Source organism: Pseudarthrobacter sp. SSS035 (genome assembly GCF_023273875.1).
Classification (GTDB): Bacteria; Actinomycetota; Actinomycetes; order Actinomycetales; family Micrococcaceae; genus Arthrobacter.
The window spans coordinates 2,395,211-2,510,553 of the sequence record NZ_CP096882.1 but is presented as its reverse complement, the minus strand read 5'-3'; the positions used below and the strand labels follow the sequence as shown (position 1 = coordinate 2,510,553).

The following is a 115,343-nucleotide window of genomic DNA, read 5'->3' as shown; positions in this document are numbered from 1 at the left end:
AGATCACCAGAGGAAGGCGGGCATGAGCGTTCGGCAGGAATCCGCGACGTGGGCGGGCACGCTGCGGCGGCACATCATTCCAACCGGGCTGGGCCCGTGCACGGTGCGCGTCCAACAGGGCACCGGGTTCCCGGCGCCCGCCACAGTGGAGGTGTACCTTCACGGCGCCGCGGGATCGTGGACCACCTTCCAGCCGCTGCTTGCCGACCCATCGCCCCGCGATCGCGTCCTGATTGATCTGCCGGGCTGGGGCGAATCCACCGAGGGCGCCCGGCTGGAACACTTCGGCATCGAGGCCATGGCACGCGCCGTCACCGAGGTGCTGGCCTGTCTCGGCTACCCGCGATGGAACCTCGTGGGCCACTCCATGGGAGGCTTCCTTGCGTTGCATATCGCCGCGGCGTGGCCGGAGCGGACCGCGAGCGTTGCCGCCATTTCGGCCACAACATTCGGCGTGTCTGAGGCCGTCCGCGAGCCGCTGTCCAGCCTGTCGCGGTTCCCGGCGTTTGTCGGCATGAGGCTGCTGATGCGCTCACTGGCGGCCTTGGGTCCGGCAGGGCTGGCCCTGGTCCGTGCAGTCGGCGCCACCCCTGTGATGGGACCGTTGACGTCACCGCTGTTCGCCGATCCCGCAGGCATGTCCGCGGGGGTGGTCCGCGGGCTCGGCCGCGACGCCCGTCCGGCCAGCTTCTCCGCGGCCGCCCGGGCAGTGGCGCACTATGACTTTGACCAGTGGCGCGGCGTCCGGTGCCCCGTTCTGGCGACCCGCGGGGACACTGACGTGTTCACGTCTCTGTCCGACCTGGACAGGCTGGACGCCACAATTCCGGACGTCCGGACCGTGACGATCCCGCGCTGCGGCCACTTCGCCAACGTCGAGCAGCCGGAGCACGTGCAGCAACTGCTCAAGGAGCTGTGGTCACTGTGACGGCGTTAAATCACAAATTTGCGGCTTCTTGCTCCGCCAGCCTGATCATCCGAAGTTCGTCCTCCACCGCGCGGGACGGCCAATAGTCCTTCGACAGCTCAGTTGCCCGGGTCAGATCTGCCGCCGGGAAGAGCTTGCCGAGCATTCCGGCCGCCTGAAGCAGGGCGATCAGCACAATGGTCCTGGCATCGGGCGCCTTCGAATCAGGCTTGGCACCAGTCGCCCCGGCACCTGCCTTCGTGGCCTCGGACGCCCCCGCATCAGACCCGGCATCACTGGTCCCCGCATCAGAGCCGGCATCGGTCGCCGTGGTATCCGGCGGCTCAAGTTCGGACGGCGGGCCGCTGAGGGCGGCCTGGATCTTTTCCAGGAGCGCCGCCTCCGGAGCATGATCCTTCTCCGGGTACCGCACGGCCCGGAACCGGCCCAGGTGCTTTTCGCCGACATGTTCCACGATGCCCAGTGACGCCATGCCCTCGTAGACACGCTGCACCACGGCGCGGCCCTCCAGCATGCCCACCCACCCCTTGGGAGAGTGGGGCCGGGATTTGCCACGGATGACTTCGAGCTCGCGCTGGAAGTCCGTTTGCGGGGCGTCGCCGGTGGCCCTGACGCGCTTGCCCTGCAGCTCGATCCCACCGATCAGGTCCAGCTCGGCCAATATTGCCCCTGCCACAGTGGTCCTGAGTGCGAACACCGGCACTTCAGGTTTGCCGTTCATGTCGTTCGTTGCCAGAAGGAGGAAGGCCTGGGGAAGGTTCAGCTCCGCCGCCTTCGGTGTTTCAGCGTCCATACGAACATGGTGGCCCTGTTGGGCGCCCACCACAATGAGAATTTGAACGGACGACGGCGGGGCGTCCCGCCGTCGTCCGCTTGCGTGGGGTGCCGCTTACGAGGCCCTAGTGAATGTCCCCAGCCCGGTTCTGTCGTAGAAGTCCAGGGTGACACTTGGCGAGGAACCGCCGCCTGCTCCTGCAAACAGTGCACCGGCCAGGCCGTTGGCGTTTTCTCCGATGGATTCGAAGCTGAACGTGTCGCCGTCAAAGTGGGTCAGCGGGAAAGTCGTGGGACTGCCAGACGGTCCCAGTCTCATGGCCAGTTTTCCGCCGTCTTCGAGGACCACAAGCTGGCCATAGTAGGTGTTGTCATAGGTGCCTGTGTAGGCAGTGTTTGTCCGGGGAGGAGTGGGGGTAGCCGGGGTCTTGGTGTAGTCGACCTCAGGCTTCTCGGACTCATCGATTTGTTTGAAGACGCCGGCGGTGAATGCCAGCCAATCCACAGTGGGTGATCCGTGCTGGGCTGCATCCAGAAAGCCAGCGTTGATTGCTTCAGGAATCCCCTGGGGGCGCCCGTTGGTCAGGGCCACAATGGCCAGTTGTTCACCCGGAAGCATCGAGACCGCGGTGGCTGCGCCAAAGTTAAAGGCCCCGGAGTGTCCCAGCTGGACACGGGCCTGGTCGTCGTAGGAGACGTTCCAGCCCAGGCCGTAGAAACGGGAGCGGGCAGCCGGGGCCGACGCCGGGCCGGAGACTATATGGGGCACGTGGGTGGTTTGGAGGGCAGCCGGATCAATAACGGGTTTGCCCTCGTAACTGCCGTTTCCGAGCTGCAGCCGGAGCCATTGGGCCAGGTCCCGCACCGACGAGCTCGCGCCCCCGGCCGGAGCCTGGGGATCGGCGTTGCGGCGGTATTTCGCTGCCCACTCCTTGTTCCCGAACGGCACGTGAAGGATGGCCTTGTTGGTGGCTTTCTCGTAGTCCGAGTGACGGTAACTGCTGGCGGTCATGCCCAGCTTCCGGAACAGGACCCCGTCGGCCAGGTCTTCCCAGGTCGTTTTCATCGCGTCGGCTGCTGCCTGGCCGGCTTCCGTGTAGCCGAAATTGCTGTAGTTGTAGCTGGACCGGAACGTATCAAGGGGCTCCTGATGGAGGTGGCCGAGGATGTACGCCCGATCGAATCCGAGGTCCTCCAGCAGATCACCCGAGCTCGTTTTCAACCCACTGCGGTGGGAGAGCAGATCAGCAAAGCTCGCATTCCGCGTGACGTAGTCATCCTTGAGCGCGAAGTTCTTATTGTGTTCAATGACGGCGTCGGTCCAGTTGACGACCTGCTGCCCCACCAACCCTGCCACCACTGTTGACGCCAGCGGCTTGGACACAGAAGCCACCTGGAACACCGTGTCAGGACCGATCTCCTCCGGCTTACCGACTTCCCGGACCCCAAAACCCTTGGAGTACACCACCTCATCCTGGTACACCACGGCGACAGCCATTCCCGGGAGCCCGGTGCTGTCCATGGCTTCGGCGACCAATCCGTCCAGCACGGTCAAGGCGTTTGTCACCTTCGCCCGGTCCAGCAGTGGTCCGACCTGTCCCGGCGGGGCGGGGAGCAGTGGTGGCGACGCCGACGACGCCAGCCGCGCGGGTTCACCGGTGCAGGAGGACAGCAGGGGCAGGGCTGCAATACTGGCTGCCCCAATCCCGGCCGCCTTCAGCAGCGAACGTCGGTCCGGGGAAACAAAACCGGTGCTGTCCATGGACTCTCCCTTGAGCCGTCAGGCGGTGAGCGCGCCGGACCGAGCCGGCCTTCCCGTTTCCATCCATAGTGAACCCGCGCGCTGCAGCCAGGCAATGGCTGCCGGGGAAATAGGGGGGGCGTTGTCCAAGGCCGGGCAGGCGGCCGACTGTAGACGCCTGCTTAGTGCTGGACCAGCGCATGTATCCGCCGGGAGATTTCTTCGCCTGCCAGGATGCCGCGGGCATCGGTGACGCGCAGGTGATCCCTGCGGAAGTCGACGTCGGCGAGTTCTCCGTGGGAGGGACGGAAGGCGACGTCGGCTTCGGCCAGCATCGGCCCGTCCAGCAGCGAATCCCCGGCGGCGATCACCCGGGAGGCCCCAGTCCGCCGGGCGACTTCTGCGACGGCGCTGTTCTTCGTCACCGCGTGCGGCACACAGTAGAGCTTGCGGCCCTGGACGGACACCGTCCAGCCGAGCGAGGCACACCATGCGTCGAGCTCCCGCACGAATTCCGCGGGCATAATCTCCCGGTCCACCATGGCGTAGAGGAAGAGTTCTTCGGCCCGGCGCAGCCGGAGGATCCAGGGCCGGTATGCCTCGCGGGACAGAAATTCCTCGATGACGGGCAGCGGCGCGGAGCCTTCCGAGACCCGTTCCTCTACGGCGGCCTGCCACTCGATGTCCCGCTGGCCGTTCTTGAGCAGGACACCGCCGTTGGTGGTGACCGCGTATTCAGGCACGGCTCCGGGCAGCCGGACCCGCCGGTACTGGGCCTCGGTCCGGGTGGTCACCGGGACGAAAATGGTTGTCCGCGTCAGTTCGAGCAGCAGCCGCTCGGCGGTGCGGGTCATAAACGAGATCGGCACCCCCTCGTGGAGCTCCGCAACCACCATGTCCGGTGCCAGGTGGTCGGGGACGTCCAGGAAGAAGGCCTTCGCGGAATAGATGAGGGTCCGGTCAAGGTCCGAAGCCACCAGGACGGAATTCACAGGGCGGCCGCCGCAGGAACTCCATCGGCATCCGATACCCCGCTGAACGTCGGCTCGATGAGCCCCACGCAGCTGAAGGGCAGGTCCGGCACCTCCAGCACCGGGACACCGCGCTGCTGGGCCAGCAGCAGGATGTGGGCTATCTCGGGTGCGGCATCTGGACGCACCAGGACCTTCCACGGCACCCTGCGCAGCAGCACCCGTGTTGTCTCGCCGACTCCGGGTTTGATCAGGTTCAGGTCGAAGATCCCGTGTTCCCGGCCGAGGCCTTCCACGGCGAGCCTGCCGGCCCAGGTGGGCGTCCGGTCCTCGGCCAGCAGGGCCCCGGCTGCTGCCCGGGCGGACGCTTCGACCGCTGGAAAATGGGCGGAGACGGCGGCGAGGAAATCCCGTGAAACGTCGTCACCGCGCAGCTGGTCATAAAACTTGGCCCCGTGGAAGTCGTCGGGGCCGATGAACTCGGCGTTCAGGACCGTGCGGGACACGAGCCCGGACACGGTCGAGTTCAGGCAGGCGGAGGGGATGAGGTAGTCCTCGCGGGTGCCGTACATGTCGGCGCAGTGCCCGGGATCGGCGAGAACGGCGAGGTCCTTCGGGAAGGCAACACCGTCGGTTTCGGCGAAGCGGTCGACGGCGGCCGAGAGCTCGCGGGTGATCGCGCCTTTTCCGGTCCAGCCGTCCACGAAGAGGATCTGCTCCGGGTCATGGTGGGCGGCCAGGTATCGCAGCGCCGTCTGGTCCAGGCCGACACCGCGCACGATGCTCATGGTGTAGTGGGGCAGGTCGAAGCCGTGGATCTGCTGCGCCCAGCGGCGCATCAGGATGCCCACCGGTGTGCCGGCCCTGGCCAGGGAAACCAGCACCGGCCGGTTGCCGCGCGCGGCCAGTGCCATCTCGGTCACGGTGCCCACGGCCTGCGCTACGCGCGCGGCGGAGCGGTCCAAGGCGTCCCGGTACAGCTGCTGGTACTCCTGCGAGGGCGAATATTCGATCGGCAGGGATTCTGCATAGCTCCCCCGGACCGATTGCATCGCGGCTTCACGATCGGCCGCCGGCGCTTCCAGCGCGGCATCACCGATGTCCTTCAGCAGCCAGGTGACGTCGTCCGGCGCGTAGGACCCGAACGCCGGTCCGGCCAGCGGCGCCGGGAGGACGGGCGAGGCGGGCAGGAGGACGACGACGACCGCGCGGCAGACGGCGCTGAGCACCTCCGATACGCTGCCGGGACCCGCGAGGACATCCGCGGTGGTTCCGGGTTCGGGCATCAGGACGATCGTGCCGAATCTGCGGCCGGCGGGGGAAACATTGTGGGCGAAGCGCACACCGGGCCCGTCCACAGTGGTGTCATGGCTGGCGAACTGAACACTGCTGGTGATGGCGTAATCCGGGCGGTCAAGGGCGACAATCGGGGATCGGGTGGTGGTGGAGAACCGGACGACGCGGTCCGGATTCAGCCGGTCCAGCTCAGCGGCAACGGCCAGGGGCACGTGGATGAACTCCTCGCTGCCCAGGACCAGGACCGGTTCATCGATTGCCCCCTGCGGAAGCACTTGCTGGATCGATTCCCCGATGTCGGCCAGCATGGCCGCCGAAGGGGAACCGCCGTTGCCGAACCGGTCGCTGCGGACAGCTGCGCCGGCGTTGAGGAAGGTCACCGTTCCAGGTGCCTCTCCCGGGGTTGCCGGCGTCTGGGACAGCGACGCCACCACCTCGTCGGCGCGCTGGAGAATGTCCGTGCCCAGGGTGATCTGTCCCGTGGCCAGGGCCACCACCCGGATGCGGGTTCCGAGCCGTTCCGCCAGTTCGTCGAACCTGGCCCGGTCACCCGGTGTCCGCAGGTCCACAAGCGTGGCAACCGTGTAGCTGGGATGCGGCGCCAGGGCGTGGAGTTCAGTGATGGTGTTGACGATCGTGGCCCCGGTGCTGAGTTCGTCGTCGACCAGCACCACCGGCTCAGGGGCGTTCAGGCGCCGCGGATCCGTGGGGAGCAGCCGGTGTGAGGTGGCGTGCGAATGTGATTCCTCGAAGGACCCGTAGGCTGAGGCGCCCGCCGGGGCGTGCCGGGAGGAGTGGATGTAATACGAACCGATCGTGTCGGCCACAAGCCGGCCCAGGCCGGTGGCCGTCTCCGCGTAGCCGATGGTGATGATCTGCGGGTTGCGGGACTTCAACCCGGCGAGCTGCCGCCGGAGGCTCTGCAACGCGGCCCGCCGACCGTCGTCGTGCGTTTCCCCTCGCAGGACCGCGGCGAGCCCGGCAGCAATGGTCCGGGAGGCCGGCAGCGGTTCCGGGGAGTCGGCCAGCGCCTCACTGACGAGAACCCCCAGCAGCTCACCGGCGGCCATGACCAGCCCGGGTTCCGACGGGACGTGTTTGCCCAGCACGCGGGACACCAGCAGATGGGCCCGCTTGGGGTTGCGGCGCAGTGCCAGTCCCACGAGGTCCTCGACCGGCAGCAGGCCGGCGGAGTGGTCCGTGGTGATGCCGACGCCGAGCGCGTCCCGCACAAAGCCGCCGGTCCAGGGGTGCTGGCTCAATTCATGCTCGCTTCCAGAAGGTCAACGTAGGTGATGTTCTCGGCGGCAACACCGAAGGCTGCGGCACGCAGCAGCGTCTGGCCGGCCCATGCCTGATGGGGCTTCATCTCATTCATCTTGTTGCCGTAGGGAGAGGCCGAGGCGCCGCCGCCGTTCTTCCCGGCGATCTCCAGCGCGTCCACGTATTCCTCGTGGCTAACGACGCACATGGCATGGACCAGCGGCACATGGGTGGGGTGGATGACCGTCTTGCCCAGCAGCCCGTTGGCCAGGTCCAGTTCGATCTCGCGGATCAGTCCGTCGAGATTGGCCGTCAGAATCCGATCGCGCAGGGGCATCTCATTCGCGTCGGCGAACGGAGTGCGCCGCAGCAGGGGGCGCAGCACCCGCTCGCTGTTGCCGTAGTGCTCCCACACCGGGCCGGAGATCACGAAGCCGTCGTCCGGCCGGCCCAGCATGTTCACGATGTCCCCGATCACCGAGGCGACCACCTTAACGTCATAGATGGTCAGGTCCCGGGAGCGGCGCAGGCCGAAGGCACTGGACATGTCCGTGGCGCCCACGCGGACGGCCAGGACATCCTCCCGGTTGGCCTGCAGCACGTCGCAGATGCCGGACAAGGTACTGGCCCGGGTTTCGCCGTGGATCATGACCGGCGATTCCATGATGGGCATGATCCGCATCCTGCGGCCGCCCCCGCGGGAAGCGTTGATCTTATGCAGGGCGTCCAGGAACCGCTGCGCCTGGCCGGTCTGATTCTCAAACTTCGGAATGACAAAGCCCATCAGCAGGTCCAGGGCCCCGCCGCAGCGGCTGGCCAGGCCCAGCATCTGCTCCGGGGTGCGGACCCGGAGAAACAGCAAGGGCCCCCCGTCGGGGTGGAAGGCGCCTTCGGGGTCGCCACTCCTGTCATCGTCGCTGCCGATGCCGCTCCCGCGGCGCGGCCCGGCGGAAGCGGCATGCAGCCGGGTCAGCGTGTTCACGACGTTGGCCTCGGCGGAGTCCACCGCATCATCAGCGATGGAATCCTCGAGGCAGATCACCATGCTCAGGCAGCCGCGGGCCGCCTGTTTCCTGATGTCGTTAGCCAGGTTCGGGCGGTCCGCCGGAGTGTAGAGCGTGGCGCCCAAGGCCACGGCCAGCAGCGCGGGGGCGGATCCCAGGCTCAGCTCCTGCGGAGCGATGTGGAACAGGCGCGAGGCATGCTCGTCGCTAAGAAAACTGAAGTGGCGCATGCCGTCCCGTCAGCGTCCCTGCCGGCGGGCGGCAGCTTGGGTGGTCATGGAAAAGCCAAATTCCTGCCAGAGCACGGCGGCGTCGGCGGTGGCCGGCACCGGTTCGGCGCGCAGCTCGATGACTCCATCGATCGCGGCCAGGGACAGGATGTATCTGGGTTCCCCTTCGGCTGCGGGCAGCGTGACGGTGCCGCCGTCGAAGATCTCCACGGTCAGGGGGGCCGCATACGGTGCGACAAAGAGCGCCCGGCGCAGTTCGCGGATATGCCGCAGCGCCACCACGGCCGTTCCGTCCACGTAGCCCACCAGCGGGCGGTTTCCCGAACACCTGACGGAAGTGCCGGAGACCGCGCCATCAACGGTCATGGCCCCGGTCACGCGCTCGGAGCTTTCCCATGCCGCCGAGGTTGCCCCGGTCACCAGCAGGCTGCCGATCGCTGACTGGCGCGGGTCAAGGCGGATCATCGGCGTTTGGGCGTCGAGCCGCCTTGTGTCGCCGATTCCGGGAGCCGGAAAGAGCCTGGTGGGCCGGGCCTCGGCTGTCGGCCGGGCAGCTGCGGAAGGGTTTGCGGTTGATGTGGCTGCTGGTGGTGTGGGCGCGGGCGATCGGCTCAGCGACAGCGACGGCGCGGCTGCCGGGGTGGTCGGGCCTGCGGCCGGGGAAATCGGCGACGGCGGCGGCGCTGCCGCCCGGACGGATGTGGCCGGGGCGGATGTTTCAGCGCGGGCGGCCGGCTTGACGCGCCGACTGAGGTAGGCGATGTCCGTGCGGATGGTGGACCTGTTCAGTGCCATCGCTTAGACATCGAACCGGAAGTCGGCCGCCACGCCGCGCAGGCCGGTGGTGTAGCCCTGGCCCAGGGCCCGGAACTTCCAGTCCTCGCGGTGGCGGTACAGCTCGCCGAACATCATGGCGGTGATGTTGTCCTGTGGGGACTGGGGAATGTCGAAGCGCACCAGCTCCTGGTTCTGTGCCGTGGCAACCCGGATGTACTGGCTGCGGATGGCGGAGAAGGTGCCGGGCCCACGGAGATCGGGATCGACGTAGACAATGAACGTAATCTTGGCGACGCTGTCCGGTACCAATGAGAGGTCGACGTCGATCTGCTCCTGGTCGTCGGTGCCGGCGAAGGCCACCGAGCCCTCAGGGCTGGCGATCTGGTTGAAAAACACCAGGTGGGCGTTCGAGATGGCCCGGCCGCCGGCGTCGCACATGATCGCCAGGGGAACCAGCTCGGACTGGGGACCCCGGCTGGGGATGGACTGCCAGCCCAAGCCGACCAGAATTTTGCTCAGTCCGGGGTTCTCGGCCGTCAGTGCGGCGTTGGCCCCGGCCACAAGATTGCCCATCAGCGGCCTTCCAGACGAAGCGTGGACGGCGCGAACTTGTCCTCGAGGAAGCGGCCGTGGGTGGACAGCTCGGCAATGGCGCCGATCCGGACCTGGTTGGCCAGGTCCCGGGCGATCTCCTCGAGCGTGGTGAACTGTTCCGCCAGCAGCCGCGTCGGCCCGGACTCCTCAGTCCTGGCACTTTCCGGCAGCGCCAGGTAAGTGCGCAGGGGATCCGGGATGTAGCTGCAGACGATGGAATTCAGCAGCACCTGTTGTTCCATCGAGGCCCCCTGTTCGGCCATATGGCTGAGCAGCGGGCGCAGCACATCGTCGATCTGGCGCAACTGCGAGGAGACCGACGTCGGCAGTTCAGCGCCTGCGCGCCGGATAGCGCTGCGCAGGTTGTCCAGGGATGCGGCTGCCTGCGTCAACTCGGCATCGGCCGTTGGCTCGGGAGCCTGCTCAGCGATGCCCGGCACGGGGGCAGCGCCGAACAGGGAGCCCATGAACTTACCAATCACTGCCGTACCGCCTGCTGCTTTCCGCCGTCACTTAGTCTGTCTGGCCCTGCCGCGCGCGTTCCAGGTAGGGCCTGGCCTTCTGCACGCTGGCTTCGAGGGCGCCGACGGTGCTCTCCATGTTCTTGGCAGCTTCCGACCGGAAGGTATCGATGGCGTCCATCGTGGCGAACACGTTGTCGAAGGCCTTCTGGAGCGTCTCCACACTGACCCCGGAGCTGGAAGCCTGCTGGTGGATTCGGGAAGTCTGGTCCTTGAGCATCTCGCTGGTGCTCAGGATCATGTTGTTGGTGGTGGTGTTGACGGCGTCGATCTGGTCGAGGACCATCTTCTGGTTGGCCAGGGCCTGGGCCACGATCACCGCCGTGCGCAGGGCCGAGATGGTGGTGGTCCGCGCCCGTTCCACACCCTTGATCAGTTCAACGTTGTTCTTACGGATCAGGTCCATCGCCAGGTACCCCTGCACCGAGACAGCAAGCTGGGTCAGGATGTCCTGGTGGCGCTGGCGCACGGGGAACAGGACGTCCGCCTCCATCTTCTGCGCCTCGGCAATCTGCCCGGCGGCGCGGGTGGAGTCGATCTTCTCCACGCAGGCGGCATCCAGTGCCTTGGCGAATACGGCATACTCGCTCAACGCCTGCATCGTTTCCCAGAGCTGGATTTTTTCGTTGGCCAGGCTGGCATTGTCCTTGAGCAACTCGTCCTGGCCCGTCATCAGGGACTTGATGATCTGGTTCAGCTGGGTCTGCGCCGACTCGTATTTCTGGAAGTACTTGGCCAGCTTGTTGCCGCCGGGGATGAAGCCCAGGATCTTCTTGCCCACGCTCATATTTGCCGCGTTGGGGGTGAGGTCCTCCACCGTGCTGCGCAGCTCACCGAGGGTGTTGGCCACCGCAACCTGGGCGCTGCTCCCGGACTTCTTGGCGCCGGCAATGGACGTCGAGGAACGCTCCAGCAGCCTGCTGGACGAGTTGCTGGACGCTGTGATCTCGGCGCTGCCGATCTTGTTGATGCCATCGACCTGTGCGGAGAACTCCGGGCTGCGCGCGTCCAGTTGGGCCAGACCGGCCACGAACTCCCTGGCCTGCTGATTGATCTCGGCCCTTCGTTCGTCGGGGACCGGCACCATGCCGGGAGCGTCTTCGGGCTGGACTATGGCAGGGGCGTCCGGAGCGTGAAGCACCAATGAAGCCTCTGCGGCGTCGGGGGGAGTCAACGGAGAATTCATGATGCTGCCTTTTCGAGAGAGCGGTGGTGTCCCGGTTACAAGCAACCGGGACACCACCTCAGGTGGAAACGATGCGGAGCGGATGCAGTCAGTTCCGGACGTCAGTCCGGAACACGAATCAGCTAAGGTCGACGCCGAAGTCCTTGGCGATCCCGGCGAGTCCGGTGGCGTAGCCCTGTCCGACGGCCTTGAACTTCCAGTCCCCGTTGTTGCGGTAGACCTCAGCGAAAATCATCGACGTTTCGGGCGCTGCGTCCTCGCTCAGGTCGTAGCGGACGATTTCCTTGTCGTCGACCTGGTTGATCACGCGGCAGTAGGCGCTGCGCACCTGGCCGAAGTTCTGGCCGCGCGTTTCTCCCTGGTCGATGGAGACCACAATGACAACGCGCTCGACGTCGGCCGCAACCAGGGAGAGATCGATCAGGATCTGTTCGTCGTCGCCAGCGCCTTCGCCGGACCGGTTATCCCCCAGGTGGCTGACGGAGCCGTCCGCGGCAGCGGGCTGGTTGTAGAAAATGAAGTCCGCGGAGGACCGGACCTTGCCGTCCGCCGCCACCAGGAGGGCAGAAGCGTCGAGGTCGAAAGGCTCACCCGTCGTCGTACGCGGGTCCCAGCCCAGCCCCACCACAGCCTTCGACAGACCCGGTGCGCTCTTCGTCAGGGACAGATTGCTGCCTTTGGTAAGGGTTAGTCCTGCCATGTTTGTACCATTCCTTCGTGTTGAATCGATCTTGCGAACTAGTCCAGTGAGATGCCGAAATCGGTGGCGATGCCGTGGAGGCCCGTGGCATAGCCTTGGCCAACCGCCCGGAACTTCCATTCGGCACGGTTGCGGTAAATTTCGGCGAAAATCATTGACGTTTCAGGTGCCGCGTCCTCGCTCAAATCGTAGCGGACCACTGCCTGGTCCGTGTCCTGGTTCAGCACACGGCAGTACGCGCCACGGATCTGGCCGAAGTTCTGGCCGCGGGCATCCGCCTGGTCTATGGACACAACAATGACCACGCGGTCCACATCTGCTGCGATCAGGCTGAGGTCGATCAGGATCTGTTCGTCGTCGCCGTCGCCCACACCGCTGCGGTTGTCGCCCAGGTGGACTACCGAACCGTCTTTGGCCTGGAGTTGGTTGTAGAAGATGAAGTCGTCCTGGGACCGGACCTTGCCGTCCGCCCCGACTAGGAGAGCCGAAGCGTCCAGGTCGAAGGCTTCGCCGCTGGTGGTCCGCGGATCCCAACCCAGGCCAATCAGGGCCCGTTCCAGCCCCGGATCGGCCTTGGTGAGTGAGAGATTATTGCCTTTGGTAAGGGTCAAGCTCGACACAATAAGGGATCCTTTGAACGACTAGAGGACGGCAGCAGCCGGTGCAATCAGATCCGCGACCGAGCGGCCCTGGGCCCGCTCGCCGATGGCCTTGAAGGTCCACCCCGCGCCGTCACGGGAAACTTTGGACATGATCATGGCCGAATGGGTTCCCGAGTCGGTCAGCTGGTACTTGGCAATTTCCGGGCTTCCTGCCGTGGAGTCGTCCACTAGGCGGCAGAAGGCATTCTGCACCTGGTCGAAGGTCTGGCCGGTGTAGCTGCTGATGACGAACACGATGTGTGCCACGGCCGGGGAGACGAGCTCCAGGTTGACCAGGATGGTCTCGTCATCGCCGGCGCCGTCGCCCGTCAGGTTGTCCCCGGTATGACGCGTGGAGCCGTCTTTGCTCTGCAGCTGGTTGTACCAGACCTGATCCAGCGACTTGCCGGCCGCGTCAAAGAAAATGGCCGACGCGTCGAGGTCCACCTCCACGGTCTTGGCCTTTCCGAAAAAGCCCTTTTTGACCGGAGCCGCCGAGTCCCAGCCCAGCCCCATCTTGGTCTTAGTGAGCGATCCGCCGTCTTTTTTGGTCAGCGACAGCGACTGGCCCTTCTGCAAGCTCAATCCCATAATTTCTCAACCTCCAGCTAGTTTGAAAATACTCGCGTCCTCAAGTCCCAACGAGCCCGCCCATGCGCTAGTTCCGTGCGTACATGTGAAGTTAAATGGGGCTGAGGACACGGACCATGCCGATCAGGCGGGGTTCGAGAGTGATCCTAGCCGGAATCGGGGTGATGGCGAAGCTTCCTGACGCTGCGGAAGGAGAAAGAGTCGGCGAAGGCCTGGTGCGGCGCTACGGCCGGAATAACATTCGACCAGCCAAATGCTTTCAAGAAAACTTCGCGTGCGGCACTTTGAGTTCGAATTGGAGTCGTGGCGCGGGCGGGGCCGGACAAGGCGGCCGTGTATCGTCTCGTCTAATTGGGCGTATTTCAAACGCAAGAAGGCTTTTACTGGACATTCACGTGGAATTAATGTTCAGTGCGAATCGAATTCAATATTGGGGGAAAAATGACTGACGTCAAGTATCAGGCGCGTCTGCAGGTGCTGTCCCAGTGGGCGACGGCGGCAGCCGGGCAGGGCCACCTTGTTCCGCGGATTGCCGATCTGGAGGCCATCTCCGCGGCGAGGACCGTCGAGGCCCCGGGAGTAAGCAGGGAGGCCGTTGAGCCATGGTTGCCGACAATCCAGTGGCTGTTGAAACAAGCGGCTTTTGGTGTCGTGGACCCACATATCCAGCTCCCCGACGAATTGTCGCGTCCCGTGAGTGCGGCCACTGCTCTCCAAGTCCTACCAGCCGACGAAAATTCAGCCGACGCGCCGGCGCCGCCGGTGATGGAAGTAAGTCTCGTGGCGGTCGTTTCCCCGGACACGGAACACGGAAGCAGCCACGCCGCCGAAGCCGTCACAGTCATCGCGGAGATCAAACCCGCTCCCCCCATTGTCAAGGGACCGAAGTGGGAGTCCGAGGCCCATGAGCAGGTTAAAGGTGCTGTTCAGCGATTCACCAAACCACTCCACGATCTCCTCACCCGTGATGCCAATGAGGGCGACACCCGCCTTTTGATTACGGACATGCTCTGCGAGGGTTTGGGCTATGACAAATTCCGAGACCTGACCACCGAATACATGGTCAGGCAGGATTTCGCGGACTACGGCGTCAGAATTGACAAGCAGCTGATTGCCTTCATCGAGGTCAAGCGGGTGAGCCAGAAACTGAATGAGCGGCACCTTCGCCAGGTCCAAATGTATGCGGTCAACGAGGGTGTGGAATGGATGATCCTCACCAACGGCCAGGTCTGGCAGGCCTACCACCTGACCGGCGGGCTCCCCGTGATTTTGAATCTCGCCTTCGAGGTTGACCTCCTCGGCCCTGAATCGCTGGAGGCAAAAGCGGACAAAATGTTCTTCCTCCACCGGGAGGCGCTGAAGCGCCGTCGGATCGATGAGCTGTGGAAGCACCGCGCGGCAACGTCGCCGGATGCGCTGCTGGACGTCATCCTGTCCGACTCGGTGCTGGACATCATCCGCAAGGAAATCAAGCGGAATACCGGGATCACCACAACGGTCCAGACGCTGGCGACAGTGATCCGGACAGAGATCGTTGACCCTAAGCTTCGAAACAAGTAGAGCGAACGACGGCGGGACTTCCCGCCATCGTCCGCTGGCGTTGGGTGCCACTCCCCTACAGCGCCGCCCAGCCGCCGTCGGACGCGAGGATGGCGCCGTTGACCTTGGTGGCGACGTCGGCGGCGAATCTCTGGGTGGCGCCGTTCACTAATTAGGCATAGGGGTTTTCGCACATTCCTTGGACATAGGTATAGGGGATTGGTTGCGCATTCTTTCGCTTCTGGTCTACGCTTTGGCATATCTGGCATTTACATTTAGCCGTCGTTGTTTCTGGGTCGACGCTTGCTTAACCCAATCGGATACTTTAATCCCCAGTAGAAACAGCGATGAATATGAAAACTACGTCCGCTGACTTAGTAAAGCCCTCGTCCTCGCCACAAGCATCGCTACAAGTCTGCTCGGTAATTCCAGCCGTGCTTGGGCCGCCGGCAATTACGGCTATCAGAGCGTCAGTCATTCAGGCGTTGCCACTCCGCCGAGGTCGGACAAGTCGCAGGGCAAGCTGTCGTGGAACGACGGGTCCTGGTGGGCCAACATGTGGAAGTCCGGCAGCGCGTGGCACATCTACCGGCTGGGCCGCAGCCCGGAGACATGGATGGACCGGCACGAACTTCCCGATTGTTCCTAATGGCGGCGATGTAACAATCGCATGGGACAACGGGTCCAACAAGATTTTTAGGCTTAATAGGGGGCGGGCTGATGTTCTGGCGTAAATGCGTAGCGGTTGCATCATCCATTCTGGTTGGGTTCGCAATCATTACTCCGACAACGGCAAGCGCCGCAACGACGATCTCGCCGACCATAGACACATACGTACAGGCGGACAAGGCGACTACCAACTTTGGGGCTAGCGTCCGTTTGTCCACAGATGGCCGTGCGAACATCTGGCGGAACACACTCCTACGGTTCAATGTTCCAGTTCCCGCTGGCGAACATGTTGTTTCGGCTAAACTGCGGGCATATTCGGAGGCATCCACAACTTCCACTGAGTTCGTGGATGTTTTCACTACCTCTGGCGGCTGGACCGAGAGGGGAGTTGCCTGGAATAACGCACCAGTACGCGGGACGTGGCTGGGGAAGGCTGGCGGGTTCGCTACCGGCTCGTGGGTTGAATGGGATGTTACTAAGGGCGTTAGCGCAAAGGGTGGCGAGCAGAACTTCAAGCTGGAAAGCAACGCGCAGAAGTGGATCGGATTCAAGTCGAAGGAATCTTCTTCCGCCCTGCGTCCAAGACTGGTCGTGACGACCGCGCCTGACACGGTAACACCTACCGAGGCGGCCGTAGTCCATGGTTGGGGCACGCCTGTAACTGGCGACGAGTTCAATTACACAGGTGCGCCGGATGCCGCGAAGTGGATTGTTTACAACAGCACCGGGCACGCGGGGAATGGCATTCGGAGTCCCCAGCAGGTCACGGTAGACGGTTCCAAAATGGTCATGACTGGAACTCCGGACGGCACGACCGCTGGAATGGGCGCGAAGTTCGCAAACCAGAAGTACGGGCGGTGGGAAGTCCGTGCGGCCGGGGCCGGTGATAATGAGTACCATATGGTGTCCATCCTGTGGCCGGATAGTGAGAATTGGCCCTGTGACGGCGAAGTTGACTACGCGGAGACGACTGGTGACTGGAACCTCATCACGTTCTTCCACCACTATGGATGTTCGAACTCGCAGACGTCGGCGTCGAGGGCTCTGGACGTTACTCAGTTCCACAATTACGCGGTTGACTGGTCTCCGAATGGGATCGTCGGCTACGTCGATGGGGTGAAGTGGTTTGAGGACAACAACTCCGCGCACCAGCCTCCCGGTTCGATGCACCAGACGCTACAACTGGACTGGTTCCCAGACAGCACTGCCAATGGCGCTGGCGAGATGCGAGTGGATTGGGTTCGCGTGTATGCGGCGGCTGGAACGGCCTAGACCTACACCCTGACCCTGGGCGAGACCCGGTTCACACGGGGGCGGCTGCGGCTGATTTTCCGAGCATCCCGAGCTGGCCAGCCGGAGTTACGAGTCCCTGGCGCCGCAGCGCGAGCGCGCACGGGCGTACCTGGTTTCGGCAGGCGTCGACGATGATGTGGCGGGGAATCTGTACGCCGAGTTCGTGGGCACTACGTTCAAGGCCTGGATGCGGTGGGCCGCGGGGACGGATCCGGATCCCCGTCCCCTATCTGGTGGCGGCCGCCGGGGTGCTGCGCCTGCCGTAGCACGCGGATTAAACGCAAGCGGACGACGACGGGAGGTCCCGCCGTCGTCCGCTTCAGGTTGCTGCGTTTACTGTCCGTGCTGCTCGGCAGTGGCCAGCCTGGCCGTGCGCGTACCGGCCTTGCTTGCCAGGGGGCCCGTGTAGGTCCAGACGCAGGCCCGGCCGGAATCGCTCGGAATGAGCTGGCCCTCGTAGAGCTGAATGCTCGCTCCCGTGGGGCTCCGCCAGACGCCGGTCAGCTCGCAGTGTGTGCCGGTGGCCTGCTGGCGTGGCACCGACAGGTTGATGACGCGGCGGGCCCGTTTCTCGGCCACGGGAAGTCTCCGCTTCACGATGGCTCTCCCGCCGGTTCCCGGTAGGTGCTTTCCGGAACATCAGTAATGAACATGTGCCCGGGAGCGTGGCTGATGGCGAAGGAGGGCCTGGATGCCATCACTGCGCTCTGCGGTGTCACGCCGCAGGCCCAGAAAACCGGCACCTCCCCTGGCCGGATCTCCACCGCATCCCCGAAGTCGGGGCGGTTGATGTCGGCAATGCCCAGATCCTCCGGTGACCCGACGTGGACCGGGCTGCCGTGGACCTTCGGCACTTCGGACGTCACCCGGATGGCCGTTTCCACCAGCTCGGGCAGCATCGGACGCATGGAGACCACCATGGGGCCGTGGATCCGTCCGGCAGGGGTGCACTCGACGTTCGTGCGGTACATGGGCACGTTGCGGCCGGTTTCGGTATGCCGCAGCGGGATCCCCGCACTGGCGAGCGCCGCTTCGAAGGTGAAGCTGCAGCCGATGAGGACGCCCACCATGTCGTCGCGCCAGACAGACGCGACGTCGGTGACCTCCTCGGCCAGTTCGCCGTCCACCCACACGCGGTAGGCGGGGATGTCGGTGCGGATATCGGAGCCGGGCGCCAGGGCGCTTTCATACTGTCCGGCCGGAATGATGTCGATGACGGGGCAGGCTTTGGGGTTCAGCCGGCAGAATTCGATGAATTCATCGGCGTAGTCGGCCGTCACCGCTATCAGGTTCGCCTGGGTGTAGCCGTCGCTCCAGCCGGAGGTGGGGGTGACCAGGCCGTTGCGGAAATTCAGGCGTGCGTCGGCGGGGGCCAGGAGGGCATGTGGCTGGCTCACTTGGACTCCACAAGTTCAGCCGCTGCCTGCCCGGTCTGCAGGTATTCCTCATCCTCGGCAACGTTGGAGTCGCGGCCCAGGGCCAGGCCCACCAGGGTCAGAAGGCAGGCGACGCTGAGGTAGACGGCCACCGGGACCCAGCTGTCATACGCGCTCAGCAGGAGGGTGAACATAAACGGTGCGATGGCGCCGCCGATGATTCCGGCGAACGTGTAGGCCAGTGAGCTGCCGGTGGAGCGGAGCCGCGGCGAGAACTGCTCGACGACGAACGCTGCCTGGGGTCCGTACATAAACGAGTGGCAGAGCAGGCCCAGCACGATGCCCACGACCAGCATGACCGGGGACCGGCCTTCGAGGACGATGAAGAACAGGTAGGCCCAGACGGCGGCGCCAACCGCGGCGATTCCGTAGACCAGACGGCGGTTGATGCGGTCGGAGATGGCTCCGGCGAGCGGCATGGTGAAGATCTGGAGGGCTGACCCGATCAGGACGGCGACGAGCACCTGGCCGCGGTCGAAGCCAAGCTCCTGGATGCCGTAGGTGAGCGTGAAGACGGTGCACATGGCGTAGAGCACGTCCGGGCCGATGCGGCTGAGCATAGCGGCGATGAGGGGCCGGCGCTGGGTGGCAAGCACCTCGCGGATGGGGGCCTTGGGCTTGTCGCCCCGGGCTTCCATGGCCTTGAAGATGGGGGTGTCTTCGAGCTTGAGCCGGATCCAGAGGCCGAAGGCCACCAGCAGCGCGGAGATCAGGAAGGCGATGCGCCAGCCGAAGCTCAGGAAGTCTTCTTCGGACAGGGTCAGGGTGAGGACGGCGAGTGCACCGTTGGCCATGAGGTTGCCGGCGGGCGGGCCGATCTGTGCGGCAGAGGCCCAGAATCCGCGCTTGTTCGGGTCGCCGAATTCGCTGGAGAGCAGGACCGCGCCGCCCCATTCGCCGCCGACGCCAACGCCCTGGGCGAACCGGAGGAACACGAGGATGGCGGGGGCGATGACACCGATGTTGTCATAGGTGGGCAGCAGGCCGATGAGGAAGGTGGCCACGCCGATAAGCATCAGCGTGATGACCAGGATCTTCTTGCGGCCGATCTCGTCCCCGAGCCGTCCGAAGATGATGCCGCCAACGGGACGGGAAATGTAGCCGACGGCGTAGGTGGAGAAGGCCAGCAGGGTACCCGTGACCGGGTCCGAGGCCGGGAAGAAGATGAGCGGGAAGACGATCGCAGCCGCGGCGGAGTAGACGGCGAAGTCGTAGAACTCCAGCGCGGTTCCGGTCAGGCTGGCCGCGAATGCCTTGTACATGTCCTTGCGCGCCACCGGGGGCTTTGCGTCAACGGGGGCCAGTGCTTGGGGAGTGGCCATGTTAATCCTCCATGAAGAGAGTCGATGTCATCCGAGTACGGGATGAATGGTGCTGGTGCCCGCTTCTGTCCTCGCCTGCGGCGTTGCAGGGTGGGACATTTGGGCGGCTGGGCGGCTTGCCGTCAGGGTGGCTGCGGAAGTCGGAATTGCGGCGATCGTTGGATTGTTGAACAATCCTCTTGTTGAACAACCTACGCGACGCAGATCACACCGTCAAGGGGTTCGCGGGATTCAGACGCCGCCGGCAGCTCCGGAGTTGAGCGTGCGGGGCTTCGCGGGAGGCGGCGTGATTTCGATACCATTGCCAGCATGAGCACCCGTGATACTCCTGCGCAGATCGGCGACCTTCCGCCGATCGGACACCCGGCGACCAGCGCACTGATCGAGGCAGGCATTGGCTCTTTGGCCCAAGTTGCTGCATGCAGCCGCAGCCAATTGCTCGCCCTGCACGGTGTGGGCCCCAAAGCTGTCCGGATCCTGGAAGCCGCGCTCCAGGCCCAAGGGCTAGGGTTCGCGGACTGACCACTCGCCCTGCGTGCTGGCCAGTTGTATTGCGGCCATGCCGGCTGTCCCCGCGCATCGGGGCGTATGCTCGCCCTCAGGATTACCGGATGGCTCCGGACGCGCCGGGAACCCACGGCCCACAGCGGACGACGGCGGGAGGCTCCCGCCGTCGTCCGCTTCCGTTTGGTGCCTACTGGCTGAAGGGGACCTTCTCCCAGCTCAGGACATCATCGCTGTCGCTGCTGTTGCCGACGACCGTGAACCTGACGTAGTTGGTGGCGTTGGCCGATCCGTCCACGGTGATGCGCTGCAGGTCATCCGCGGCGGGCTGGCCGTAGACCTCCAGCCATGGTGAGCCTTCGGCCAGCGGCTGGTTCTCGGCAAAGACGTGGCTGTCGCCGTTGATGAGGTAGACCGGGCGGTCGAAGCGGTTGGTCTCTTCAATGATGGCCGCAACGATTTCCCGGAACCCGGAGACCGTTTCCGGATTGGCAGTGGCCGCGGCGAGCAGTGACGGGTCAAACATGTCGGCCTGCGTCATCAGCACCACGGCGCGGTCGTTGCGGCGCTCGGCGTCGGTGAACGTGTCACGTATCTGGCCCAGGACGGCATCCGTCCGGTGCTCAACTTCAGCAAGCTGCTCGGGCGTGGGTGTGGTTTCGCCCAGGCCGCTCCATGGAAGCAGCGAGTTGTTGCTGCCCTGGACGTTCACCACCGAGAAGGCCACGCGGTTCTGGGTGAAACGGACATTTTCCGGAAGCCCAAGCTTCTCCTGCGTCTTGACCGGCATGGTTGCGCCCAGGGTCTTGCCGGGCTCGTCGAAGAAGACCTCCCTCAGCCTGTCCAGCCGTTCCAGCGGGTTGTAGGCGCCGTTGTTGGTGCGGTGGCAGTCCACCCACTCGTTGTCGCCCGGGGTGAAGACCAGCGGGTGCTCGAAAGTGTCGAACTGGGAGCGGATGTTGGCGAAGTACTCGTCTGAGCACACCGAGGAGCCGTTCTTGATGTCGCCCACATGGGTGACGAACTTCAGTGCGCTGTCGGCGTTGATGTCCTGGACGCGGGACGGGAATTTGGCGATTTCGGCGTCGCCGTAGGGGATGTCGCCGATGACGCCAAAGGTGAAAGCCTGGCTGTCAGAGGTGTTATTGGCTGCGATGGCGGGCTGGGCCGCAAGGAGGCCGAGCGCCAGGACGGCCGCCGCCGCCGTCGTCGTTTTCACGGTCTTTGAAGGCATGGTGGTGTTCCTGTGTCTGCTGAGTGGGGCGGCTTTAGAGCGTGCGGGCTGTGAGGAACTGTTCCAGCGCCTCAAGGTCGTCGGTGTTGATGTGGTCCACGCCGGCGTCGAAGAGTTCGTTCCAGACAGCTTCGCGTGCGGCGCCGGGCTGGTCAGGGGTGGCCCAGAAGCGGACCCGGTAGCCCTTGGCGTGGGCGTCAGTCACGTATGCCTGGAGCTTGGTGCGTTCGGCCTCGGGCATGGGGCCCACGCCCTGCCAGGTGAAGAGCTTGGTCCAGTTGTCGCTGATCAGCGGCATCAGCTCGGCAGGCATGCCGGAGGTGAGGTTGGCGGAGCGTCCGTCATAGAAGCCGAACCGCTTTTCCTGCGCCTGCATGGTGGCCAAGGGGCGGTTTCCGCTGATGACGGCGGTGACGGGCCCGGTTTTGGTGGTGCCGTTGCTGTAGCGGCTCATGATGTCCCGGTGCTCGGCCAGTTCCCGCTCGATGGCGGCGTAGGTGGCCTCGCCTTCACTCTTGATGTCGATCAGGAGCTGCAGGCTGCCGTCCCAGTGGGGGTAAACGCTGTGGCCCTGGTTCCGCACCAGCTCGTCCAGGGGATCGAGGTAGAGGCTCTCGAGCGTTACTCCGGGCTTGGCATCCTCAAGGTCGTGGGCCACCAGAAGTTCGCCGTCCACCAGCCAGACGTCGGCTTCGACGCTGGTGAAGCCGTGCTCCAGAGCGTCGAACAGGGGACGGTCGTGCTCATAGTCGTTGTGGGCATGCGCCTGGGCGAGCGGCTGGCCGACGACGACGGGTGCGGGCTTTGGTGCCTCTGCTTGGGCCGGCGCGGCGGCGGTTCCGGTCAGGGAGGTGAGGGCCACGAGGGCGGCAATGGTGCTTTTCACGAACACGGAGTACTCCTACGCATACAGGGGATTCTCCGCCCGGCCGGTTGGGGGCCGGGCAAAAGAGGGCGTGAAAAGACTGCCGGTCGCGGAAAAACGGCGAAGGACCTCCCGGTTGCCGGACGGTGAACTGGGAGGGACCAATGCCCGTGCCGTGCCATCACGGCCAGCCTGCGTTACGGCGCCCCCAGGTAAACGCTGACGGTGGTCCCGCCGCTGGGGCTGGGCGAGATCTCCAGCCGTCCCCCGTGGGCGGTTGCGATCCTGGCACATGTGGCCAGGCCCAGCCCCGTGCCGGCAGGATCGCCTTCCCGGCGCAGGCGGACCAGCGGTTCAACCACCCGGCGCCGGTCCCCCGCGCCGATTCCCTTGCCGTTGTCCTCCACCCGCACCACGACGCCGGCTCCGGCTTCCTGCCCGGTGACGCTGATGACCGGGGGAACGTCCGGACGGCGGTAGGCCACCGCGTTCTGGATCAGGTTCTGCAGCGCTACCCGCATCTGGCTTTCGTCAGCGTCGAAATCAAAGTCCTCACACTGCACCACCGCTCCGGCTTCCCGCAGGCCCAGGCTGAGGTCAGCGGCGACTTCCTTCACCAGGGCAGCCAGCGACAGCCGTGACCTGGACAGCGAACCGCCGATGGACGCGAACGCAAGCAGCTCCTCCACCATGGACAGCATCCTCCGCGCACTGCTGCCCACGATTTCCAGGTACTCTGTGGCCTCCCCTGTCTGGCCCGATTCTGCGTCCGTGGCACCCAGCTCGACGTAGCCCAGGATGGAGGTCAGGGGATTGCGGAGGTCGTGGCTGACCCGGCCGGTGAATTCAGCAAGCCGTTCATTGCTGTCCTTGGCTTCATCCAGGGCGTCGGCCAGGGCACCGTGGAGTGCGGTGACCCGCCGGGCAGCCAGCAGGCGGGTGTGCAGGACGAAGGGGTCCAACGGCTTGGTCACGTAGTCGTCCGCCCCGGCCCGCATGCCTTCCAGCACGTCCTCTTGGGCGCCGTGCGAGGTCAGCAGTACAACGTACGTATAGGAGCTTGTCTCGGCGGCCCGGATCGCCCGGCACAGGTCAAACCCGTCGAGCCCGGGCATCATCAGGTCGCTGACCACCACCTGGGGACGCCGCTCCAGGTAAAGCTGCCACGCCGTGTCGCCGTCAGCGGCCACAATGCATTTATGACCGGATTTCTCGACGGCGGCTTTCGCCACGAGCAGGGACCCTTCGTCGTCGTCGACAACCAGCACCGTCATGGCGGCCCCGGAGTTGCCCAGCTGTCCGGAAATCTTCGCGGCGTCCACGTCGGGGCGGCCCAGCCCGCCCGGCGCACTCCACTTCGAATTAACAGTCATGAGGCCCCCAGGCCATTTATCGTCACGAGCCAGCCCACAGTCGGTCCGCTGGACCTAATCGTCCCACGGACCACGCTGGTGGGGATCGAAGCACCAGCCGCCGTCGGACGCGAGGATGGCGCTCCAATTCCAGGGCGACCGCACGGATCAGCAGGCATAAGCTGTTAGCATCACGTCTCTTCCATTACCGGGAGGTCATCATGGACACTGAAACCGCCGATGTTATCGGTCATGATGTCACCACCATCACCTGCGTGTGCGGCAACACCGTCAGCAAGGACGGGTTGATTCAGGCGAACTCAGAAGGCGTCCCGGTCTTCATCGGAGAGAGCAGCCCGGTCCCTGCGGAACTGGCCGAATGGCCGGCGGATGGGGAGCTCTACACGCTGTGTCCGTCATGCGGCCGCGTGTACCGTGACTCGGTCATCGAGGAGACGGGGACAGCGCCCGTTGCTTTCCGCGTCGACGTCGCCACTGACCCAATGGCCGAGGCCATCCGGGTCCACTGGAACCTCAGTACCTAGGCCAGAACCTGGCGGAGCGGCAGACCTTCCGAACCTTTCATTGGACGGGGAGGGGCCGCATGATAGGCGCATGACTGAAATCGCATCAGCCGACGAATCCGCTGTTGCCAAGGCCCAGCGCGAGCTCGAAGCGGCCGGCGTCCGCACCGTGATCGGCACGGTGGTGAACGCTTCGGGCATCACGCTTGCCAAGAGCGTTCCGTTGGCCCGGCTCAAGGCCTTCCACCAGTCCGGGATGGGCGCTGCCCCCGTCTGGCATGTCTTCACCATCGACGGCGGGATAGCGTTCACGGACAGCATCACCCCCGTTGGCGATATGCGCCTCAAGATCGATATCGCGGGACTCCGTGTCCTCCAGGGCGGCCGTGCATGGGCACCGGGCAGCCTTTTCGAACAGGACGGGGCCGCGTCTCCGGCCTGTGCCCGCGGCCTCCTGGCCGATGTCGACGGCAGCCTCGACGAGGCCGGATACCAGGCACTCGTGGGCCACGAACTTGAATTCTTCCTCGTCGCCCCGGACGGTTCAGCGCTGGAAACCACCCCCTGGGTTCCGTACGGGGCAACCGGCCTCCTGGACCGGTCGGAATTCCTCGATGATCTGCTGTCGGCGCTGAACCATGCCGGCATTCCGATGGAGCAGATCCACGCCGAGTACGGCCGGAACCAGTTCGAGTTTTCGCTTCCCCCTGCTTCGCCGGTTCAGGCAGCGGACACCGTGGTCGTTGCCAAGGTCATCGTTGGCATCGTCGCCCGGGCCCACGGCATGCAGGCCTCGTTCTCCCCGCTGCCCTTTCCCGGCACCGTCGGAAACGGCGCCCACCAGCACTTTTCGCTCCACAAGAACGGCCTGCCGCTGTTCTCCGGCGGCAGCGGACCGCACGGCATCTGCCCCGAGGGAGGCGCGGCCATTGGCGGAATCATCGCAGGACTCCCCGATATCCAGAGTTTCCTCACGGGATCAATTTTGTCCGGAAGCCGGTTGACACCCGGCACGTGGTCGGGTGCCTACTTATGCTGGGGCCTGGAAAACCGGGAGGCCTCAGTGCGTTTTCTGAACGCGGGCAACAGCAATCCGCATGGAGCCAACGTCGAGGTGAAAATCGTCGACCCCTCGGCCAACGTGTATCTGGCCTCCGCATCCATCCTCGGGCTCGCCCTGGACGGCATGCGTACCGGGCGCAGGCTTCCGGCAGAGATCCCGGGTGACCCCGGACGGCTTTCGGAAGACGAGCGGCAGCGGGCCAACGTCCGGCTGCTCTCAGGCTCCCCCACCGCCATCATCGACACGCTGGACAAGTCACGCCTGGCACGCGGGCTTCTCGGAGACGCCATCGTCGACGCCACGGTGGCCGTCCGGCGCTACGAACAGCGAGTCTCGGCGGACCTCTCGCCGGACGAGCTTGCTGAACGCTTTCGACTCTCCTGGTCGATCTAATGGCGGGCGGTTCTTTCCCGGACTTCGTCGACCAAGTCCGGCTTATTGATCACCACGTGCATGGCGCGTTTCACGCTGACGGTGATGAGGCACGCTTTCAGAACTCGCTGAACGAGGGAAACACCGAACCACTGGCCAAGCCCGAGGACACCTACAACACCCAAATCGGGCTCGCCATCCGGCGCTGGTGCAGCGGCATTCTTGATTTGCCGCGGCACGCCTCACCGGCGGACTACTGGAGCCGGCGCTCCGAACTTTCAGAACTTGAGGTGTGCCGCCGCATGACCCGCGCTGCTGGCGTGAGCGACTGGCTGATCGATACAGGATTGGATGCCGCTGGCTACCTCGGCAAGGCGGGCATGGCCGACGTCTCCGGTGGGCGGACCCACGAGATCGTTCGGCTGGAACGGGTCGCCGAAACGGTGATCCGGGAGATCGCCAACCCGGCAGATTACGTCGACGAGTTCGGTCAGCGGCTCCAGGACCTCACCCGCAGCGCCGTGGGCGTCAAAACAGTTCTGGCCTACCGCGCAGGATTCGACCGGAATCTCGGCCGGCCTGCACCGGCTGCGGTGGTTGAAGCAGCCCGCCGCTGGCAGGACAACGCGCGCGCCGGCACCAACCCGAAGCTCACCGATGTGACGCTCATTGCCCACGGGATCCATACGGCGGTGTCGATGAAGCTTCCGCTGCAATTCCATGTTGGATTCGGTGACCGCGATCTGGACCTCCACAAAACCAATCCCCTGTACCTCTTGGATTTTCTGCGGTCCCCCGAAGTCCGGGACACACCCATCATGCTGCTGCACTGCTACCCATTCGAGCGCGAGGCCGGCTATTTGGCCCACGCCTTTGAAAACGTCTACATCGATGTGGGCCTTGCCGTGAACTTCACCGGGTCACGGAGCCGGGATCTGGTGGCCCGCTCGTTCGAACTGGCTCCCTTCACGAAAATCCTGTATTCCTCCGACGCGTTGGGCCCGGCCGAACTTCACTACCTCGGCGCGAGACTGTGGCGGACCGCAATCACCAAGGTAGTGGGCGGATGGATCGACGACGACGACTGTTCCGAGGCGGACGCCCGCAAGATCGTGCAACTCGTCGCGCACGACAACGCCCGCCGTGTGTACGCGCTCCCCTGAGTCAGTGCCGAACAGCTAGTGACTCTCTGCCGTTAGCACTTCACCGCGGCGCTACTGTGGATCGCTGAATCCGCTGCCCGCCCGTCGCGCAGGATCGCCTGGCACTCACCCGCCCGCGCGGCGACGTCGCCATGAACGGCAAAAGTAATTGCCTCGACAACAGCGATTTGGCCGGTTGTGTCAGGGACGCCGGGAAATTGCACCTGCGTCGCCTCAACTGCGGCCACCGGCGACTCTTGCGTGGACCGCATGCGAAGAATCGCGATGGCGGAAATAAGGCACCAGGCAACGTTGGTGACCACTGAGGGCCACGCTTCGTGGACCGCACCATTGATGATGAAGGCACATGCACCGATGAGGTTGGCCACTTGGAAGCGCTTGCCGGCCTTCAACCAACCCATGGAGACAGACAGGTACGCCGACAGGATCAGAACTGCCCCTGACCAACCTGCAATTTCCCACAGCAGTTCCATGATGTCCTTTCAGAGGTGATGCCCAGCTGCTTTAAGAGCAATTATGAATAAGGCACCCCTTTAGAGCAATTGCATTCCACTGAAGACATGGTTTAGAACTACTTAACATGGACATCGATCCGCGCAGGCTGCGCGTGCTTCTTGCTGTTGCCCGCACAGGCGGGGTGCTGGCTGCGGCTGACGAACTGGGAATTAGCCCCTCGGCCGTCTCACAGCAGCTCACCAAATTGGAAGACGAAACCGGGCATGCTTTGGTGGTGCGCACACCCAAAGGCTCAGTTTTGACACCCGCCGGCCTGGCAGTAGCGGAAGCCGGCGAGGAGATTGAACGTGCTCTCAGCGTTGCCCGCGCCCGGATCGAAGGCGGGGCCACGGTGGCTGGTGTTGTGCGCGTGGGCGGATTCACCAGCTTTGTCCGGACGGTGGTGATCCCGCGCCTGCCCGAGTGGCGCACGCAGTACCCGCAATTGCAGATCCGGATCGTCGAGGACGACCTTCCGGACCTGATGCGGCTGCTCCGCCAGCGCCAGCTCGACGCCGTGGTGGTCGAGCTCGATTCGACCACGGCCGAGCAGCGTTCGCTCTCCGCCGGAATGACCGAGGAGCCCTTGCTGGACGAGCCGTGGAAGCTGGTGGTCCCCTCGGGTGCCCTGCTCACCACCGAGAACATCGACCTGGCCCGGCTGCCCCTTCCGTGGCTCGGCGTCGACCCAACAGCCGCGAACGCTGCGGTGCTCGGCCGGCTCCGCCAGTCAACGGGCGCGCAGATGGAGAGTGCGCACCAGTACCAGGAAACGCTGACCGCACTCGCACTCGTCGCCGCCGGCGAAGGAATTGCGATCGTGCCCACCCTGGCATTGAGCGGCATCGCCCACGACGGCGTGGACGTCCTGGACGTCCCCGGACTCGGAACCCGTCGCATCGTTCTGCGACGGTTCGACCGGCGGCGGTCACCCAGCACGCCGGTGGACACCGTCGCACGCCTGCTGCGGGAATCGGCTGCGGCGTTCGACACACGGTCGACATCCTGAGCCACCGCATGCCGGAAACTGACAGAGCGGACGACGGCGGGAGGTCCCGCCGTCGTCCGCTCAGCACTGGTGCGGCAAGAGTCAGCTCTTGACGACCTCCAGCTCAATGACGGCCCAGGACAGCGCCGGCAGCGTTAGCCGCAGTTCGGAGCCGCTGGCCTTGGCCCCTTCCAGCGGCTTGAGCCCCACCTGGTTCTGACTGGTTTGGGTATTGGCCGTGAAACGGTCCCCGCCTTCGGGAATTTCCAGGACCTCGGCACGGACCACCCGGCGGGCGTCGAACCCGCGCAGGGCGACCTCGACGTCGGCGGCTTCCTCCAGGCCGCGGTTCGCGAAGAACAGTGCCACGCGGCCCGTTTCCTCGTTCCACGTGGCGCTGACGTCCACCAGGTCGGTGCCGCCGAAGCGGGCATTCTCGTACTTGTCCGAGTCCACGGACAGGCGCAGGATCTGGCCCTTGGCCAGCTCCGCCATGCGGGCGAACGGGTGGAAGATGGTCTGCTTCCACGCCGGCCCGTTCTCCTCGCTGAGGATAGGGGCAATGACGTTGACCAGCTGCGCCTGGTTGGCGATCTTGACGCGGTCACCGTGGCGGAGCAGCGAGTTGAGCAGGGTTCCCACCACCACGGCGTCCGTGACGTTGTACTTGTCCTCGATGACCCGGGGGTGCTCGCGCCAGCCCGCCTTGGCGACGTTGTGCGGCTGGTCCTCGGTATCCAGGCCGCGCTGGTACCAGACGTTCCACTCGTCGAAGGACAGGTTGATGTGCTTTTTGTGTTTGCCCTTGGCACGCACGGCGTCGGCGGTGGCGATCACGGACTCGATGAAGTAGTCAGTGTCCACGGCGCTGGCGAGGAAGCTGCCGACGTCGCCCTCGTGCTCCTGGTAGTAGGCGTGGAGGGAGACGTAGTCCACCTCGTCGTAGGTGTGCGTCAGGACAGTCTGCTCCCAGTCGCCGAACGTCGGCATGTTGGAGCTGGAACTTCCGCAGGCCACGAGTTCGATGTCCGGGTCCACGAAGCGCATGGCCTTGGCGGCTTCCTGGGCCAGGCGGCCGTATTCCTCGGCGGTTTTGTGGCCGATCTGCCACGGCCCGTCCATCTCGTTGCCCAGGCACCAGAGCTTGATGTCGAACGGATCCTTGTGGCCGTTTTTGGCGCGCAGGTCTGACAAGTAGGTGCCGCCGGGGTGGTTGGCGTATTCCACGATCTCGCGGGCCGCGTCCACTCCCCTGGTGCCCAGGTTGATGGCTTCCATGATTTCCGTGCCGGCCTGGCGGGACCAGTCCACGAATTCGTGCAGGCCGAACGCGTTGGTTTCCACGGTGTGCCAGGCGCCGTCCAGCCGGCGGGGACGGTTCTCCCGCGGGCCGATGCCGTCTTCCCAGTTGTAGCCGGAGACGAAGTTGCCGCCGGGGTACCGGATGACGGTGGCACCGAGCTCCTTGACGAGCTTGAGAACGTCCTGGCGGAAGCCGTTCTCGTCGGCCTCCGGGTGGCCGGGCTCGTAGATGCCGGTGTAGACGCAGCGGCCCATGTGCTCCACGAAGGAGCCGAACAGGCGGCGGGGGACTTCGCCGATGGTGAAGTCGCGGTCGAGGGTGATCCGTGCGCGGGACATGTGCGGTATCTCCTTGGTTGTTGTTCAGGTCTTTTGGTGAGTGGTCAGAAAGGTGCCGGATCAGGTTCCGGCGAGTCCCGTCGTCGCGACGCCCTTGATGATCTGGCGCTGGAAGAACAGGAAGACGAGGATCAGGGGCAGCGCCGCGAGGAGCGCGGAGGCCATGTTCTGCGCGTACTGGATGCCGTACGCGCTCTTGATGGTCTGCAGCCCCACCGGAAGGGTGAGGAGCGCGCCGTCGTTCGTGGCGATGAACGGCCACAGGAAGTTGTTCCAGGCGCCGATGAACACGAAGATCGCGACGGCGGCCAGGATGGGCCGGGACAGCGGCAGGATGATCTGGGTGAAGATCCGCAGGCGGCTGGCACCGTCCATCACGGCGGCTTCCTCAAGTTCGCGCGGGATCTGGTCGAAGAATTTCTTGAGCACGAACACCATGGCCGGGTGGATGACCTGCGGCAGGATGATGGCCCACGAGGTATCGATCAGGTGCAGCGCCAGCATTTGGTAAAAGAGCGGGATGATGAGGACCGGCGGCGGGATGATGATCGAGGCAATGATCACCGTCATCAGCACCTTCTTGCCCTTGAAGTCGATCCGGGACAGGGCGTAGGCCACCAGCGCCGAGATCACCAGCGTGATCGCCGTGATGGCCGCCGACGTGTAGAACGAGTTCCAGGTCCAGAGCGGGATGTTGCCGTCCTGGAACACCTTGACGAACGCTTCAGCGGTAAAGCCCGACGGCGGCATCCAGCTGACCTTGGGGGCTGCGGCATCCGTCTCGGTCTTGAAAGCGGTGGCCGTGGCCCAGGCGAACGGAATCAGCCACAGCACGGCGATGAACGCCGCAACAACGAGGGCGGCGATCTTGCCTGCGGTCATCTTTTTGCGCGGGCGGCGGAGCCCTTCGCTGGTGCTGGTGCGTGCGGTGGGACGGGTGAGGGTAGGGGTTGCCATGGTTATGCACTCCTGCGGCGGGTGACGGCGAACTGCATGACCGAAACGAGCACGATCAGTCCGAAGAAAATGTAGGAGATGGCTGCGGAGTACCCCAGCCGGTAGCCGGTGAAGCCGGTTTCAAAGATGTACTGCACCACCGGGCGGGTTGATCCTCCGGGCCCGCCGGCGGTCATCTGGTACACCTGATCGAAGATCTTCATGGACGCGAGGATCTGCAGGAGCACGATCATCACCGTGGTGGGGGTCAGCTGCGGCAGGGTGATGGAGAAGAACTGCCGCCAGGCTCCGGCGCCGTCCAGGGACGCTGCCTCGTAGTGCTGTGCCGGGATGTTCTGCATCGCGGCCAGGTACAGCAGGAAATTGAACCCCACGGTCCACCACAGCGTGGCGATGACGATCGCCCACATGGCCACGTTGGGATCGTTGAGCCAGGCGACTTTGGGGAGGCCCAGCTTGGACAGGAAGTCATTGAACAGGCCAAGCTGCGGGTTGTACATCCAGGTGAAGAACAGCGAGACCACGGTGGAGGCGAGCAGGTACGGGGCAAAGTAGGAAAGCCGCCACAGCCACTGGGCAGGCAGCCCGACGTTCAGTAGGGCCGCCATCACCAGGGCCACGAGGACCAGCGGGACGGTGCTGATGACGGTGAAGTAGAACGTGTTTCCCAGCGAGCGCCACATGTCAGCGTCGGCCAGTGCCTCGGCGTAGTTCGCGAAGCCGATCAGGCTGTCGTTGGCGCCGGTGAGGGACTTGCCCGTCAGGCTCATGTAGATGCCGTAGAGAATCGGCCACACCAGGAAGACCAGGAAGAAGACCAGGAACGGGGTGGCGAATCCCCAGCCGCTCAGGTTGCTCCTGGTCCGGCTCTGTGAGGGGCGGCGCGTTTGTTGGGGTTGGGTCGCCGTGGCGATGTCCGGCTGGCCGGTGCTGCGCCGGGACGCTAGTGAAGAACTCATGAAGGACTCCTTTGTCGCTCGGTGCGGTTAGACCGGGTTGGGCCGGGAAAGAAGGGTGTTGGTGCGGCGTTCAAAGGCGTCCCACCCTGCGGCTGCCTTGTCGCGGCCCAGGAGCACGTTCTGGACGTTCTCCGCGAAGTAGGTCTGCCAGTCCGAGCCCGAGCCGGTGAACCAGGCTTCGGGATCGTAGGCGATGATGTCCGCTGCGTTGGCGTAGTGGATCTGCGGTGTGAGGTCGCGGTAGGCCTGCGACTGGACCACAGGCTGGTAGGCCGGAATGTGGCCGGCTTCCGCCCAGGAGATGGATCCTTTGAGCACATCGCTGACGAACTTGTAGACGTCCCGCCGCTTCGCGTCATCCACATTCAGCTGCCGCGGCAGGACGAACGAGTGCGAGTCTGCATAGGCTGCCGGCGTTCCGTACAGCGTGGGAATGGTGGCTGCGTCCACCGGAAGTCCGGCTTTCTTGAGTGTGGGCAGTTCCCACACTCCGCTGAACAGCATTCCCGAGCCGCCGCGGGCGAACTCCGCGATGCCTGTGCTGATGTCGCCGGCCTTGGCGGCGATGGTGTCGTCAAAGAGCGATGCCATGAATTCCAGGGACTCAATCGCGGCGTCGCGGTCCACTTTCATCGGCTGGCCGGGGATCAGTTCAATGTCCGCGCCGTGCTGCTTGTAGAGCGTGTAGAACAAGCGCCACATCTGGGAGCCGCTGCCGAGGTAGCCGAAGGACAGACCATGGGCCTGAGTGACCTTCTGCATTTCCCTGGCCATGGCGATGAACTCCTGCGGGGACGTTACTTCCTGCAGTTGTCCGTTGCTCCCGAGGACGCCGGCCTTGCCGGCGATGTCCGTGTTGTAGAACATGACGAACGGGTGCGAATCCAGGGCGATGGAGAAGACCTTGCCGTTCTGCTGGCTCTTCTCCCAGATGCGCGGCGCAAAGTTGTCCCCGGTGACGCCGTGCTCGGCCAGCAGGTCCAGGTCCCAGGGGTCAATGAGCCCGCCGGGGGCGTATCCGGGAACCCGGCTGGCATGCATGATCGCCACTTCCGGCGGCCGCCCGCCGGCCGATGCCATCGCTAGTTTGGTGTAGTACGGCGGGCCCCAGGCCAGGACCGTGGGCTGCACCTTGAAGCCGGGGTTGGCCTGGTTGGCGCTGTTGATCATGGCCTGCATCTTGATGCCGTCCCCGCCGGACAGCAGGTGCCAGAACCCGATGTCCCTCAGGCCAGAGGCCTGGGCGTTTCCACCGCAGCCGGTCAGGCCGCCTGCTACCAGGACGCTGCCTAAGGCTGCCGTTCCTGTCAATAACTGCCGTCGGGATACTTGCTTCCCGAAAAATTCAAACTGCTTCACCCGTCACTCCTTTGGATGGGTCCGCGGAAAGGTCACTTCTTGTAGCTCAAAACTCCGGTTCCGGTGCGTCCCCGTCCCCGGGCCGATGCCTTCAGGGGGTGACGCACGCCTCACATTACATCGATGTAATGGACAGGGCAAGAGAAAATTGTTAGCGCCAACAATCTGGTGGGCCGCTCTCGTTTCAGGTGCGGCTGCTGTCGCTTCAGGAGCGGCTGCTGTCCCGCTCCACGATGGTGTAGTCCACGGAAACCACGCGCTGCTCGTGGCCCCTGTCGGCCATCCGCTCCGTCAGCAGGCGCAGGGCTTCGCTGGCAATGGCACGCTTGTCGAAGGAGACCGTGGTCAGCGACGGAACCGCGTAGCGGCCGTCGGCGATGTCATCGAAACCCGCCACCGCAATGTCCTCCGGGATGCGCAGGCCCCGCTTCCACAGCACACTCAGGGCGCCGATGGCCATGGAATCCGTGAAGCAGAACAGTGCCTCGGGCAGCGGATGGGAGTCGAGGTAGGCCGTGAGCGCATCGGCGGCAGTCTGCGGCGTCCACTTCTCACAGGGAATCAGCAGTGCCTCGTCCCGTTCGATGCCAAGGATCTCCAACGCCTCTTCATAGCCCCGGGTTCGCTGGATCGCCGCGGCCGATCCCCGGTCTTCGGTGGTTCCCAGGACGGCGATCCGCCGGCGCCCGGACTGCGCCAAGGAGAGGGTCATGTCGCGGGCGGCAGCGAAGCTGTCCACGAAGACGCGGTCGGCGAGGCTTTGTGTGACCTCGCCGAGCAGGACCACGGGCGGAAGGGCAACGCCCACCTGGACGGCGCTCTCGTCCAGCACCACAGGGTTGAGGATCAGCCCGTCGATGAGGTTGGAGCGGGCGCGCACCATGAGTTCGTGCTCGCGCTGGGGATCGGAGCCGGTTTCCTCGATCTGCACGATCCAGCCCTGCTCGTGCGCCACTTCCACGATGTGGTGGGCAATTTCTGCCGAGTACGGCGTGCCAAGATCAGGCAGGGCCAGCGCAATCACGCCGGACCTCCCGTTGCGCAGTCCGCGGGCGGAGAGGTTGGGCACGTAATCCAGTTCGAGAATGGCCTGCTCCACCCTGGTCCTGGTGGCGCCGCTGACCGGAATGACGCCGTTCATGACGTTCGAGACAGTCTTGGGCGAAACGCCGGCATGACGCGCGACATCTTTGACCGTTGCGCGCACTGCTCCCCTTTCAAAGCCTTTTGGGACAAAGCCGGCGGCCAGTGAATGCCGCTGCGGATGACCTGCTGACGATGTTACCGCCCTCCTCGGCGAGAGGCGGCGGAAGCGTCTTGACAGGGAAATTGTTAGCGCTCACAGTTGTTGGAGCGAAACGTACCTTCACCCGAAAGCCGAGCACATGAAGAACTGGGCAGGAAATCTCAACTACTCATCAGCGGACGCCTTGCGCCCGGAGTCGGTGGCTGAGCTCGCCCAGGTGGTGGCGCGTTCCAGCCGGGTCAAGGCCCTGGGATCGCGGCACTCCTTCAACCGCATCGGGGACACCGACGGCGTGCACGTGCTGCTGGATGCCCTGCCGCAGCACATCGAACTGGACGCGGACCGGCAGAGCGTCCGCGTCAGCGGCGGAGTGAGCTACGGCGCCCTGTGCCGTACGCTGCAGCAGTCCGGCCTGGCCATCCACAATCTGGCGTCGCTCCCCCACATTTCCGTGGCCGGGGCAGTCCAGACGGGCACCCATGGGTCCGGTGTGAACAACCCCTCCCTGGCCGGGGCGGTGGAGGGCTTTGACCTGGTGCGGGCCTCCGGCGAGCAGGTATCGCTGTCCCGCGCGGACGGCGAGGAGTTCCTGGGCAGCGTGGTGGGCCTGGGCGCTCTGGGCATCGTCACCGGCCTCCAGCTTGCCGTCCGGCCGAGCTTCAGCATGCGCCAGCGTGTGTTGGAAAACCTGCCGTGGGACCGGGCGCTGGCGGATTTCACGCAGCTGGTGTCCAGCGCCTACAGCGTGAGTCTTTTCACCGATTACGTGGGCGATAGCATCAGCCAGGTCTGGCTCAAGGCGCTGGACTCTGAGCCTCCGCTCAGTGAACTGTTCGGCGCCACGGCAGCCACCGGCCCGCGGCACCCGCTGCCGGTGATGTCGGCCGAGAACTGCACAGTCCAGATGGATAAGCCCGGGCCATGGCTGGACCGGCTGCCGCACTTCCGCCACGAGTTCACGCCCAGCAACGGTGAGGAACTGCAGAGCGAATTCATCCTGCCGCTGGAGCAGGCACCTGCTGCGATCCAGGCAGTGCGGAGCCTGGCGGACAAACTTGCGCCCCTGCTGTTTGTCTCCGAAATCCGGACCGGCGCCGCGGACGAATTCTGGCTCAGCCCCTTCTACCGGCAGCAGAGCGTCGCGCTGCACTTCACCTGGAAGCCGCTGCAGCCGCACGTGGAAGCCGTTCTTCCGCAGCTCGAGGACCTGCTGCGGCCGTTCGGGGCCAGGCCGCACTGGGGCAAGCTTTTCACGCCAGGCGGTCACGACTGGGAGTCCCTCTACCCCCGCTTGGCGGACTTCCGTTCGATGGCATCGGCGCACGATCCGGACGGAAAATTCCGCAACGGGCTGCTGGACAGCATCCTCGGCGTCCCGGCGGTGAGCTCCCGCTAGGAGGCGGACGACGGCGGGACCTCCCGCCGTCGTCCGTTCGCATTGGGTGCCGCTCGCCTACAGCGCCGACCAGCCGCCGCCGGAGACTAGGATAGCGCCGTTGAAGTTGGTGCCGTCACTGAGCAGGAAGGTGATGGAGGCGGCGAGCTGCGCAGCGGTGGCGGGCGTGGGGACTGTGGCCTGCATCAGCGGACCGGGGCGTTCGGCCGCGAACTGGGAGCTGAGAGCCTCAAAAGAGTCCATGGACCGCTGCGGGCACAGGCCCGCGAAAGAAGCATCGTCGCGGAAGGAACCGCAGGCCGCGGACGAACCCACACGATTCCGAGAAAATTAGAGCACTTCCCTCGTCGTGGTCGTTCAGACGGTGAGGCGCGTCGTATCCCTAGAGTTAAAAGGCACTACTACTACTGAGACGTCAAGAAACCTCCGGATGCCTCGATCCACCCTTGAAATGGCTCACCAACGACCTTGGCAACACGTCCTATTCGTGCCCGAACGGGGCGAACTCGGATTTTACGGTCGTCGCTGGCTCCAAAGCTTGCGGACTCACTTATCGTGTCGTCGGTGTCCACGGCTCTGAATGGGGCGAGGCCTGGATGTCAAAGTCCACAAAGTCCACAATGTGTTATGTTGTTGGTATGAATAATGAAGTTGAGCGTAAGCCGTTCTTGAACGTGCGCGAGACCGCCAAGTTGCTCAACGTGCATGAGAATACCGTCAGGAACTGGGTGAGGGGAGGCACGTTGGTGTCAGCCCGTCTCCCCGGATCTTCGCAGCATCGTTTCGCCCTCGAAGAAGTCGAGCGCCTTCTCAAGAAGCGCGGCGAAAACGCCTCATCAGTAGCTCCCGCCCTTCGGACCGACGGACCTGAACTTATCAGTGCCACTGAGCTGGACAGCTGGGCAGCGCGTGACGATGCCAAGGGGGCCTTCCCGGAACTGATCCGTCGGCTTCTGGCAGTGACACCCGGCATCACGAACGTCGATATGCGCTCACACGAAGGCGGTGCGGCGCCCGGGTGGGATGGCACGGCCACATCCGCCGGAAGCACGTATCTCCCGTCCGGCGAGCTGCGGTTCGAGTTCGGAACCGAGGCCAACTCGAAGGGCAAGGCACAGAGCGACTTCGACAAGCGCGTGCTGTCACTCCCCAATGACGCTGGGTCGGTCTTCGTGTTCGCGACGCCCCGCAACTGGGCAGGAGCGAAGGGATGGGCATCTGACCGTTCGGCCGAAACGAAGTTCGCCGACGTTAAGGCCATCGATGCGCACCTCCTAGAAGGTTGGCTTCAGGCGTCTCCTTCCGTGCACTATTGGATCTCCGAACGCCTCGGATACCGGCCTCGCGACGCGCAGACAATCGAACGGCGGTGGAACTCGTTCCAGGGGCGCACCACGATTCCTCTGCCGCCGAGCTTCTTCGCCGCCGGGCGTTCAGGCGCGACGGATGAACTGCGTGCCGCCCTGACGGGCGCAGCGCAGACCGATTCGATTGTGACGCTGATTGCTCATTGGCAGGACGACGCCTTGGCGCTCATTTTCTCTGCATTGGAGACGCATGAGGAGCTTCTCTACCGCACCATCGTGGTTACTGACGGAGCAGCGTGGCAACGGTTGGTCGAGTCTACCGTTCCCCTCATTCTTGTTCCGCAGTTTGAGGGCGAGCCCGACCTCGCGGCGGCGGTAAAGGGTGGACACCGTGTCGTCCTGATCGCCGAGCCCGACGACGTCGTTCGCGGTGGGAAGGGAATCGAGCTTCGAAAGATCGACCGCGTTGCCGCCCGCGATGCCTTGAAGGCAACGGTTCCCGACTCGGACAAGGCGGAAGCGATGGTAGCTCTCGCGCGTCGCAGCATGGCTGCGCTCATCCGTTCTATCGCACTCGAGCCACGATTCCGCAAGCCGGACTGGGTCGCCATGCCTGAGCATGCTGGCATTCTCGCGCCCCTTGTTTTGGCCGGATCGTGGTCAGAGCATGAAGGTGATCTCCTCGCTTTGGAGAAGTTGACTGGGCGATCACGGGAGGATATCGAGCGACTCCTTAGGAGCCTCGCCAGCCGTAGCGATGCCCCTTTTGTCCGCTCGGGAGGTACATGGAGGCTGACATCTCCGGCAGAGGCGGCATTGCTGCTTCTGCCTACGCTGACGGCCAGCGACTTGGCGCGTTGGGGTGAGGTGGTGGTGGATGTGCTGCTCGAAGCTGACCCCTACCAAGGCATGGACACCGTTACCCGATTGACAGCGAGTGCTCAGGGCACGACACCGCTCTATTCGGAGACACTGAAGAAGGGGGTCGCGGACGGCCTGGCGCTTTCGGCTGCGAGCGATGTCGAACTTCCGTCGGGTCTCCATATGCAAAGCCGAGTCGATAAAATCGTCCACAGGTTGCTTGCCACTGCAAACGCCGACGCATCCGGCGAGACCTGGGCACGGCTCGCGGGCTCTCTGCCAGCCCTGGCAGAAGCATCTCCTGAGGTCTTTCTGGACGCAGTCGAGCTTGACCTTGAGCAACCGAGCCCTGTCCTCCGCACGATGTTTAAGGATCAGGCGCAGGACGTCATGTTCGGTCCGTCATCGCCTCACCCGAGTCTTTTGTGGGCAATCGAAACACTTTGCTGGTCGCCCAACTATTTTGGTCGCTCAGCGATGCTCCTCGGTCAGCTGTCCTCGATCGACCCAGGTGGACGGCTCAGCAACCGCCCGATCGAGAGCCTTCAGGCGGTGGTCACGGGCTGGCTTCCTCAAAGCGGGGCCACCATCGACGACAAACTCGCGGTAGTCGAACGGATCCTTCAGCGCGAACCTGGCGTTGGCTGGAAGCTCATTATGGGAGTGTGGCCCGACAACTACGCGACTGCCTTTCCCCCTCACTCCCCTACGCATCGCGACTGGAGTCCAGCGAGGCAATCAGTGACCTACGCGGACTGGGGTCGCTTCGTCCACACGCTTGTTGCCATGGCTGTGGCCGTCGCCGGCACAGTCACGGAACGGTGGCTGGAACTGCTTCCGAAGATCGATAAGCTTCCTACCGATGAGCGGCGGGTAGTTATCAAGAAGCTTCGTGAAGCCGTCGACGCCCACACTTGGACGGAGGAAGAGCAGTATGCGATGTGGGAGGCGTTGACCGGCGAGGCAGACAATCACGAAGAGTATGCCGACGCCGAGTGGGCCATGCCCGCCGACGATGTGGCCCTGCTTCGCTCTGTCGCCGATGACATAAAACCTGCCCAGGATGCCCGCCGATTCTCGAATCTCTTTGACTGGCGGCCACGCATTCCCAACTTCAAGTGGGGAGAAGAGGGGTACGACGTCGAACTTGCTCGTTTACGAAACGAAGCCCTCGAAGAGGTCCTCGCGCTCGGTGCGGACGCGTTGGCCGCGCTGACAGTTGAGGTGAAAACTCCGCACGACATTGGTCGCATGCTCTCGACAAGGAGCGACGCACCGGAAGACGCGATCCTCGGTTGGCTCAGCTCTCAGGAACAAAACCTGCGACAAGCCGCTTTGACCTTAGCCAGCGACAAGATCAACATCGAAGGCTTTTCTTGGCTCAATGCTGCGCTTGCCAGCCCTGCGTTAGGGGAAGCGTCATCACAGGAAACACTCATGGCAGCCGTGCCGTTCGCGAAGCGATATTGGACCGAGATCGCCACTCTCGGAAAGGATCTCGAAGCAGCATATTGGGAGCGCGCGCAACATCGTTACGCCACCGCCGATGAGCGAGCAGAAGCCATTAGTCTGCTCGTCGAGCACGATCGCCCATGGGGAGCCGTGGGGCTCCTTAGTGACATGCTTCGTGACAGCAAGGAACCGGGCGTCCGCCTCGTCAAGCTGGTCCTTAACGCGCTCCGTAATGCGCCTGGCCCCATCCACGACACCACCATGAGTGGCTACTACGTCGGCAATGTCCTGAAATACATGGAGCAGCACTTTCACGACGACAAGGACCTTCCAGGGTATGAGTTCATGTTCTTTGAACTGCTGCATGATCACCAGCCCTCTGCGGCGCTCTACCGGGCGCTGGGAACGGATCCAAGCGACTTCATAAGCATGATCAAAGCCCTCTACCGTGGCGATGACGAACCCAAACGGTCGCCCACTGCTCAGGAGAAAGCGTTCGCTCATCGGTCCTACAGCGTTCTTCGCAACTGGCATACCCTTCCAGGCGTCGCCGAAGACGGCACTATCGATGGCGCTCACCTGAACGATTGGGTGCGAGGCGCCCGTCTTGCCCTCTCCGACAGCAGGCGGGCTGCAATCGGCGACGAACAGATCGGACAAGTCCTCGCATCGAGCCCCGTCGGCACCGATGGCGTCTGGCCCGCGGAACCGGTCCGAGAGATAATCGAGAACATCGGCAACGCACGCCTCGACGCTGGGCTGCATATCGGTAAGACGAATAAACGTGGGATTACAACCCGAGGTGTCTTTGCTGGGGGTGATCAGGAGCGCGAAATCGAGAAGAAGTACCGTGAGATGGCGACGAAGATTTCCACTCGATGGCCGCGAAGTGCCCGCGTGCTTCGCGGCATCGCAGACAGCTATCAACACGACGCTCGTCGCCATGACTCCGAAGCCGAGAGAATGAGTGACGACGGCTAAACGTGGAGCGATCAACCTGCTGGTCTTCTCGCGCAACGTGACTCGGCTTCCAGCAATGGGTTCATGCGTCTGCTGCCCGGAGCCGAAACGACGTGCGCACCGAGGCGCATGCGTGAAATGGTTCGCGGATGATTCTCGTGGCGAGCGTTCCAGCGCATGGTATGGAGATCAGTCGGCGGGCGGGTCGTTCGTAGAACTTCTACGAACGTGGCAATCGTGCTCCAGCTCGACAGGACCAGTCGCAGCATCCGTGCAAGCACGAAAGGCTTTGGCGCTCTCAATCCCCGCAACCCGGTAGCCGTCGTGGTGGATCTCCCGAGACGCAGAACGCCCACCCAAAACCGTTCCTCCTTTGCATTCAGGTAAGAACCGCCAGTCACTCAACGTGGTCGTCCGGCACGCGTGTGCCGACAACCTTTCAACGCAGCTTGTGTCGGGAGGTCCGGTTGCAAGGGTTCGTGCGAATGTATCGGTATGACTTTTCTCCTCGAAGCAGGGCTGACAGCATCATTGTGGGATCTGTTTGCCGGTGCCGGGCCGGTGCAGACTGCCATGAAAGCCCTGCATCATCAACTCCCAAACGACGACGCGGATCCTCGAGTTCGGAAGTTTCGGGAACGGGTCGAGCGTCATGGAAGTCAAGCCTGGTTGCCCCGCCGAGCGCCGGGCTCTGACTTGGCATTGGTGGCACCGGATGATGAAGACGGGATCGCAGATGTCTTGGCGTTTGTCGAGGTGAAGGCTAATGCGGCCACCAATTGGCCACTAAGGTCCACCGCGTTCGCACTTCCACCCCTGTCCGGTCCGGTGGCTGCCGCCATCTCTGATGAATACTTCGGGGATCTTCCCAAGGCGGGAGTTCGGATGTGCCAAAGCGACCTCTACCGTTCACGCAAGTGGTGGTCGGAGAAAGATGGTATACGTCTTTGCGACCCTGACGATGTACTTTGGTTGCTCTTTGATACCCGGGGAAGGCCCCCAGAGGAAGCGTTCGAGGGAGCAACACACCCGGGCGCCTGGCACACGATTGATTTGAAGCTCTTTGCCGCTCACCTTCGGGAATTGCGGCCGGTTATGCCACTTTCCGCGGCGCATCACGACACGATTGCCGTCGTACTCTGGCACATTGATCAAGCTGCGGGCAAAAAGTGGGAGGTTACAACCACGATCTCTCCTGAGCCTCCTCGTCGACCGTCCGTTGATGAGATAGGCGACAAGTATTCAGACTAAGAATTCGGTTGTCCAACTGTGGCAAATCGAATTTACGGTCGTCAGGATCATCTGAAACGAACACACCGTGGGAGTTGTACGTTTATCAATCCCAGGTGGTTCTCGACCAACACTCCGGTCGCCCGTGGCAAGATAAAACAGCACACAATATAAAGGAGCGTGCGGTGTACATTGAACGGCTACAAGTTGAGACCGAAGGCTTCCTCTCTGGCTTGAACTTGAAATTTAATGAAGGTCTTAACGTGATCATTGGCGCACGAGGGACGGGGAAAACGTCAATTGTGGAGCTCATTCGGTTTTGTCTCGGCGCAGGCTCATTCACAGAAGACGCAGGACTGAGAGGCAACCAGCAAGCTGTTGCCATCTTGGAGGGCGGTGCCGTGACACTGACCATTAAGGACGGCGACGCCAACTACCTGATCACGCGATCTGCTTCCGGACATACTTCTACTACAGGAGTATTGAGTGATGTCGCTTGTACAGTCCTCGCCCAGAACGAGATCGAGGCAGTCGGAGCGCAGGCGTCCGGGCGCCTACACCTTATAGACCGGTTCCGTACTGATCGGGAATTTACTTTTCAGAAAATGGAACATGTCCGGGCTAAATTGACTAGTCTTACCGTGGAACTCGCTGCCCTGCAAACAGACATCCGTGCACTAGGGGAGGAAGTTGCGGGCATTTCGGCCGTTACGTCCGAATTGACTGACGCAAAGCTTCACCAGCAGCAGTTGCTCGAGGCTTCGCGAACTTCGAAAGAGCAGCAGGACCTACTCAAGTCCCTCCAGTCCTCCGGTCAATCGCTCGCTGCCCAAGAGTCAGTGTTGGCTCAAGACAGCGCGCAGTCTGCCAAATTCGCACTCGATCTGGACCGCTTACGGGCCAACGTTCCTTCGCTCCTGCAGCGATGGCCCGAGTATGCAGGGGCGGATGCACTAGCTGAGTACCGCCCGGCGCTCAGCGACATTGCTTCGCTACTTGAAGCCGTTGCACAAAAAATTTCATCTATCGCCGTAGGCATCGCCAAGGCATCTGCTCAGACGTCGATATCGAAAGGCACCGTCGATCAAGAAAGTCGCAAGATACGGCAAATTTTGGAGTCGGCACAAGCAGGCATCGGCCAGACAACCCGCTTGGTCGCAGAACTTGAGGAACGCAGCGGGCAACTCCAGGCGGTCCAGGGTTTGCTGGAAGAGCGTCTCGAACGGCTCCGATCTGTCACACGCGAGCGAGATTCACTTTACGAGGAACTGGATGAATTCAGGGAGCAAATACACAGCGAGAGAACCGCGATAGCGGACAAGCTGAATCAAAGTCTGTCACCGGTGGTCAGAGTCCGTGTGACTAAGTCAGAAAACATCGAGCAGTATAGGGCGGCGATTATCGCTGCACTGCGAGGCAGCGGCCTCCACTACAACTCGATTGCTCCCAAGCTTGCTCGGGAGGTCTCACCCCAGGAACTGGTTAGCTGGGTGGAAACCAAGAACACAGCCGCGCTCAGTACAGCCCTAGGCATTACTCCGGAACGCGCCGGCGCCATAATCCTTGGCCTGCAGAATCAAGGTGCCGCCGAGGTGATCACGGCTGTGATAGACGACGGCGTGGGGCTCGATCTGCTTGACGGGCTCGAGTATAAGTCGAGCGATCGACTCTCAATTGGGCAACGCTGCACCGCAGTCCTGCCGGTTCTACTTGGCCATCATGGAGACCCCTTGGTGCTGGACCAACCAGAGGATCATCTGGACAACGCGTTCATTGCGTCCACGCTGGTGACAGCCCTACGCCGTCGGGAAGTTGGCGATCAGTTCATTCTCACTTCTCATAACGCGAACATTCCAGTCTTGGGCGGGGCCGATTGGGTAATTGTGATGGATTCCGATGGTGAGAAGGGGTTCGTTTCTCACCAAGGCTCTTTGGCGGAGAGCGAAATTGTATCAGCTGTGTCGCGCATCATGGAGGGTGGCGTAGTGGCGTTCGCTGCGAGGGCGGCGTTCTACGACCGTGAAGGGACCGTTGAAGTTGGGGGTCGTTGATCCGTTTTTCCTCCTGTTATCAGGAAAGTCTCTTGAGCGCCTAAGGGGCGCCCGAATGCTTGCCGAAGCGGATACCCAGCCCTCTCTGTCCCGGTTGAGGCGCATTAGGGACAGCGAACCTGACTCTTGGGTAAGAGTTGCTCTCGAACGGGCGATTGCAAAATGGGAGCATGCCAACGGCGGCCTCGATGTCGGTGAGGCATGGATTTCGGTCCCCAGCGAGGAGTTGGAGGACGCCAAAGCTGAGGCAATTCAATCCGTAACCCAAGTAATCTTGCATGAGATTCGGCCGCTTGTGAGCGATATAAGAAGTGCGGTTAAATTATCACTGGGGGCGTCTTTTGAGGATTCCCTAGCGTTCAAAAGAATTGAACGCCTTAAAAGTTTCCTCACAACTATTCACCGCTTAAATGAAGCAGCGGCGGCTCCTCGTTACATTGAATTTGATTTAGTAAGTTTAGTCCTGGAAGAAATCCATGCTGGCGGCTTCACAAAGAAACAGGCCGTTGCCTCACGGGCCGACCCTGTCTCGACCAAAGGTGACCCAGGACTTTTGCGATTGGCACTTCAGAATGCCATCCGCAATGCTGTCGAAGCGAGCGAAGAGTCACAAAATCAAGTTGTGATCAATTGCGGCGTGAATGATACTCACGCCTGGGTGGCTGTTCTAGACGAGGGCGTTGGCCTACCGGAGGCAACCGAACGCGTCTGGGAACCAGGAGTCAGCAAGAAATCCAGAGACTTACACTTCGGATGGGGACTGACAATAGCCCAACGTGCAATCCACTCCCTGGGCGGCACGATCCGGCTTACGCCGCGAAAACGAGGTGGGACGTCGTGCGAGATTCGCTGGCCGTTACCAGCTGGAGAAGAGGGAACTTATGAAGATTCTGCTGATTGAAGACGAAGACAGAGGTGCTCGCCAAGCATTAGAACTTTTCGAACGAGCTGCCCCGAGCTCATCTGTGCAGATTGCCACGTCTCGAGACGATGCACTGGACGCGATGGACGGTGAAGGGTTTGACCTGATCGTTTGCGATCTCCGCATCCCTCCGTCCAACTCAAGCGCCGACGTGGACGAGCGCCACGGGCTTGCAGTCCATGCGGCGGCTCGGGACTCATGCCCAGGAACGCCTATCGTCTTCCTTACAGCTTTTGCCACTAAGCGCAACACTCGTACTCAACTGTCGAGCGGTGGTACGAAACAAATCTACGGTTTGAAGGATTACCCGATGGTGCAGCTGGTTGAGAAAGGCGATATGGACGAGTTTGAAGATCTCGTGAGTACACTCGCCCAAGCGTTGAAAACAGTCGAGAGCTCCTCCGAGCTCTTGGCCGGAGATGCATCCGATGAAATGTTCTTGCGCGCCGTAAAGACATATGCACACCAAATCAATATGTCCAATGCTGTCATCCATACTATTGCTGGCGGCTTATCGGGCGCACCGCTCGGGCGAGTGGAACTTTCGTCGCCGCAGGGCGGCAAGGCAAACATCTTTATGAAAGTTGTGGCCTTTCAAGATGCAGTAAATGAACGCACGAACTTCGAAGAATTTGTCCCTAACCGTCTTCAGACCGGATTTTTCGCACCGGCGCTTTCCCCCATTACCGCAGGACTACGAGGTCAAGCAGCGCTTCTCTCTAGCCTCGCCGATGGATGCGTTTCACTATTCCACCTGCTAACGCAGAACCCTGCCGTGGCTGCTGAAGCCGTGAAGGCATTGAAGGAGGCGACACGGCCATGGATCCATGCCAGCGAGCCAGCTTTGATGTCCTTGGCAGACCTCCGAAGACGTCGCATCACGGATGAGAAGCTGGCGGAAGCGCTGACCTTCAGTGGTCGTGCCCTAGTGTGCAACGAGTCCCGCACCGTTGAAATGAAGACAAGTGTTTGTCACGGGGATCTCCATGGCGAGAACATTCTCGTAACTGCCGAGGGGAGGCCTATTCTCATAGACTTCGGAGATCTAGGCTTGAATGTCGCTCCCCTGGACCCTGTTACGTTAGAGCTCAGCATCATATTTCATAAGGCCGGGCCCGCGCGGTCAACAGACTGGTTCGCCAACGCAAAGTGGGAATCCTGGGCGGATTTGGACATTTTCGTTGAGGGGTCGCCATTTGAACTATTCATTCGCGAGTGCAGAGCGTGGTCAATGGAACAGGACTGCGCGAACGCAGTATTTGCTTCTGCATACGCTCACGCCATGCGTCAGTTCAAATATCCCGACGTCGACAAAGGCATTACCCAGGCGATCGCACAGTCTGCCTATGCTGCGATGTCAACGAGCGCGCCTCTATAAACCTCCGCCACAGGCGCGGCGCACTGCGCCTCGTACAGCCGCGCAAACGCCCCGCCCGCGGCCAGCAGCGAAGCATGCGTCCCCTGCTCCACGATCTGCACAGCCTCCATCACCAAGATGAGGTCGGCGTCACGGATGGTGGACAGGCGGTGCGCGATCACGAAGCTCGTACGGTCGGACCTCAAGGCCCGCATCGCCTTCTGCACTAGCACCTCGGTCCGGGTGTCCACTGAAGAAGTCGCCTCTTCCAGGATCAGCACCGAAGGCCGGGCCAGGAACGCCGGCGCAATTGTCAGCAGCAGCTGCTCCCGCTGGCGGATACGTTGGACCCTTCATCCTCCAGCAACGTGTCCGAACCCTCCGGCAAGGAGTACACCGACCGGTCAACGTACGTCGCCCGCGCCGCCTCCAGGATCTCTTCCTCGGTAGCAGTAGGCCAGCCGCTACTCGTTGTTGTCCCGAATGATCCCGCCGAACAGCCACGTATCCTGCAACCAGCCGCGAGGGCAGCTCACGCTTGGAGACTGAGGTGACGTCCACGCCGTCGAGCGTTATCCGCCCTGTTAACGCCAACCGAAAATAGGGCCATTAGTGCCAATTGAAAACGGGGCCACGGGGTTGTGGTTCTATTGTGCCGTACTGGCGGCGGGTTGGTGTTTCTTGAGCCGGTAGCTGTTGCCTTTGAGGCTGATGACCTCGGCGTGGTGGACGATCCGGTCGATCATGGCCGAGGCGATGGTCAGGTCTCCGAAGACGTCGCCCCAGCGGGCGAACGGGAGGTTCGACGTCAGAATCATGGACGCGTGTTCGTAGCGGCTCGAGACGAGCTGGAAGAACAGGTTCGCCGCGTCCTGATCGAACGGGATATAGCCGACTTCGTCGACCACCAGGAGACTGTAGCGGCGGAGTTTGACCAGTTCCTGGGCGAGTTTCCCGCGGGAGTGGGCCTCCTGGAGCCGGGCGACCCAGCCAGTGGCGGAGTCGAAGAGGACCCGGTGCCCGGCCTTGGCTGCCTTGATGCCGATGCCGACCGCGAGGTGGGTTTTGCCGGTGCCGGGTGGCCCGAGGAGGACCACGTTTTTGGCTTCGGAGAGGAACACCCCGGTGCCCAGGTGCGCGATGAGGTTCCGGTCCGCGGAGGGCTGGTGATCGAAGTTGAACTCCTTGAGGTCCTTGTGGGCCGGGAACCGTGCGGCCTTGATCCGTGTCGCCGCTCCCGAAGCTTCACGTTCGGAGACTTCCCGGGAGAGGACCGCGGCCAGGTACTCCTCATGGGACCAGCCGGCGTCCCGGGCCTGGTCCCCGAGCCGGCGGAACCCATCGCTGATCCGCGGTGCGCGCAGGGCCCGGGCGTAGTACTCGATCTGTGACGGAGTCCCGGTCATGAGGCCACCTCCAGGACCAGATCCGGCTGCGGGCCGAGGTCGATGCCGAAGATCTCGTCGTAGGCGGCCAGATCCCGCACCTGGACCGCTTCTTCGGGTTCGGGGCGGTGGACTCTTTGGGTCCGGAAGTCCCGGCGCATCACCGCAGCGCGGGCCACATGGACCGGATCGGTCACTACAAGATGCCGGGCCCAAGCACGGACGTGCGTGGCAATGATGACACCCTCGTGCGTGACCCACACGGTGTCCAGATCAGCGACGATATCCACGATCCGCCCAATGAATGAAGGGTCCACGGAATAGTCGTTGGAGAACACCCGCACGTAGTAATCCCGCGGCAGGCGCACCGCGTTCCGGAACACCGACTCCGGGCTCACCGGCGGCAGTTCCCGCATCCTTTCCCGGTCCAGGACGATCAGCTCGTCCGGGCGGCCGTGGCGGGACCGCGAATACCGGTGATTGGCCTTGGGTAGCCAGTCCTCCAGCTGGCCGTTGAAGTCCGCTGGTGAGCGGAAGTCCCGGCCCGGCATGAAGCGTTGCCGGAAGAACCTGTTCATCCGCTCGACCATGCCCTTGGACTCCGGGTCCCGCGGCGGAAGCAGCTTGATCTCCAACCCCAGGGAGCCTGCGAACGCGGCCACGGGCTCCGTGGGCCGGCGCCTGCCGATGCCGGACTCGTTGTCCCACAAGAGCCGCGAGGGGACCGCCTGCGCGTCCTGCAGCAGCGTCCACATTCCGCCCAAAAGATCCGGCGTCGTCCGCGACGGCAGCATCCGTGCCTGGATGAATCCCGAGAACGCCGAGGTCATCACCAGCACCGGCGGCGTGTCGGACTGGCCCGCACCGACCGGCAGCGGCTCGTGCGGGAACCAAAGATCGCACTGGACCTGGAACCCCGGCTCGTGGACCAAACGGTCGGCCGGGTCCGGCGGGGCGTATTCCGGCCGGATCGCGGCGACCTTGGCCCGGAACAACGACGCGGAACCTGACCAGCCCACCCGCTCCGCCAGCGTCGCGGCCGGCATCGTCGGCGTCTTCACCAAAAGCTCCCGCACCCTGGGAGCAAACGCATCAAAACTCGATACCCCGGATGCCCGCTGATACTTCGGTGCCCGGTCCGACTCCAGCGCCCGGTCCACCGTTCCGCGGGAAACCCCCACGATCCTGCCGATCTCCCGCTTCGAGTGCTTGCCTGTCGAGAACAGGTGGCGTATCTCCGCCCAATCATCCAAATTGATCACCTTCCATAATGGTCGGTGGCCCTATTTTCAGTTGGCGTTCCTGGCCCTATTTTCGGCTGGCGTTAACACCGCCCGCATCAAGCTCGTAGAACCTCATCATCATATTGACCAGCATTGTCGTCCCCGGACCCGAGGGAGCAAGGCAGTCCGCGGTGGGCCGCCTGGTCCCGCGCCTCCACTGAGGCCTGGTCTGTGGGCATGATCCAGAGCTCTGCGATGGAGGCGTGCCGGGGCCGGGTGACCATGTAGGCGACGCCGTCGGCGATGTCCTCCGGGGCGAGGACCTCTCTCTGCTCGTAGAAGGGGTCGATCATTTCGCCGCGGACCTTGGCGGTGTTGTGTGAGCCCAGCTCGGTATCGACGCCGCCGGGCTCCAGGACGCCGACGCGGACGTGGCGCTGGGTGACTTCCTGGCGGAGGGACTCTGTGAAGCCGTTAACGCCGAACTTGGTGAGGTTGTAGACGCCTTACCCGTTCCAGGCGACGCGGCCAGCGATCGAACTGATGTTGACAAGGTCCGCGACCCGGCGGGGACTCAGCCAAGGGAAGACTGCGCTCCCGTCGCGCCCTCAGGGCGTCCAGACAGAACATGACTCCTGCGCATCTTCTTGAAGGTGCGGACAATACAGCTGTGCCCTCACCACCAAACTGGCCGGCAGGCTCACCGGCACCATCGAGTCATCGGGGTTGACCGAAACACACTCACCAGTCTGCTCCGAACCCACCCCGGTGCCACAGGAATGCAGCACGCAACGGAACCGCAAATTTCCGACCCCCAGCGCGGAGCGAAGCCCCTCAGGAACTAGCCAGCCAAAGACTTTTCGGTCGTCATGGGCGATCTTTGTGCTGCTCGGGCTAGGCAGCGGTGCTCGTCTTGGCGCCTTCCGAGCTCGGCAAAACTAGCTGCCGCCTCCCGAAGCAGGGCGATGGCCTGATCATCGTGACCCTCTGCGCGGCGCAGGACGGCTCGTGCTTCCCAGAGGGCGGCGTGCCACGGTCCGCCAGGCCACATGCCTGCGAGCTGCTCGGCGTTGGCGAGCCGGCGGCGGGCGGCGTCCAGCTTCCCTGCCAGTGCGTAATGCGTCGCTGCGGCGACTTGATAACCCATAGAGCACGGCGGACAGACGCTCCTTCCGGCCAGCGCGGCGTCGGCTCGCTCAATGATGCGGACCGCTTGCGCCGGAGAGCTGGCTGCCTCAGCGAGCACCCCGTATAGGCGAACAACGAACTCGGCCTCGAACACTTCGGGCCAACGGTCCTGCATGTTCGCCGCGATCGCCAACACTGCGCTGGCCTCGCCGATCTCTCGGCCCAAGTCCGCTTCCATAGCCAGCTCGCGCGCACGCCGTGCGTTTGACGTGGCTTAGACGAGGTCGCCACTGTTGAGGGCGATGAGTGCTCGCGCCAACGTGACCCGCGTGCGATTCTCCACGCGTCGGCTGTCCTGGGCGATGGCCTCCTCGTAGACCGCGACGGTCGCCGCCCCTGGGCCGACGCCCAAGTCGGCACGCAACCGCCGAAAGAGTCGCTCTAATTGGCGGATCGCGCCCTGGCGATCGCCCGCGTCGAGCGCACTAACCATGATCGCTCGGTGGGCTTCCTCGTCCGTTGGGTCGGCCTTGACCACGTCGTCCCACCGAGCCGCGGCCTTGAGCAAACGCAGTTACAGCGCGCGTAGCCGATCGCGGCGGTTCTCGGCAGGCTGAGCGGCCTACTTATGCATGGCCTCATGGATTTGAAGCGCAAACCAAAGCTGAGCCAACGTGGATGTTTCGGTCATGTCCAGGCCCGTCAATTCGCTGATTTTTCGGATTCTGTAGATGACGGTTTGCCGGTGGGCGAACAGTGCCGCCGCTGTCTTCTGCCATGACCTTTGGGTGTCCAGGTAGGTCCGCAGAGTCACGATGAGGTCGCCTTCCTGGCTCTGTTCGTACGCGAAGATCGGACCCAGCAGCCGCTCTACCAACGCGGTCCCTTCCTCGAAACTCGTGAGCCCCAGCCACGAGGCACCCTCGGCGTACCGGGCCAGCTTCATGGCATTGCCCTTGGCCGAGCCGAGCGCCCACAGCGACTCCTGCAATGCACGCTGGATCCCGGGCGCAGACGTCGGCGAGCTGATGCCGATCCGGACCTCGGGGCCCGCGCAGTGGATCAGGATATCGGCGGTCACCGACGCGGACACCGCCACGTGAAGTGTGTTGAAGCGCCGCAGGCAAGCGGCCGGAAAGCCGTGGCGCCACAGTTCGACGTGGACGTCCGCCAGCCGCTCGCCGTCGTCGGCCGATATCGAAACCACCACGAAATCCTGCGCCGGAACATCAAAAGCCGTGAGCCGGCTCTCCAGTTCCGCCGTTCCCAGGCGACCGTCGACCGCTTGCAGCAGGAATTCGCTCGCCAGGCGGTGTCGGCTTTCCAGGGACAGGACATTTCGTGAAAGTTCCAGCCCCAGCACCGTTGCCGCATGCAGAAGCACGACGGCGTCCGGGTGCGGATCGCTGTTGGGCAGCACCACCAGGAGCGCATTGGCGTGCGTGGGGATATCCATCATCAACACGTGCCTGTCCCGAAGCCGATGCCACTGGAACTTCTTCCCGGCGAGGGATATTCGCCCGGTCAGCGGGGCCAATTCCGCCTGCAGGAAATCCGGCAGCGGCCGGCCGTCCGGATGCCACGGATGAAGGCAGCGCCGGTCCACGACGAACAGATCTGCATCGAGCTCAGCCGTGAGGCCCAGAAGAAGGCCCTGCAAGTGGTCCTCGGATGTTCCAGCAGTGCGGAGCAGGTCGTAAATCCGGGCGGTCTGGCGCAGGCGCCGCGATTCCTCCAACAGGGAGGATTCAGCCACCGTTCGCGCGATGGCGATGAAAGGCAGCGGATAGGGCACGTTGATCAGCGGCAGCGGCAGCCTCTCACAAGCCGCCAGGAACTCTGGCAACAGCTCCGGCGCATGCATCTTCTCTCCGATGGCCAGCGCACTGGCGCCCGCGTCCACCAAGGCCTCGGCGAGCGCAACCTGCCCGGGAGCTTCGGCCGGGATGGACAGGCCGTTGGTCATCATCAGCTCGCCACCAGTGACCCATTCCCACAGCCTGGGCAAGTCAGACGTGTGGGCCCACGTGATCCGGTTGCCGCTGCCTGCGGATCCGGCCAGCAGCGTGAGTCCCAGCTGGGGTTCCGCCACGAGCTCGGCCACGGTAATCGCCATGGAATTGCGCTCCCTGCTCCTTGGTTTTCCGGACCGCCAAGAGACTCTTAGACATATGTACAAGAGCCTCTGCCATTTGTAGTCAATCTACCGCTATACGCCGTGATGCGCGTCACCAAGAATTGGATTACGTACTTCCCGCTCAACATTCCCGCTCAACGGCGAGCGACCCACACCTCCACCGAAACGCCGCCGGCGTCACCGCCCGGCAGCACCGCAATCGAAGGATCCCCGCATGACAACGCACAAGCCCATCGGCCCCGTCGACGCAACAAAAGTCCCCCGGTATGCAGGCCTCGGCACGTTCGCCAGGCTTCCCCAAATTGACCGCGTTCCGGACTACGACATTGCGATCGTCGGGGTACCGTTCGACGGCGGCACCTCCTTCCGGCCCGGCGCCCGTTTCGGTCCTGCCGCAGTCCGAGAGGCCTCCCGGCTCCTGCGCCCCGGATACCACCCCGAGCTCGACGTCGAGCCGGTCTACGAAGCCCAGGTTGTTGACGCCGGCGACATCGCCTGCACGCCTTACGACATCACACGGGCAGTCCGCGAAATCGAGGAGCAGGCACTGCCCCTGATCAGTGCGGACAAGAGGCTCATCTCGATCGGTGGCGACCACACCATCGCCCTCCCCATGCTGAGGGCTTTGAACACGGTCCACGGACCCGTGGCCCTGCTGCACTTCGACGCGCACCTGGACACGTGGGACACCTACTTCGACCAGCCGGTCACCCACGGAACCATCTTCCGGCGGGCATTCGAGGAAGGCCTCCTGGTGGAAGACAAGTCCATGCACGTCGGCATCCGCGGGCCGGTCTATGACCGCAACGACTTCCTCCGCGACCACGAATTCGGCTTCCAGATCATCCGCTGCTCGGACCTGGACGTCATCGGCGTCCCGGCAGCCATCGCGCAGGTCAAGGAGCGGCTCGGCGACACCCCGGTCTACGTCTCCATCGACATCGACGTCCTGGACCCGGCCTACGCGCCGGGCACCGGCACCCCTGAAATGGGCGGGCTCCACTCCCGCGAACTCCTGGCACTGCTCCGCGGACTGAACGGCATCAACATTGTGGGCGCCGACGTCGTCGAGGTCGCTCCGGCCTACGACCACGCAGACATCACCACAGTCGCAGCGGCCACCCTCGTCTTCGACCTGCTCGCCCTGATGGTGAACCGCAGCAAGGCCGAAACGAACACCGTCCGTGAACTGCAAGCAGCCTCCTGGAACGCATCATGAGCACCCGTACCACTCCCACCACCGAAGTGCCCCGGCTTGAGGACAAGACCATCCAGCCCATCCCGGCGAACGAACGCCACGGAAAGGCCCGCGACCTCTTCACCATCTGGTTCGGCTCCAACATCATGATCATGACCATCGTGACCGGCGGACTCGCCACCACGGTGTTCGGCCTCGGCTTTGTGCCCGCCCTCGTGGGCATCATCATTGGAAACGTTGTTGGCGGCATCTTCATGGCGCTGCATTCCGCCCAGGGCCCGCAACTGGGTGTGGCGCAAATGATCCAGACCCGCGGCCAGTTCGGTTCGTTCGGGGCACTGCTGATCGTGGTGATCGTGGTGATTATGTACGTCGGATTCTTCGCAGCCAACCTCGTCTTTGGCGGCGAAGCGATGGCCGCAGTCAGCCCCGGCATCAGCGTTGACGCCGGCATCATCATCATCGGCGTCATCAGTGTCATCGCCACGATTTTCGGCTACCGGCTCATTCACGCCTATGCACGCATCCTGAGCGTTGCGGCTGGCCTGGCATTGCTGCTGGCCTTCGTCTGGATCCTGCTGGTGGGCGGCCTTCCGGCCAACTTCCTGGAGCAGGGCAACTTCAACTGGGTTGGCTTCATGGGAACCATCTCCGTATCCGCCCTCTGGCAGCTTGCTTACGCCCCGTATGTCTCGGACTACTCCCGCTACATGCCCAAAGGCACGGGCTCGGCCCCGGCGTTCTGGGCGTCCTATTCGGGCTGCGTCCTGGGGACGCTGTTCCCGATGATCCTGGGCGCACTGGTGGGAACACTGGCGGTGAGTATGAGCGCCGAAGCCGGCAACGTCGAGATCGTCGGCAGTTTGGGCGCGTTGCTGGGGCCCTGGACGCTCATAATCATCGGAATCTTCTGCCTGGGTGTCGCGGCGTCGAACGCCATGAATCTTTACTGTGGCGTCCTGTGCAGCCTCACCATCGGGCAGACGTTCAAGCCGAACTGGTTGCCCCACGCCAAGACCCGGAGCATAGCGGCGGTTGTCCTCTTCGCACTCGCCCTGCTGATCGCACTGTTCGCACGCGACAACTTCATCCTCTTCTATACGAACTTCCTCTCCTTCCTGATGTACGTGCTGGTTCCCTGGACCGCCATCAACCTGGTGGACTACTACCTACTCCGGCACGGCGACTACAAGGTTGAAGACTTCTTCAAGCGCGACGGCGGAGTGTACGGACGGTTCAATTGGGTCGCCATCGGCTCGTACATAGCGGGCGCCCTGATCCAGGTTCCCTTCTCCGCCACGGCGATCTACACAGGCCCCCTGGCCGCAGCGATGGGCGGCGTGGACATCTCCTGGATCGTCGGCCTTGTGGTTGTTGCCCCGCTCTACTACTTTGCGGCACGCCTGTTCCGAAAGAAGCCGGACGCCGCCCCCTTTCAGGCCCCTCTTCTCGCAACCGACCTCATCTGAAAGCGAAACATCATGACATTCACAGACACAAACCAGTTCACCGTCCGACGCTCCACCTCTGGCAACAGCTCCCCTGAGCGCACGCCCGCCAGCGTGCTGCCGCCCACCGGACACTTTATTAACGGGACGTTTGTTCCGGGTTCCTCCACCGAGCTCATCGACGTGGTGGACCCCACCACTGAACAGGTCATCGCGTCCGTCCAGGCCGGCACTGCAGCTGACGTCGACGTCGCCGTCGAAGCCGCCGTCGCGGCCCAGAAGTCCTGGGGCGCCACCACGCCGAAGGAACGCGCGGATGTCCTGAACCTGATCGCCAACATCATTGAGGAGAACAGGGAGGCCTTTGAGGTCATCGAGTCCGCCAACACCGGCAAGCCGCGTGCAGTGGCCGAAGATGACGTCACCAGCACCATCGACACGTTCCGGTTCATGGCCGGAGCTTCCCGCACCCTGACGTCCATGGCCGGCGGGGACTACGCCACCGGCCACACCTCGGTGATCCTCCGCGAGCCCGTGGGCGTCGTCGGGGTCATCACGCCCTGGAACTACCCGCTGCTCATGGCCGCGTGGAAGATCGCCCCCATCCTGGCTGCTGGAAACAGCATCGTCCTCAAGCCGTCCGAGCAGACCCCGCTGTCCACGCTGAAGCTGGCAGAACTCGTGGCCGGACACATCCCGGACGGAATCCTCAACGTCGTCACGGGACAGGGTCGGACCGTGGGACAGCGGCTTTCCGAACACCCTGACATCGCCCTCGTCGCCTTGACCGGCAGCGTCGTCAGCGGCCAAGCCGTAGCGGAAACCGCAGCAAAGTCCGTCAAGCGGGTCCACCTGGAACTCGGCGGCAAGGCCCCCGTGGTGGTCTTCCCCGACGCCGACCTCCGCGCGGCCGCCGCCGGCGTCCGCAATGCCGGCTTCTGGAATGCCGGCCAGGACTGCGGCGCTGCATGCCGCGTGCTCGTCCACGACTCGGTAGCCGAGGAGTTCACCGAACACCTGGTCCGCGAAGTCGGCACGCTGGTGGTTGGCGCCCCGGAAGCAGGGGACGACGTGGAAATCGGTCCGATGATCTCGCGCCCGCACTTCGAGCGGGTCAAGGAATCACTGGCCGAGGCCAAGGCCGCTGGCCTGAACATCGCCATCGGCGGTTCGGCCTTGGAGGGCCCCGGCTACTTCATCGAACCTACGGTGATCAGCAACGTACCCGCCGGAGCCCACATAGCCACCCACGAAATCTTTGGTCCCGTAGTCACGGTCGAGACTTTCAGTTCCACTGAAGAAGCCATCACCCGCGCGAACGAAAGCCCTTACGGACTGTCCGCTTCAATATGGACAAAGGACTCCAGCCTCTCGCTGAAGATTCCCAAGCAGCTCGATTTCGGCACGGTCTGGGTCAATGCCCACCTCGTGCTGGCCTGCGAGGTACCGTGGGGCGGGTTCAAGGGATCCGGCTACGGCCGCGACCTCTCGCTCTACGCCCTGGATGATTACTCCCGCACCAAGCACGTCATGATCAACCACGGCGCATGAGCGTTCAAACAAGCGACGGAGCTCAGCCATGACCGCCACGAACCTTCCCCGCGCCGGGTCCCCGGCTCGGGCGGCAACCCCATCCGCTCCCTTCGGCACGGACGTCACGTGGACCAACTGGGGCGGGAACCAGAGCGCTACGCCGGCCTTCACCGTCCGGCCGCGGACCGAACAGGAAGCGCTCGACGCCGTCCGGTTCGCCATCCGGGAAGGCCTGCCTGTGCGGGCGGTCGGCTCGGGCCACTCGTCCTCGCCGCTGGTTCAGACAGGCGGCGTCCTGATGGACATGTCCGGCCTCTCGGCGATCACCGGGACTGACAAGGTCCGGCGTCGCGCCAGGGCCCTTGCCGGCACCACCATCAATGCCTTCGGGGATGCGTTGTGGGAGCAGGGCCTGGCACTCAGCAATCAGGGCGACATTGACAAGCAGCAGATCGCCGGGGCGCTGGCGACCAGCACGCATGGCTCCGGAAAGGACCTGGGCAGCTTCTCGTCCAAGCTGCGATGGGTGAAGCTGATCAACGGCTACGGCGAGATTGTCGAAATCGGCGAGGGGCAGCTCCGCGAACTCCGGGCTGCCCAGGTCGCACTCGGCACGCTCGGGATCTTCCTGGAAGTCGAGTTGGCCGTCGAGGACAGCTACTACCTGCAGGAACAGATCACGTATCCCACGTGGGCCGAGACAGCGGCAACCTGGCAGACGGACATCGACTCAAACAGGCACTACTCTTTCCTGTGGTGCCCGGGCGACGATTCCTGCGAGCTCCTGGACCTTCCGGGTTCGCCGGGCCAGAGCATGGCGGACCGCAGCTACACCAAGCGGTACAACGTTGCGCAGATCCAGGACGAGAGCGAGATTTCAGGCATCGAAGGCGCCCGGCTGGACCGTTCGTACCGCATTTATCCGGGCGGCTTCACCACGCAGTTCCACGAACTCGAGTACTTCGTTCGCAGCGAGGACGGCCTGGCCGCCGTGGAGGTCATCCAGGACCTGATCCGCACCAAGCATCCCGGGCAGAAATACCCGGTGGAGGTCCGTTGGGTGAAAGCCGATGAAGGCTACATGTCCCAGTTTCAGGGGCGCGACAGCACCGTTATTACTCTGACCACCGAGCCCGGGACAGACTACTGGCAGTTCTTCCGGGATGCCGATGCGGCACTGCAGGAATTCGAGCCACGTGCGCACTGGGGGAAAATCCACTTCATGACCAGGAGCCGCTTGGAACGCCTCTACCCGGAGCTGGACACTTTCATCCAAGTACGCCGCGAGTTCGATCCTCGTGGAATGTTCCTCAACGACCACACCCGCGCCCTCGTAGGCTAAATCAGCAATCCCGGAGTATGCCCTCGAGCCTTGCTCCGGGGCATACTTACTTACCGGCCTCCGATTTTGACGAGGAACTGTTCCGCGGCAGATTCTTACCCGCGCTGCCGTCCGGCCTTTGAGTCCGGCGTCGATGAGGTCGACGACATGCTCGGGCAGGGCCGAAAGGGACGCTCAGTTGCCGAGTGCAACTGAGCGTCCAACGGCTCAGGCGAGACTACCGGTGGTATTGCCGTGGAAAGCCCCTGCTGTGGGCGGCGGGCACGTCGCCCACAGCAGGGGTCTTCATGGCTGCCGCGGTCAGACGGCCGGCTGATGCTGGGTGATGCAATGGATGCCGCCGCCCCGGGCGAAGATGGCGCGGGCATCGACCGTCACCACTTCCCGGCCCGGATACGCCTGCTCCAGGATCCGGCGGGCTCCCGCGTCCGCTGGGTCGTCGAAACTGCAGGCGATGACGCCTCCGTTCACCACCAGATGGTTGATGTAGCTGTAGTCGACCCAGTCGAGCTCGTCGCGCAGCGTGTCCGGGGCCGGTACCTCCACGATGTCCCAGACACGGCCCTGCGCGTCCCGGGTCCCGGCGAGCATCGCGATGATATCGGCGGTGATCTGGAAGTCCGGGTGTGATGGGTTGCGCTGGGAGTGGACCAGCAGCACACCGGGCGACGGGATAGCGGCCACGATGTCCACGTGTCCGCGGGTTCCGAGTTCCTGCGAATCACGGGTCAGCCCACGTGGCAGCCAGATGACATGCGTGGCGCCGATCGTGCGGGCCAGCTCGGCTTCGACGTCCGCCTTGGTCAGGTGCGGGTTCCGGAACTTATCCAGCTGCACCGTCTCGGTGACCAGCACGGTGCCCAGACCGTCCACCTGGATCCCGCCGCCTTCATTGACCAGCGGGCTGTCCAGCAGCTCCGCACCGGCCAGCCTCACCACTTCCGCACCGACCCCGGAATCCTTGCCCCAAGTGGCCCAGTCCTGCTGCCCCCAGCCGTTGAAGACCCAGTCCACCCCGCCCAGCCGGCCGTCGTCGCCGGTCACGAACGTGGGCCCGATGTCCCGCATCCAGGCATCGTCGAGAGGCACTTCCACCAGGTCAATGCCAGCCGAAAGATAAGTCCGCGCGGCAGTTATGTCCGGCGGGTCCACGATCATGGTGACCGGCTCGAATTCCGCCACAGCATGCGCCACGGCTGCCCACACTGTCCGGGCCTCATGGGTTTCCTCCGCGGTGTGCCCTATCGAGGATCGCTCCGGTGGAAATGCCATCCAGACCCTTTCCTGGCGGGCCGTCTCGCTCGGCATCATCCAGTTCATGGCTGGGCCGCGGTCTGATTGGCGGATACCGCCCCGTACGGGCGGTCGAAATCGACGTCCCGGGTGAGCTCGGCGTAGGTGTCGGGGCGGCGCGTGGTCAGGAACGGGAACAGGTCCAGCCAGTCCTTGCGCTGGTCCAGGTCGAGGTCGGCCACCAGGACGGCTTCCCGGTCCCGCGGCGCTTGGACCAGGACGCGGCCGTAGGGATCGGAAATGAACGAGGAACCGTAGAAGTTGATGTCGCCTTCGTCGCCGGTCCGGTTGGGGACCACCATGAACGTGCCGTTCGTGATGCCGTGGCCTGTGATCACGTGCTGCCACAGCGGCTGGTGGTCGAACTCCGGGAAGGTCGGCTCCGAGCCGATGGCCGTGGGGTAGACCAGGATTTCCGCGCCGGCCAGCGAATACAGCCGGGCGACCTCCGGGAACCATTCGTCCCAGCAGGTGGGGAGTCCGACGGCGGCCCCGTCCAGTTCCGCGGGGCGGTGCACGGGGTAGGCGTCGCCGGCCGGCCCGGCGCGGAAGTACGTGTCCTCGTAGTATCCGGCGCTGACGGGAATGTGGGTCTTGCGCGTGCGTGCCAGCAGCTCCCCCTGGGGCGAGACGAGGATGGCGGTGTTGAAGCCCAGCCCGTCGTTTCCGTCTGAGCGCTCGTAGAGCGAGGCGTGGACGGTGACGCCGTGCTTCCGGGCCGCGTTGGCGGCGAACTCGAAGGTGGGGCCGCTGAGCAGGTCCTCGGCATTCCGGGCGGGGTTACTGCCGGCCCGGACGTTGGCAGGATATTTAGACAGCGTAAGTTCCGGCAGGAACACGGCCCTGGCTCCGGCGTCGGCGGCTTTGCCGATGGCCCCGGTCAGCACTGACCTGAGCTCGGCGGCGTTTTCGCGCCAGCGGTGCTGGACCAGGGCCACTCGGAGCGGCCGGCGGTTGCTTTCCTGGCTCCGGGCGAAAGAGGCGGGCGGTTCGGTGTTGGCGATGATGTCCAAGGTGGTGCTTCCTAACGGGACCCTAGGGGTCCCTGCATATTCGCGGGATTCCGCTGGAATCGCGTCGTTTGATAAGTGGTTGAGAGTTGGGTCGGTGGTTCATTTGCCCAGACCCTGTCCGGAAGGTTCCTGCAGGGTCCTCGGGTGTGCTGTGGTGAGTGAGTCGATGGCCGTCGTCAACAGGGAACGCGCGTGGTCTGTGGTGATGAAACCGTTGAGCCAGCGGCCGGAGATCCCTTCCACCAAACTGGTGAGGATCTCCGCAGTGACTGCGGCCTCGTCCTCGCTGGTGCCTTCGCTGGCGGCCACGATGGCCTGGGCGATCTCGCGGTTCCATTCCGCCGTTGTCCGGGAAAGTGGTTCCGCCAGCTCCTGTTCGAAGATGGAGCACGCCCGGAGCTCGTTCCAGGCCACCGAATTCCGGCGGACATCAGCGTCGTCCTTGATTTCGTCAAGGAGCAGGTGCCTGAAGTGCCGGGCGCGGTCTTCCGCGTCAGGGGAGGAGGGGGCGGCGTCGTCCTTGCCGACCTGCTTGTTGATGTGTTCAAGCGTTGCGGCAAGCAGGCCGGCCCGGTCGGTGAAGTGGTAGTACAGGAGGCCCGGCGAAACACCGGCTTCTGCAGCCACATCGTTGACCCGCATTCCCCGGACGCCGTTCCTGGCGATGCAGGTGGTGGCGGCGGTGAGGATCTTGGCTAGTTTGTCAGTCATGGTTTGACAGTAATACGTGCTCACCTTCCTCCCGTGCGGACTCCCTCGTTGCGGCGGGTTCGGGCCAGAACCGCAAGGCCAGCAGATAGCCTGCCGCTCCGATGATCGTGGACCCGATGAAACTGAGATCGATTCCCCCGGCGAGCTGCGAGAACGGCCCGGTGTACAGGGACGTGTCCGTCGCGAGCAGGCCGAAGACTGAACCGATGGCCCAGGGAATTACAGCGCGCAGGTTCCAGCCGTTGCTGAACCAGTAGCGTCCGCGTGGTCCGCTGGCCCGGAAGAGCTGGAGGTCGGCGGCGTGGTACTTGCCGCGGCGGGCGATCAGGAATCCCAGGACGTTGATGGCAACCCAGGGTCCGGCGAAGCCGTTGAGGACCAGTGTCATGGCCGTAATGGAGTCCACCGCGTTGAAGACGAAGACACCGACGTAGAGAAGACCGACTGCGATCACCGAGGTGATGAGGGTGGTGTGGATCCGCCGGAGCCTCGGGAAGAGGGCTTCGAGGTCCAGCCCGCTGGCGTAGAGGTTGAGCACGCCCTGGCCGAGTCCGCCTGCCAACGCGATGATGAGGATCGGCAGCAGATACCAGGCCGGGGATGATTTCACGAGATCGGCGACGTACGAGCCGCCAAGCTCCGGCAACGCCGAGGCCGTGAAGGCACCGAAAAGGGCAGTGACGAAGAGCCCGAGGAAGACGCCGAGGCATGCCGAGGTCACCACCGAACGGTCCGAGTGCCTGGTCCGCGAGATGCGCCGGCTGTAGTCGCCCAGTGTGGGTGCATAGGAGAGGGGGCCGCCGACGGAAATGACGGCCGAGAGGATCCACGTGGGCCAGAAGTCGCCCAGGAGGTAGTCGGCATGGACTGTTGTGGGGCTGAACGTCGGTGCGAAGGCGACGACGCCGATGAGGAGCAGAACGCCGACGACGGGTGCGACGAACTTCTGCATCGCCACCACGGTGCCGTGGCCGAAGAGCGCCACGAGAACAATTTCCACGGAGATCACGGCGTAGCCGATGGCCAGCGTGGTGCCGTCGACGGGTATCCCGAGCAGCCGCTCGGCGGCGGCAACCAGCGCGTCGCCCGAAGTCCAGACCGCGATGGCGGCGTACGCAAGGGCGAACAACAGGGTCAGGGCGGAACCGATCAACCTCCCGCGGGTGCCGAAGTGTGCGGCGCTGGAAACGGTGTTGTTGGTGCCGGTCCGTGGCCCCAGGAGGGCCATCGGGGCGATCAGGGCTGTACCAACGAGGAGACCGGTGAGGCTGGCGGTGGCGGCGCCGACGAAGTCCAGGCCGAAGGTGATGGGAAGCCAGCCGAAAACGATGACCGAGAAGGCGAAGTTGCCGCCGAAGAACACGGTGAACAGGTTCCGGGGGCGGGAGGTGCGTTGTTCGTCGGGAATGAACTCAATGCCGGCCGACTCAATGCGGCCGAAGCGGTCCTTGTGCGCGGATGCGGCACCGACGGAATCCGCGTCTTTGCGGAAGCGCGTGCTGATCATGGCAAGCCTTTCGTGAGCTACATCACGTTGATGTATTGCATCAACCATAAGGCCTGACTGAATTTTCAGTCAATAGCTGATCTACAACACGCATCTCCGCCACCATGCAGCACCGGACGGGTTTGAGCGATGAGCACGCCCCGCCGTCGGACGCGAGGATGGCGCCGTTGACGTTGGTGCCGTCGTCGCTGAGCAGGAAGGTGATGGAGGCGGCGAGCTGCGCCGCCGTGGCGGGTGAGGGGACGGTGGCCTGCATGAGGTGCCACGGGACCGTCCGCTGCCCGGGTGCCTACGCCATCATGTCGCGCACTAACGGAGCCACGTGGGATCCGAAGAGCTCGATGCTGGTCATTATTTGGGTCTGCTGTACCCCGGGCATGCCGTACTTCAGGTCAAAGCGGCTTGCCCCGATCGTCTTAAGCGTCTCGGCGATCTTTCGGGCCACCGTTTCGGGCGAGCCCACATAGAGCGCTCCCCCGGGGCCGACGTCCCGGAGGAAGCTTTGCATCGTCGGAGGCCTGAATCCTCGCACCCGGGCGGCTTCAGCGAACGCGGTTTCGTAGTGGGGCCAGAACTCTTCGATGGCCTGTTCATCGGTGGCGGCAACGTGCCCGGGCGAATGCACGCCGACGGGGCGCCGGGGCTGACCAAACTCAGCCAGGGCCCGATGGAACAGTCCCGCGAAGGGTGCAAAGCGTGCTGTTTCGCCGCCGATGATGGCAATCATGAGGGAGAACCCGTACCGTGCGGCGCGCACGACCGATTCTGGGCTGCCGCCGACTCCGATCCAGGTCGAGAGGTGTCCCGATTCCGTACGGGGATAGATACTCAGTCCGTCCAGGGCTGCCCGGGTATTTCCGCTCCAGGTGACGGGCTTTTCCTTGAGGAGCTCGGCGAAAAGATTGACCTTCTCTTCAAACAGTTCGTCATAGTTTCGGAGGTCGTACCCGAACAGCGGGAACGACTCGGTGCTTGATCCTCGTCCGAGGATGACTTCGGCGCGGCCGTTGGACAGTGAGTCCAGGGTTGAATAGCGCTGGAATACCCGAACGGGGTCGTCGGAACTGATGACCGTGACCGCAGATCCAAGGCGAATGCGTGAGGTGCGGGCCGCGATCGCGGCGAGAACGACGTCGCCGGCTGAGAGGGGGAAGCTATCGGTATGGTGTTCCCCGATCCCGAAGTAGTCCACACCGGTTTCCTCGGCGAGCACACCCTCGTCGACGAGGTTCCGGATGGTCTGGGCGTCCGAAAGCCTCGTCCCGGAACCGTCGGTGTGTACGTCACCAAAGGTATCGAGTCCGAGGGTGATGGCCGGATTTAGTGCCTCGTGGTCCACCTCGTATTCAGCCATTGTCGTAGCGCTTCCTGCCCGGGACGGTCGCGGATTGCCGGGTTGCATCCCCCGGCTTGCGCTTGCGGTCCAGCACGAGGGCCGCGGCGATACCGATCATCCAGATGTCCTTTGCCAGCCCGGTTCCCTGCGGGCTCGGGCGGATGCCATCCTCCAGCGTCATACCGGGTGTCCTCAGGTACATGGCGAACAGGGATCCGGAGAAGATCCCGAGACCGATCCCGGCCAGGCGGCTGGGCAGGAAAGGTGTCAGCAGTGCCGCACCCAGCGCCATCTCCGCGTAGCTCAACATCTTGCCGAACTTCTCGGTGTCGATGTTGCTGACCGGCGGAATAACCCTTGCTGCCATGGCCTGCAGCCCGGCCGCACTGTCTTTGTCCAGCTTGCGTTTGCCCCAGCCGGCATTCAGGATGAACGCTCCTGTGGTCAGGCGGAGAGGGATGTTGTTGAGTCTCATGGTCGACTCCTTTCATGAAATCTGGTCAAGCTTCGGCCCGGCTCGTGGTTGGGCGGCGGATCTCGTCGACCTGCGATACCGAGCTGGACTTCACCCATGACACGGGCTTCCTGATCGCTCCACAGGTACTTGCGATTGCAAATACCTGTGGAGTTAACTGGTGGACATGCACGAAAATTCCACGCCCGGTGATGTGACTGCCCTCTTCGAGCGGCTTGTCGAGGACTCCCTGCCGGGACGGCGTGGAGTGAGGGCGTGGAGCGCTTTACTGCACGCCCACGCCACTCTCATGCGCCAGCTCGACACCGATCTCAGGGAGGACACCGGCCTGCGCCTCGCCGACTTCGATGTATTGGCTCACCTGGCCGACGCGGGCGGTCAGCTACGGATGACGGAGCTAGCGGCCCGTACGCTCCTCTCGCGCTCGGGGTTGACCCGCCGCGTCGCGAAGTTGGTAGATGAGGGTCTGGTACGCCGGGCGAACGCCGCCGGGGACGGGCGAGGCGTGCTCGTCACCCTGACCGACGCCGGCGTCGCCCGTCTGACCGAATCAGTGCCGGTCCATCTTCAGGGTGTGTCGAAGCTGTTCGTCGAGCGGCTCGACGAACAGGAACTCGCCGTTCTCGAGACCGCTCTGCGAAAAGTCATCGTCGACTGCACGTTCGGCTGAGGACACGAGGGCTAGATGCGCCCGGTAATCGTTGACCCGGCCTGCGCCATAGTTTTTTCGTAACGGACAGAGCGCACGACGGCGGGACTTCCCGCCGTCGTGCGCTTGCCTCCCGCCGTCGTCCGCTCCTGTTTTGTCAGGCGTCGCTTAGAGCGTGGTTGTGGTTGCTGGAGAGTTCGCAGTGGGCGCCAGTCTGGTCCATGCCTTGGTTCAGGCTTGGTCGGTGGGCATGATCCAGAGCTCTCCGATGGAGGCGTGCCGGGGCCGGGTGACCATGTAGGCAACGCCGTCGGCGATGTCCTCCGGAGCGAGGACCTCTGTCTGCTCGTAGAAGGGGTCGATCATTTCGCCGCGGACCTCGGCGTTGTTGTGGGAGCCCAGCTCGGTATCGACGCCGCCGGGTTCCAGGACGCCGACGCGTACGTGGCGCTGGGTGACTTCCTGGCGGAGGGACTCGGTGAAGCCGTTGACGCCGAATTTGGTGAGGTTGTAGACGCCGTACCCGTTCCAGGCGACGCGGCCGGCGATCGAGCTGATGTTGACGATGTCCGCGACCCGGCGGGGACTGTCCTCGGCGGCTTTGAGCAGGTGCGGCAGGGCGGCGTGGGTGGTGTGGAGCAGGCCCTGGACGTTGACGGCGATCATGCGGTCCCAGTCCTCGGGGTCGGCGCCGACTACCGGTCCGAGGAGCATCAGGCCGGCGTTGTTGACCAGGATGTCCAGTTGCCCGAAGCGCTCCACGGTCTGGTCGACGGCGGCCTGGGCCTGGCCGCGGTGGGTGATGTCTGCTTCGATGACCAGGGCTGTGCCGCCGGCTTGTTCGATTTCGGCGGCGAGGGCTTCCAGCCGCTCACGGCGCCGGGCGACGAGTGCCACGGAGGCGCCGAGTGCGGCGAGCTGCCGTGCGGTGGCGGCTCCGATGCCGCTGCTGGCGCCGGTGACGAGTGCGGTGGTTCCGGTCAGTTTCGATGTCATGGGAGGTTCTCCTACGAGGTTGGTACCGGTTTTTGGGCAGCATGAAGCTGCTGGCATCCGGCTGGACTTTGGTGGGGCGTTGAGGTGGTGGGTGATGGACGACGGCGGGACCTCCCGCCGTCGTCCGTTTCCGTTTTGTCAGGCGTCGCTGTGGGCGAGGTTGCTGGAGAGTTCGCGGTGGGCGTCGGCCTGTTCCTGAAGTGCTTTGGCCCGGGTCTCGAACGTGCCCACGGCGTCGGCTCCGGCGGCGAACCGCAGCGGCGGCTCGTCCAGCTCGGCCAGCTGGATCAGCGCGTCGGCGAGCTTGGCCGGGTCCCCGCCCTGCAAGCCGTTCATGCTCTTCCAACCGGCGACGGTCTGCGCGGTGCGTTCGGCGTAGTCCCCGATGGTGGATTCGGCGTAGCTGGTGGATTCCGGGGTGAGCAGCTCGGTGCGGAAGAACCCCGGCTCTACGATCATGGAGCGGATGCCGAACGGGGCGACCTCGGGAGCCAGTGACTCGGCCCAGCCCTCGACGCCGAACTTCGACGCGGCGTAGGCGGACAGGAACTCCCCGCCTGCCAGCCCGGCGGTGGAGGAGATGGTGACCACCAGGCCGGAGCGCTGGGCGCGCAGGACCGGCAGGGCCGCGCGGGTGACGTTCATGGGTCCGAACATGGTGGTTTCGATCTGTGCCCGGAAGTCCTCCGGGGTGATTTCCTCGAAGAACCCGGCGTAGAAGTTGCCGGCGTTGTTCACCAGGACGTCGATCCGGCCGAACCGGTCCACGGCTGCCTGGATGGCGGCGGCCGCGTCGGCGGCATCGGTGACGTCGAGCTTGACCGCGAGGAGGTCCTCGCTGTCGCCGACGGCCTGGGTGACCTTTTCGGGGTTGCGGCCGGTCGCGACCACGGCGTGGCCGGCGGCGAGGGCTGCCTTCGCGATGTCAGTGCCCATGCCGCGGCCGGCGCCGGTGATGAACCAGACCTTCTTGCCCGTGGTGTTGTCGGCCTGATCAGTGGTGTTTTGTTCAGTCATGGGAGGGTTCTGTCTTTCCTGTGGTGCGCCCTGGCTGCGCGTGGGAGCGCGCGGGGGCGGTGGATCCGCCGGCAGGATCGCCGGCGGTGGCTGTTTGGGTGGTTTCTTCGGGTGGCGATGCGGCCCAGCTGGCGAGGAATGCCAGCGCGGTTGCGGAAGCGGAGCCCGGCTCGGCGGTGAAGGTGAACACGACCTGTCCTTCGTCGCCGGGGAGGTCCAGCGTTTCGTACTGCAGGGACAGGTCGCCGGCCACCGGGTGGTGGAAGCGCTTGGTTCCCGTGGTGTGGATCCGCACGTCGTGCCCGGCCCAGAGCGCGGCGAACAGTCCGCTGCGCGTGGTGAGCTCGCCGACCAGCTCGTTCAGGGCACGGTCGTGGGGATTCCGGCCGGATTCCAGGCGCAGCATCGCGACCATGATGGCCGCGATCGCGTTCCAATCCGCGTAGAAGTCGGCTGCGCGCGGATCGAGGAAGATGTAGCGGGCCTGGTTCGGCAGCCGGCCCGGAACGTCCCGACCGTACGACACAGCTGAGTTAAATACCTCGGAGTACAGGGCCCGTCCCAGCATGTTGCCGGCGAGCACGTCACCGCGGCCGTTCTGCACCATGGCGGCCACTCCGGTCATCCCGTCCAGCAGACGCAGCACTCCGGGACGGACCCGTTGCTGCGCCGGACGGCGGGGCATCCGACCCGACGGTGCGTTGGCCGTCCGCGCCAGGTCCATCAGGTGTGCCCGCTCTGCCTCGTCCAGCTGAAGAGCCGAGGCCACAGCCTCGAGCACCGAGTCCGAAACGCCGCGGATGCTGCCGCGTTCCAGCCGCGTGTAGTAGTCCGTGCTCACCCCGGCGAGCTGCGCCACTTCCTCCCGGCGCAGGCCCGGCACACGTCGCAGTTCCCCGTAGCTGGGGATCCCGGCCTGCTCCGGGCTGACCTTCGCTCGACGCGAGATCAGGAACTCACGGATCTCTTCTTTTCTGTCCACAAGTTCCACGGTACGCAGCACGAGGATGCGGTGGCAGTGTCCATCAGACACCCCCAGCCCGCCGGAGACAGAAGCAGCCACGACGGAAGGAAACGCACGACGGCGGGGCCTCCCGCCGTCGACCGTTTGAGTCAGCGCCGAACGGCGTTCTATTTGACCCAGTCGGCCGCAAATGAAGTGGTTCGGCGGAACCCCGGATACTGAGCGGTCAGCCCGCACCCTCACCCTCGCGGCCCACTTCCTCCAGGATCCTTGCAGTGGGCGCTGCCGTCATCAGCTGCCCTATCACCTCGGGCTTGTCCCATACCTCGCTGCGTAGCCGTTCCAGAAAGACGGTCGCGGCATCCTTGGTGTCGAAGTCAAGGAGCACGGCCACGCTGTTCTGGTCGTCCGTGTCCCGGAGCAGCCGGACAGACCTGGCGCCCGAGGCGGCGCGGCCTGCAGGATCGCTATCGAATACCTTCTTGAAAGCCTCGTAGTCCCGGACTGGATAGCTGATCTGCAAGGTGAACATCGTTGTTCCTTTCCTTGGGTGTGTGTCAGACCAAGATAGGCCGTCCATCGTCATTCCGATAGGGCCGGAGGGTCGGCCCTAAACCGGTGATGCGTTGCCCTCCTCGCGCGTGTATCCGGGCCCCTGCAGCGCCGACCAGCCGCCGTCGGATGTGGGGATGGCGCCATTGATGCTAGTAGGCATATGCTCCCCCGTCGATGAGGCTCTCGGCCTGCCGGGCGAAGGTCTGCTTGAGGTAGTCGTAGGTGGTGTGGCCGAGCCTGGGGAGCTTGATACCCGGCCCGATGGAGCCCAAAACCCACCGCATCCGTCCGCCTGCTTTTTCTGCGGCTTCGGCGCGGTCCCGGTCGATCTCCGCACCCTTCCGGGCGAGCTTCAATCCGGTCGTCGATGCCGTAGTCGGAGAGGTTGGACCAGTTTGCACCGAAGGTGTTGGTTTCGACCGCATCGATGCCCACCGCGAAGTAAGCGTCATGGATGTCCGCGATGACATCCGGTCGCGTGACATTGAGGATCTCGTTGCAGCCTTCCAGACCCAGGAAGTCGTCCTCGAGCGAGAGCTCCCGCCCCTGCAGCATGGTGCCCATCGCCCGATCGGCAGTACGACCCGGTGGTTCACCGCATCCAGCAGCTCCTGCGAACGGACTGGGCGGGCGACGGCCTCAACATCAAGCGCAAAACGAGGCAGCTAACAGAGTACGAGCGGGGCCGACACATTGCGCCGTGTTTCCGAATACTACGACGGCGGGTGGTGGGCAGTTCTGTTTAAGCCTACGTCACGGTCGCGCCATGTTTCCCCATCTATGCGAATGGGGGACAGTCGTTTGGGCAAACCTCACCGCCGAGTACTCGGTCGGGCCAACCACGGCGTGCTTGGCCGTGGTGTTGGCGGCGTCGCCGTGGAATGGAAAATATCAACGCAACTACGACGAAGAGGTTCTTAATTCTCTGGCGGAACACCGCGTTGCCAGTAACTGTTGTTTTGGTCCTTAGACTGTCCTAATGACTATGCGACTGCCGTCCAGATACGAAGACCTGGACCCTGCTTTCCGAGGACGGCTTGAACCGAATCCGCATCTCATTGACTTAGTACAAAGAGGTCTCAAGAGCATGCAGATGTCTGGTGGAATCAAGTTCCTCCCGATATATGGCCCCAGCGGATCGGGCAAGAGTTCTGCGGCCCGCGAACTCCAAACCCATCTTCCGGACATCAAGGTAATCGAACTTTCCCGCGCGGCGATTTCGTCGGAATCATCGTTGGTTGCAGAAATTAATGCAGCCAAGGGGCGACGGAAACAACCCAATCTCATTGTTGCTGTTATCGATCAGTACGAGGAGAACGTCGCAACGCGCTCGGACGTGCCGACACAATTTGTGGAGCGGCTCAGCCTCTTGGACCGCGGCGACCTGCGCCGGGAGCCGGTCCTTTTCATCTGGCTAACGACCAGCCAAGAGTTCCAGTCCGAACTGGCTGAAGCAACGAGCCGGAATACCAGGATCCTGCTTAGTGGGGACTTCAGGCTCGATGGCCCGCCTCGTGCCGAGTGGTCTCGTCTCGTAGAAGAGACATTTGAGTTCCATAATGCCGACCAGCCATTGGCCGATTTCGAAGTCCTTCGTACCGACATTGATGAGGTCGCAGACAAGGCCGAAACCATAGGGCAATGCATCGAGGGCGTAGCTGACCTTCTAATGAGCTCTGTAAGTGGGCTTCAGGATCTGTCCAAGTATCAGGTGATCATGCTGTGGCCTGTTACGGACGGCCGCAGAATCGCCTTGATCAACGGATTCAGCAACCCGCGAGATGGATACAAACTGGACTGGGGCGCCTTCTACCGGGAGCTCAACGACCTGGATAGGCGTACGCTTCCACTTTCACAGTTGAACCGGGCACGCCTATACTTTGACGTTCGATTGATTCCCATTGCAGCGGCGGACCTCCACAAGCTTTGCCACGATCTGACGAGCGACTCCGCCAAACTCCACAAGTCGTACCTAGATCGCTTCAGCAAGTCACACTTTGCTTCTATCGTCTCTGAAGCATGGGACCCGACGGCATATAGCACCATGAGAGAACGAGAAACGTCGAACCGGGCGAATGAAGCTCGAGACTGGTACTCGACAGTTACGACGAGCCCCACGGCGATCGGCAAGCGAATAGCGCGGGTATTTCAAGAGCTTGGCTACGAGGCAAAGCACGAGAAGGACGTCGTTTCAAAGCACAGCACCGTTCGGGCTGATGTCTTCTTGGAACGCCCCAATAGTCAACAGAACTCCGTCATCGTCGAACTGAAGGCGTTTGCCCCTTCGAACACAATGCCGTCAACCATAAAAGATGCGATCAAAACCACCTTGAAACGGCACGCCCAATTCGGCGGATTTTTGGGGCGTCAATGACGTCAGGTCAGAGATCAGCGGTTTGTCCGACAATTAGGAGAAGGAAACTATCTTGAACGCCAGCCGCACTACCCTGCAGAAGCTGTACATGCATCAGAGGGGGTAGGCAGGCTACTCGTCAGAGTCCGCATCACTTTTCTGGCGCTGTTGTCTTTAGTGGCAAGCTATGCTGACAGGCAGCTCAAGGACCTTGACGACGGGGAACATTTTGGCCGACGAATACATCAAGTACGTTCCTAGGCCGCTCCTTGATGATCTGGTGCAAGGACGATGGCTTCCTCTTATCGGTGCTGGTTTTTCACGGAATGCGTCCGTCTACACCGGTGAGCCTCCGCTGATGTGGCATGAGTTAGGGGAGGCTCTTGCCCGGGATGTACCTGGCCTCGATTCAGGAAACAATACTCTTGACTCCATCTCCGCCTATGAGCAGAGCTTCGGCCGGGTAGCCTTGGTCGACAAAATAGCTCGACTCATACGTGCCCACGACGCAGTCACTGGCGAAACTCATAAAGCAATTGCCGATCTCGGTTTTGAAACTGTCATTACGACGAATTTTGACTTTCTATTGGAGCGCGCCTACCAAGAAGGCGGCCGGCCATGTCATCCCGTAGTAGACGAGTTACAGCTTTCCGGCCCTAACCGCTATGCAGGTCCTCGGCTGATTAAGATGCACGGTGATGTCCACCATCCAAATCGCCTCGTACTAACAGAGGATGACTATGACAATTTCTTGATCCGCTACCCTTTGCTGGCAACCAGCGTGACGGCACTTTTGGTTGACCGAACCGCAATCCTCATCGGCTATAGTCTCGACGATCCAGACACTCGTCAACTTTTGGCGGTCATTCGAAGCCGCCTCGGGCCTCTTACGCGCCCGCTGTGGTCCATTCAAATTGGCGCCCCATCACACGTTGTATCCCGGTACGAGCGACGCGGCGTCAAAGTTGTAAATCTTCCGACGAAAAGGGGCCTGTCGTACGGTGAACAGTTAGCTGCTTTCCTGCGCGAGCTTGGAGAATACTGGCGCGATCACGTTCTCGAAACCGGAAAGAGTTCATACGACCGCACGAGTGCAGATCTGCTCCTGCCTGCGCCTAGTAGCAGGATGTGTTTTTTCGCGGTGCCTGCAGCGGTGGTCGCCTGGTATCGGGAGTACATATTTCCGGTGGTTGAAGCAGAAGGCCTTGTCCCAGTGGTTTCCAAAGATGTATCTACGCCTCCCGGCACGCATCTGGCTAAGAATGACGCGCTTTTGAGTAGAGCGCGATTGGTCGTAGTTGAGCCCGACAGCCCAGAATTCCACACCAGTCTTCTTTATGACTCCGGAGCAGCTGGGACTAGGAGCACGCTCGTCGTGACTCCCTCAAACCGACCCATGATTGCTGGATTTGATGGGCGGGTTCTTATCCGACCCGCCCGACCCGATGCCGATCCAGAGCAGTTCATTGCCAATTTCACCGAAGTCATCCGTCAAATCACACGGAACAGCGCAAGGAGCACGGAAAGCGATGCGATCAGGCTCATGCGGCTGAAGGAGCCCCGGGCTGCGCTAATCACGGCGATAGCACTGCTCGAAACGACGCTATCGAAAACATACGACACGAACAAACGGGAGGAAAAACTACCGGGAAATCTGCGGTCATTACTTCGCCAGGCTTCTGTCGATGGCAAGATTACGCCCGATGAGACTGCTACTTTATCAGCCGCGCAACAGGCACGAAACGAAGCAGTTCACACCAATCAAGAAGTGAATGCCTCGCGCGTTAAGGAGTACGTTGACACGATAATCCGAGTGGTGAACCGACTGGAGTTGAATTTGTAGTCAACGCTTGAGTGTCTGACTGCGAGGCTCGCCTCGGGCTTCCTAAACCTCCGCCACCGGAGCCGCGAACTGCGCCTCATACAGGCGCGCATAAGCCCCGCCAGCTGCCAACAAGGAAGCGTGCGTTCCCTGCTCCACGATCTGGCCAGCCTCCATCACTAGGATGAGGTCGGCGTCGCGGATCGTGGACAGGCGGTGCGCGATCACAAAGCTCGTCCGGTCGCTCCTCAAAGCCCGCATCGCCTTCTGCACCAGCACCTCGGTCCGCGTATCCACTGAAGAAGTCGCCTCGTCCAGGATCAGCACCGACGGCCGGGCCAGGAACGCCCGCGCAATCGTCAGCAGCTGCTTCTCACCGGCGGACACGTTTGAGTATTTGAAGCCCTGAGCGCCACCCATTCGTGCGGTTGAGCGCCGGGGATCGTGCCAGAGAGCGCCAGCAGTCGCGTGGCTTGGCGCCGCTGACGCTCTCTGTCACAGGATTAGGCGCTCACGAGTGCTGCGTGTTCGCGCATGTTGTAGTTGCCGGTCTCGACCCAGATCGTGTTGTGGATGATCCGGTCCATGATCGCGTCCGCATGGACGCCGGAGCCGAGCCGCTGGTGCCAGTCCTTCTGCAAATACTGAGTGCAGAACACTGTTGAGGTCTCGCCGTAGCGGCGCTCCATCAGTTCCAGCAGCATGCCTCGCATCGGTTCCGTGGGTCGATCCAGGAGCCACTCGTCGATGACCAGCAGCGTGAATGCCGCATACTTTCGCAGGAATTTACCGGAACCGCCGGGCCTGTCTTGCGCGGCGACCCATTCTTCCTCGAGGTCTGGCATACGGACGTAATGTGCGCGGATTCGGTGCTCGCAGGCGCGTTTGGCGACCGCGCATCCCAGATACGACTTCCCCGACCCAGTGAACCCCTGCAAGACGACGTTCTGCTGCCTGCCCACGAACGAGCAGGTGCCCAGCTGGGTCAGCAGCTGCCGGTCAAGACCGCGCTCGTCGAGAAGATCGATGCGACGCAAATCCGCGTTCGGATAACGCAGTCCTGCCCGCCGGATCAAGCCGGCCACCTTGGAATGCGTAAACGACGAATAGGCGTCATCGACGACCAGCCGGACACGATCCTCGAACGGCAAGCTGATACTCAGCCTCTCGTCTTGGGTATCGATGGCCTCCAGCAACTCGCCCGCGTTCATCTCGCGCAGCTTGCGTTTGGTCTCCGCATCCAGGCGGCTCATCGAGCCCCTCCGGCGTAGTAGGCGCCGCCCCGCACGTATCCGCCATCGTCTCCCTCCGGCTCATCAGGGACGATCCCGGTTTTGTCCTGCCCGGTATCCAGGATCGGCCGCAGGTGGGCGTAGCGGGGCGATCGTATCGACCCCCGCAGCGCGAGCTGGCTGGCCGCTTCCACCCGGGCCGGGGAGAACCGGCGGGACAGGCGCAGCACCGCCAGCGCGGGGTCGTAGCCGGCCTCCTCGACCCGCACGGACTCGAAGATCTTGCTGATCACCGTCACGGTTGCCGGGCCCATCCGCAACGCCCATTCATCGATCCGGGCCCGGTCCCACGCCTGCCAGCTGCGACCCTCCGGAAGGTCCGCCTCGTTCGTCTGATGCTGGTTCGCCGTCGTCGCTGGCAGCAGCAGGTGGCTGGTGAGGCGCTCATCGCTGCGATAGATCTCCAGCATGGTCTCCGTGACACGAAGATCAACATTCGAGCCGATGTGCGCGAACGGCACGGAGTAAAAGTTCTTCGCCCAGACCACGTGGCCGTTGCGCCCAACTTTGCGCCCATAGGTCCAGGTGCTGATCTCGAACGCCACCGCCGGCAGCGGTTGCAACACCGGCTTCTCCTCGGCGGTGAACACGCTCAGCCGGGAGCCCTCCCGCTTCTGGAACGGCTGCCTGTTATAGGCATCGATCTGCTCCCGAATCCGTCTCCGCAACTGCGCCAGGCTCGTGAACACCTCTTTCCTCAACCCGGCAATCACCCAGGTGGCGACGTGCGAGACAGTGTTTTCCACGCTCGCCTTGTCCTTCGGGTGCCTCACTCGGCCCGGTAGTACCGCCGCTGAATAATGCGCCGCCATCTCCCGATACGCGTCATTGAGCACGACCTCGCCCTCGCGCGGATGAGAGATCACCCCGGTCTTGAGATTGTCGGGCACGAGCCGCGGGACCGTGCCGCCGAAGAACGCGAACATCTCCGCATGCGCGCGCAGCCACGAATCCTGCCGCATATCCAGGCACGCCTCCACGAACGCATACCTGCTGAACGGCAGACACGCGACGAACAAATACACCTTCGAGACCTCTCCCGTTGCCGGATCGACCAGCTGCATCGTCGGCCCAGACCAGTCGACCTCGATGCTGCGGCCAGCCTTGTGGCCGACCCGGGACGAGGCGCCAGTGACCATCGCGTGATCGCCATAAAGCCTGCAGAACCGGTCATAACTCATCGACGCTTGCCCCGCCCGACCGGATGCGTCGACGTACTCCTGGTGCAGCAGCTTCAACGTCACCCCAACCCTGGCCAGCTCCCGGTGCACCTGGCCCCAATCCGGCTGCATAAACACGCTCTCGCGCACCCCGCGGCCGGGAAATAGCGCCAGATAAACCTCACCATCAGACAAATCAGCAACGTCATCCCAGCCGAGCCCTGCCCGATCAGCAGCCTCGATCACCGCCTGAACGCTGTGCCGAGACATGCCCTGAGCAGACGAGATAGCCCTGCCCGATAGGCCTTGATTGCGAAACTGCAAAACCAGTTTCGCCTTGATCTTCCGTACCATTGCCGGTAATCCTTCCGCCACGTGGCCCTCACGTGGTGGAAGGAGCCTTACAGATGGCGCTCACCCACACCGACACTGGCGCTCACCCACGCCAATCGGGATTCCGACCACGGCGCTCACCCGCACCACCTCTGGACCCCCTGAAGGCCAATATTCACACGTTCCCACCCTCATCCTCCAAAACGGTGTCGTACCCCTCCGGCAGCGAGTGCACGAACCGGTCCACGTACGTCGCCCGCGCGGCCTCAAGGATCTCGCCCTCCGTAGCAGTAGGCCGGCCGTACGCGATGTTGTCCCGGATGGTCCCGCCGAACAGCCACGTATCCTGCAGCACCATGCCCAGCCGCGAGCGCAGCTCGCGCCGGGAGACTGAGGTGACGTCTACGCCGTCGAGCGTTATCCGGCCTGCATCCAGCTCGTAGAACCGCATCATCAGGTTCACCAGCGTGGTCTTCCCAGCACCGGTGGGCCCGACAATCGCCACCGTCTGCCCCGGCTCCGCCACAAGAGACAAAGAAGAAATCAGCGGCTTGTCCGGCGAATAAGAGAACGAGACGTCCTCAAAGACCAGCCGTCCCCGCCCGAAAACCGGACCAGACGAAGGAACAGGCTCAGCAGACTCCTCATCCTCATCCAACAACGAGAACACCCGCTCCGCGGACGCCACCCCGGACTGCAGCAGGTTGGCCATCGACCCCAGCTGCGTCAGCGGCATGGTGAACTGCCGCGAGTACTGGATGAACGCCTGCACGTCGCCCAGCTGCATGGCCCCGGACGCCACCTGCAGGCCTCCCACCACCGCGATCCCCACGTACACGAGGTTCCCGATAAACGTCATGGCCGGCATGATCAGCCCGGAAATGAACTGCGCACCGAAGCTCGATGCCGCCCGGGCGGGTTTCTTCCTCGCTCATCTCATCCGGCCCGGTGGCGCAGTTCAGGCAAATGGCGCCGATGCCGAGCGGCTCAAGCGCGGTGAGCGCCGCGCCGATTCCGGAGCCCATCAGCATGGTTCCGTTGGTCTCGACAGTCACCTCGGCGAAGATCGGGAGCCGGACGCCGCGGGTCACGATGCCCTGCTTGCAGCCATTGACCGCGCCCTTGGTCTGCAGGAGGTCCTGGCTCGTTTCGATGAGGAAGGTCCGCTCCCCCGTCGACGAGGCCCTCGGCCTGCAGGCCAAGGTCTGCTTGAGGTGGTCGTAGCCGGTGTGCCCGAGGCTGGGGCCCCCAAGGACTAGCCCCGCGCCCGATGGCAGGCGACAAGAATGGCGCGGCAGCATCGTGGGACAAGGCACCTCCTGGGCCTTATATTCTCTTGGTTGATACCCACATCATGGGCAGGGCGGTGATGTTTAGGCGCCGGCTTTGATCAGAAGGGCATCCACCAACATGAAGAACATAGATCGGTGATCGGTAGCCTTCGGGTCGGTCATGTATTGAATGGCCGCTCCGTCGTAAATCATGAGGAAAGATCGCACAAGCGTAGGAAAGCCGATCAGGCACTTTTCACCGCTGTGGTTGGCAGCGGACGAGAATATGCTTCCTAACTCTTTCTCGTAAGCGGGATAAATTTTTGCGGCCAGCGGGCTGACGGGGGCGTTGCGTGTTGCCCACAGAATGAGTTCGATCTCAGCGAGGAGGCTGGCTGGCTCTTCTTCTAGTGCACGCCAGTAGCCTTCCGCTACTTGTTCCACAGCCTTACGAAGTCCCAAGTGGACCGGGACATCGCCGGAAAAACTGCTGAGGTTCTTCAGCCACGCCTCGGCAGCCGCATCCATGAGTTCGTCTTTGCCGCTGAAGCAATAATGTGCCGTGGCCAAGGGGGCATTAGCCTCCTTGGCTATAGCCCGGATGGTCACCGACTGAACGCCCTCACGACGCATCAGTTCAACCGTCGCTGCAATTAGCTGTTCTTTCCGTTCCTCTGCGGGTACCCGCATAGCCCACTCTCTAGTCTCCAGGTTGCGGCCCGACAGGGGCCCGTTCCCTAAGACTAATGGCTACGCCTTTGTCCTGAACCATTGACTGGAACAAACGTCTCCGTCCCAACGCGTGCCCCGCGTAAGGATGGTGCGATCTCGGCGGCGTGTGGATGCGGCAACGACCGACCGCAGCCCGGCTTCAGGGGTCAGGCGATGGGATTGGCCTGGGACGTAGCGGTGGATCACCGTAGCTGCATTGACGGTGCTGCCTGGGACGTCCAGTGCGTCGAAGTGGATCAGCCTGTCGTGTGCCCCGCCCCACGGTCCAACCAGTGTTGGTCCCGTGGAGTGGGGCACAACTTCGTACCGCTGGACAACCCGGCACTCTAACTACCAGCAGGCCTCATATTGGCCAAGTATTAACTTGTCCAGACCCCTGGGTCGCGATGAATCTGGTTCACTCAGCAGGAACGACCGATGCGAGGGTTCAGCCTGGGCCGCAGGCCCGGAATTATCTGGCGGCCAAGCTGTCGGTGACGTCGGCAGGAGTTTCGGTGTCTATATCCTGCGAGGGACCATACAGGTACCGCTCCAAGGAGTCATCCATGGCGTTGAGCCAGCGGGTGTGGTGCCTGGTCGCCATGGTGCCGGTGACCACGGAGCGGTGGACCATGTCGCGGTACCCCAGGATGTCCGTCTCCTTGTGATGCATCCAGTCTTTGAAGAGCTGGGAAACAGCGTCCAAGTCAAAGGGCGGGTAATCAGTGGCGTCAATGAGTTCCCGCAGGTAGTCCGTCTGGAAATCAGCTTCCGAGTCATGATCCGGCAGCGCGGCTTGGCGCTCGAGCCAGAGCTGGATGTCCGCCTCGCGCTCGTCAAGGGACGGCAGGTCAATCGCTCCGGTCATGACGTCGCGGGCAAACCACGCTTGCGCGTCAAACATGTTGAACGTGTAGTACTGGTCCTGAGCGCCAAGGTAGAAGAGGTTGGTGTTCTGCTGCCACACCACCCCCTTGTAAAGGTTGCCCGGGTACAGCACGTTTGGCGACATCAGCGACAGCTCGCTGGGCAGGAACGGGTACTTGTGCTGGTATCCGGTGCCGAGTACGACGGCGTCAAAGTCATCTTGGGTGCCGTCGCTGAAGTGCGCGGTGCGGCCCTGGAAGTGAGTGACGAGCGGGCGTTCAACCGTGTTCTCCGGCCAGTGATAATCCATCGGGGATGTGCGGTAGCTGATGGTGATCGACGCGGCGCCCATCTTGTGGGCCTGCATGCCGATGTCCTCGGCGGAATAGCTGCTGCCGATCATGAGCAGGTTCTTGCCGTAAAAGCGCTCTGCTCCGCGGAAATCGTGGGCATGCAAGACCTCGCCCGGGAAGGTTTTGATGCCTTTGAACTCGGGGACGGAAGGGACGGAGAAGTGTCCGGTAGCGACCACGAGCCTGTCGAATACGTGGGTTTCAGTGAGGTTGGTTTTGAGGTCCTCTACCGTCAGGGTAAATTCCTGCGTTGCCTCGTTGTAGCTGGTGTGGCGGGCGACGGTGTTGAACTTGACGTACTTGCGGACGTCGGACTTTTCCACGCGGCCCTTGATGTAGTCGAAGAGAACCTCTCGGGGCGGGAAGGAGGAAATGGGGCGGCCAAAGTGCTCGTCAAAGGAATAGTCCGAGAATTCGAGGCATTCCTTGGGCCCATTGGACCATAGGTGGCGGTACATGCTGGAGTGGACCGGCTCGCCGTGAGCGTCCAGGCCGATCCGCCAACTGTTGTTCCACTGGCCGCCCCAGTCGTCCTGCTTCTCAAAGCATAGGATCTCGGGAATGGGGGCGCCTTTTTGGCGTGCTGATTCAAACGCCCGAAGTTGTGCCAGGCCGCTGGGGCCGGCACCAATGATTCCGACTCGTAGTGTCATGTTGCTCTCCTCTACAAAAGGACTTTCTTGGATCGCGGATGTGCGATGGTGTGAGTTGCGCTAAGTGTCAGGCCGGCAGCTAGCCAGGTGCCGTTTGCGGTAGCGGGTGATGCCCAGGTATTCGGCCATCTCCGGCGTTGCAGATTCGCAACGCCCGGGGGCCTAGGGCGCGAAGGAGCGGTGGCCGGCGAAGAACCCCAGACCGTACTCAGGGGTCTCGAACTTGACTGTAGTGCCCTTGGGGAAAAACAGAATGTCGCGCTCTTTCGCGTGGGTGACTTCCCCGCTGGTCTGGTCCGTGAGGATGAATTCACCCTGCACGACTACCTTCATTTCGTCGTAGGTGTACGTGTATACCAAGGGTTCCGAGGCCTTCAATTCGAAGAAACCGGCGCTCATGATCGAACCCTCGGGGTTGTGGAGGGAGTCACCGATTGCAGCGACCGTCCCAGGCTCGTTCATCGGCGGCAGACCGACATAACCGCCTTCTACCTTGTGGATGGATCCGGCCTTGCTGAGTGTTCCTACGAGGTTGGTTTCCATGGTGTCTCCTGTGTAAATGTTTCTCGGCAGGACTGTTCATCTTTGACAGAACTGTCATTCTTGGGGCGAGGCTGCTCTGAAAAGCAGCTGAGTAGGCCCGATCGGGCCTCTCGTGGGATCGATTGCAAACCGGAGATTTTCGGATTTGCAGGGCTAACGGAACAGTACTGGTGTGATGCCAGTCACGTTAGCCCGTGCCAGAAACTTTGACATGAACAGCTGTATAAGTCAACCGTCCAAGATGACATTTCTGGGGCTGGCCCCTCACCAAAATTTCCAGGACTAGCCCCACGAGAAAAGCTTCCACTGCCCCGTCCTGAACCATTGACTGGAACAAGTGTCCGTGTCACAGTGTTGGACAGCGCCGTGATCTAGATCACGAAGTCGCTTCTGATGAGATTCACCGAAGCATCCCGCAAAAGCAGATTTCCCATTCAAGAAACGGGTAAAAGACAATGACCACAACGCCTCAGCTCCCGACACCTACGACGGGCAAAGCGGTCGATTTCTGGCCGGCGACGTCCATGAAGGCCATGAAGGACGGATGGCCACGATTGCGCTGCAGGTTCATAAACTCGAATCCCGTAGGCCCATGGGACGAGCTCATCCTGTCGGAGTGGGAGCTGGAAGCCTGTGGCTGGGAGGACTTCCACCCCCACAGCGAGACGAACTTCGTCCTGGAAGGCGAACTCCACATCGAGAGCGAAGGCAAGACTGTCATCCTGAGGCCGGGCGACGCGGCACGCGTAAATCCCGGACAGCTCGGCAGATACTGGGCGCCGGTCTACGCGCGCATGGTAACCACTTACGGCCCCAACCCCGAGGGTGCAGAGTCGCACTCCTTCCGATACTTCGAAATCTGAGCCTGATTTCCTGCCCGGCACCTTCGTCCAGGTCCGCCGCTGGTTCGATCCGGACTGACGACCCCAACGACTCAATCGTCTAAAAGACGGCACAATCGCGCCCCGGGTTTTCTACATCCTCACATTGCGGTAATAAATGCCGCTGCGATGCCATGTAGTTCTTTCCACTGCCATTCAAATTTTGAATTCCTAAATTGTTCAGTTAAAAAACCAGACGGCTCTAGGTCGTCCTAGGGAGACTTTTATGAGTAAAAACCATTCAGACGGCGTCGGTCACTTGGAAAGGTCGATCGACTGGAAACAGGGTCTGGCCATTGCGCTGGGGGTGCCCTTGCTGATTCTGCCCTCTCTGGGCTACCTTCCGATGTATTTATCGGCTGCGGCCATCCTTGTCTGGGGATTATCAGTCCTCCAGGGCTTCTTTCAGAACACCGCCTATGCCGAATTGGCCACCACCTTTCCCAAGGCCTCCGGCCTGCCAGGTTTTGCGCAGCATGTATTTCGTACCGGGAACTACAAGGGCAAGTACGACAAGGGCAAGCTGATCGGCGGCTTCAGCGCCTGGAGCTACTGGTTTGCCTGGAATCCGGTACTGGCGATCTTCGCCATTCTGGTCGGCGGATACCTGCACGGGCTGTTCCCGGTGCTGGGCGAGACCTTTACCGAGTATCAGCTCGCACTGCTCTCAGGCTTGGTGATCTTCACCGGGTTGTCCGTGGTCAACTGGTTCGGCCTCAAGGATGGCGCCCTTCTGGGCTACGTCCTGGCTGCCATATCGCTGATCCCGCTGGTTGTCCTGGCCGTCGCGCCTTTTGCGACCGGGCACGTTGAGCTCGCGAACATCACCGGCAACTGGCTGCCGGCTGATTGGTCCTGGGACATGCATCACATCCTGATCCTCTTCGGCATCTTTGCGATCGCTCAGTGGAGTGCCTGTGGCTGGGAGACGGCAGCCATCTACGGTCCTGAATACAAAAAACCCGGCAAGGACGTCCCCAAAGCGCTGTTTGCCTGCGGCATTATCTGCTTCTTCTCGTATGTACTGGTGCAGGCAGCAGTGATCGGTGTCCTTGGTGTCGAGGGTGTTCAGGCTGAGCCCATCTCACCCCTGATCCCAGTCGCACTGGCCGTCTTCGGCGAAGCCGGTACCGTCATCACCATCATCATGTTGATCGCCGCCATGATCCTGATCATTCAGACGGCTTATCTGGGTTCCTCCCGCGCCATGCACTCCATGGCGACGGAAGGCAACCTTCCCAGGGTCTTCGGCAAAACAAACCGGCAAGGAACCCCGTTCGTTGCCATGCTCGTCACCGCAGCATTCAACATGGCACTGATTTCCATGGGATCCATATCGGCGATTCTTGCAGCCGCAGCCATCGGCTACACCTGTGCCAACGGCATCAGCCTGTTCGCCTACGTCAAAGCCAAGAAGCACCCCGACTTCGCGAACCTGGAACGACCGTTCAAGGCACCCAAGGGCTGGAAACATGTCGCCATGGCCTTTGGCTTGTTCAATCTGCCCCTGTGCCTGGTGGGCGTGGTCTACCTGAATAGCCTGGAGATCGGCTGGACCTCAACCTGGCTCGGCTTCCTCGTGTTGGCGCTCTACATACCCATCTGGTTCTATTCCCAGCACGAATCGGGTCGCTCCAAAAAAGCAGCCACTGCTCGCTCTTCAGATCACGATGCCGCAGATCTGGCAAAGCTTCCAGCTTCCAGGTGATGTCGCCGGCGCGTGAAAGCTGACCGCCGCGACGCCAGACGCAACGACGCCAGACGCAACACCGACGTTGTTTCAGATGGCATAGCCGCTTCCTGCCGGGCCGAACGACCCGTTTGTCCCGGCAGGATCGACTACACGGTGATCCCGGCGGTCCCACGCGGCCTTAGACTTCTGCCACAGGGGCCGCGAACTGCGCCTCATGCAGCCGCGCGTAAGCCCAGCCCGCAGCCAGCAAGGAGGCGTGCGTCCCCTGCTCCACGATCTGCCCTGCCTCCATCACCCAGGATGAGGTCGGCGTCGCGGATCGTGGAGAGCCGGTGCGCGATCACAAAGCTCGTCCGGTCGGACCGCAAAGCCCGCATCGCCTTCTGCACCAGCACCTCGGTCCGGGTGTCCACCGAGCTCGTCGCCTCGTCCAGAATCAGCACCGACGTGCCAGGAACGCCCGCGCGATCGTCAGGAGCTGTTTCTCGCCGGCCGATACGTTGGAGCCTGCCGCGAGTACTGGATGAACGCCTGCACGTCGCCCAGCTGCATGGTCATAGCCGTTCCAGAAGTAACTGTGTGACGGCTGGACAGGCCTGCGCTGGCTGCTGACAGGCGGCGCTAGACGGTAGACAGACGCCCAATTTAGTAACGGGCTCCCCGCCTGCCCCGAGGCAAACAGGTGAAAAAGGAGGGCTGCTCAACTGGCGCAAATGGGACGACAAGCCACTGGCCTCCGTAGAACTCCACGTACGAGTCTGAAGGGCAACCGGCATAGGCTTCTTCTCGCGTCATGCTGATCATTTCCTTTCAAAACCCGGGTACTGGAGGTCGTGCAGATCTTGCATCTACCTCTAAGTCTTAGACCTTTAACGTTACATGTCAATAGACATTTAACTTTAAAGGTCAGATAATGAAGGTGGCGGAGCCAAGCATGCCTGACAAAGGAGCACCGGTCCATGACCACGTGGAGAGAGCAGCTCGCATTCGCCCCCTTGGCCACCTTTGATCGAGGGGAAGAGGTCGGGAGGCGGCTCAAGTATGCCATCGAGCTCGGCGTCCTTGAAGACGGGTCCCAGTTGCCCAGCGAAAGCGAGCTTGCGGCCAAGATGGGTGTGTCGACACTAACTCTTCGCGCCGCGTTGGCTGAGCTGCGGGGGCGCGGCCTGATCGAGACGCGGCGCGGCAAGGGCGGCGGAAGCTTCGTCAAGGCCAGTACTGGCGACATCATCCAGGCGGAGCGTGAGTCGCTCATGGCCTATTCTCTTGATGACCTACGCGACATCCGTGAGTACTGGGCCTTTTTGGCGGGCTCGGCAGCTGCTTCCGCTGCGGAGCGGAGTGGGCGGCTTTCCCTGGGGCGCCTGGCATCCATGGCGGTCAAGATTGCATCGTCGGAGGATTCTGCGCAGGCGATTCGCGACGACAGCAGGTTTCACATCGAGCTTGCCGCAAGCTCGGGTTCTGTGAGGCTTACCCGCGAGGAAATGGCGATGCAAGCCGAGGTCGGGCCGCTGATCTGGGCAGCCCCTGCCGAAAACGGAAACGCGGCAGCAGAACATGTCTCTATCGTGGAGGCGATTCGGTCCGGAGACGGGATGCTTGCCCGGGCTCTAGCCGAGGAGCATGTACGTTCGGATATGAACCGCGTGCTCGACCTACGAATGAGCGTCGATGCATCACGCGAAGAATCCTTCCCTGGCCCCGGCAAGGAGGAACGCGAAGTAGCATCGATCGAGTCCTTTACCGAGCTGCTGGCAAATACCGCCTCAGCTTCGATCCGTTCGATTGAGCACGCGGTGCACGTTCAACTCGGCTCCCAGCCTCAGGGCGACAGCTCTGACCTGGACGCAATCTACGACGCTTCGCGACGGACTCTCGAGGGGGCCGTTCCACTTTTATACGGAGCGGGCTTCCTGCCCGACGTTTCATTCGGCCCTGCGGGTGCGGCGTGGTGCCATGCCCCGGCGGGACCTCAGTCGCTTCAGCGGCTCGTCATCGACTGGGACTTATACGAGAGCGGTACCGCAACCTGGCGCCCCGAGGACTACGGCGACGGAGCCGTCCACATCAGCCATGCTTACCTGGATGCCAACGGGAGCAACGAAAACATCGTCACCTTCAGCAAAGCCGTTTTTTTGGGGGAGGAAATGGTCGGGATAGCAGCTGCAGATGTACTTGTCCGGGGAATCCAAAGCCAGCTCGAACCGCACCTCCGGGCCTTACCCCCGAATACGTGCCTCGTCGACCAGAACGATGTGATCATCGCAACCAACACCGGCCGCTTCATGGGGGGAATCTACTCACCCGCACAATACGCCGGGAAGCAGCTTGACCTCCACGCCATGCCCTGGCGGCTCTTCGTGGGCATCCCTACCGCCGGCACCACTGGAGAATGAGGCACCTCCCACAACGTGCCATTAAACGGGAGCTTCGACCGCCAGACTGAGACGGTCAACCCCGTGCATGGCATCTGCCGCCCTGACCAGGGTCAAGTGCGAGAATGCTTGCGGAAAGTTCCCGGCCATCCGATCTTCGTCTGTTGCGTACTCTTCGCTCAGCAGACCAAGCTCGTTGGCAAGCCCCACGAGCTTGTCCATCAAGACCTTTGCCTCGGCCTGGCGACCTGTGCGCGCATACTGCTCCACAAGCCAGAAAGAGCATGCGAGGAACGGATGTTCACCCGGCTCCAGGCCATCAACGCCGCTCTCTGTCCGATAGCGCAGCAAAAGGCCGTCGTCGGTAAGGAGTTCCTGTTCCAGCCGTGTGACGGTGCTGAGCATGTGCTTGTCGTTGTAGGGGAGAAAACCGACCTGGGGCATAACGAGTAGCGCCGCGTCTGTTTGCGTTCCGCCATAGGTCTGCGTAAAGGAGTCAATGCTCCGGTTGAATCCCTCGCGCATGATCTCTTCACGTAACCGGTCACGGAGTTGCTCCCACTTTTCAGCGTCTCCAGGAAGTCCATGGATCCGTACCGCCCGGATCCCACTGTTAAAGGCGGCCCACATCATCACGCGGGAGTGGGTGAAGTACTGTGCGGCACCACGCATCTCCCATAGGCCGAAGTCCTTGTCATCGATGTGTTTTTCGACGAATCCCAGGAGTACCTTCTGAAGGGCCCAGGAGAAATGGTCTTCCTTACCTCCGGCCATACGAAGTCTTTCCAATGCAACCATCACTTCACCGACAACATCAGCCTGGAACTGCGATACTGCGGCATTTCCAATGCGTACAGGCTTGGAGTTTGCGTAGCCAGGGAGGTGGGGGAGCTCGCGTTCAGGGAGCTCCCGTTCTCCGCCTATCCCGTACATGATCTGCATCTGCTCGGGATCGCCGGCGAGGGCCCGAAGGAGCCAGTTGCGCCACTGAAGTGCCTCCGTTTCGTAGCCATGGGTCAGCATCGATTCCAGGGTCAGGGCCGCATCGCGCAACCAGCAGTACCGATAGTCCCAGTTCCGCGGCCCGCCGAAATCCTCGGGGAGGGACGTGGTGGGCGCTGCGACTATGCCGCCGGTTTCAAAATGTGTGAGGGCCCGCAGTACCAGCAATGAACGTTTTACCGCATCCCCATAGGCGCCGTCCTGGCGGCAGTGACTTCCCCAGCGGCTCCAATAGTCAGTGGCTTCTTCGAGGGCCACATCAACGTCAGTCGCTGCCGGCAAGGGGCGATGCGAGGGGAACCACGTCAGTTCGAAATCCAGCTGCTCGCCCTCCGAAACGAGGAACTCTCCTTCGTGCCCGTGCGCGTGGGCATGCGGAAGATGAGGTCCCCTCAGTGCGAGAGCATCCGGACCGGCCATGGCCAACAGGACCGGCGCCGCCGTATGCGCATTGTCGCGGACACGGCTCATCCAAGGCAAAACCGTCGAATACCCTGGGCGGATCCGAAGTTCCTGGTGCATTTCTACACTGCCTTCCAAACCGGTCAGCCGGCGGACAAGGGATGATCCGTTGTCCCCCAGCGGCATGAAATCGGTTACCAAGACGGTTCCGCCACCGGACTTCCAGATGGTTTGGAGCACAAATGTCGAGTCAATATAGTGCCGGTCGACAACGGCAGCACCGGCCTCGCTGGGGGCCAAGAGCCAGTGACCGTGCTCATCGGTGCCTAGGATTCGGCTAAACACCGACGGTGAGTCGAAGCGTGGGAAACAGAGCCAGTCCACGCTGCCATCCCGGGATATGAGGGGACCGGTCTGAAGGTCCGATAGCAACGCGTAATCCTCTATGGGGGAAGCCATGCTCCACTCAATCACAATTTTTCATCCGGGTGAGGCCCGACCTCCCGCGGAAGCCGTCGTGCCCGGCCGATCGCTCGAGCTACCTATCAAAAGGGATGGTTTAAACCATCCCGAACTAGCGTTTCGCCTACCTGCAGATGACAGGACGATAGATGACAAGCCCACCTCCGGCGAAAGAGGACAGGTAGTTCCCTACCCAGCACTGCGTTACCTAGCGAGAAAGTCTGAGCGACATGACACGAGAAGAAGCCTACGCAAGGTGCCCCTCGGATTCGTACGTGGAATTTTATGGCGGCCAATGGCTGGTAGTCCCACTTGCGCCCGTCCAGCAGCCTGCCTTTTTCACGTGTCTGCCTGGTGAACGCCGGCTCATCCGCCATTGATCGCAAGAGCAGAAGCCTCAAACCTCCGCCACCGGAGCCGCAAACTGCGCCTCATACAACCGTGCATAAGCCCCACCTGCAGCCAGCAGCGAAGCGTGGGTCCCCTGTTCCACGATCTGCCCGGCCTCCATCACCAGGATGAGGTCGGCGTCGCGGATGGTGGACAGGCGGTGTGCGATCACAAAACTCGTCCGGTCGGACCGGAGGGCACGCATCGCCTTCTGCACCAGCACCTCGGTCCGGGTGTCCACCGAGCTCGTCGCCTCGTCCAAAATCAGGACAGACGGCCGTGCCAGAAACGCCCGCGCAATCGTCAGCAGCTGCTTCTCACCAGCGGACACGTTGGAGCCTTCATCCTCCAAAACCGTGTCGTAACCATCAGGCAGCGAGTGCACGAACCGGTCCACATACGTCGCCCGCGCCGCCTCCAGGATCTCGTCCTCTGAAGCAGATGGCCGCCCGTATGCGATGTTGTCCCGGATGGTCCCGCCGAACAGCCACGTATCCTGCAGCACCATGCCCAGCCGCGAGCGCAGCTCGCGCCGGGGCACTGAGGTGACGTCCACGCCGTCGAGCGTTATCCGTCCCGCATCCAGCTCGTAGAACCGCATCATCAGGTTCACCAGCGTGGTCTTGCCCGCTCCCGTCGGCCCAACGATCGCCACCGTCTGCCCCGGCTCCGCCACCAAAGAAAGCGAAGAAATCAGCGGCTTGTCCGGCGAATACGAGAAGGAAACAGATTCAAACACCAGCCGCCCCCGCCCAAACGCAGGACCCGAAGAAGCAACAGGCTCCGCAGACTCCTCCGGCTCATCCAACAACGAGAACACCCGCTCCGCGGACGCCACCCCGGACTGCAGCAGGTTGGCCATGGACCCCAGCTGAGCCAGCGGCATGGTGAACTGCCGCGAGTACTGGATGAACGCCTGCACGTCGCCCAGCTGCATGGCCCCGGACGCCACCTGCAGGCCGCCCACCACCGCGATCCCCACATACACCAGGTTCCCGATGAACGTCATGGCCGGCATGATCAGCCCGGAAATGAACTGCGCGCCGAAGCTCGCGTCGTACAGCTCCACGTTCTTCTGCCGGAACCGCTCCTCCACCTCGCGCTGCCGGCCGAACACCTTCACCAGCGCATGCCCGGTGTACGTCTCCTCGATCTGCCCGTTCAGCTCCCCCGTGTGCTTCCACTGCGCCACAAACAGCTTCTGCGAGCGCTTGGCGATCAGCGCCGTGATCCCCAGCGTCAGCGGCACCGTCACCAGCGCGATCAGCGCCAGCGTGGGCGAGAGGATGACCATCATCACCAGCACGCCCACCACGGTCAGCACCGACGTGACCGCCTGGCTGATGGACTGCTGCAGGCTCTGCGAAATGTTGTCGACGTCGTTGGTCACCCGGCTCAGCAGCTCACCGCGCTGGATCGAATCGAAATACCGCAGCGGCAGCCGGTGGATCTTCGCCTCGATCTCCTCGCGCAGCCCGAACACCGTCCGCTGCACCACCCCGTTCAGCACATACGCCTGCACCCACATAAACGCCGACGCCAGCACGTACAGCACCAGCGCCCACAGCAACACGGAGGACAGCGCCGCGAAGTCGATCCCCTGCCCCGGCGTCAGCGCCATGGGCGTCAGCATGTCCGCCTTCTGGCTCTCCCCCGCGGCCCGCAGCTGTGCGATCAGCTCCGCCTTGCTCACCCCGGCCGGCAGCTCCCGCGACACCACCCCGGAGAAAATCAGGTTGGTGCCCTCCCCCAGCAGCCGCGGCCCGATCACCGAGAGCGTCACGCTGGCCACCCCCATGATCAGCACCAGCAGCAGCCACGCCCGCTCCGGCCGCAGCGTGCCCAGCAGCCGCTTGGCCGACGGCCCGAAGTTCATCGCCTTCTCCGCCGGGACGTTCATCCCCGCGAACGGTCCGCCGCGTCCCGGTCCGCCCGCCGGACGGGGAATGCGTACGACGTCGGGAGTCCCCGTTTTCGAGGCCGCTGCGGTTCCGCCGGGGGCGGCAGAGTTGGGTCCGGCACTGCGGGGAGCGCCCGACGTCGGCCGGTTCTGCGTGCTCATACCGTCTCCTCCGCTGCCAGCTGGGAGGAGACAATCTCCCGGTACGTTTCGGACGTCTCCAGCAGCCCGCGGTGCGTTCCGCGCCCCACGATCCTGCCGTCGTCGAGCACTAAGATCTGGTCCGCGTCCACGATGCTGGACACGCGCTGGGCGATGATCACCAGCGTGGCGCCGGCGGTGTTGCGCTTGAGGGCCTGGCGGAGCCGGGCGTCGGTGCCGGTGTCCAGCGAGGAGAAGGAGTCGTCGAAGATGTACAGCTCGGGCCGTTTCACCAGGGCCCGGGCGATGGCCAGCCGCTGCCGCTGTCCGCCGGAGACGTTGGTGCCGCCCTGGGAGATGGGCGCATCGAGCCCGCCCTCCATCTCCTCCACGAAGTCGCGTGCCTGGGCGATCTCCAGGGCGGTCCAGAGCTCGTCCTCGGTGGCGTCCGGCTTGCCGTACTGCAGGTTGCTGCGGACGGTGCCGGTGAACAGGTAGGGCCGCTGCGGGACGAGGCCGATGTGCCCCCAGAGCAGGTCCGGGTGCAGCTCGCGGACGTCCACGCCGTCCATCCGCACCGAGCCGGTGGTGGCGTCGAACAGCCGCGGCATGAGGTTCACCAGGGTGGTCTTGCCGGCGCCGGTGCTGCCGATGATCGCCGTCGTCTGCCCTGCTTTGGCGGTGAAGCTGAGCCCGGAGAGGACGGGCTGGTCGGCACCCGGGTAGGCGAATCCGACGTCGCGCATTTCCAGCTCCCCGCGGCGCCGCCCGCCGGACGGAACCGCGCTACTCACGGGCTTTAGCGGCGGCCGGACGCTCGACTCGGTGTTCAGCACCTCGCCGATCCGGTCCGCGGAGACGGCGGCGCGCGGGATCATCACCGCCATAAACGTGGCCATCATGACGGACATCAGGATCTGCATCAGGTAGCTCAGGAACGCGATGAGGGTGCCCACCTGCATGGAGCCGTCCTCGATCCGGAACGAGCCGAACCAGATCACCGCCACGCTGGAGACGTTCAGCACCAGCATCACCACGGGGAACGCGAGCGCCATCAGCCGGCCGGCCCGCAGCGCGGTGTCAGTGACGTCGTCGTTGGCCCGGGCGAAGCGGGCGGTCTCGATGTCCTCGCGGACGAACGCGCGCACCACGCGGATGCCGGTGAGCTGCTCGCGGAGCACCCGGTTCACGGTGTCGATCCGCTTCTGCATCTTCCGGAACAGCGGCACCATCCGGGTGATGATCAGCCCCACCCCGATCATGAGCACGGGCACGGCGACGGCGATCAGCCAGGACAGCTGCACGTCCTGCCGCACGGCCATGATCACGCCGCCGATGGCGAGCATGGGCGCGGCCACCATCATGGTGGCGGCCATCAGCACCAGCTGCTGGACCTGCTGGACGTCGTTGGTGGAGCGGGTGATGAGGCTGGGCGCGCCGAACTTGGTGACTTCCTGCTCGGAGAACTCCCCCACCCGGGTGAAGATGGCGCCGCGGAGGTCCCGGCCCACGCCCATGGCCGCCTTCGCCCCGAAGTACACGGCAATCACGGCGCACACGATCTGCAGCAGCGTGATCGCCAGCATCAGGCCGCCCAGGCTGAGGATGACGCCGGTGTCCCCCTTGGCCACACCCTCATCGATGATGTCCGCGTTCAGCGTGGGCAGGTACAGCGACGCGATGGACTGCGCCAGCTGGAAAATCACGACGGCGATCAGCAGCTGCCGGTGCGGCCGCAGGTATTCAACAAGCAGTTTCCAGAGCATGGCGGCTCCAAGGGTTTGTCCCGCGATAAATGGTGCGGAGGTCAGTTTACGTCCGGCGGCTGGGAATGGGGACGGGTTTTTCGGGGGGGACAGCTGTGAGGAACCGAGGACAGTTGCGTGGCGGAGCATCCGCTCATCAGAACAGGAGAGGCGATAGCCGTGTGGTCAGTTCACGTGCCGCCTCCGCGTGTTCGGAGATTGTGGTGAATCGTTCCGCGGGGCCAGTGAGACACAGCGCCGCGCCCACTGAGCCGTCGGGCTGCCGCACGGGAAGTGCCAGGCTGGCGGATCCCGATTCGAGTTCGTTGATTTCCGAGGCCTGGCCGTTGAGCCTAATTTCCGCGAGTTGCTTGTACAGCTGGCCGCTGTCGGTAATGGTGTCCTCGGTCAGCTTCACCAGCTGGCCGCTCGGAAGCGGGAAGACCGAATTACCAAGTTCAGCGAGCATCAGCTTCCCCGGGGCGGAGGTGTGCGGGTACCGGAGCATCTCGTAGACCGAGTGGAGCGGATAATCAGGATCTTCATCGGCGATCCGGAGGGACGCGCTCCTGAACATAAAGAGGTGCACGGCGAAACGGTTTCCCTGCCGGAACTCCTCCAGGACGGTGCGGGCCGCGGTGGGAACAGTTGGCGGGTTCGCCGCTGTCACCAGTCCTGAAATTGCGTGGCCGAGCGCGAATCCGCGGAGATCTGAGGTGCGGACCAGATATTCGTCCCCGACAAGCGCATTCAAAAGCCTGTAGGCGGTCGCCGGAGGCATGCGCAGGGCGTCGGTGATCTCTTTCGCCGTTGTCCCGGTGCCGAACCGTGCCACGATCTCCAAGAGCCTGAGCGAATTTGACGCTGGGCCGGAACCGTAGTGTGAAGGTCTGTAGTTCATTTGATCGGCCCGCCATGAAACAGGTCTGATTCGCGGGTCTCGTCGTAGATGCCCACTGACGCCAGGCGCATTGGTAACCGGCGGTGAAGGTACATGGCGTAAATGACGCTGGCGAGAAGGACACCGGCGTAGATGAGAGTCTGCAGGTTGCCTGTTCCAATCGATGTTGTCGCAGCCATCCAGAGCACCGCACCGAGGACCAGGGAGGTTGCTGCTCCAAGTACCCAGCTGGCGTACGTGTTCTCCCCGATCCTGCGCAGGAAGAAAGGCAGGGACGCGCTGGCAAGGATGTAGGACCCCAGGTATCCGTAGGCGCCCAGCGTGAAGAGGTTGGCGAGGCCCTCCTCAGGACTTGCTCCGAAGATGATGATCGCGATGGGGACGATGGCCACAACCGGCATGACGGCCAGGATCGCCGTCGAAGGTGTCCGAAAAGCGGGGTGTGTCCGGCCGACTGCCCGTGGGGCAACGCCTTCCCTGCCCATGCAGAAGAATATCCGGGCCAGGGCGTTCACAGATGCGATGGCGCACGCAAACCACGATGCGGCGATTCCCAGGTCAAGGACTGCGGCGAACACCGGGGAAGTCTGGGAAAACAGGTCAGACAACGGTGTGGAGCTTGCTGTTATGTCTGACGGTGCATCTCTGAGGGCTACGTCCTGGGCGGTCGCGGCGAGGAGATAGAGCACGCCCGCCAAGATGGGGGTCCAGGTAATGGCCCGTGGCACGCTGACGAAGGGTTTCTGCGCCTCTCCTCCGAGTGTGGTTGGGCTTTCGAATCCGACAAAGGCACTGACGGCCACGACGATTGCGATCGATAACGAATCAAAATGTCCGTTCCACGCAAACACAGTCCCGAGATTGACCTTCGGCTCGTTGAAGGCGAAGTAAACGACCATGAGGACGGCGAGGATTCCAATTGAAATGGATTCCATTAACAGCGTGGACCACGCGGATAACTGGATCCCCCTGATCATGAGGAAACAGGCGGCGCCTGCAGCGGCAAGAATGACCAGCACCGCTAAAACCTCAGGATCGGCGACGGGGATGCCCAGGTTGATGAACAGCTCAACGACATACATGCCAACAGCCAACAGACTGGCCATGGCCACAAGGCCGTACCCGAAGATGGCCGACCAGCCGGCGGTAATTGCCGTCCGTTGGCCAAGTCCCTTGGCTGTGTAGCTGTAGAGCCCGCTGACGGCAGCCATGCGCTTTGCCATCGGTCTCAGACATAAGGCAACCAGGATCATGACTGCCATGGCTGCGCCGAATGTCAGCACAAGGTTCGGTCCATCGGATCCAAAGACAAGACCCGGAAAAATCAGGGCCGGGATGACGGTCATGGCGCCCGCGGGCGCCACGTTGGCTACTGACTGCGCGAAGACCGGCAGGAAGGAAAGCTTCCGGCGGCTCAGGCCCTCCACGGGAGAGCGGGGCGTGATGAAGCGATCACCGCGGGCAGACACTGGGACCAACTTTCCCTCCGGCATGCAGGCTCGTCTTTGATTTCGCGTGACACACGTCACCGGCCAGAGGTGCCAAACATTAGCATTCCCGGCCCTCGATGACGGCGGCGAACGCGTTTGTGAATGTTTCCAGCATGTTAACTGCGGTGGGAAGATTCAGCCTCAAATTTCTCACGGACCGACCCGCCCAGCCCGCTCCCGAATGTTTCCAACATGTTAACTGCGATGGGAAAATACCGCCGTGAATTTCTCACGTAAATATCCACAAAAGGCTCGCCTGGCCGAGTTGAATGACGTAGTTTTCTTACACAGACCGAATGCAAGTGATCTGCATCACGCCAGAAGGGGCCGGAGTAAGTGCTCGGCTGACACTCTGGAAACAGAGGATGCCAATTACAAGCGATCCCTTCTCCAGCCTCAACCGGGTTCGGGGAGGGTCTTTTAGCGCAGCATCGTATGTACGAAAGAATTAGCAGTTCTGGGAAATCCAAAGATTAACAGTTCTGATATTCCGTGGATCTTTTATCCTTTATCCCGCGATGGCAATAAAACCATGCTGGCTGCCAGCTATAAGCGCCGTTATTTTGATTAGAAACCAAGGAGAAACCATGACTCTCAACACTGAAATCCACACCGAGGTGGGGGTTGCGCACCCTCTCGACCCGTTGTCCCGCGCCGAGATTTCCCGGGCGGCGTCCATCCTGAAGGACGGCCCGGCCGCGGCAGAAACGTTCCGGTTCATCAGTATTGAGCTGCGCGAGCCGGACAAGGAACTGCTCCGGACCGGCGCCGCGACGGTCCGCGAGGCAGACGCCGTCCTCGTGGACCGTGCCGAGGGACGTTCCTACGAAGCGATCGTGGACCTGGACTCGGGCATCGTCTCGAAGTGGACCCAGCTGGCCGCCCACATCCACCCGCCCTTCATGCTCGACGAGTTCGCAGAGGGTGAAGAGAGCTGCCGCAAGAACCCCGAGGTCCAGGCCGCCCTCGCCAAACGCGGCATCACCGACATGTCCCTGGTCTGCTTCGAACCCTGGTCCGTGGGCTACTTCGGCGAAGACAACGAAGGCCGCCGCCTGATGCGCGCCCTGGTCTTCGTCCGTCAGGAAGCCGACGACAGCCCCTACGCACACCCGATCGAAAACTTCATCGTCATCGTGGACCTCAACTCCGGCGACGTCGTCAAAGTCGAAGACGACCAGGCCATCCCCGTCCCGTCCGCCAGCGGCAACTACCTGCCCAAATACGTCGGCCCCGCCCGCACCGACCTCAAACCCATCTCCATCACCCAGCCCGAAGGCGCTTCCTTCAACGTCACCGGAAACCACGTCCAGTGGGCCGACTGGTCCTTCCGCGTCGGATTCACCCCCCGCGAAGGCCTGGTCCTCCACCAGCTGAAGTTCCGCAACAAAGACACCGAACGCCCCGTCATCAACCGCGCCTCACTCTCCGAAATGGTCGTCCCCTATGGCGACACCGCCCCCGTCCAGGCCAAAAAGAACGCCTTCGACTCCGGCGAATACAACATCGGCAACATGGCCAACTCCCTCACCCTGGGCTGCGACTGCCTCGGCGAAATCAAATACTTCGACGGCATCACCGCCGACAGCCACGGCAACCCGCTGACCATCGAAAACGCCATCTGCATGCACGAAGAAGACGACTCCATCCTCTGGAAGCACTTCGACTTCCGCGAAGGCACCACCGAAACCCGCCGCAGCCGCAAACTCGTCATCTCCTTCATCGCCACCGTCGCCAACTACGAATACGCCTTCTACTGGCACCTCTTCCTCGACGGCAGCATCGAATTCCTCGTCAAAGCCACCGGCATCCTCTCCACCGCCGGCCAGAAACCCGGCGAGAAAAGCCCCTACGGCCAGACCCTGAACAACGACGGACTCTACGCCCCGATCCACCAACACATGTTCAACGTCCGCATGGACTTCGAAATCGACGGCCCGAACAACGCCGTCTACGAAGTAGACATGGAAATCCCCGAAGACAACCCCACCCACACCGCCTTCATGGCAGTGGACCGGCTACTCGAAACCGAACAAGCCGCCATCCGGAAAACCGACTCCTCCAAACACCGCTTCTGGAAAATCGCCAACCGCGACAGCAAGAACATCGTGGACGAACCCGTCGCCTACCGCCTCATCCCCACCGACGGTATCCAACTGGCCGCCGGCGACGAATCCTACGTCAGCAAACGAGCCCAATTCGCCCGCAACAACCTCTGGGTCACCGCCTACGACCGCACCGAACGCTTCGCCGCCGGCGAATTCCCCAACCAAGCCACCGGCGCCGACGACGGCCTGCACATCTGGACCCAAAAAGACCGGAACATCGTCGACCAAGACCTCGTAGTCTGGTACACCTTCGGCATGCACCACGTCGTCCGCCTCGAAGACTGGCCCATCATGCCCCGCCAAAACATCGGCTTCATGCTCGAACCCCACGGCTTCTTCGACCAAAACCCCACCCTCAACCTCCCCAGCAACGAAAACCGAACCGAAACAACCACCACCGAAACATGCTGCACCACGGACTGACAGTCCCTAACTGAGTCCGCGGGAGCGCGATGATTCGTCACGGCGCTCCCGCGGACTCGCCTCGCCACAAGGGCGAATCCTGTCGGACCTTCCTATGTGCCTGGACGTTCGCGCATCGGGGTCCGTCCCATACTTGCTGGCCGCCAGAGGCGTCAAGGCAGTAAAGATCACATGACGTTCAGTTCATCAAAGGAGATGTTATGAGTGAAAATCGTTTGGATGAAGGCGATGACCTGAAAAGGTCGATTAACTGGAAGCAGGGTGCGGCCATCGCGCTGGGTGTTCCCATGCTGATCCTGCCCTCGTTGGGCTACCTGCCGATGTATGTATCCGCCGCAGCAATTCTTATCTGGGGAATATCCGTCCTTCAGGGCTTTTTGCAGAACGCCGCGTATGCCGAGATGGCCACCACCTTTCCCAAGGCCTCCGGCCTGCCAGGCTTTGCGCAGCATGTGTTCCGCACCGAAAACTACAAGGGCAAGTACGACAAGGGCAAGCTGATCGGCGGCTTCACCGCCTGGAGCTACTGGTTTGGCTGGAACCCGATCCTGGCGATCTTCGCCATCACGGCCGGCGGATACCTGCATGGGCTGTTTCCGGCGCTGGGCGACACCTTTACCGAATATCAGCTCGCTTTGATTTCGGGTCTGGTGATCTTCGGCGGGTTGTTCATAGTGAACTGGTTCGGCCTCAAGGATGGCGCCCTCCTGGGCTACATCCTGGCAGCCATCTCCCTGATCCCGCTGGTTATCCTGGCGGTGGCGCCTTTTGCTACCGGACACGTTGACCTGGCCAACATCACCGGCAACTGGTGGCCCACTGACTGGGCCTGGGACATGCACCATATCCTGATGCTCTTTGGCATCTTTGCCATCGCACAGTGGAGTGCCTGCGCCTGGGAAACGGCGGCCATCTACGGCCCCGAATACAAAAACCCGTCCAAGGATGTCCCCAAGGCGCTGCTCGCCTGCGGGATCATCTGCCTCGTCCTTTATGTACTGCTGCAGGCGGCAGTCATCGGCGTGCTCGGTGTCGAGGGTGTTCAGGAACAGTCTGTATCGCCCCTGATTCCGGTGGCTCAGGCCGCCTTTGGCCAGGCCGGGTCAATAATCACCATCATCATGCTGATCGCCGCCATGGTGCTGATCATCCAAACGGCTTACCTGGGTTCCTCCCGCGCCATGCACTCCATGGCGGTGGAAGGCAACATCCCCAGGGTCTTCGGCAGAACCAACCGCCACGGAACCCCCTTTGTTGCCCTGCTGGTGATCGGAGCCTTCAACCTGGTGCTCATTTCCATGGGAAACGCCGCGGCAATTCTTGCGGCCTCGGCGATTGGCTACACGTGCGCCAACGGCATCAGCCTCTTCGCCTATGTCAAAGCCAAGAAGCACCCCGCTTTCGCGAACCTGGAAAGGCCCTTCAACGCACCCAAGGGCTGGACGAACGTCTCCATGATCTTTGGCCTGTTCAATGTGCCGCTGTGCCTGATTGGCGTGGTCTACCTGAATAGCCTGGAAATCGGCTGGACTTCAACCTGGGTCGGCTTCCTCGTACTGGCGCTCTACCTGCCCATCTGGTTGTATTCCCAGCACGAATCGCGACGCACGAAGCCTGAAGCAGCTGCTCCCCCTGCAGTTCACGCCGCCGACGAGCGGGAAAAGGTCCTGGACCTTACCTAAGGAAATCTGCACCTACCGGTCCCCGGCGCTAGCGAACAGTCGCGCCGGGGACCGCCCCACCTCACCTACATCGTTCTTAGGGCGTGATCCGCGTGTTCAATTCCCCCGCAATTACCTGGGCTCTGACGGCCGTCCTGCTGCTCGGAGGCAGCCACTACGTGCTTCAGGCGGCAAAGTCCCGCCATCTCACAAACCGGGTGAACAACAGCCTCCATGCCCTCATGATGGTTCTGATGGCCGCCATGCTGTGGAACCTCGCCGCGTCGACCGTGCTGGCTCAGATCGCCATCCTCGCCGGTGCTGCCCTGTGGTTTGTGATCCAGGCGGTCGCCCGGCCGGAATTCAAACTGCTCTGCGCCGGCAGCCAGGGCCGGCTGAAATGCGTTTATCACAGCTTCACCATGGGTGCTGCTGCACTCATGATCGCGATGATGGGTCATGCCGCCACCGCCGGCCATGACATCGCCCCCGCAACTGCAATGCCGGCGTCGAACGCCCATCACGGAACAGCTTCTGCAGTCCACAGCACGGCAGCACCAGGATTGGATCACTCAGCTGACCTGGCGATCCCGCTGACGGTATTCTTCGCAGCTGCGGCGGTTGTTTTCATTGTCCTTTTGCTGCGCTACCGGGCCACAATACCCGCTCACCACAGCGCTTACATTCCCAAGCCCTCCCGCCGCGCGGAACACGGACTCGAAGCACTCGGCGCCGCTGTCATGGCCCTGATGTTTGCCACGATGTCGGCATAACGGACCTTTTGCGCTGATGAAAGCTTTGGCGAGGAAGCCGTCCAATCTCGGGAAGAGGCCATGAACCCGCTTGCCTTGAGCCTCATAGAACTCGGGGCAGTGGTGTTCTCCCTCGGCCTGTTGGCCAGACTGGCCGAACGGATCGGAATGTCGCCCATCCCCCTCTATCTCCTTGGCGGCCTCGCCTTTGGCACAGGCGGGATTGTTGAGCTTGAAGGCATGAAGCAATCCGCGCACCTTTTTGGGGAGATCGGCGTCATTCTGCTGTTGCTTGTGCTCGGGCTGGAATATACGGCGTCCGAGCTTTTCACCGGACTGCGAAGATCGTGGCGGGCCGGTCTCCTTGACCTCGTCCTGAACTTCCTGCCGGGGGCAGCACTTGCCCTGTTCCTGAACTGGGGGTTCGTGGGTGCCATGGTGATGGGCGGCGCAACCTACATCTCGTCATCAGGCATCGCGGCGAAGGTGATCACTGATTTGGGCTGGCTGGGCAACCGCGAAACCCGGGTGGTGATCTCCATCCTTGTGTTTGAAGACCTGACCATGGTCATCTACCTTCCCGTCCTCACCAGCATTCTTGCCGGCGTCAGTTTCGTCAGCGGACTCACCACGGTGGGCATTGCGCTGGCGGTGGTGAGTGTGGTCCTGCTGGTTGCGCTGCGCCACGGACACCGGGTCTCCAAGGCTGTCCAAAGCGAGAACTCAGAGGTGTTCCTCCTGAACGTCCTGGGCGCGGCGCTGCTCGTAGCCGGCGTGGCATCAGCCATGCTCGTGTCAGCGGCAGTTGGAGCCTTTTTGCTCGGCATCGCGATCTCCGGTGCCACATCGCACAATGCCGCGCGTATTCTGGCACCGCTCCGGGACCTTTTTGCCGCGATCTTCTTTGTGGCGTTCGGCCTGAACACCGACCCTGCCTCCATTCCACCGGTCCTTGGCTGGGCACTCGCCCTCGCTGTTGTCACCACGGCCAGCAAAATGGCGACCGGTATCTGGGCTGCGAAGCGTGAGGGCATTGCCCGGCCCGGCCGTCTGCGTGCCGGAGCGGCGCTTGTGGCCCGCGGGGAATTCTCGATCGTTATTGCCGGACTGGCAGTGGCATCCGGTGCCGTCACCCAAGAACTGGCGGCCATGGCTACTGCCTATGTGCTGATCATGGCCGTGGTTGGCCCATTGGCCGCGCGCTACGTCGAACCGCTGGTGGAAATCGTGCTGTCCGCAGAGGGCGTCGTTACGAAAGTCTAGCTGTGGTGCGTTCGACGGCGCGCGCGAACCAGAGGGAGTGTCTGTGGCAGCCAACGGGAAGGCCGAAAACCGGTTTTGCCGTCGGCGTCTCCGGCTCGGGCGTCAAATTGTCAGCTGACGCCTGCGCCAGCGCCAGAATGCGGTTTCGGTTCGGACGCCTCGTGTTTCCGCGCCGCCTGGTCGAGAGCTTCCAACACCCGCGCGTTGGCTCCCGCGTCCGTGAGATCGTAGCGGAGCGGCCTACCGTTTAGGACGCTGTCGGCGAAATGTTCGCCCATCCGGACGAAATGGTTTTCGCCTTTGAACTCGTGATGGATAGTGTCCTGCCCGAAGTGATGCTCCTCCAGGACCGAATCCTCCTCCAACAGCCCAAAAGGATTGTCGAGGTAGAGTCGGCCCTCGGTGCCCGTGATTTCCAGGAAATTGCGGCGCTCGAGGTTCACTCCGGTATCAAAAAGCGCGGTGGCGCTGCCGGGAAAGCGCAGCATGCCAGCAATGCTGGCATCAATGAGACCTCCGTCGTTGGCGTCGCGGTAGTTGCCAAAGGCGGTGACCCGGGCCGGCTCCTGCCCCACGACCATCCGACTCACATTGACGCAGTAACACCCTGTGTCGAAAAGTGCGCCGCCGCCGAGGCCGGCATACCAGCGGATATTGTCGTCGCCGCCCGCATCGAAGGAGTGACCGACGTGGAGAAATGTCAATTTGCCCACCGTACCGGCCGCGAGCAGCTCTTGCAGCTTTTCGAAACGCGGGTGAAAACGGTACATGAATCCTTCTAAGACTTTGAGCCCGGTCTCGTCGGCCTTGCGCGAAATCTCCTCGCACTCGGCGGCGCTCATTGCCAAGGGTTTTTCACAGAGGACGTGCTTGCCTGCGTCTAAGGATTTCAGAATCCATTCGAGGTGAAGTGAGTTCGGCAGCGGAATGTAGACAGCGTCGATGTCCGGCGAAGCGAGCAGCGCCTCGTAAGAGCCGAACGCCTGTGGGACGCCGTGCTTGTTGGCGTACTCCCTTGCCTTTTCCTCGGTGCGGGAAGCAATACCTACTACCTCACCGTTTTTCGTTTTCTGCAACGCCGTAATTGTCTTGCGGACGATGTGGGCGGTGCCGAGGACGCCCCAACGCAGCTTCTCGCTCATTGAACTCTCCTTTTCTAGTACCTGCCCCGTTTGAGGAGGGTTCTGCACACCTACTGCGGTTCATTCCTGACCGAACGCCCCTATCCAGCCGTCGTAAACACGATTTCCGGCGCAGAACGCGGTGTCATGAGCGGGTGGGCTGCCCACCAGGCGGCGCACGCTGCGCGCCAGCTGTTGAGGTCGTTTTCACGGCCGTTGATGCTTACCGTCGATCCCGATGCCCGGGCCACTGCCGCGCCACAGGAGTAGGCCCCGTCGTCGGCCGTGATCGCGGGGTACTCCACGTAGAGTTCGCCCAGAGAACGAATCACGTAGTTCGGACGCTCGTCCAAGCGTGCAGCCAGCGCCGTTTGGACCGAGTCCACGCCCGTGAGGACGAGAACCGTGGCCATGCCTGCGCGGTTTCCGCCGAGGATGTCGGTGTCCAGGCGGTCGCCGACCACGAGAGCGCGCTCGACGCCGGAGTGGCGCGCCGCCGTCTCGAAGAGGGCTGCTTCTGGTTTTCCCGCTACTAGGGGCGACTTGCCGGTGGCAGCGGCAACCGCGGCCACCAATGACCCGTTACCCGGAGCGAACCCCCGCTCCTGGGGAAGGGTCATGTCCATGTTTGTCGCTACCCAAGTGGCACCTGCTGTGACCGCGTAGGCGGCTTCTGCCAGGTCCTTCCAGCCGAGGGCAGGGGAAAATCCCTGGATGACTGCGTCTGGCCGATCATCCGAGCTTGACACGACGACGAGCCCTTGCGCCCTGACGGAGTCTGCGAGGATCTGACTGCCCACGACGAGCACAGCCGCGCCTGCGGCCATCTTGGCGGCCAGCAGCTGTGCACCGGCCAGCGCGGATCCGAAGACCTGCTCGGCGGTGGCAGGTGCTCCTAATTCCCGGAGGTGGGTGGCAACCTCCTCTGGTGAGCGCGACGCGTTGTTAGTCACGTATGCCAGGCTCTTGCCCTCACCTTCGAGCTTATCGAGTGCGTTGGTAGCGCCGTCGATCGCCCTCGGCCCGGTATACACGACGCCGTCAAGGTCCGCCAGCACTCCATCAAAGCCGTCAATTAACCGCATGCTCATTTGATACCTCATCTTCCGCTGGTGTTGATGACCGGCTTGCACTCTTGTGCGGCGCCAGTAACGAAGGCTAATAAACCGGCTGCGCCGGCCCGATGCGTGCAAGGCACAGACTCCGCCACGCTCAGGAATGAAAATCGGATCGCGAACGGCCGAGCCAGGCCGCGCAATATCCTGACCTGGCTCGGCAGCGGTCCGTGTCAGGCCGAGAAAATCACAAAGAATTTCCTGATCCGTTCCTGGATCTCCCATGTCCCCTGCCAACCGATGGGGAAGACGGCGGCGGTTCCGGCCTCCAACGTGATCGGTCCAGCGCCATCCTGGGTGACCACCATGCGGCCTTCAAGGACATGAATCGCTTCGCCGCGCTCCAGGAATTCCCACCGAGAGAGGCCTGGGTCGGCTTCCCAGACTCCAGAGAGGATGCGGGAGTCGTCGCTGGTAAAGGGAATGGCAATTCGCGTTGGTATCTCGTCGCCGAGCACTTCGGCCAACGGGGGGCCGAGCAGGGATTTGTCTAGGTCCCCAGCGAAGAGCTCGCTGGGCTGGAAAGTTACGCTCATTTGATTTTGCCTTTCTGCTGCTACTCGCCGGCAATGTCTCCGGCTGGCTGGCGGGTGACCAGATAGAGGCACTGTAGCCCAGCCCGTTCGGGTAGGGAAGTGACCGCCTTCCGCCCCGGCGCGCCGCCCAGACTACCCAATAGGGTAGTCAGAACCATCCCGAAATAGCGTTTCCCCTATCCGCAAATGACAGGACGATGGAGGCTAGGCCAAGCTCCAACAGATCCGACCCATTGCGAAAGGAAGCCCGATGCAACAACTCCCAGATTCCTGCCTTGATACGTGGATGGGCCGGGAGGCCCTTGCCGAGGCCATGATTCCGGTGATCGGCCGGCTGTACCGCGAAAACAACGTGGTGACCAGCATCCACGGCCGCAGCCTGATCAACAAGTCCACCATGGGCATCCTCAAGGCGCACCGCTTCGCGCGTCGGATCAGCAATGACGAGCTGCTCCCGGGGGAAACCGCCCCGCTGCTGAACACCCTCGCCGGCCTGGACCTGGGCGCCGCAGCCATCGACATCGCCCGCCTCAACCAGAAGTTCAAGGAAGAGGGCGGCGGGGCAACCCTGGAAGAGTTCCTCCGCGCCGAACTCGCCGACGTCGTCGGCCGGCGCGGCGCTGATGACCGCGCCAGCACCGACGTCGTGCTCTACGGCTTTGGCCGCATCGGCCGCCTGCTGGCGCGCCTCCTCATCGAAAAGGCAGGCGGCGGCCACGGCCTGCGCCTGCGCGCCATCGTGGTGCGCCGCGGCTCCGACAACGACCTCACCAAGCGCGCCAGCCTCCTGCGCCGCGACTCGGTCCACGGCTCCTTCGAGGGCACCATCCGCGTCAATGAGGAAGCCGGCACCATTACCGCCAACGGCGTGCAGGTCCAGGTCATCTACTCTGACAACCCCGCCACGATCGACTACACCGCCTACGGCATCCACAACGCTCTCGTGGTGGACAACACGGGCCGCTGGCGCGACGTTGAAGGGCTGTCCCAGCACCTGTTGAGCAAGGGCGTGGCCCGCGTGCTCCTGACCGCTCCGGGCAAGGGCGAGCTGAAGAACATCGTGCATGGGATTAACCACGGCACCATCCTGGACTCGGACAAGATCGTGTCCACGGCGTCCTGCACCACCAACGCCATCACGCCGGTCCTGAAAGCCATCAACGACAGGTTCGGCGTGGTCCACGGGCACGTGGAGACCGTGCACTCGTTCACCAATGACCAGAACCTGATCGACAACTTTCACAAGGGCGACCGCCGCGGCCGCTCCGCCGCGCTGAACATGGTGATCACCGAAACCGGAGCGGCCACTGCTGTGGCGAAGGCACTGCCGGAACTGCTGGGCAAGCTCACCGGCAGCTCAATCCGCGTTCCTACCCCGGACGTCAGCCTGGCCATCCTCAACCTGAGCCTGGAGAACGGCACCACCAAGGATGAGGTCAACAGCTTCCTCCGCGATATGTCGCTGCACTCGGACTTGCGCAAGCAGATCGACTACATGGACTCGCCCGACGTGGTCTCGACGGACTTCGTCGGCTCCCGCCATGCCGGCATTGTTGATAGCCTCGCGACCATCTCCAATGACAAAAACCTCGTCCTCTACGTCTGGTACGACAACGAGTTCGGCTACAGCTGCCAGGTGGTCCGGGTCATGGAAGAGATGGCCGGCGTCAACCGGCCGTCCTTCCCCGCGCGGGATGTCGTTCAGGAGGCCATGTCGGTGCTTGCCGCGCTGAAATCGGCCTAGCGCGATCCTCCCCCACCAGCAGCATTCGAGGGGAGGGAGCGGACGAACCTCACTCGCCTTGACGACGGAATTTAGGGAGACTCAATGTGCATTGTTGATCCCCCTACGGCTGAGAAGCCGCCTTTCACGGCACCGTCGCAGTCCCCAGCAGGAGTTTCGCCATGAAACGGCACGTGACCCTCAGGCTTGTACTGTGTGGCGCACCTTGAATCTGCAACAGGTTTATGCCGTACCGCGTACCACCCTCAACACTTCCAGGTGCGTCAGTGTGGCGCACTGCCTGTAAATCCTCTCGCAGAATTTGAGCCGAACATGAAAATTGGAATCCTCACCAGCGGTGGCGACTGCCCCGGACTGAACGCTGTCATCCGCGGCGCCGTACTTAAAGGCATCACCGTCCATGGCCACGAGTTTGTCGGGTTCCTGGACGGCTGGCGGGGCGTGGTTGAGGGCGACATCATCGATATCCCCCGCACCATGGTCCGCGGCATCGCCAAGCAGGGTGGCACGATCCTGGGCACGTCCCGCACCAATCCCTTCGAAAACGGCGGCGGCCCCGCAGTCATCAAGGACCATATGGATCGCCTGGGCATCGACGCCATCATTGCCATCGGCGGCGAAGGGACCCTTGCCGCCGCAAAGCGGCTGACCGACGCAGGGCTGAAGATCGTGGGCGTCCCCAAGACCGTGGACAACGATCTTGACGCCACGGACTACACCTTCGGCTTCGACACCGCCGTGCAGATCGCCACCGAAGCAATCGACAGACTGCGCACCACGGCAGAATCCCACCACCGGTGCATGATCGCCGAGGTCATGGGCCGGCACGTGGGCTGGATTGCCCTGCACGCGGGCATGGCCGCAGGCGCCCACGCCATCCTGATCCCGGAGCAGAAGATCAGCATCGAACAGATCGCCCAGTGGGTGAAGGAAGCCCACGCCCGCGGGCGCGCACCGCTGGTAGTGGTGGCCGAGGGCTTTGTTCCGGACCACATGGAATCCCCGCACTCCGAGCGCGGCCTGGACACCTTCGGCCGGCCCCGCCTGGGCGGCATCGCGGACCAGTTGGTCCCGGAACTGGAAGCCCGGACCGGCATCGAGACCCGTGCCACGACCCTGGGGCACATCCAGCGCGGCGGCGTCCCGTCCGCGTTCGACCGTGTGCTCGCAACCCGTCTGGGAATGGCCGCGATCGACTCCGTGGTGGAGGGCTGCTGGGGCACAATGGTGGCGCTCAAGGGCACCGATATCGAGCACGTTGGCTTCGCGGAAGCGCTGGGCAAGCTGAAGACCGTGCCACAGGACCGCTACGAGGAAGCAGCGGTCCTGTTCGGCTGACCTCCTTTAGAACGTCTTTCCGGCGGAACCGAGCTGCTTGGTGGCCTCGACGATCCGGGCGGACAGGCCTGCCTCGGCGGAGGCGCCCCAGACACGGGGATCGTAGAGCTTCTTGTTGCCCATTTCGCCGTCGATCTTCAGGACGCCGTCGTAGTTGGCGAGCATGTGGCCGGCCACCGGACGGGTGAACGCGTACTGCGTGTCGGTGTCGATGTTCATCTTGATCACGCCGTAGGAAACGGCGTCAGCGATCTCCTGGTCCGAGGAACCCGAACCGCCGTGGAACACCAGATCAAACGGGCTGTCCTTGCCCAGCTTCGCGCCCACCTGCGCCTGGATGTCCTTCAGGATCTCCGGGCGCAGCTTCACCCCGCCCGGCTTGTACACGCCGTGCACGTTGCCGAACGTCAGGGCCGTCAGGTAGCGGCCGTTCTCGCCGGCACCGAGGGCTTCGATCGTGGCCAACGCGTCCTCGACCGTCGTGTAGAGCTTGTCGTTGATGGCGTTTTCCACGCCGTCTTCCTCACCGCCGACAATGCCGATTTCAACTTCGAGGATCATCTTCGCGGCGGCGGTGCGCTCCAGCAGCTCGCGGGCGATGCGCAGGTTGTCTTCAAGAGTCTCGTGCGAGCCGTCCCACATGTGGGAGTTGAAGATCGGGTTGCGGCCGGCCTTGACCTCGGCCTCGGACGCTGCGAGCAGCGGCAGGACAAAGCCGTCCAGCTTGTCCTTGGGGCAGTGGTCGGTGTGGAGGGCGATGTTGACGTTGTAGTTCTTGGCCACTTCGCGGGCGAACGCCGCGAAGCCGAGGGAACCGGCAACCATGTCCTTCGTGGCAGCACCGGACCAGTACGCGGCACCGCCGGTGGAAACCTGGACGATGCCGTCGGACTCGGCCTCGGCGAAGCCGCGCAGGGCGGCGTTCAGCGTCTGCGAGGAGGTGACGTTGACGGCCGGAAACGCGAAGCCGCCGGCCTTCGCGCGGTCGATCATCTCGGAGTAGATCTCTGGGGTTGCAATGGGCATGCTGACTCCTATGCTGAGTTTTCGTCTGTGAACGCGTCATAGCCCCGCCGCATGGGACGGAGCTATGACGTAGCCGGGGTTTTTACTCGGCCACCTCGCCGGTGGTTTCGTAGGTGGCGATCTTGCCGATGCGGCGTTCATGGCGCTCGGCATTACTAAACGGTTCTGCCAGGAATGCCTCGATCAGTTCGGTGGCCTCCTGCACGGTGTGCTGCCGCCCGCCCACTGCCACCACGTTGGCGTTGTTGTGTTCGCGGGCCAGCTTGGCCGTATCGAGGTTCCAGGCCAAGGCCGCGCGGACGCCCTTGACCTTGTTCGCGGCGATCTGCTCGCCGTTGCCCGAACCGCCCAGCACAATCCCGAGGGCGTCAATGCCTGCGGCCTGATCGGCCACGACGGCGGAGGCTGCCTTGATGCAGAACGACGGGTAGTCGTCCTCGGCATCATAGGCCGCCGGCCCGTGGTCCACCATCTCGTAGCCGTTGGCAGACAGTGCATTGATGAGGTGGGAGCTTAGCTCCATACCGGCGTGGTCGGTTCCGATGTGAACGCGCATGAGTGGTCCTTCAGACTGGTTGGGGTGCGATGTTGTTGAGGTGGAGAGCCGTTCGGCCGAAGGCGAGCTGGCCGTTCGCGCGCAGTGACTCGATGGCGTCCGCAGGAGACGGCTTGCCGTACACGGCTGACCCGGCCACAAAGACGTTGGCACCGGCCTCCGCGGCCCGAGTGATGGTTTCCTCCGTGATGCCGCCGTCCACCTGGATGGCCACGTTCACTCCTGAACCGTCAACCGCCGCGCGGGCACGGCGGATCTTGGGCAGCATGACATCCAGGAACGCCTGGCCGCCAAAGCCCGGCTCCACCGTCATGATCAACAGCATGTCCAGTTCGGGGAGCATGTCCAGGTACGGTTCCACCGGAGTGGCCGGACGCAGGGCCATGCCCGCCTTGGCCCCGCGTGCGCGAAGTTCGCGAGCGAGTTTGATGGGGGCGTCGGATGCCTCGACGTGGAATGTCACAGAGCTCACGCCGGCGTCGGCGTACAGCGGAGCCCAGCGGTCCACGTTGGCAATCATCAGGTGGGCGTCCAACGGGACGGGGCTGACCTTCTGCAGGCGTTCCACAACAGGCAGGCCGATGGTCAGATTTGGCACAAAGTGGTTGTCCATAACATCCACGTGCACGGCGTCGGCGTTGCTGATGCGGGCGAGTTCGGCCTCGAGATTGACGAAGTCGGCCGAGAGGATGCTGGGGTTGATGCAGCAGTTCAGAGGTGATGCGGACATGATGTCAGCCTTTCGGTAGCGGTCAGAGCTCGGGTCAGGATGCCTTCCGTGCGGTGGCGAGGGCGCCTTCGACGTCGGCCAGCAGTTCCTTCCAGCTGGCCACAAACTTGTCCAGGCCCTCCGATTCGAGGAGGGCAACCACCTCGTTGTAGGAGATGCCGAGGGCGTCCAGTGCGTACAGCACGCCCTTGGACTCGGCATAGGTGCCGGTGATGGTGTCACCGGTGACCACGCCGTGGTCGAACGTTGCGTCAAGCGTCTTCTCCGGCATGGTGTTGACGACGTCGGCGGCAGCCAGTCCGGTGACGTACAGGGTGTCGGGGTAGGCAGGGTCCTTCACACCGGTGGAGGCCCACAGCGGACGCTGCGTGCGTGCGCCGGCTTTGGTCAGAACTTCCCACCGTTCGGTCGAAAAGAGCTGCTCGTACACCTGGTAGGCCAGGCGGGCATTGGCTACGCCGGCCTTGCCCTTGAGTGCCTTGGCTTCGTCGGTGCCGAGGGCGTCGAGCCGTTTGTCGATCTCGCTGTCCACGCGGGAGACGAAGAACGAGGCGACCGAGTGGATCGTGGACAGGTCATGCCCGTTTTCCTTGGCCAGTTCCAGGCCGGATTGGAAGGCGTTGATGACGGCGCAGTAGCGGTCGAGGGAGAAGATCAGGGTCACGTTGACGCTGATGCCTTCGGCGAGGGTTGCGGTAATCGCTTCCAGGCCTTCGAGCGTCGCGGGGATCTTGATGAGGACGTTGTCCTTGTCCACCTTCTTGTAGAGGTTCTTGGCCTCGGCGATGGTGCCGGCCGTGTCCCAGGCGAGGCGCGGGTCAACTTCGATGGAGACACGGCCGTCCACTCCCTTGGTCGCAGCGGCGATCGGGGCGAACAGGTCGCAGGCGTCCGCGACGTCGGTGGTGGTGATCTCGAAGATGGTCTCCTCAACACCGGCGCCCTGGGCGGCGAGTTCTGCGATCTTTGCGTCGTAGTCCGAGCCGGAGGTGATCGCGGCCTGGAAGATGGACGGGTTGGTGGTCACGCCGACGACGTTCTTTTCGTCGATGAGCTTCTGGAGGCTTCCGCTGGCGAGACGCTCACGTGAGAGGTCGTCGAGCCAGATGGACACACCGGCGTCGGACAGCTGGGCGGTGGGGGTTGCGTTGGTCATGGCTTCTGCTTCTTCCTTCAAAAATTGTGGACTGGTGACGGTTCGCGGCGGCACCGCGGGACGCCCCCATAAGGCCGTCCCGCGGCGCCGCCGCAGTGCAGGGGAAAGGCTAGTTGCGGGCCGCGGCGAGGGAGTCCTTGGCAGCGGCGGCAACAGCCACCGCGGTAATGCCGAACTCCTGGAACAGGCGCTTGTAGTCGGCGGAAGCGCCATAGTGCTCGAGCGAGATGGAACGTCCGGCGTCGCCGACGAATTCCCTCCAGCCCAGGGCCAGCCCGGCCTCCACGGAGACCCGGGCCCTGACGGCAGCGGGGAGCACGGACTCGCGGTAAGCGGCGTCCTGCTTGTTGAACCACTCCACGCACGGCATGGAGACAACGCGGGCAGCGATGCCTTCAGCCTGGAGGGCTTCGCGGGCCTGGACAGCCAACTGGACCTCGGAGCCGGTGCCGATCAGGATCACGTCGGCCGGCACGGTGGCGCCGTCCTTCGATGCTTCAGCCAGGACGTAGCCGCCCTTGGCCACACCGGCCGGGGAAGCAAAAGTGTCGCCCTGTGCTGCACCATTACCGCGGGCGAAGGTGGGGACGTTCTGACGGGTCAGGACGATGCCGGCCGGGTTTTCGTGGTTCTCCAGCATGGTCTTCCACGCTATGCCCACCTCGTTCGCGTCACCGGGGCGGACCACGTCCAGGCCCACGATGGCGCGCAGGGTGGAGAGCTGCTCCACCGGCTGGTGGGTGGGGCCGTCCTCGCCCAGGCCGATGGAGTCATGCGACCATACGTAGATGGACGGGACACCCATGAGGGCGGAGAGGCGGATGGCGGGGCGCTGGTAGTCGCTGAAGATCAGGAATGTGCCCGAAAAAGCGCGGGTGCGGCCGTGCAGCGAGATGCCGTTCACGATCGAGGCCGCGGCGTGCTCGCGGATGCCGAAGTGCAGGACCCGACCGTACGGGTTGCCCTTCCACGTGTCCGTGGAGCGCGAGGCCGGGATGAACGACGGCGATCCCTCGATGGTGGTGTTGTTGGACTCCGCGAGGTCGGCCGAACCGCCCCACAGTTCCGGCATGACCGGGCCGATCGCGTTCAAGACCTTGCCGGACGCTGCGCGGGTGGAGACGTCCTTGCCTGCTTCGAAGACCGGCAGGACGGCGTCGAGTCCGGCTGGAAGCTTCTTGGCTTCGATCCGCTCCAACAACGCAGCGCCCTCAGGGTTGGCCGACTGCCACGCCTCGAAGGACCCGTCCCATTCGATGCGGGCAGCAGCACCGCGTTCGACGACGGCGCGGGCGTGCGCCAGGACGTCCTGGTCAACGTCGAAGGACTTGGCCGGATCGAAGCCCAGGACCTCCTTGAGGCCTGCCACTTCGTCGGCACCCAGGGCGGAACCGTGGATCTTGCCGGTGTTCTGCTTCTTCGGCGCCGGGTACCCGATGATGGTGCGCAGCGAGATGATGGACGGCTTGGAGGTCTCGGCCTTCGCGGCGAGCAGGGCCGAGTACAGCTCCTGGACGTCTTCGACATATTCGCCCGTCTCGGTCCAGTCAACGCGCTGGGTGTGCCAGCCGTACGCCTCGTAGCGCTTGAGGACGTCCTCGGTGAAGGAGATGTCGGTGTCGTCCTCGATGGAGATGTGGTTTTCGTCGTACACCACCACGAGGTTGCCCAGTTCCTGGTGGCCGGCCAGCGAGGAAGCCTCGGAGGTCACGCCTTCCTGGATGTCGCCGTCGGAAGCGATGACCCAGATGGTGTGGTCAAACGGGGACGTGCCCCCGGCAGCGTCGGCGTCGAACAGGCCGCGCATCCGGCGCTGCGAGTAGGCGAAGCCCACCGAGGAGGCCAGGCCCTGGCCCAGCGGGCCGGTGGTGATTTCGACGCCGGCGGTGTGCTTGTACTCGGGGTGGCCCGGCGTGAGGGAATCCCAGGTGCGTAGCGCCTTGAGGTCGTCCAGTTCCAGGCCGTAGCCGGACAGGAACAGCTGAATGTACAGGGTCAGCGAGGAGTGACCGGGAGACAGGATGAAACGGTCACGTCCCAGCCAGTCCGGGTCGCGGGGGTCGTGGCGCATCAGCTTCTGGAAGAGAAGGTAGGCGGCCGGTGCAAGGCTCATGGCCGTGCCGGGGTGGCCGTTGCCAACCTTCTCGACGGCGTCCGCAGCCAAAACACGGGCTGTGTCCACGGCGCGCTCGTCCGCGGGCGTCCAGTCGAGTGTTGCTGAATTTGTAGTGCCGGGGAGCATAACATTTGTTCTCGGGTTCACGGTTTGTCCTCTTGGATCTGGTCGGCCTGTAGCGGCCGGACGGATGCTTTCTGGTTGATATCCATGATTGCGAATCGAATGGGCAGGGGTAACACTGTTTTCTGACGGTTCTTACTACCCTTTTGGGTTGGTTGGACGCTTCCGCCCCGGTAAGCTGTTGGGATGAGTGCAGCCCCTGACCCATCCCTGAAGGAATCCACCATGCCTCTTCCAGACCTGCCGTGGCCGCTTTTGCAGAGCGTGGCAGCCTTGGCCGATGCCCCCCTGGCCCAGATAGCGGAGCGGTTGCGCGATGCCACACTCCCCTTCATGGGAGGCAGTGCGCTGGTCATCTTCACCGAAGACTGCACGGGGCGGCCGCAGAAAAAGGCGGGCGACGAAGAAATCATCTCCCGGGCCTCCATCGCCGAGCTTGACACGCTTCGCGCTGCCCTTTCGGATGAGGCACCCTGGTTTGGGGAAGCCGAGATCGCTGGCCGGACCCGGCCCGTCCTCGCCCTGAAGCACGCCTCCAGCAATGCCCTCCTGGTCCTCACGGATCCCGCCCCTGCCGATTCGGGACACAACTCCGGATTGGACCTGGTGACGTATCTCTGGCGCCTTACTGCCCGCCGGATCCGCGAGAAAGTGGCTGATGCGCCGCCGTCGTACCTGCTGGAATCTCGGGCGGCTTCCGCTGAGCGCCTCCGCGTGACGGCGGAACTGACCGATCTGCACTCCACCACCCTGGAGACCCTCCTGGCAGCCCTGCGTTCTTCCTCCTTGGAGGATGCAGCAGCCCGCTCAACCGTCACTGACCTCACCGCCAAGGCTTTAATCGGGCTCCGCACCCACAGCGACCGCACGACAGACCTGGTCAAAGAGCCCGTTGCCAAGGCTTTCGAACGACTGCGGGAGGACCTGCGGCCGCTCACACGCTACAGCGGCATCGAGATCGAATTTATCGAACCGCCGCTGAATGGAAGGGCGCTGCCCGGCGAAGTTGCCCACGCGGCACGGGCCATTGTCCGCGGACTTGTGCTGGCCATGACGGAACAGCCGGACGTCAGCAGGGTACGGACGCAGTGGGACTGCGATGGCGAAAACCTGCTGATCAACGTACGCGACGACGGCCGCGGTGCACTCGCCGCCGACGCGCCGAGCATCGCCCGCCTGGACCGCCGGGTCCAGGCGCTCACCGGACAGCTGCGGATCGACGTCATGCCGGGCTGGGGTGCAGACGTCTTCGTCACGCTCCCCTTGGACCTGCCGACACGCCCGTCCGGGGATGTCGCCGGATGGGACCTTGCCGCCCGGGAACTCGAGGTGCTCCAGCACCTTGTCGCCGGACACCGCAACAGGACCATCGCCTCAAAGCTGGGCATCAGCGAGAATACGGTCAAGTTCCACGTGCGAAACCTGTTCAAGAAGCTCGACGTCGGCTCACGCACCGAGGCCATCGCTCTGGCACACAGCCACGGACTCCGGTGACGGTGTAAACCCCGCTGACCGGCTAACGCAAGGAGGACGGCCCCGACTCCCATCGGAGACGGGGCCGCTATGCTGTGTGATCAGCTGGCAGTGGCAGCCGCCAGCGAAGCGGACTCCTCGGCGGCTTCCGGCTCCGCCACGTGCGGCACAAACCGGACGAACATGGCCTTGAAACCGGGGGTGTTGGATTCCCGCGCCACGTTCTCTTTATGAACCAGGGCGTTGGCCTCGGGGAAGTATGCCGCCGCGCAGCCCTTCGCCGTCGGGTAGGCCACCAGTCGGAACTTGTACGCCTGCCGGTCGTGCCCACGGAAGGTGCTGACCACGTCCACGAGGTCCCGGTCCTGGAAACCCAGTTCTGCCAGGTCTTCAGGGTGCACCAGAATCACCCGGCGCCCGCCCGAGATCCCCCGGTACCGGTCATCCAGGCCGTAGAACGTGGTGTTGTACTGGTCGTGGCTGCGGATGGTCTGGAGGACCAGATGGCCGTGGGGCGGAGACAGGTACTCGAGCGGGCTGACAGTAAAGCGGCCCCGGCCGATGTCCGTCTTAAAGGACCGGGTGTCGCGCGGCGGGTTGGGCAGCACAAAGCCGTTTTTGGTCCGGACCCTGGCATTGAAATCCTCGAAGCCGGGCAAAACGCGGGAGATGTGGTCACGGACCACGTCATAGTCCTCGGCCATCCCCTTCCAGTCCACGTGGTGATCCGGCCCGAAGGTCGCCTCTGCCATTCGCGCCACGATGACGGGTTCGGCGAGCAGGTGATCGGAGACCGACTGGAGTCTGCCCTGGGTGGAGTGGACCACGGACATGGAGTCCTCCACGGACAGGAACTGCGCACCCTTGGGGTGCTTGTCATCTTTGTCCGTCCGGCCCAGTGTGGGCAGGATCAGGGACGTGCGGCCGTGCACCACGTGGGACCGGTTGGGCTTGGTGGAGATGTGGACAGTCAGGCCGATCCGTTGCATGCCCGCCTCCAAGGTTTCTGTGTCCGAGCAGGCGAGGGAGAAGTTGCCGCCCATGGACACAAAAACGTCCACCTCGTCGCGCTCAAACGCCTCCATGGCTTCCACGGCATCGTGGCCGTGGTGCCGCGGGGACTCGATCGCGAACTCTTTGTCAAGTGCTTCGAGGAGCCATTCCTTGGGCTTTTCCCAGATGCCCATGGTCCGGTCGCCCTGGACGTTGGAGTGCCCGCGGACCGGGCAGGCCCCGGCGCCTGTCTTGCCGAAGTTGCCCTGCAGGAGCAAGACGTTGACCATTTCCTTGATGGTGTCCACGGAGTGCGGCTGCTGCGTCACGCCGAGGGCCCAGCAGAAGATGGTGGCCTTGGACCGGATCAGCATCCCAGCCACGGTCTCAATTTGTTCGCGGGATAGGCCGGTGGCCTTCTCGGTTTCCGCCCAGTCCAGTTCCTGGCGGGCGTCGCTGTAAGCGTCGAACCCGTCGGTTTGTGCGTCAATAAAGGACCGGTCGACGACGGTGCCCGGGTTGCGCTCTTCCTCCGCCAGAAGCAGGTGGCCGAGTGCCTGGAACAGTGCCAAGTCACCGCCGACCTTGATCTGCAGGTACTCGTCGGCGAGCGGCGTGCCGCCGCCCACAACACCGGAAACGGTCTGCGGATCCTTGAAGTTGAACAGCCCGGCTTCCGGCAGCGGGTTGACGGCTACCACCTTGCCGCCCTTGTCCTTGCATTCCTTCAGGGCTGACAGCATCCGGGGATGGTTGGTGCCGGGGTTCTGCCCGACCACAAAGATGAGTTCGGAGTCGTGGATGTCCTCCAGGGACACGGTGCCCTTGCCGATGCCGATGGTCGGGTTCAGCGCCGAGCCTGAGGACTCGTGGCACATGTTGGAACAGTCGGGCAGGTTGTTGGTGCCCAAGGCCCGCGCGAACAGCTGATACATAAACGCGGTTTCGTTGGCGGTGCGGCCCGAAGTGTAGAAGACGGACCGGTCCGGGGTGGAGGCCCGGATGTGTTCGCCGATCAGCTCGAAGGCTTCGGCCCAGGAGATCGGCGAGTAATGCGTGTCGCCCTCGCGGATCACTACCGGTTCGCTCAGCCGGCCCTGGTTGCCTAGCCAGTACTCCGTTTTCCCGGAGAGTTCGGCGATGGAGTGCCGGGCCCAGAACTCGGCCCCGACCGTGCGGAGGGTGTTCTCCTCGGCCACCGCTTTGACCCCGTTCTCGCAGAACTCGGCCGCTTTGCGCTTCGTGGCCGATTCCGGCCAGGCACAGCCGGGGCAGTCGAAGCCGCCCTGTTGGTTCAGCCGCAGCAGGGACTGCGCCGTGCGGGTCACCCCGGCCTGGGCCACCGCGCGCTCGAGGGCCACCATGACGGCCTTGACTCCGGCCGCTTCCGTTTTGGGCTTGTGGACTTCGAGGTTGTCCTCGTTGATGTCCGCGACGGGGGCGGGCTGCTTGCCGAACTTCATTGTTCCAACTTCCTTTGCGGCTCACGCCGTTCTTGTTCAAAACGCCCGTGAGGCGCGCCAGCTGTCCTGGCGCGCCTCAACGGGATCCTGCTGTTAAAGACCCTGCTCTATTGGGAAACCTTAGCCAGCGTTTCCCGTTCCGCACCAATAGTCGTGTTGTCGCCGTGGCCGGTACGGACCACGGTCTCCGGCGGGAGGGTGAGCAGCCGTTCCCGGATGGAGGTCAGGATGGTGGGGTAGTCGCTGTAGGAGCGTCCCGTCGCTCCCGGTCCACCGTTAAAGAGGGTGTCGCCGGTGAAGACCGTTCCCTCACTTTCGAGGTAGAAGCAGGTGGAGCCCGGGGAATGGCCCGGGGTGTGGATGGCCAACAGCGCGGTGCCGCCCACCTCGAACACGTCGCCTTCCCCGTGGTACCGGTCCGGTTCCGTATCAGGGTAGACCTGCTTCCAGAGGACCAGGTCCTCCGGGTTCAGGACGATCGGGGCGCCCACAGCAGCCGCGACCTCCCGCGCCGCGCCGATGTGGTCATTGTGCGCGTGGGTCAGCAGGATGGCCAGGACCTTCCGGCCACGGACCTGGTTGATGATCGCTGCCGCATCGTGCGGGGAATCGATGATCACACACTCATCATCGTTACCCACGATCCAGACGTTGTTGTCCACGTCCCAAGTGCCGCCGTCGAGCGAAAAAGTGCCCGAGGTGACCAGGTTTTCGATGGTGACTGTCATGAGAACTCCTTCAGTGTCTTTACTTCAACAACCGAGCGCAGGACCTTGCCCTCGTGCATCTTGGCGAAGGCTTCCTCCACCTGATCGATGGTGATCCGCTCGGTGACGAAGGCGTCCAGATCAAGGTTGCCCTGCTTGTACTGCGCCACGAGCATGGGGAAATCACGGGAGGGCAGGCAATCCCCGTACCAGGAGGACTTCAGCGAGCCGCCCCGGCCAAAGACGTCCAGCAGGGGCAGCTCAAGCTTCATGTCCGGCGTCGGGACACCCACCAGCACCACCCGGCCGGCGAGGTCGCGGGCGTAAAACGCCTGCTTGAACGTTTCGGGACGTCCGACGGCGTCAATCACCACGTCCGCTCCGTTACCTCCGGTGAGGGCCCGGATGGCCTCGATGGGATCGTCCTTGCTGGAATCCACGCCGTGGGTGGCCCCCAGGGTCTTGGCCATCTCCACCTTGTTGGCGTCGATGTCCACCGCGATGATGGTGGTGGCTCCGGCCAGCCTTGCGCCGGCGATCGCTGCGATGCCC

92 protein-coding genes and 9 pseudogenes (1 of these 101 cut by a window edge) are annotated in these 115,343 nt (G+C 63.1%); 31 read left to right on the top strand and 70 right to left on the bottom strand.

Annotated elements, in window-relative coordinates:
* Positions 1-22 precede the first annotated feature (22 nt).
* Positions 23-928 (top strand): alpha/beta fold hydrolase, encoded by a 906-nt coding sequence (locus MUN23_RS11560; RefSeq protein ID WP_248763938.1) that lies wholly within the window; start codon positions 23-25, stop codon positions 926-928.
* A 10-nt stretch (positions 929-938) separates the two neighbouring features.
* On the opposite strand, the gene MUN23_RS11555 is transcribed toward MUN23_RS11560, so the two are convergent.
* The 12 genes from MUN23_RS11555 to MUN23_RS11500 all read right to left on the bottom strand — a co-directional run bounded on the left by MUN23_RS11555 (position 939) and on the right by MUN23_RS11500 (position 13,217).
* Positions 939-1,721 carry a GPP34 family phosphoprotein gene (locus tag MUN23_RS11555; protein WP_248763937.1) on the bottom strand — a complete coding sequence of 261 codons (783 nt, stop codon included), beginning with the start codon at positions 1,719-1,721 and terminating at the stop codon, positions 939-941.
* 96 nt (positions 1,722-1,817) lie between these two features.
* Positions 1,818-3,464 (bottom strand): serine hydrolase, encoded by a 1,647-nt coding sequence (locus tag MUN23_RS11550; RefSeq protein WP_248763936.1) that lies wholly within the window; start codon positions 3,462-3,464, stop codon positions 1,818-1,820.
* Positions 3,465-3,625: 161 nt separating this feature from the next.
* A complete protein-coding gene (locus MUN23_RS11545; RefSeq protein ID WP_248763935.1) occupies positions 3,626-4,435 on the bottom strand; it encodes an HAD family hydrolase in 810 nt (269 codons plus the stop codon).
* Complete coding sequence (locus MUN23_RS11540) at positions 4,432-6,972, bottom strand: phosphoribosyltransferase domain-containing protein (RefSeq protein ID WP_248763934.1); 2,541 nt, start codon at positions 6,970-6,972, stop codon at positions 4,432-4,434. The genes MUN23_RS11545 and MUN23_RS11540 overlap by 4 nt, the downstream gene beginning before the upstream one ends.
* Positions 6,969-8,207: an HpcH/HpaI aldolase/citrate lyase family protein gene (locus MUN23_RS11535; protein WP_248763933.1), complete on the bottom strand. Its 1,239-nt coding sequence runs from the start codon at positions 8,205-8,207 to the stop codon at positions 6,969-6,971. The genes MUN23_RS11540 and MUN23_RS11535 overlap by 4 nt, the downstream gene beginning before the upstream one ends.
* Before the next feature lie 9 nt (positions 8,208-8,216).
* Positions 8,217-9,002, bottom strand: coding sequence for an FAD-dependent oxidoreductase (locus tag MUN23_RS11530; protein ID WP_248763932.1), 786 nt, complete (start codon positions 9,000-9,002; stop codon positions 8,217-8,219).
* Positions 9,003-9,005: 3 nt separating this feature from the next.
* Positions 9,006-9,557, bottom strand: a complete 552-nt coding sequence (locus MUN23_RS11525; protein ID WP_248763931.1) for a TerD family protein — start codon at positions 9,555-9,557, stop codon at positions 9,006-9,008.
* Entirely contained in the window at positions 9,557-10,060 is a 504-nt protein-coding gene (locus MUN23_RS11520; RefSeq protein WP_248763930.1) for a hypothetical protein, read from the bottom strand. The genes MUN23_RS11525 and MUN23_RS11520 overlap by 1 nt, the downstream gene beginning before the upstream one ends.
* A 31-nt stretch (positions 10,061-10,091) precedes the next feature.
* Positions 10,092-11,285, bottom strand: a complete 1,194-nt coding sequence (locus MUN23_RS11515; protein WP_248763929.1) for a toxic anion resistance protein — start codon at positions 11,283-11,285, stop codon at positions 10,092-10,094.
* A gap of 118 nt (positions 11,286-11,403) precedes the next feature.
* The gene (locus MUN23_RS11510) at positions 11,404-11,985 is read right to left on the bottom strand and encodes a TerD family protein (RefSeq protein ID WP_248763928.1); all 582 of its coding nucleotides are present in this window, start codon (positions 11,983-11,985) and stop codon (positions 11,404-11,406) included.
* 38 nt (positions 11,986-12,023) lie between these two features.
* Positions 12,024-12,605: a TerD family protein gene (locus MUN23_RS11505; protein WP_248763927.1), complete on the bottom strand. Its 582-nt coding sequence runs from the start codon at positions 12,603-12,605 to the stop codon at positions 12,024-12,026.
* Between the two features lie 21 nt (positions 12,606-12,626).
* On the bottom strand, positions 12,627-13,217 hold the full coding sequence (locus MUN23_RS11500) for a TerD family protein (protein ID WP_056340947.1): 591 nt from the start codon (positions 13,215-13,217) through the stop codon (positions 12,627-12,629).
* Between the two features lie 441 nt (positions 13,218-13,658).
* Between MUN23_RS11500 and MUN23_RS11495 the strand changes: the two genes are divergently transcribed.
* Together MUN23_RS11495 and MUN23_RS11490 are read left to right on the top strand one after the other, a co-directional pair.
* Positions 13,659-14,777, top strand: a complete 1,119-nt coding sequence (locus tag MUN23_RS11495) for a type I restriction enzyme HsdR N-terminal domain-containing protein (RefSeq protein ID WP_248763926.1) — start codon at positions 13,659-13,661, stop codon at positions 14,775-14,777.
* A gap of 699 nt (positions 14,778-15,476) precedes the next feature.
* Positions 15,477-16,697: a DNRLRE domain-containing protein gene (locus MUN23_RS11490; protein WP_248763925.1), complete on the top strand. Its 1,221-nt coding sequence runs from the start codon at positions 15,477-15,479 to the stop codon at positions 16,695-16,697.
* A 354-nt stretch (positions 16,698-17,051) separates the two neighbouring features.
* On the opposite strand, the gene MUN23_RS11485 is transcribed toward MUN23_RS11490, so the two are convergent.
* The 3 genes from MUN23_RS11485 to MUN23_RS11475 are packed head-to-tail and all read right to left on the bottom strand — an operon-like array spanning position 17,052 to position 19,476.
* Positions 17,052-17,315: a hypothetical protein gene (locus tag MUN23_RS11485; protein WP_248763924.1), complete on the bottom strand. Its 264-nt coding sequence runs from the start codon at positions 17,313-17,315 to the stop codon at positions 17,052-17,054.
* Entirely contained in the window at positions 17,312-18,115 is an 804-nt protein-coding gene (locus MUN23_RS11480) for a putative hydro-lyase (RefSeq protein ID WP_248763923.1), read from the bottom strand. Before MUN23_RS11480 ends, MUN23_RS11485 begins: the two co-directional genes overlap by 4 nt.
* Positions 18,112-19,476 (bottom strand): MFS transporter, encoded by a 1,365-nt coding sequence (locus MUN23_RS11475; RefSeq protein ID WP_248763922.1) that lies wholly within the window; start codon positions 19,474-19,476, stop codon positions 18,112-18,114. The genes MUN23_RS11480 and MUN23_RS11475 overlap by 4 nt, the downstream gene beginning before the upstream one ends.
* Positions 19,477-19,785: 309 nt before the next feature.
* On the opposite strand from MUN23_RS11475, the gene MUN23_RS11470 reads away from it, so the two are divergent.
* Entirely contained in the window at positions 19,786-19,998 is a 213-nt protein-coding gene (locus MUN23_RS11470; RefSeq protein ID WP_248763921.1) for a helix-hairpin-helix domain-containing protein, read from the top strand.
* Between the two features lie 172 nt (positions 19,999-20,170).
* Here MUN23_RS11470 and MUN23_RS11465 read toward each other — a convergent pair whose 3' ends face one another.
* The 3 genes from MUN23_RS11465 to MUN23_RS11455 all read right to left on the bottom strand — a co-directional run bounded on the left by MUN23_RS11465 (position 20,171) and on the right by MUN23_RS11455 (position 23,452).
* The gene (locus tag MUN23_RS11465) at positions 20,171-21,214 is read right to left on the bottom strand and encodes a hypothetical protein (protein ID WP_248763920.1); all 1,044 of its coding nucleotides are present in this window, start codon (positions 21,212-21,214) and stop codon (positions 20,171-20,173) included.
* Between the two features lie 34 nt (positions 21,215-21,248).
* Positions 21,249-22,106 carry a phosphatidylinositol-specific phospholipase C/glycerophosphodiester phosphodiesterase family protein gene (locus MUN23_RS11460; RefSeq protein WP_248763919.1) on the bottom strand — a complete coding sequence of 286 codons (858 nt, stop codon included), beginning with the start codon at positions 22,104-22,106 and terminating at the stop codon, positions 21,249-21,251.
* Positions 22,107-22,276: 170 nt separating this feature from the next.
* Entirely contained in the window at positions 22,277-23,452 is a 1,176-nt protein-coding gene (locus MUN23_RS11455) for a response regulator (protein ID WP_371876020.1), read from the bottom strand.
* A 200-nt stretch (positions 23,453-23,652) separates the two neighbouring features.
* Between MUN23_RS11455 and MUN23_RS11450 the strand changes: the two genes are divergently transcribed.
* The 3 genes from MUN23_RS11450 (at position 23,653) to MUN23_RS11440 (ending at position 26,553) form a co-directional block, all read left to right on the top strand.
* Entirely contained in the window at positions 23,653-23,976 is a 324-nt protein-coding gene (locus MUN23_RS11450; RefSeq protein WP_248763918.1) for a hypothetical protein, read from the top strand.
* A 70-nt stretch (positions 23,977-24,046) separates the two neighbouring features.
* The gene (locus MUN23_RS11445; RefSeq protein ID WP_248763917.1) at positions 24,047-25,411 is read left to right on the top strand and encodes a glutamine synthetase family protein; all 1,365 of its coding nucleotides are present in this window, start codon (positions 24,047-24,049) and stop codon (positions 25,409-25,411) included.
* Positions 25,411-26,553, top strand: coding sequence for an amidohydrolase family protein (locus MUN23_RS11440; protein ID WP_248763916.1), 1,143 nt, complete (start codon positions 25,411-25,413; stop codon positions 26,551-26,553). The genes MUN23_RS11445 and MUN23_RS11440 overlap by 1 nt, the downstream gene beginning before the upstream one ends.
* Before the next feature lie 32 nt (positions 26,554-26,585).
* On the opposite strand, the gene MUN23_RS11435 is transcribed toward MUN23_RS11440, so the two are convergent.
* A complete protein-coding gene (locus MUN23_RS11435; protein ID WP_248763915.1) occupies positions 26,586-27,026 on the bottom strand; it encodes a hypothetical protein in 441 nt (146 codons plus the stop codon).
* 107 nt (positions 27,027-27,133) lie between these two features.
* Between MUN23_RS11435 and MUN23_RS11430 the strand changes: the two genes are divergently transcribed.
* Positions 27,134-28,057 (top strand): LysR family transcriptional regulator, encoded by a 924-nt coding sequence (locus MUN23_RS11430; RefSeq protein WP_248763914.1) that lies wholly within the window; start codon positions 27,134-27,136, stop codon positions 28,055-28,057.
* An 81-nt stretch (positions 28,058-28,138) separates the two neighbouring features.
* Here MUN23_RS11430 and MUN23_RS11425 read toward each other — a convergent pair whose 3' ends face one another.
* The 5 genes from MUN23_RS11425 to MUN23_RS11405 all read right to left on the bottom strand — a co-directional run bounded on the left by MUN23_RS11425 (position 28,139) and on the right by MUN23_RS11405 (position 34,159).
* On the bottom strand, positions 28,139-29,677 hold the full coding sequence (locus MUN23_RS11425; RefSeq protein ID WP_248763913.1) for an alpha-N-arabinofuranosidase: 1,539 nt from the start codon (positions 29,675-29,677) through the stop codon (positions 28,139-28,141).
* A 60-nt stretch (positions 29,678-29,737) separates the two neighbouring features.
* A complete protein-coding gene (locus MUN23_RS11420) occupies positions 29,738-30,634 on the bottom strand; it encodes a carbohydrate ABC transporter permease (RefSeq protein WP_248763912.1) in 897 nt (298 codons plus the stop codon).
* Positions 30,635-30,636: 2 nt separating this feature from the next.
* A complete protein-coding gene (locus MUN23_RS11415; RefSeq protein ID WP_248763911.1) occupies positions 30,637-31,593 on the bottom strand; it encodes a carbohydrate ABC transporter permease in 957 nt (318 codons plus the stop codon).
* A 27-nt stretch (positions 31,594-31,620) separates the two neighbouring features.
* On the bottom strand, positions 31,621-32,952 hold the full coding sequence (locus tag MUN23_RS11410; protein WP_248763910.1) for an extracellular solute-binding protein: 1,332 nt from the start codon (positions 32,950-32,952) through the stop codon (positions 31,621-31,623).
* Between the two features lie 205 nt (positions 32,953-33,157).
* A complete protein-coding gene (locus MUN23_RS11405; RefSeq protein ID WP_248763909.1) occupies positions 33,158-34,159 on the bottom strand; it encodes a LacI family DNA-binding transcriptional regulator in 1,002 nt (333 codons plus the stop codon).
* A 178-nt stretch (positions 34,160-34,337) separates the two neighbouring features.
* On the opposite strand from MUN23_RS11405, the gene MUN23_RS11400 reads away from it, so the two are divergent.
* Positions 34,338-35,594: a D-arabinono-1,4-lactone oxidase gene (locus MUN23_RS11400; protein ID WP_248763908.1), complete on the top strand. Its 1,257-nt coding sequence runs from the start codon at positions 34,338-34,340 to the stop codon at positions 35,592-35,594.
* A 57-nt stretch (positions 35,595-35,651) separates the two neighbouring features.
* Here MUN23_RS11400 and MUN23_RS11395 read toward each other — a convergent pair.
* A pseudogene (locus tag MUN23_RS11395) lies at positions 35,652-35,777 on the bottom strand (short-chain dehydrogenase); the annotation flags it as partial.
* Positions 35,778-36,040: 263 nt separating this feature from the next.
* Between MUN23_RS11395 and MUN23_RS11390 the strand changes: the two are divergent.
* From MUN23_RS11390 to MUN23_RS11370, 5 genes are all read left to right on the top strand, one after another.
* Positions 36,041-40,195 carry a helix-turn-helix domain-containing protein gene (locus tag MUN23_RS11390; RefSeq protein ID WP_248763906.1) on the top strand — a complete coding sequence of 1,385 codons (4,155 nt, stop codon included), beginning with the start codon at positions 36,041-36,043 and terminating at the stop codon, positions 40,193-40,195.
* A gap of 474 nt (positions 40,196-40,669) precedes the next feature.
* Positions 40,670-41,425, top strand: a complete 756-nt coding sequence (locus tag MUN23_RS11385) for a hypothetical protein (protein WP_248763905.1) — start codon at positions 40,670-40,672, stop codon at positions 41,423-41,425.
* Between the two features lie 164 nt (positions 41,426-41,589).
* Positions 41,590-43,455 (top strand): AAA family ATPase, encoded by a 1,866-nt coding sequence (locus tag MUN23_RS11380; protein ID WP_248763904.1) that lies wholly within the window; start codon positions 41,590-41,592, stop codon positions 43,453-43,455.
* A 55-nt stretch (positions 43,456-43,510) separates the two neighbouring features.
* On the top strand, positions 43,511-44,356 hold the full coding sequence (locus MUN23_RS11375; RefSeq protein ID WP_248763903.1) for a HAMP domain-containing sensor histidine kinase: 846 nt from the start codon (positions 43,511-43,513) through the stop codon (positions 44,354-44,356).
* On the top strand, positions 44,337-45,755 hold the full coding sequence (locus tag MUN23_RS11370) for a phosphotransferase (protein WP_248763902.1): 1,419 nt from the start codon (positions 44,337-44,339) through the stop codon (positions 45,753-45,755). Before MUN23_RS11375 ends, MUN23_RS11370 begins: the two co-directional genes overlap by 20 nt.
* Here the strand turns inward: MUN23_RS11370 and MUN23_RS11365 are convergent.
* The 8 genes and pseudogenes from MUN23_RS11365 to MUN23_RS11335 form a co-directional block, all read right to left on the bottom strand.
* Positions 45,722-46,316: pseudogene (locus MUN23_RS11365) on the bottom strand (hypothetical protein); the annotation flags it as partial. The gene MUN23_RS11370 and the pseudogene MUN23_RS11365 overlap by 34 nt on opposite strands.
* Positions 46,317-46,381: 65 nt before the next feature.
* A complete protein-coding gene (gene istB / locus MUN23_RS11360) occupies positions 46,382-47,140 on the bottom strand; it encodes an IS21-like element helper ATPase IstB (RefSeq protein WP_248760326.1) in 759 nt (252 codons plus the stop codon).
* Positions 47,137-48,381 (bottom strand): IS21 family transposase, encoded by a 1,245-nt coding sequence (gene istA / locus MUN23_RS11355; protein WP_248761487.1) that lies wholly within the window; start codon positions 48,379-48,381, stop codon positions 47,137-47,139. The genes istB and istA (MUN23_RS11355) overlap by 4 nt, the downstream gene beginning before the upstream one ends.
* A 77-nt stretch (positions 48,382-48,458) precedes the next feature.
* Positions 48,459-48,695: a hypothetical protein gene (locus tag MUN23_RS11350; RefSeq protein WP_248763901.1), complete on the bottom strand. Its 237-nt coding sequence runs from the start codon at positions 48,693-48,695 to the stop codon at positions 48,459-48,461.
* A 30-nt stretch (positions 48,696-48,725) separates the two neighbouring features.
* A pseudogene (locus tag MUN23_RS23650) lies at positions 48,726-48,833 on the bottom strand (SDR family NAD(P)-dependent oxidoreductase); the annotation flags it as partial.
* A 350-nt stretch (positions 48,834-49,183) separates the two neighbouring features.
* Positions 49,184-49,696 (bottom strand): hypothetical protein, encoded by a 513-nt coding sequence (locus tag MUN23_RS11345; protein WP_248763900.1) that lies wholly within the window; start codon positions 49,694-49,696, stop codon positions 49,184-49,186.
* A 48-nt stretch (positions 49,697-49,744) separates the two neighbouring features.
* Positions 49,745-50,038 (bottom strand): BTAD domain-containing putative transcriptional regulator, encoded by a 294-nt coding sequence (locus MUN23_RS11340; RefSeq protein ID WP_256468741.1) that lies wholly within the window; start codon positions 50,036-50,038, stop codon positions 49,745-49,747.
* A gap of 54 nt (positions 50,039-50,092) precedes the next feature.
* Positions 50,093-51,586, bottom strand: coding sequence for a PucR family transcriptional regulator (locus MUN23_RS11335; protein WP_248763898.1), 1,494 nt, complete (start codon positions 51,584-51,586; stop codon positions 50,093-50,095).
* Positions 51,587-51,821: 235 nt separating this feature from the next.
* Between MUN23_RS11335 and speB the strand changes: the two genes are divergently transcribed.
* From speB to MUN23_RS11315, 4 genes are read left to right on the top strand one after another with little or no spacing between them, the layout of a single operon-like run.
* Complete coding sequence (gene speB, locus MUN23_RS11330) at positions 51,822-52,826, top strand: agmatinase (protein WP_248763897.1); 1,005 nt, start codon at positions 51,822-51,824, stop codon at positions 52,824-52,826.
* Positions 52,823-54,274 (top strand): cytosine permease, encoded by a 1,452-nt coding sequence (locus MUN23_RS11325; protein ID WP_248763896.1) that lies wholly within the window; start codon positions 52,823-52,825, stop codon positions 54,272-54,274. Before speB ends, MUN23_RS11325 begins: the two co-directional genes overlap by 4 nt.
* A gap of 12 nt (positions 54,275-54,286) precedes the next feature.
* Positions 54,287-55,804 (top strand): aminobutyraldehyde dehydrogenase, encoded by a 1,518-nt coding sequence (locus tag MUN23_RS11320; protein ID WP_248763895.1) that lies wholly within the window; start codon positions 54,287-54,289, stop codon positions 55,802-55,804.
* Between the two features lie 28 nt (positions 55,805-55,832).
* Complete coding sequence (locus MUN23_RS11315; RefSeq protein WP_248763894.1) at positions 55,833-57,128, top strand: D-arabinono-1,4-lactone oxidase; 1,296 nt, start codon at positions 55,833-55,835, stop codon at positions 57,126-57,128.
* 300 nt (positions 57,129-57,428) lie between these two features.
* Here MUN23_RS11315 and MUN23_RS11310 read toward each other — a convergent pair whose 3' ends face one another.
* The 7 genes and pseudogenes from MUN23_RS11310 to MUN23_RS11280 form a co-directional block, all read right to left on the bottom strand.
* On the bottom strand, positions 57,429-58,448 hold the full coding sequence (locus MUN23_RS11310; protein WP_256468740.1) for an agmatine/peptidylarginine deiminase: 1,020 nt from the start codon (positions 58,446-58,448) through the stop codon (positions 57,429-57,431).
* Positions 58,445-59,434 (bottom strand): nitrilase-related carbon-nitrogen hydrolase, encoded by a 990-nt coding sequence (locus MUN23_RS11305; RefSeq protein WP_371876019.1) that lies wholly within the window; start codon positions 59,432-59,434, stop codon positions 58,445-58,447. Before MUN23_RS11305 ends, MUN23_RS11310 begins: the two co-directional genes overlap by 4 nt.
* Before the next feature lie 99 nt (positions 59,435-59,533).
* Entirely contained in the window at positions 59,534-60,145 is a 612-nt protein-coding gene (locus MUN23_RS11300) for a TetR/AcrR family transcriptional regulator (RefSeq protein ID WP_248763892.1), read from the bottom strand.
* On the bottom strand, positions 60,138-61,652 hold the full coding sequence (locus MUN23_RS11295; RefSeq protein ID WP_248763891.1) for a cytosine permease: 1,515 nt from the start codon (positions 61,650-61,652) through the stop codon (positions 60,138-60,140). Before MUN23_RS11295 ends, MUN23_RS11300 begins: the two co-directional genes overlap by 8 nt.
* A 139-nt stretch (positions 61,653-61,791) precedes the next feature.
* Positions 61,792-61,893 (bottom strand): annotated as a pseudogene (locus MUN23_RS11290) (short-chain dehydrogenase); the annotation flags it as partial.
* Between the two features lie 48 nt (positions 61,894-61,941).
* A complete protein-coding gene (locus tag MUN23_RS11285) occupies positions 61,942-63,006 on the bottom strand; it encodes an Atu2307/SP_0267 family LLM class monooxygenase (RefSeq protein WP_248763890.1) in 1,065 nt (354 codons plus the stop codon).
* Entirely contained in the window at positions 62,999-63,463 is a 465-nt protein-coding gene (locus tag MUN23_RS11280) for a hypothetical protein (RefSeq protein ID WP_248763889.1), read from the bottom strand. Before MUN23_RS11280 ends, MUN23_RS11285 begins: the two co-directional genes overlap by 8 nt.
* Before the next feature lie 166 nt (positions 63,464-63,629).
* On the opposite strand from MUN23_RS11280, the gene MUN23_RS11275 reads away from it, so the two are divergent.
* Positions 63,630-64,133, top strand: a complete 504-nt coding sequence (locus MUN23_RS11275; protein WP_248764061.1) for a MarR family winged helix-turn-helix transcriptional regulator — start codon at positions 63,630-63,632, stop codon at positions 64,131-64,133.
* 210 nt (positions 64,134-64,343) lie between these two features.
* Here the strand turns inward: MUN23_RS11275 and MUN23_RS11270 are convergent, their stop codons facing one another.
* The 5 genes and pseudogenes from MUN23_RS11270 to MUN23_RS11250 all read right to left on the bottom strand — a co-directional run.
* Entirely contained in the window at positions 64,344-65,108 is a 765-nt protein-coding gene (locus MUN23_RS11270) for an SDR family NAD(P)-dependent oxidoreductase (RefSeq protein WP_248763888.1), read from the bottom strand.
* Positions 65,109-65,246: 138 nt separating this feature from the next.
* Positions 65,247-66,125, bottom strand: a complete 879-nt coding sequence (locus MUN23_RS11265) for an SDR family oxidoreductase (RefSeq protein ID WP_248763887.1) — start codon at positions 66,123-66,125, stop codon at positions 65,247-65,249.
* Positions 66,118-67,107 (bottom strand): helix-turn-helix transcriptional regulator, encoded by a 990-nt coding sequence (locus MUN23_RS11260; RefSeq protein WP_248764060.1) that lies wholly within the window; start codon positions 67,105-67,107, stop codon positions 66,118-66,120. Before MUN23_RS11260 ends, MUN23_RS11265 begins: the two co-directional genes overlap by 8 nt.
* 208 nt (positions 67,108-67,315) lie before the next feature.
* A complete protein-coding gene (locus tag MUN23_RS11255; protein ID WP_248763886.1) occupies positions 67,316-67,621 on the bottom strand; it encodes a hypothetical protein in 306 nt (101 codons plus the stop codon).
* Positions 67,622-67,796: 175 nt separating this feature from the next.
* Positions 67,797-68,309 (bottom strand): annotated as a pseudogene (locus MUN23_RS11250) (homocysteine S-methyltransferase family protein); the annotation flags it as partial.
* A gap of 314 nt (positions 68,310-68,623) precedes the next feature.
* Between MUN23_RS11250 and MUN23_RS11245 the strand changes: the two are divergent.
* Together MUN23_RS11245 and MUN23_RS11240 are read left to right on the top strand one after the other, a co-directional pair.
* The gene (locus MUN23_RS11245; protein WP_248763885.1) at positions 68,624-70,018 is read left to right on the top strand and encodes an AAA family ATPase; all 1,395 of its coding nucleotides are present in this window, start codon (positions 68,624-68,626) and stop codon (positions 70,016-70,018) included.
* A gap of 208 nt (positions 70,019-70,226) precedes the next feature.
* Positions 70,227-71,840 carry an SIR2 family protein gene (locus MUN23_RS11240; protein ID WP_248763884.1) on the top strand — a complete coding sequence of 538 codons (1,614 nt, stop codon included), beginning with the start codon at positions 70,227-70,229 and terminating at the stop codon, positions 71,838-71,840.
* A 42-nt stretch (positions 71,841-71,882) separates the two neighbouring features.
* Here the strand turns inward: MUN23_RS11240 and MUN23_RS11235 are convergent.
* The 8 genes and pseudogenes from MUN23_RS11235 to MUN23_RS11200 all read right to left on the bottom strand — a co-directional run.
* A pseudogene (locus tag MUN23_RS11235) lies at positions 71,883-72,209 on the bottom strand (ATP-binding cassette domain-containing protein); the annotation flags it as partial.
* Positions 72,210-72,322: 113 nt separating this feature from the next.
* Positions 72,323-73,072: an ATP-binding protein gene (locus MUN23_RS11230; protein ID WP_248761053.1), complete on the bottom strand. Its 750-nt coding sequence runs from the start codon at positions 73,070-73,072 to the stop codon at positions 72,323-72,325.
* Positions 73,069-74,625 carry an IS21 family transposase gene (istA, locus tag MUN23_RS11225; RefSeq protein WP_248761051.1) on the bottom strand — a complete coding sequence of 519 codons (1,557 nt, stop codon included), beginning with the start codon at positions 74,623-74,625 and terminating at the stop codon, positions 73,069-73,071. The genes MUN23_RS11230 and istA (MUN23_RS11225) overlap by 4 nt, the downstream gene beginning before the upstream one ends.
* A gap of 157 nt (positions 74,626-74,782) precedes the next feature.
* A pseudogene (locus MUN23_RS11220) lies at positions 74,783-75,508 on the bottom strand (ABC transporter ATP-binding protein); the annotation flags it as partial.
* 82 nt (positions 75,509-75,590) lie between these two features.
* Positions 75,591-75,905: pseudogene (locus MUN23_RS11215) on the bottom strand (homocysteine S-methyltransferase family protein); the annotation flags it as partial.
* A 72-nt stretch (positions 75,906-75,977) separates the two neighbouring features.
* Complete coding sequence (locus MUN23_RS11210; protein ID WP_083510376.1) at positions 75,978-76,565, bottom strand: TetR/AcrR family transcriptional regulator; 588 nt, start codon at positions 76,563-76,565, stop codon at positions 75,978-75,980.
* Positions 76,566-77,058: 493 nt separating this feature from the next.
* Positions 77,059-78,459, bottom strand: coding sequence for an NAD(P)-binding domain-containing protein (locus tag MUN23_RS11205; protein ID WP_248763883.1), 1,401 nt, complete (start codon positions 78,457-78,459; stop codon positions 77,059-77,061).
* Positions 78,460-78,621: 162 nt separating this feature from the next.
* Positions 78,622-79,002: a cupin domain-containing protein gene (locus MUN23_RS11200; RefSeq protein WP_248763882.1), complete on the bottom strand. Its 381-nt coding sequence runs from the start codon at positions 79,000-79,002 to the stop codon at positions 78,622-78,624.
* A gap of 455 nt (positions 79,003-79,457) precedes the next feature.
* Here MUN23_RS11200 and MUN23_RS11195 point away from each other — a divergent pair, with 455 nt between their 5' ends.
* Together MUN23_RS11195 and MUN23_RS11190 are read left to right on the top strand one after the other, a co-directional pair.
* Positions 79,458-79,865, top strand: coding sequence for a cupin domain-containing protein (locus MUN23_RS11195; RefSeq protein ID WP_248763881.1), 408 nt, complete (start codon positions 79,458-79,460; stop codon positions 79,863-79,865).
* A gap of 244 nt (positions 79,866-80,109) precedes the next feature.
* Positions 80,110-81,591 carry an APC family permease gene (locus MUN23_RS11190; protein WP_248763880.1) on the top strand — a complete coding sequence of 494 codons (1,482 nt, stop codon included), beginning with the start codon at positions 80,110-80,112 and terminating at the stop codon, positions 81,589-81,591.
* A 163-nt stretch (positions 81,592-81,754) separates the two neighbouring features.
* Here MUN23_RS11190 and MUN23_RS11185 read toward each other — a convergent pair.
* Positions 81,755-82,084, bottom strand: a pseudogene (locus tag MUN23_RS11185) (permease); the annotation flags it as partial.
* Between the two features lie 451 nt (positions 82,085-82,535).
* Between MUN23_RS11185 and MUN23_RS11180 the strand changes: the two are divergent.
* Positions 82,536-83,975: a GntR family transcriptional regulator gene (locus MUN23_RS11180; RefSeq protein WP_248763879.1), complete on the top strand. Its 1,440-nt coding sequence runs from the start codon at positions 82,536-82,538 to the stop codon at positions 83,973-83,975.
* Between the two features lie 21 nt (positions 83,976-83,996).
* On the opposite strand, the gene MUN23_RS11175 is transcribed toward MUN23_RS11180, so the two are convergent.
* From MUN23_RS11175 to MUN23_RS11155, 5 genes are all read right to left on the bottom strand, one after another.
* Positions 83,997-85,817, bottom strand: coding sequence for a glycoside hydrolase family 15 protein (locus MUN23_RS11175; RefSeq protein WP_248763878.1), 1,821 nt, complete (start codon positions 85,815-85,817; stop codon positions 83,997-83,999).
* Between the two features lie 400 nt (positions 85,818-86,217).
* Positions 86,218-88,272 carry an ABC transporter ATP-binding protein gene (locus tag MUN23_RS11170; protein ID WP_305886587.1) on the bottom strand — a complete coding sequence of 685 codons (2,055 nt, stop codon included), beginning with the start codon at positions 88,270-88,272 and terminating at the stop codon, positions 86,218-86,220.
* On the bottom strand, positions 88,269-90,017 hold the full coding sequence (locus MUN23_RS11165; RefSeq protein WP_248763877.1) for an ABC transporter ATP-binding protein: 1,749 nt from the start codon (positions 90,015-90,017) through the stop codon (positions 88,269-88,271). The genes MUN23_RS11170 and MUN23_RS11165 overlap by 4 nt, the downstream gene beginning before the upstream one ends.
* A 136-nt stretch (positions 90,018-90,153) precedes the next feature.
* Entirely contained in the window at positions 90,154-90,897 is a 744-nt protein-coding gene (locus MUN23_RS11160) for an IclR family transcriptional regulator (RefSeq protein WP_248763876.1), read from the bottom strand.
* Positions 90,894-92,366 carry an APC family permease gene (locus MUN23_RS11155; RefSeq protein ID WP_248763875.1) on the bottom strand — a complete coding sequence of 491 codons (1,473 nt, stop codon included), beginning with the start codon at positions 92,364-92,366 and terminating at the stop codon, positions 90,894-90,896. Before MUN23_RS11155 ends, MUN23_RS11160 begins: the two co-directional genes overlap by 4 nt.
* Positions 92,367-92,974: 608 nt before the next feature.
* Between MUN23_RS11155 and MUN23_RS11150 the strand changes: the two genes are divergently transcribed.
* The 4 genes from MUN23_RS11150 (at position 92,975) to MUN23_RS11135 (ending at position 98,594) form a co-directional block, all read left to right on the top strand.
* Positions 92,975-94,918 carry a primary-amine oxidase gene (locus MUN23_RS11150; protein WP_248763874.1) on the top strand — a complete coding sequence of 648 codons (1,944 nt, stop codon included), beginning with the start codon at positions 92,975-92,977 and terminating at the stop codon, positions 94,916-94,918.
* Positions 94,919-95,118: 200 nt separating this feature from the next.
* On the top strand, positions 95,119-96,600 hold the full coding sequence (locus tag MUN23_RS11145; RefSeq protein ID WP_248763873.1) for an APC family permease: 1,482 nt from the start codon (positions 95,119-95,121) through the stop codon (positions 96,598-96,600).
* Positions 96,601-96,692: 92 nt separating this feature from the next.
* Entirely contained in the window at positions 96,693-97,352 is a 660-nt protein-coding gene (locus MUN23_RS11140; RefSeq protein WP_248763872.1) for a DUF5134 domain-containing protein, read from the top strand.
* A gap of 60 nt (positions 97,353-97,412) precedes the next feature.
* Positions 97,413-98,594, top strand: coding sequence for a cation:proton antiporter (locus MUN23_RS11135; RefSeq protein ID WP_248763871.1), 1,182 nt, complete (start codon positions 97,413-97,415; stop codon positions 98,592-98,594).
* Between the two features lie 110 nt (positions 98,595-98,704).
* Here MUN23_RS11135 and MUN23_RS11130 read toward each other — a convergent pair whose 3' ends face one another.
* The 3 genes from MUN23_RS11130 to MUN23_RS11120 form a co-directional block, all read right to left on the bottom strand.
* A complete protein-coding gene (locus MUN23_RS11130) occupies positions 98,705-99,736 on the bottom strand; it encodes a Gfo/Idh/MocA family protein (protein WP_058931082.1) in 1,032 nt (343 codons plus the stop codon).
* Positions 99,737-99,816: 80 nt separating this feature from the next.
* Positions 99,817-100,806, bottom strand: a complete 990-nt coding sequence (locus MUN23_RS11125; protein WP_248763870.1) for an HAD-IIA family hydrolase — start codon at positions 100,804-100,806, stop codon at positions 99,817-99,819.
* 197 nt (positions 100,807-101,003) lie between these two features.
* A complete protein-coding gene (locus MUN23_RS11120; protein ID WP_248763869.1) occupies positions 101,004-101,366 on the bottom strand; it encodes a cupin domain-containing protein in 363 nt (120 codons plus the stop codon).
* Between the two features lie 250 nt (positions 101,367-101,616).
* On the opposite strand from MUN23_RS11120, the gene MUN23_RS11115 reads away from it, so the two are divergent.
* Together MUN23_RS11115 and MUN23_RS11110 are read left to right on the top strand one after the other, a co-directional pair.
* Entirely contained in the window at positions 101,617-103,110 is a 1,494-nt protein-coding gene (locus MUN23_RS11115; RefSeq protein WP_256468739.1) for a glyceraldehyde-3-phosphate dehydrogenase, read from the top strand.
* Positions 103,111-103,422: 312 nt separating this feature from the next.
* Complete coding sequence (locus MUN23_RS11110; protein ID WP_248763868.1) at positions 103,423-104,448, top strand: ATP-dependent 6-phosphofructokinase; 1,026 nt, start codon at positions 103,423-103,425, stop codon at positions 104,446-104,448.
* A 6-nt stretch (positions 104,449-104,454) separates the two neighbouring features.
* Here the strand turns inward: MUN23_RS11110 and fbaA are convergent, their stop codons facing one another.
* The 5 genes from fbaA to tkt form a co-directional block, all read right to left on the bottom strand.
* The gene (fbaA, locus tag MUN23_RS11105; RefSeq protein ID WP_248763867.1) at positions 104,455-105,474 is read right to left on the bottom strand and encodes a class II fructose-bisphosphate aldolase; all 1,020 of its coding nucleotides are present in this window, start codon (positions 105,472-105,474) and stop codon (positions 104,455-104,457) included.
* A gap of 82 nt (positions 105,475-105,556) precedes the next feature.
* Positions 105,557-106,030 carry a ribose-5-phosphate isomerase gene (locus MUN23_RS11100; RefSeq protein ID WP_058931076.1) on the bottom strand — a complete coding sequence of 158 codons (474 nt, stop codon included), beginning with the start codon at positions 106,028-106,030 and terminating at the stop codon, positions 105,557-105,559.
* A gap of 10 nt (positions 106,031-106,040) precedes the next feature.
* Positions 106,041-106,760 (bottom strand): ribulose-phosphate 3-epimerase, encoded by a 720-nt coding sequence (gene rpe / locus MUN23_RS11095; protein ID WP_058931075.1) that lies wholly within the window; start codon positions 106,758-106,760, stop codon positions 106,041-106,043.
* Between the two features lie 34 nt (positions 106,761-106,794).
* Entirely contained in the window at positions 106,795-107,916 is a 1,122-nt protein-coding gene (gene tal, locus MUN23_RS11090; protein WP_058931074.1) for a transaldolase, read from the bottom strand.
* Between the two features lie 109 nt (positions 107,917-108,025).
* Positions 108,026-110,158 carry a transketolase gene (gene tkt, locus MUN23_RS11085; RefSeq protein WP_248764057.1) on the bottom strand — a complete coding sequence of 711 codons (2,133 nt, stop codon included), beginning with the start codon at positions 110,156-110,158 and terminating at the stop codon, positions 108,026-108,028.
* Between the two features lie 222 nt (positions 110,159-110,380).
* Between tkt and MUN23_RS11080 the strand changes: the two genes are divergently transcribed.
* Positions 110,381-111,649, top strand: a complete 1,269-nt coding sequence (locus MUN23_RS11080; RefSeq protein ID WP_058931071.1) for a response regulator transcription factor family protein — start codon at positions 110,381-110,383, stop codon at positions 111,647-111,649.
* Between the two features lie 80 nt (positions 111,650-111,729).
* Here the strand turns inward: MUN23_RS11080 and MUN23_RS11075 are convergent, their stop codons facing one another.
* The 3 genes from MUN23_RS11075 to MUN23_RS11065 all read right to left on the bottom strand — a co-directional run.
* Entirely contained in the window at positions 111,730-114,084 is a 2,355-nt protein-coding gene (locus MUN23_RS11075; protein ID WP_248763866.1) for an FdhF/YdeP family oxidoreductase, read from the bottom strand.
* Positions 114,085-114,191: 107 nt separating this feature from the next.
* Positions 114,192-114,812, bottom strand: coding sequence for an MBL fold metallo-hydrolase (locus MUN23_RS11070; protein ID WP_248763865.1), 621 nt, complete (start codon positions 114,810-114,812; stop codon positions 114,192-114,194).
* On the bottom strand, positions 114,809-115,343 hold the end of the coding sequence (locus tag MUN23_RS11065) for an S-(hydroxymethyl)mycothiol dehydrogenase (protein WP_248763864.1). The gene runs 572 nt beyond the window's last position; only the last 535 of its 1,107 coding nucleotides appear in the window; its start codon lies beyond the right edge, outside the window — the gene reads right to left on this strand; the stop codon is at positions 114,809-114,811. Before MUN23_RS11065 ends, MUN23_RS11070 begins: the two co-directional genes overlap by 4 nt.

Coding starts and splice junctions, on each gene's coding strand:
- MUN23_RS11560 (WP_248763938.1), top strand. CDS start 23: ATGAGCGTTCGGCAGGAATCCGCGACGTGGGCGGGCACGCTGCGGCGG.
- MUN23_RS11555 (WP_248763937.1), bottom strand. CDS start 1,721: ATGGACGCTGAAACACCGAAGGCGGCGGAGCTGAACCTTCCCCAGGCC.
- MUN23_RS11550 (WP_248763936.1), bottom strand. CDS start 3,464: ATGGACAGCACCGGTTTTGTTTCCCCGGACCGACGTTCGCTGCTGAAG.
- MUN23_RS11535 (WP_248763933.1), bottom strand. CDS start 8,207: ATGCGCCACTTCAGTTTTCTTAGCGACGAGCATGCCTCGCGCCTGTTC.
- MUN23_RS11530 (WP_248763932.1), bottom strand. CDS start 9,002: ATGGCACTGAACAGGTCCACCATCCGCACGGACATCGCCTACCTCAGT.
- MUN23_RS11525 (WP_248763931.1), bottom strand. CDS start 9,557: ATGGGCAATCTTGTGGCCGGGGCCAACGCCGCACTGACGGCCGAGAAC.
- MUN23_RS11515 (WP_248763929.1), bottom strand. CDS start 11,285: ATGAATTCTCCGTTGACTCCCCCCGACGCCGCAGAGGCTTCATTGGTG.
- MUN23_RS11510 (WP_248763928.1), bottom strand. CDS start 11,985: ATGGCAGGACTAACCCTTACCAAAGGCAGCAATCTGTCCCTGACGAAG.
- MUN23_RS11500 (WP_056340947.1), bottom strand. CDS start 13,217: ATGGGATTGAGCTTGCAGAAGGGCCAGTCGCTGTCGCTGACCAAAAAA.
- MUN23_RS11495 (WP_248763926.1), top strand. CDS start 13,659: ATGACTGACGTCAAGTATCAGGCGCGTCTGCAGGTGCTGTCCCAGTGG.
- MUN23_RS11490 (WP_248763925.1), top strand. CDS start 15,477: ATGTTCTGGCGTAAATGCGTAGCGGTTGCATCATCCATTCTGGTTGGG.
- MUN23_RS11475 (WP_248763922.1), bottom strand. CDS start 19,476: ATGGCCACTCCCCAAGCACTGGCCCCCGTTGACGCAAAGCCCCCGGTG.
- MUN23_RS11470 (WP_248763921.1), top strand. CDS start 19,786: ATGAGCACCCGTGATACTCCTGCGCAGATCGGCGACCTTCCGCCGATC.
- MUN23_RS11465 (WP_248763920.1), bottom strand. CDS start 21,214: ATGCCTTCAAAGACCGTGAAAACGACGACGGCGGCGGCGGCCGTCCTG.
- MUN23_RS11455 (WP_371876020.1), bottom strand. CDS start 23,452: ATGACTGTTAATTCGAAGTGGAGTGCGCCGGGCGGGCTGGGCCGCCCC.
- MUN23_RS11450 (WP_248763918.1), top strand. CDS start 23,653: ATGGACACTGAAACCGCCGATGTTATCGGTCATGATGTCACCACCATC.
- MUN23_RS11445 (WP_248763917.1), top strand. CDS start 24,047: ATGACTGAAATCGCATCAGCCGACGAATCCGCTGTTGCCAAGGCCCAG.
- MUN23_RS11440 (WP_248763916.1), top strand. CDS start 25,411: ATGGCGGGCGGTTCTTTCCCGGACTTCGTCGACCAAGTCCGGCTTATT.
- MUN23_RS11435 (WP_248763915.1), bottom strand. CDS start 27,026: ATGGAACTGCTGTGGGAAATTGCAGGTTGGTCAGGGGCAGTTCTGATC.
- MUN23_RS11430 (WP_248763914.1), top strand. CDS start 27,134: ATGGACATCGATCCGCGCAGGCTGCGCGTGCTTCTTGCTGTTGCCCGC.
- MUN23_RS11425 (WP_248763913.1), bottom strand. CDS start 29,677: ATGTCCCGCGCACGGATCACCCTCGACCGCGACTTCACCATCGGCGAA.
- MUN23_RS11420 (WP_248763912.1), bottom strand. CDS start 30,634: ATGGCAACCCCTACCCTCACCCGTCCCACCGCACGCACCAGCACCAGC.
- MUN23_RS11415 (WP_248763911.1), bottom strand. CDS start 31,593: ATGAGTTCTTCACTAGCGTCCCGGCGCAGCACCGGCCAGCCGGACATC.
- MUN23_RS11400 (WP_248763908.1), top strand. CDS start 34,338: ATGAAGAACTGGGCAGGAAATCTCAACTACTCATCAGCGGACGCCTTG.
- MUN23_RS11385 (WP_248763905.1), top strand. CDS start 40,670: ATGACTTTTCTCCTCGAAGCAGGGCTGACAGCATCATTGTGGGATCTG.
- MUN23_RS11375 (WP_248763903.1), top strand. CDS start 43,511: ATGCTTGCCGAAGCGGATACCCAGCCCTCTCTGTCCCGGTTGAGGCGC.
- MUN23_RS11370 (WP_248763902.1), top strand. CDS start 44,337: ATGAAGATTCTGCTGATTGAAGACGAAGACAGAGGTGCTCGCCAAGCA.
- istB (WP_248760326.1), bottom strand. CDS start 47,140: ATGACCGGGACTCCGTCACAGATCGAGTACTACGCCCGGGCCCTGCGC.
- MUN23_RS11350 (WP_248763901.1), bottom strand. CDS start 48,695: ATGATCGACCCCTTCTACGAGCAGAGAGAGGTCCTCGCCCCGGAGGAC.
- MUN23_RS11335 (WP_248763898.1), bottom strand. CDS start 51,586: ATGGCGATTACCGTGGCCGAGCTCGTGGCGGAACCCCAGCTGGGACTC.
- speB (WP_248763897.1), top strand. CDS start 51,822: ATGACAACGCACAAGCCCATCGGCCCCGTCGACGCAACAAAAGTCCCC.
- MUN23_RS11325 (WP_248763896.1), top strand. CDS start 52,823: ATGAGCACCCGTACCACTCCCACCACCGAAGTGCCCCGGCTTGAGGAC.
- MUN23_RS11320 (WP_248763895.1), top strand. CDS start 54,287: ATGACATTCACAGACACAAACCAGTTCACCGTCCGACGCTCCACCTCT.
- MUN23_RS11315 (WP_248763894.1), top strand. CDS start 55,833: ATGACCGCCACGAACCTTCCCCGCGCCGGGTCCCCGGCTCGGGCGGCA.
- MUN23_RS11310 (WP_256468740.1), bottom strand. CDS start 58,448: ATGAACTGGATGATGCCGAGCGAGACGGCCCGCCAGGAAAGGGTCTGG.
- MUN23_RS11300 (WP_248763892.1), bottom strand. CDS start 60,145: ATGACTGACAAACTAGCCAAGATCCTCACCGCCGCCACCACCTGCATC.
- MUN23_RS11295 (WP_248763891.1), bottom strand. CDS start 61,652: ATGATCAGCACGCGCTTCCGCAAAGACGCGGATTCCGTCGGTGCCGCA.
- MUN23_RS11285 (WP_248763890.1), bottom strand. CDS start 63,006: ATGGCTGAATACGAGGTGGACCACGAGGCACTAAATCCGGCCATCACC.
- MUN23_RS11280 (WP_248763889.1), bottom strand. CDS start 63,463: ATGAGACTCAACAACATCCCTCTCCGCCTGACCACAGGAGCGTTCATC.
- MUN23_RS11275 (WP_248764061.1), top strand. CDS start 63,630: ATGCACGAAAATTCCACGCCCGGTGATGTGACTGCCCTCTTCGAGCGG.
- MUN23_RS11270 (WP_248763888.1), bottom strand. CDS start 65,108: ATGACATCGAAACTGACCGGAACCACCGCACTCGTCACCGGCGCCAGC.
- MUN23_RS11265 (WP_248763887.1), bottom strand. CDS start 66,125: ATGACTGAACAAAACACCACTGATCAGGCCGACAACACCACGGGCAAG.
- MUN23_RS11255 (WP_248763886.1), bottom strand. CDS start 67,621: ATGTTCACCTTGCAGATCAGCTATCCAGTCCGGGACTACGAGGCTTTC.
- MUN23_RS11245 (WP_248763885.1), top strand. CDS start 68,624: ATGACTATGCGACTGCCGTCCAGATACGAAGACCTGGACCCTGCTTTC.
- MUN23_RS11230 (WP_248761053.1), bottom strand. CDS start 73,072: ATGAGCCGCCTGGATGCGGAGACCAAACGCAAGCTGCGCGAGATGAAC.
- istA (WP_248761051.1), bottom strand. CDS start 74,625: ATGGTACGGAAGATCAAGGCGAAACTGGTTTTGCAGTTTCGCAATCAA.
- MUN23_RS11210 (WP_083510376.1), bottom strand. CDS start 76,565: ATGCGGGTACCCGCAGAGGAACGGAAAGAACAGCTAATTGCAGCGACG.
- MUN23_RS11205 (WP_248763883.1), bottom strand. CDS start 78,459: ATGACACTACGAGTCGGAATCATTGGTGCCGGCCCCAGCGGCCTGGCA.
- MUN23_RS11200 (WP_248763882.1), bottom strand. CDS start 79,002: ATGGAAACCAACCTCGTAGGAACACTCAGCAAGGCCGGATCCATCCAC.
- MUN23_RS11195 (WP_248763881.1), top strand. CDS start 79,458: ATGACCACAACGCCTCAGCTCCCGACACCTACGACGGGCAAAGCGGTC.
- MUN23_RS11190 (WP_248763880.1), top strand. CDS start 80,110: ATGAGTAAAAACCATTCAGACGGCGTCGGTCACTTGGAAAGGTCGATC.
- MUN23_RS11180 (WP_248763879.1), top strand. CDS start 82,536: ATGACCACGTGGAGAGAGCAGCTCGCATTCGCCCCCTTGGCCACCTTT.
- MUN23_RS11175 (WP_248763878.1), bottom strand. CDS start 85,817: ATGGCTTCCCCCATAGAGGATTACGCGTTGCTATCGGACCTTCAGACC.
- MUN23_RS11170 (WP_305886587.1), bottom strand. CDS start 88,272: ATGAGCACGCAGAACCGGCCGACGTCGGGCGCTCCCCGCAGTGCCGGA.
- MUN23_RS11165 (WP_248763877.1), bottom strand. CDS start 90,017: ATGCTCTGGAAACTGCTTGTTGAATACCTGCGGCCGCACCGGCAGCTG.
- MUN23_RS11160 (WP_248763876.1), bottom strand. CDS start 90,897: ATGAACTACAGACCTTCACACTACGGTTCCGGCCCAGCGTCAAATTCG.
- MUN23_RS11150 (WP_248763874.1), top strand. CDS start 92,975: ATGACTCTCAACACTGAAATCCACACCGAGGTGGGGGTTGCGCACCCT.
- MUN23_RS11145 (WP_248763873.1), top strand. CDS start 95,119: ATGAGTGAAAATCGTTTGGATGAAGGCGATGACCTGAAAAGGTCGATT.
- MUN23_RS11135 (WP_248763871.1), top strand. CDS start 97,413: ATGAACCCGCTTGCCTTGAGCCTCATAGAACTCGGGGCAGTGGTGTTC.
- MUN23_RS11130 (WP_058931082.1), bottom strand. CDS start 99,736: ATGAGCGAGAAGCTGCGTTGGGGCGTCCTCGGCACCGCCCACATCGTC.
- MUN23_RS11125 (WP_248763870.1), bottom strand. CDS start 100,806: ATGAGCATGCGGTTAATTGACGGCTTTGATGGAGTGCTGGCGGACCTT.
- MUN23_RS11120 (WP_248763869.1), bottom strand. CDS start 101,366: ATGAGCGTAACTTTCCAGCCCAGCGAGCTCTTCGCTGGGGACCTAGAC.
- MUN23_RS11115 (WP_256468739.1), top strand. CDS start 101,617: ATGCAACAACTCCCAGATTCCTGCCTTGATACGTGGATGGGCCGGGAG.
- MUN23_RS11110 (WP_248763868.1), top strand. CDS start 103,423: ATGAAAATTGGAATCCTCACCAGCGGTGGCGACTGCCCCGGACTGAAC.
- fbaA (WP_248763867.1), bottom strand. CDS start 105,474: ATGCCCATTGCAACCCCAGAGATCTACTCCGAGATGATCGACCGCGCG.
- MUN23_RS11100 (WP_058931076.1), bottom strand. CDS start 106,030: ATGCGCGTTCACATCGGAACCGACCACGCCGGTATGGAGCTAAGCTCC.
- rpe (WP_058931075.1), bottom strand. CDS start 106,760: ATGTCCGCATCACCTCTGAACTGCTGCATCAACCCCAGCATCCTCTCG.
- tal (WP_058931074.1), bottom strand. CDS start 107,916: ATGACCAACGCAACCCCCACCGCCCAGCTGTCCGACGCCGGTGTGTCC.
- tkt (WP_248764057.1), bottom strand. CDS start 110,158: ATGCTCCCCGGCACTACAAATTCAGCAACACTCGACTGGACGCCCGCG.
- MUN23_RS11080 (WP_058931071.1), top strand. CDS start 110,381: ATGCCTCTTCCAGACCTGCCGTGGCCGCTTTTGCAGAGCGTGGCAGCC.
- MUN23_RS11075 (WP_248763866.1), bottom strand. CDS start 114,084: ATGAAGTTCGGCAAGCAGCCCGCCCCCGTCGCGGACATCAACGAGGAC.
- MUN23_RS11070 (WP_248763865.1), bottom strand. CDS start 114,812: ATGACAGTCACCATCGAAAACCTGGTCACCTCGGGCACTTTTTCGCTC.